At 44.6% G+C, this 115,343-nt stretch carries 115 protein-coding genes (1 of these 115 only partly in view); 14 read left to right on the top strand and 101 right to left on the bottom strand.

The features are described 5' to 3' along the window. The 3 genes in view from MHI52_RS12955 to MHI52_RS12945 are tightly spaced (at most 8 nt apart) and all read right to left on the bottom strand, a layout consistent with a single transcriptional unit that may run on beyond the window. A protein-coding gene (locus MHI52_RS12955; RefSeq protein ID WP_127546225.1) for a GNAT family N-acetyltransferase crosses the window boundary here: on the bottom strand, positions 1 to 576 show its 5' portion. 15 nt of this gene lie to the left of the window's left edge; the window shows 576 of its 591 coding nt (coding positions 1–576); the start codon lies at positions 574 to 576; the stop codon falls past the left edge of the window. Between the two features lie 8 nt (positions 577 to 584). Then, positions 585 to 1,031 (bottom strand): RidA family protein, encoded by a 447-nt coding sequence (locus MHI52_RS12950; protein ID WP_047842646.1) that lies wholly within the window; start codon positions 1,029 to 1,031, stop codon positions 585 to 587. Beyond that, the gene (locus MHI52_RS12945) at positions 1,028 to 1,930 is read right to left on the bottom strand and encodes a helix-turn-helix domain-containing protein (protein ID WP_405159147.1); all 903 of its coding nucleotides are present in this window, start codon (positions 1,928 to 1,930) and stop codon (positions 1,028 to 1,030) included. Before MHI52_RS12945 ends, MHI52_RS12950 begins: the two co-directional genes overlap by 4 nt. 127 nt (positions 1,931 to 2,057) lie before the next feature. On the opposite strand from MHI52_RS12945, the gene MHI52_RS12940 reads away from it, so the two are divergent. The 3 genes from MHI52_RS12940 to MHI52_RS12930 all read left to right on the top strand — a co-directional run bounded on the left by MHI52_RS12940 (position 2,058) and on the right by MHI52_RS12930 (position 5,322). Further along, the gene (locus MHI52_RS12940; RefSeq protein WP_405159146.1) at positions 2,058 to 3,347 is read left to right on the top strand and encodes a Gfo/Idh/MocA family oxidoreductase; all 1,290 of its coding nucleotides are present in this window, start codon (positions 2,058 to 2,060) and stop codon (positions 3,345 to 3,347) included. Positions 3,348 to 3,489: 142 nt separating this feature from the next. After that, the gene (locus MHI52_RS12935; RefSeq protein WP_405159145.1) at positions 3,490 to 3,636 is read left to right on the top strand and encodes a hypothetical protein; all 147 of its coding nucleotides are present in this window, start codon (positions 3,490 to 3,492) and stop codon (positions 3,634 to 3,636) included. Positions 3,637 to 3,666: 30 nt separating this feature from the next. Beyond that, positions 3,667 to 5,322, top strand: coding sequence for an MGH1-like glycoside hydrolase domain-containing protein (locus MHI52_RS12930; RefSeq protein ID WP_405159144.1), 1,656 nt, complete (start codon positions 3,667 to 3,669; stop codon positions 5,320 to 5,322). A 176-nt stretch (positions 5,323 to 5,498) separates the two neighbouring features. Here MHI52_RS12930 and MHI52_RS12925 read toward each other — a convergent pair whose 3' ends face one another. Further along, positions 5,499 to 5,843 carry a hypothetical protein gene (locus MHI52_RS12925; RefSeq protein WP_340020129.1) on the bottom strand — a complete coding sequence of 115 codons (345 nt, stop codon included), beginning with the start codon at positions 5,841 to 5,843 and terminating at the stop codon, positions 5,499 to 5,501. 123 nt (positions 5,844 to 5,966) lie between these two features. Between MHI52_RS12925 and MHI52_RS12920 the strand changes: the two genes are divergently transcribed. Continuing rightward, complete coding sequence (locus MHI52_RS12920) at positions 5,967 to 6,389, top strand: hypothetical protein (protein WP_076318675.1); 423 nt, start codon at positions 5,967 to 5,969, stop codon at positions 6,387 to 6,389. 199 nt (positions 6,390 to 6,588) lie between these two features. Here the strand turns inward: MHI52_RS12920 and MHI52_RS12915 are convergent, their stop codons facing one another. From MHI52_RS12915 to MHI52_RS12850, 14 genes are all read right to left on the bottom strand, one after another. Then, the gene (locus MHI52_RS12915) at positions 6,589 to 9,762 is read right to left on the bottom strand and encodes a bifunctional cytochrome P450/NADPH--P450 reductase (protein ID WP_405159143.1); all 3,174 of its coding nucleotides are present in this window, start codon (positions 9,760 to 9,762) and stop codon (positions 6,589 to 6,591) included. A 299-nt stretch (positions 9,763 to 10,061) separates the two neighbouring features. Beyond that, on the bottom strand, positions 10,062 to 10,616 hold the full coding sequence (locus MHI52_RS12910; RefSeq protein WP_405159142.1) for a glutathione peroxidase: 555 nt from the start codon (positions 10,614 to 10,616) through the stop codon (positions 10,062 to 10,064). 215 nt (positions 10,617 to 10,831) lie between these two features. Then, on the bottom strand, positions 10,832 to 11,557 hold the full coding sequence (locus MHI52_RS12905) for an LUD domain-containing protein (RefSeq protein WP_017688925.1): 726 nt from the start codon (positions 11,555 to 11,557) through the stop codon (positions 10,832 to 10,834). After that, the gene (locus MHI52_RS12900; protein WP_047842636.1) at positions 11,547 to 13,064 is read right to left on the bottom strand and encodes a LutB/LldF family L-lactate oxidation iron-sulfur protein; all 1,518 of its coding nucleotides are present in this window, start codon (positions 13,062 to 13,064) and stop codon (positions 11,547 to 11,549) included. Before MHI52_RS12900 ends, MHI52_RS12905 begins: the two co-directional genes overlap by 11 nt. Next, a complete protein-coding gene (locus MHI52_RS12895; RefSeq protein WP_017688927.1) occupies positions 13,061 to 13,789 on the bottom strand; it encodes a (Fe-S)-binding protein in 729 nt (242 codons plus the stop codon). The genes MHI52_RS12900 and MHI52_RS12895 overlap by 4 nt, the downstream gene beginning before the upstream one ends. A 113-nt stretch (positions 13,790 to 13,902) precedes the next feature. Next, on the bottom strand, positions 13,903 to 14,664 hold the full coding sequence (locus tag MHI52_RS12890) for a DeoR/GlpR family DNA-binding transcription regulator (RefSeq protein ID WP_076327809.1): 762 nt from the start codon (positions 14,662 to 14,664) through the stop codon (positions 13,903 to 13,905). Between the two features lies 1 nt (position 14,665). Continuing rightward, positions 14,666 to 16,159: a rhamnulokinase family protein gene (locus MHI52_RS12885; protein ID WP_127546212.1), complete on the bottom strand. Its 1,494-nt coding sequence runs from the start codon at positions 16,157 to 16,159 to the stop codon at positions 14,666 to 14,668. A 235-nt stretch (positions 16,160 to 16,394) separates the two neighbouring features. Next, positions 16,395 to 16,883 (bottom strand): DUF2500 domain-containing protein, encoded by a 489-nt coding sequence (locus tag MHI52_RS12880; RefSeq protein ID WP_405159141.1) that lies wholly within the window; start codon positions 16,881 to 16,883, stop codon positions 16,395 to 16,397. 138 nt (positions 16,884 to 17,021) lie between these two features. Then, positions 17,022 to 18,824: an oligoendopeptidase F gene (pepF, locus tag MHI52_RS12875; protein WP_127546209.1), complete on the bottom strand. Its 1,803-nt coding sequence runs from the start codon at positions 18,822 to 18,824 to the stop codon at positions 17,022 to 17,024. 321 nt (positions 18,825 to 19,145) lie between these two features. Next, a complete protein-coding gene (locus MHI52_RS12870; RefSeq protein ID WP_036608849.1) occupies positions 19,146 to 19,505 on the bottom strand; it encodes a helix-turn-helix domain-containing protein in 360 nt (119 codons plus the stop codon). 267 nt (positions 19,506 to 19,772) lie between these two features. Then, entirely contained in the window at positions 19,773 to 20,336 is a 564-nt protein-coding gene (hxlB, locus tag MHI52_RS12865; protein ID WP_405159140.1) for a 6-phospho-3-hexuloisomerase, read from the bottom strand. A 4-nt stretch (positions 20,337 to 20,340) separates the two neighbouring features. Further along, complete coding sequence (hxlA, locus tag MHI52_RS12860; protein WP_036670570.1) at positions 20,341 to 20,973, bottom strand: 3-hexulose-6-phosphate synthase; 633 nt, start codon at positions 20,971 to 20,973, stop codon at positions 20,341 to 20,343. A gap of 373 nt (positions 20,974 to 21,346) precedes the next feature. Further along, positions 21,347 to 24,895 (bottom strand): S-layer homology domain-containing protein, encoded by a 3,549-nt coding sequence (locus MHI52_RS12855; protein WP_405159139.1) that lies wholly within the window; start codon positions 24,893 to 24,895, stop codon positions 21,347 to 21,349. A gap of 562 nt (positions 24,896 to 25,457) precedes the next feature. Then, positions 25,458 to 26,540 (bottom strand): lactonase family protein, encoded by a 1,083-nt coding sequence (locus tag MHI52_RS12850; RefSeq protein ID WP_405159138.1) that lies wholly within the window; start codon positions 26,538 to 26,540, stop codon positions 25,458 to 25,460. A gap of 214 nt (positions 26,541 to 26,754) precedes the next feature. Between MHI52_RS12850 and MHI52_RS12845 the strand changes: the two genes are divergently transcribed. Then, positions 26,755 to 27,684 carry an AEC family transporter gene (locus MHI52_RS12845; RefSeq protein ID WP_405159137.1) on the top strand — a complete coding sequence of 310 codons (930 nt, stop codon included), beginning with the start codon at positions 26,755 to 26,757 and terminating at the stop codon, positions 27,682 to 27,684. On the opposite strand, the gene MHI52_RS12840 is transcribed toward MHI52_RS12845, so the two are convergent. From MHI52_RS12840 to MHI52_RS12820, 5 genes are all read right to left on the bottom strand, one after another. Beyond that, positions 27,662 to 28,252: a DUF2062 domain-containing protein gene (locus tag MHI52_RS12840; protein ID WP_074094725.1), complete on the bottom strand. Its 591-nt coding sequence runs from the start codon at positions 28,250 to 28,252 to the stop codon at positions 27,662 to 27,664. The genes MHI52_RS12845 and MHI52_RS12840 overlap by 23 nt on opposite strands. A gap of 58 nt (positions 28,253 to 28,310) precedes the next feature. Continuing rightward, on the bottom strand, positions 28,311 to 28,769 hold the full coding sequence (locus MHI52_RS12835; RefSeq protein WP_405159136.1) for an OsmC family protein: 459 nt from the start codon (positions 28,767 to 28,769) through the stop codon (positions 28,311 to 28,313). 20 nt (positions 28,770 to 28,789) lie between these two features. Beyond that, positions 28,790 to 29,557 carry a DeoR/GlpR family DNA-binding transcription regulator gene (locus MHI52_RS12830; RefSeq protein ID WP_036608860.1) on the bottom strand — a complete coding sequence of 256 codons (768 nt, stop codon included), beginning with the start codon at positions 29,555 to 29,557 and terminating at the stop codon, positions 28,790 to 28,792. 137 nt (positions 29,558 to 29,694) lie between these two features. After that, complete coding sequence (locus MHI52_RS12825) at positions 29,695 to 30,825, bottom strand: NADH-dependent flavin oxidoreductase (RefSeq protein WP_405159135.1); 1,131 nt, start codon at positions 30,823 to 30,825, stop codon at positions 29,695 to 29,697. A gap of 187 nt (positions 30,826 to 31,012) precedes the next feature. Then, positions 31,013 to 31,690: an SOS response-associated peptidase gene (locus MHI52_RS12820; RefSeq protein WP_036608866.1), complete on the bottom strand. Its 678-nt coding sequence runs from the start codon at positions 31,688 to 31,690 to the stop codon at positions 31,013 to 31,015. Positions 31,691 to 31,919: 229 nt separating this feature from the next. Between MHI52_RS12820 and MHI52_RS12815 the strand changes: the two genes are divergently transcribed. Both MHI52_RS12815 and MHI52_RS12810 read left to right on the top strand, forming a co-directional pair. Next, positions 31,920 to 32,441, top strand: a complete 522-nt coding sequence (locus tag MHI52_RS12815; protein WP_282321723.1) for a hypothetical protein — start codon at positions 31,920 to 31,922, stop codon at positions 32,439 to 32,441. 44 nt (positions 32,442 to 32,485) lie between these two features. Continuing rightward, complete coding sequence (locus MHI52_RS12810) at positions 32,486 to 33,157, top strand: hypothetical protein (protein WP_127546188.1); 672 nt, start codon at positions 32,486 to 32,488, stop codon at positions 33,155 to 33,157. A gap of 135 nt (positions 33,158 to 33,292) precedes the next feature. On the opposite strand, the gene MHI52_RS12805 is transcribed toward MHI52_RS12810, so the two are convergent. The 10 genes from MHI52_RS12805 to MHI52_RS12760 form a co-directional block, all read right to left on the bottom strand. Then, positions 33,293 to 35,203 (bottom strand): AraC family transcriptional regulator, encoded by a 1,911-nt coding sequence (locus MHI52_RS12805; RefSeq protein ID WP_282321724.1) that lies wholly within the window; start codon positions 35,201 to 35,203, stop codon positions 33,293 to 33,295. A 236-nt stretch (positions 35,204 to 35,439) separates the two neighbouring features. Further along, on the bottom strand, positions 35,440 to 36,528 hold the full coding sequence (gene msrB, locus MHI52_RS12800; protein WP_405159134.1) for a peptide-methionine (R)-S-oxide reductase MsrB: 1,089 nt from the start codon (positions 36,526 to 36,528) through the stop codon (positions 35,440 to 35,442). Between the two features lie 16 nt (positions 36,529 to 36,544). Continuing rightward, entirely contained in the window at positions 36,545 to 37,126 is a 582-nt protein-coding gene (locus MHI52_RS12795) for a redoxin family protein (RefSeq protein ID WP_405159133.1), read from the bottom strand. A gap of 18 nt (positions 37,127 to 37,144) precedes the next feature. Then, a complete protein-coding gene (locus tag MHI52_RS12790; protein ID WP_405159132.1) occupies positions 37,145 to 37,870 on the bottom strand; it encodes a cytochrome c biogenesis CcdA family protein in 726 nt (241 codons plus the stop codon). A 34-nt stretch (positions 37,871 to 37,904) separates the two neighbouring features. After that, complete coding sequence (locus MHI52_RS12785; RefSeq protein ID WP_074094716.1) at positions 37,905 to 38,945, bottom strand: cell wall metabolism sensor histidine kinase WalK; 1,041 nt, start codon at positions 38,943 to 38,945, stop codon at positions 37,905 to 37,907. Continuing rightward, positions 38,942 to 39,646, bottom strand: coding sequence for a response regulator transcription factor (locus tag MHI52_RS12780; protein WP_083677370.1), 705 nt, complete (start codon positions 39,644 to 39,646; stop codon positions 38,942 to 38,944). The genes MHI52_RS12785 and MHI52_RS12780 overlap by 4 nt, the downstream gene beginning before the upstream one ends. Before the next feature lie 77 nt (positions 39,647 to 39,723). Further along, entirely contained in the window at positions 39,724 to 40,290 is a 567-nt protein-coding gene (locus MHI52_RS12775) for a hypothetical protein (protein ID WP_405159131.1), read from the bottom strand. A gap of 169 nt (positions 40,291 to 40,459) precedes the next feature. After that, entirely contained in the window at positions 40,460 to 43,009 is a 2,550-nt protein-coding gene (locus MHI52_RS12770) for a glycosyl hydrolase 2 galactose-binding domain-containing protein (RefSeq protein WP_405159130.1), read from the bottom strand. A 247-nt stretch (positions 43,010 to 43,256) separates the two neighbouring features. Continuing rightward, a complete protein-coding gene (locus MHI52_RS12765; protein ID WP_405159129.1) occupies positions 43,257 to 44,288 on the bottom strand; it encodes a LacI family DNA-binding transcriptional regulator in 1,032 nt (343 codons plus the stop codon). Between the two features lie 190 nt (positions 44,289 to 44,478). Continuing rightward, positions 44,479 to 45,426: a DMT family transporter gene (locus tag MHI52_RS12760; RefSeq protein WP_405159128.1), complete on the bottom strand. Its 948-nt coding sequence runs from the start codon at positions 45,424 to 45,426 to the stop codon at positions 44,479 to 44,481. Between the two features lie 132 nt (positions 45,427 to 45,558). Here MHI52_RS12760 and MHI52_RS12755 point away from each other — a divergent pair, with 132 nt between their 5' ends. Beyond that, complete coding sequence (locus MHI52_RS12755) at positions 45,559 to 46,467, top strand: LysR family transcriptional regulator (RefSeq protein ID WP_405159127.1); 909 nt, start codon at positions 45,559 to 45,561, stop codon at positions 46,465 to 46,467. Between the two features lie 42 nt (positions 46,468 to 46,509). Here the strand turns inward: MHI52_RS12755 and MHI52_RS12750 are convergent, their stop codons facing one another. The 5 genes from MHI52_RS12750 to MHI52_RS12730 form a co-directional block, all read right to left on the bottom strand. After that, positions 46,510 to 46,707, bottom strand: coding sequence for a hypothetical protein (locus MHI52_RS12750; RefSeq protein ID WP_405159126.1), 198 nt, complete (start codon positions 46,705 to 46,707; stop codon positions 46,510 to 46,512). Positions 46,708 to 46,737: 30 nt separating this feature from the next. Further along, positions 46,738 to 47,220, bottom strand: a complete 483-nt coding sequence (locus tag MHI52_RS12745) for a tetratricopeptide repeat protein (protein ID WP_405159125.1) — start codon at positions 47,218 to 47,220, stop codon at positions 46,738 to 46,740. 196 nt (positions 47,221 to 47,416) lie between these two features. Next, positions 47,417 to 48,274 carry a heme o synthase gene (cyoE, locus tag MHI52_RS12740; RefSeq protein WP_405159124.1) on the bottom strand — a complete coding sequence of 286 codons (858 nt, stop codon included), beginning with the start codon at positions 48,272 to 48,274 and terminating at the stop codon, positions 47,417 to 47,419. 156 nt (positions 48,275 to 48,430) lie between these two features. Next, on the bottom strand, positions 48,431 to 48,997 hold the full coding sequence (locus MHI52_RS12735) for a hypothetical protein (protein ID WP_405159123.1): 567 nt from the start codon (positions 48,995 to 48,997) through the stop codon (positions 48,431 to 48,433). Between the two features lie 245 nt (positions 48,998 to 49,242). Continuing rightward, positions 49,243 to 49,596: a DUF3243 domain-containing protein gene (locus MHI52_RS12730; RefSeq protein ID WP_036609024.1), complete on the bottom strand. Its 354-nt coding sequence runs from the start codon at positions 49,594 to 49,596 to the stop codon at positions 49,243 to 49,245. Positions 49,597 to 49,842: 246 nt separating this feature from the next. Here MHI52_RS12730 and MHI52_RS12725 point away from each other — a divergent pair, with 246 nt between their 5' ends. Continuing rightward, positions 49,843 to 50,058 (top strand): hypothetical protein, encoded by a 216-nt coding sequence (locus MHI52_RS12725; RefSeq protein WP_036609026.1) that lies wholly within the window; start codon positions 49,843 to 49,845, stop codon positions 50,056 to 50,058. Between the two features lie 116 nt (positions 50,059 to 50,174). On the opposite strand, the gene MHI52_RS12720 is transcribed toward MHI52_RS12725, so the two are convergent. The 13 genes from MHI52_RS12720 to MHI52_RS12660 form a co-directional block, all read right to left on the bottom strand. Then, the gene (locus MHI52_RS12720) at positions 50,175 to 51,092 is read right to left on the bottom strand and encodes an NAD(P)/FAD-dependent oxidoreductase (protein ID WP_405159122.1); all 918 of its coding nucleotides are present in this window, start codon (positions 51,090 to 51,092) and stop codon (positions 50,175 to 50,177) included. A 350-nt stretch (positions 51,093 to 51,442) separates the two neighbouring features. Continuing rightward, positions 51,443 to 53,074, bottom strand: coding sequence for an S-layer homology domain-containing protein (locus MHI52_RS12715; protein WP_253507756.1), 1,632 nt, complete (start codon positions 53,072 to 53,074; stop codon positions 51,443 to 51,445). Positions 53,075 to 53,168: 94 nt separating this feature from the next. Next, positions 53,169 to 53,768 (bottom strand): nitroreductase family protein, encoded by a 600-nt coding sequence (locus MHI52_RS12710; protein WP_074094703.1) that lies wholly within the window; start codon positions 53,766 to 53,768, stop codon positions 53,169 to 53,171. Positions 53,769 to 53,916: 148 nt separating this feature from the next. Beyond that, a complete protein-coding gene (locus MHI52_RS12705) occupies positions 53,917 to 54,171 on the bottom strand; it encodes a hypothetical protein (protein ID WP_405159121.1) in 255 nt (84 codons plus the stop codon). A 136-nt stretch (positions 54,172 to 54,307) separates the two neighbouring features. After that, complete coding sequence (locus MHI52_RS12700; RefSeq protein WP_047842609.1) at positions 54,308 to 55,171, bottom strand: AraC family transcriptional regulator; 864 nt, start codon at positions 55,169 to 55,171, stop codon at positions 54,308 to 54,310. 65 nt (positions 55,172 to 55,236) lie between these two features. Continuing rightward, positions 55,237 to 55,785, bottom strand: a complete 549-nt coding sequence (locus MHI52_RS12695; RefSeq protein ID WP_047842608.1) for a glutathione peroxidase — start codon at positions 55,783 to 55,785, stop codon at positions 55,237 to 55,239. 189 nt (positions 55,786 to 55,974) lie between these two features. After that, positions 55,975 to 56,871 (bottom strand): carbohydrate ABC transporter permease, encoded by an 897-nt coding sequence (locus MHI52_RS12690; RefSeq protein WP_373888064.1) that lies wholly within the window; start codon positions 56,869 to 56,871, stop codon positions 55,975 to 55,977. A gap of 17 nt (positions 56,872 to 56,888) precedes the next feature. Then, positions 56,889 to 57,770, bottom strand: coding sequence for a carbohydrate ABC transporter permease (locus tag MHI52_RS12685; protein ID WP_036670532.1), 882 nt, complete (start codon positions 57,768 to 57,770; stop codon positions 56,889 to 56,891). 208 nt (positions 57,771 to 57,978) lie between these two features. Further along, the gene (locus tag MHI52_RS12680) at positions 57,979 to 59,295 is read right to left on the bottom strand and encodes an ABC transporter substrate-binding protein (protein WP_047842606.1); all 1,317 of its coding nucleotides are present in this window, start codon (positions 59,293 to 59,295) and stop codon (positions 57,979 to 57,981) included. A gap of 168 nt (positions 59,296 to 59,463) precedes the next feature. After that, positions 59,464 to 60,315 carry a helix-turn-helix domain-containing protein gene (locus tag MHI52_RS12675; protein WP_036670530.1) on the bottom strand — a complete coding sequence of 284 codons (852 nt, stop codon included), beginning with the start codon at positions 60,313 to 60,315 and terminating at the stop codon, positions 59,464 to 59,466. A 182-nt stretch (positions 60,316 to 60,497) separates the two neighbouring features. Continuing rightward, entirely contained in the window at positions 60,498 to 62,318 is a 1,821-nt protein-coding gene (locus tag MHI52_RS12670) for a sensor histidine kinase (RefSeq protein WP_076327786.1), read from the bottom strand. A 198-nt stretch (positions 62,319 to 62,516) separates the two neighbouring features. Further along, the gene (locus MHI52_RS12665; protein WP_405159120.1) at positions 62,517 to 64,850 is read right to left on the bottom strand and encodes an endo-1,4-beta-xylanase; all 2,334 of its coding nucleotides are present in this window, start codon (positions 64,848 to 64,850) and stop codon (positions 62,517 to 62,519) included. A gap of 362 nt (positions 64,851 to 65,212) precedes the next feature. Next, positions 65,213 to 65,977 carry an AraC family transcriptional regulator gene (locus MHI52_RS12660; protein WP_036670526.1) on the bottom strand — a complete coding sequence of 255 codons (765 nt, stop codon included), beginning with the start codon at positions 65,975 to 65,977 and terminating at the stop codon, positions 65,213 to 65,215. Between the two features lie 146 nt (positions 65,978 to 66,123). On the opposite strand from MHI52_RS12660, the gene MHI52_RS12655 reads away from it, so the two are divergent. Next, positions 66,124 to 68,373: an FAD-dependent oxidoreductase gene (locus MHI52_RS12655; protein ID WP_405159119.1), complete on the top strand. Its 2,250-nt coding sequence runs from the start codon at positions 66,124 to 66,126 to the stop codon at positions 68,371 to 68,373. Positions 68,374 to 68,433: 60 nt separating this feature from the next. On the opposite strand, the gene MHI52_RS12650 is transcribed toward MHI52_RS12655, so the two are convergent. From MHI52_RS12650 to MHI52_RS12510, 29 genes are all read right to left on the bottom strand, one after another. Next, positions 68,434 to 69,504, bottom strand: coding sequence for a glycoside hydrolase family 105 protein (locus tag MHI52_RS12650; RefSeq protein WP_405159118.1), 1,071 nt, complete (start codon positions 69,502 to 69,504; stop codon positions 68,434 to 68,436). 41 nt (positions 69,505 to 69,545) lie between these two features. Continuing rightward, a complete protein-coding gene (locus MHI52_RS12645) occupies positions 69,546 to 72,047 on the bottom strand; it encodes a hypothetical protein (RefSeq protein ID WP_405159117.1) in 2,502 nt (833 codons plus the stop codon). 53 nt (positions 72,048 to 72,100) lie between these two features. Continuing rightward, positions 72,101 to 72,925, bottom strand: coding sequence for a carbohydrate ABC transporter permease (locus tag MHI52_RS12640; RefSeq protein ID WP_036609056.1), 825 nt, complete (start codon positions 72,923 to 72,925; stop codon positions 72,101 to 72,103). After that, entirely contained in the window at positions 72,925 to 73,830 is a 906-nt protein-coding gene (locus tag MHI52_RS12635; protein ID WP_074094691.1) for a carbohydrate ABC transporter permease, read from the bottom strand. Before MHI52_RS12635 ends, MHI52_RS12640 begins: the two co-directional genes overlap by 1 nt. A gap of 91 nt (positions 73,831 to 73,921) precedes the next feature. Beyond that, a complete protein-coding gene (locus tag MHI52_RS12630) occupies positions 73,922 to 75,193 on the bottom strand; it encodes a sugar ABC transporter substrate-binding protein (protein ID WP_340903886.1) in 1,272 nt (423 codons plus the stop codon). 22 nt (positions 75,194 to 75,215) lie between these two features. Continuing rightward, on the bottom strand, positions 75,216 to 76,097 hold the full coding sequence (locus MHI52_RS12625; protein WP_036609061.1) for an AraC family transcriptional regulator: 882 nt from the start codon (positions 76,095 to 76,097) through the stop codon (positions 75,216 to 75,218). Between the two features lie 236 nt (positions 76,098 to 76,333). Continuing rightward, complete coding sequence (locus MHI52_RS12620; protein ID WP_076249711.1) at positions 76,334 to 77,134, bottom strand: phosphotransferase; 801 nt, start codon at positions 77,132 to 77,134, stop codon at positions 76,334 to 76,336. An 11-nt stretch (positions 77,135 to 77,145) separates the two neighbouring features. Then, positions 77,146 to 77,421: a hypothetical protein gene (locus MHI52_RS12615; protein WP_076249712.1), complete on the bottom strand. Its 276-nt coding sequence runs from the start codon at positions 77,419 to 77,421 to the stop codon at positions 77,146 to 77,148. 166 nt (positions 77,422 to 77,587) lie between these two features. Then, positions 77,588 to 78,127, bottom strand: coding sequence for a GNAT family N-acetyltransferase (locus tag MHI52_RS12610; RefSeq protein WP_076249713.1), 540 nt, complete (start codon positions 78,125 to 78,127; stop codon positions 77,588 to 77,590). 204 nt (positions 78,128 to 78,331) lie between these two features. After that, positions 78,332 to 79,519, bottom strand: a complete 1,188-nt coding sequence (locus tag MHI52_RS12605) for a glycoside hydrolase family 5 protein (RefSeq protein WP_076327775.1) — start codon at positions 79,517 to 79,519, stop codon at positions 78,332 to 78,334. 207 nt (positions 79,520 to 79,726) lie between these two features. Then, entirely contained in the window at positions 79,727 to 80,143 is a 417-nt protein-coding gene (locus tag MHI52_RS12600; protein ID WP_405159116.1) for a hypothetical protein, read from the bottom strand. Between the two features lie 26 nt (positions 80,144 to 80,169). Further along, positions 80,170 to 81,198, bottom strand: a complete 1,029-nt coding sequence (locus tag MHI52_RS12595; protein ID WP_405159115.1) for an alpha/beta fold hydrolase — start codon at positions 81,196 to 81,198, stop codon at positions 80,170 to 80,172. A 51-nt stretch (positions 81,199 to 81,249) separates the two neighbouring features. Further along, on the bottom strand, positions 81,250 to 81,885 hold the full coding sequence (locus MHI52_RS12590; RefSeq protein ID WP_405159114.1) for a hypothetical protein: 636 nt from the start codon (positions 81,883 to 81,885) through the stop codon (positions 81,250 to 81,252). Continuing rightward, positions 81,882 to 82,427, bottom strand: coding sequence for a GNAT family N-acetyltransferase (locus MHI52_RS12585; RefSeq protein WP_405159113.1), 546 nt, complete (start codon positions 82,425 to 82,427; stop codon positions 81,882 to 81,884). Before MHI52_RS12585 ends, MHI52_RS12590 begins: the two co-directional genes overlap by 4 nt. Before the next feature lie 599 nt (positions 82,428 to 83,026). Next, positions 83,027 to 83,425: a GNAT family N-acetyltransferase gene (locus tag MHI52_RS12580; RefSeq protein WP_244660943.1), complete on the bottom strand. Its 399-nt coding sequence runs from the start codon at positions 83,423 to 83,425 to the stop codon at positions 83,027 to 83,029. Beyond that, positions 83,418 to 84,050 carry a hypothetical protein gene (locus MHI52_RS12575; RefSeq protein ID WP_339286503.1) on the bottom strand — a complete coding sequence of 211 codons (633 nt, stop codon included), beginning with the start codon at positions 84,048 to 84,050 and terminating at the stop codon, positions 83,418 to 83,420. The genes MHI52_RS12580 and MHI52_RS12575 overlap by 8 nt, the downstream gene beginning before the upstream one ends. Next, positions 84,047 to 84,589, bottom strand: coding sequence for a GNAT family protein (locus MHI52_RS12570; RefSeq protein WP_339286502.1), 543 nt, complete (start codon positions 84,587 to 84,589; stop codon positions 84,047 to 84,049). Before MHI52_RS12570 ends, MHI52_RS12575 begins: the two co-directional genes overlap by 4 nt. Before the next feature lie 2 nt (positions 84,590 to 84,591). Next, a complete protein-coding gene (locus tag MHI52_RS12565; RefSeq protein WP_339286501.1) occupies positions 84,592 to 85,116 on the bottom strand; it encodes a GNAT family N-acetyltransferase in 525 nt (174 codons plus the stop codon). Between the two features lie 395 nt (positions 85,117 to 85,511). Next, positions 85,512 to 85,979 carry a DUF2691 family protein gene (locus MHI52_RS12560; protein WP_339188098.1) on the bottom strand — a complete coding sequence of 156 codons (468 nt, stop codon included), beginning with the start codon at positions 85,977 to 85,979 and terminating at the stop codon, positions 85,512 to 85,514. A gap of 48 nt (positions 85,980 to 86,027) precedes the next feature. Next, positions 86,028 to 86,558, bottom strand: coding sequence for an AAA family ATPase (locus MHI52_RS12555; protein ID WP_405159112.1), 531 nt, complete (start codon positions 86,556 to 86,558; stop codon positions 86,028 to 86,030). 12 nt (positions 86,559 to 86,570) lie between these two features. Beyond that, complete coding sequence (locus tag MHI52_RS12550; RefSeq protein ID WP_340984832.1) at positions 86,571 to 87,056, bottom strand: N-acetyltransferase family protein; 486 nt, start codon at positions 87,054 to 87,056, stop codon at positions 86,571 to 86,573. Continuing rightward, positions 87,046 to 87,198, bottom strand: a complete 153-nt coding sequence (locus MHI52_RS12545; RefSeq protein WP_405159383.1) for a hypothetical protein — start codon at positions 87,196 to 87,198, stop codon at positions 87,046 to 87,048. The genes MHI52_RS12550 and MHI52_RS12545 overlap by 11 nt, the downstream gene beginning before the upstream one ends. Before the next feature lie 95 nt (positions 87,199 to 87,293). Then, on the bottom strand, positions 87,294 to 87,824 hold the full coding sequence (locus MHI52_RS12540) for an AAA family ATPase (protein WP_339286500.1): 531 nt from the start codon (positions 87,822 to 87,824) through the stop codon (positions 87,294 to 87,296). Positions 87,825 to 88,013: 189 nt separating this feature from the next. Further along, positions 88,014 to 89,078 (bottom strand): polysaccharide deacetylase family protein, encoded by a 1,065-nt coding sequence (locus MHI52_RS12535; RefSeq protein ID WP_100528763.1) that lies wholly within the window; start codon positions 89,076 to 89,078, stop codon positions 88,014 to 88,016. Positions 89,079 to 89,299: 221 nt separating this feature from the next. Continuing rightward, positions 89,300 to 90,352 carry an ABC transporter substrate-binding protein gene (locus MHI52_RS12530; RefSeq protein ID WP_405159111.1) on the bottom strand — a complete coding sequence of 351 codons (1,053 nt, stop codon included), beginning with the start codon at positions 90,350 to 90,352 and terminating at the stop codon, positions 89,300 to 89,302. 108 nt (positions 90,353 to 90,460) lie between these two features. Continuing rightward, positions 90,461 to 91,435, bottom strand: a complete 975-nt coding sequence (yjfF, locus tag MHI52_RS12525) for a galactofuranose ABC transporter, permease protein YjfF (RefSeq protein WP_017689006.1) — start codon at positions 91,433 to 91,435, stop codon at positions 90,461 to 90,463. Then, positions 91,425 to 92,468, bottom strand: a complete 1,044-nt coding sequence (locus MHI52_RS12520; RefSeq protein WP_081745908.1) for an ABC transporter permease — start codon at positions 92,466 to 92,468, stop codon at positions 91,425 to 91,427. The genes yjfF and MHI52_RS12520 overlap by 11 nt, the downstream gene beginning before the upstream one ends. A gap of 4 nt (positions 92,469 to 92,472) precedes the next feature. After that, entirely contained in the window at positions 92,473 to 93,984 is a 1,512-nt protein-coding gene (locus MHI52_RS12515; RefSeq protein WP_036609094.1) for a sugar ABC transporter ATP-binding protein, read from the bottom strand. Positions 93,985 to 94,068: 84 nt separating this feature from the next. Next, the gene (locus MHI52_RS12510) at positions 94,069 to 95,091 is read right to left on the bottom strand and encodes an ABC transporter substrate-binding protein (RefSeq protein ID WP_017689009.1); all 1,023 of its coding nucleotides are present in this window, start codon (positions 95,089 to 95,091) and stop codon (positions 94,069 to 94,071) included. Positions 95,092 to 95,334: 243 nt separating this feature from the next. Between MHI52_RS12510 and MHI52_RS12505 the strand changes: the two genes are divergently transcribed. Genes MHI52_RS12505 through MHI52_RS12495 form a run of 3 tightly spaced genes read left to right on the top strand, consistent with a single transcriptional unit; the run spans position 95,335 to position 99,699 of the window. Then, positions 95,335 to 97,146 (top strand): sensor histidine kinase, encoded by a 1,812-nt coding sequence (locus MHI52_RS12505; RefSeq protein ID WP_036609096.1) that lies wholly within the window; start codon positions 95,335 to 95,337, stop codon positions 97,144 to 97,146. A gap of 5 nt (positions 97,147 to 97,151) precedes the next feature. Then, the gene (locus tag MHI52_RS12500; RefSeq protein WP_339287149.1) at positions 97,152 to 98,741 is read left to right on the top strand and encodes a response regulator; all 1,590 of its coding nucleotides are present in this window, start codon (positions 97,152 to 97,154) and stop codon (positions 98,739 to 98,741) included. Continuing rightward, the gene (locus MHI52_RS12495) at positions 98,734 to 99,699 is read left to right on the top strand and encodes a substrate-binding domain-containing protein (protein WP_339286499.1); all 966 of its coding nucleotides are present in this window, start codon (positions 98,734 to 98,736) and stop codon (positions 99,697 to 99,699) included. The genes MHI52_RS12500 and MHI52_RS12495 overlap by 8 nt, the downstream gene beginning before the upstream one ends. Positions 99,700 to 99,833: 134 nt before the next feature. On the opposite strand, the gene MHI52_RS12490 is transcribed toward MHI52_RS12495, so the two are convergent. The 7 genes from MHI52_RS12490 to MHI52_RS12460 form a co-directional block, all read right to left on the bottom strand. Continuing rightward, a complete protein-coding gene (locus tag MHI52_RS12490; protein WP_100528756.1) occupies positions 99,834 to 100,358 on the bottom strand; it encodes a GNAT family N-acetyltransferase in 525 nt (174 codons plus the stop codon). Positions 100,359 to 100,395: 37 nt separating this feature from the next. Beyond that, positions 100,396 to 100,719, bottom strand: coding sequence for a hypothetical protein (locus tag MHI52_RS12485; RefSeq protein WP_405159110.1), 324 nt, complete (start codon positions 100,717 to 100,719; stop codon positions 100,396 to 100,398). Between the two features lie 45 nt (positions 100,720 to 100,764). After that, positions 100,765 to 101,211 (bottom strand): GNAT family N-acetyltransferase, encoded by a 447-nt coding sequence (locus MHI52_RS12480; RefSeq protein WP_405159109.1) that lies wholly within the window; start codon positions 101,209 to 101,211, stop codon positions 100,765 to 100,767. Positions 101,212 to 101,391: 180 nt separating this feature from the next. Next, complete coding sequence (locus tag MHI52_RS12475) at positions 101,392 to 102,219, bottom strand: phosphotransferase family protein (RefSeq protein ID WP_405159108.1); 828 nt, start codon at positions 102,217 to 102,219, stop codon at positions 101,392 to 101,394. 75 nt (positions 102,220 to 102,294) lie between these two features. Next, the gene (locus tag MHI52_RS12470) at positions 102,295 to 103,227 is read right to left on the bottom strand and encodes a hypothetical protein (RefSeq protein WP_405159107.1); all 933 of its coding nucleotides are present in this window, start codon (positions 103,225 to 103,227) and stop codon (positions 102,295 to 102,297) included. A 33-nt stretch (positions 103,228 to 103,260) separates the two neighbouring features. Then, positions 103,261 to 104,088, bottom strand: coding sequence for a methyltransferase domain-containing protein (locus MHI52_RS12465; protein WP_405159106.1), 828 nt, complete (start codon positions 104,086 to 104,088; stop codon positions 103,261 to 103,263). A gap of 111 nt (positions 104,089 to 104,199) precedes the next feature. Beyond that, on the bottom strand, positions 104,200 to 104,442 hold the full coding sequence (locus MHI52_RS12460; RefSeq protein ID WP_405159105.1) for an rRNA adenine N-6-methyltransferase family protein: 243 nt from the start codon (positions 104,440 to 104,442) through the stop codon (positions 104,200 to 104,202). A gap of 157 nt (positions 104,443 to 104,599) precedes the next feature. On the opposite strand from MHI52_RS12460, the gene MHI52_RS12455 reads away from it, so the two are divergent. Next, positions 104,600 to 105,049 carry a DUF1569 domain-containing protein gene (locus MHI52_RS12455; RefSeq protein WP_405159104.1) on the top strand — a complete coding sequence of 150 codons (450 nt, stop codon included), beginning with the start codon at positions 104,600 to 104,602 and terminating at the stop codon, positions 105,047 to 105,049. 59 nt (positions 105,050 to 105,108) lie between these two features. Here MHI52_RS12455 and MHI52_RS12450 read toward each other — a convergent pair whose 3' ends face one another. The 14 genes from MHI52_RS12450 to MHI52_RS12385 form a co-directional block, all read right to left on the bottom strand. Then, complete coding sequence (locus MHI52_RS12450) at positions 105,109 to 105,690, bottom strand: HAD-IA family hydrolase (RefSeq protein WP_405159103.1); 582 nt, start codon at positions 105,688 to 105,690, stop codon at positions 105,109 to 105,111. Between the two features lie 45 nt (positions 105,691 to 105,735). Then, positions 105,736 to 106,671 (bottom strand): acetamidase/formamidase family protein, encoded by a 936-nt coding sequence (locus tag MHI52_RS12445; protein ID WP_405159102.1) that lies wholly within the window; start codon positions 106,669 to 106,671, stop codon positions 105,736 to 105,738. A gap of 87 nt (positions 106,672 to 106,758) precedes the next feature. After that, positions 106,759 to 107,238, bottom strand: coding sequence for a DinB family protein (locus MHI52_RS12440; protein ID WP_339300811.1), 480 nt, complete (start codon positions 107,236 to 107,238; stop codon positions 106,759 to 106,761). A 36-nt stretch (positions 107,239 to 107,274) separates the two neighbouring features. Continuing rightward, positions 107,275 to 108,078: an aminoglycoside N(3)-acetyltransferase gene (locus tag MHI52_RS12435; RefSeq protein ID WP_405159101.1), complete on the bottom strand. Its 804-nt coding sequence runs from the start codon at positions 108,076 to 108,078 to the stop codon at positions 107,275 to 107,277. A 134-nt stretch (positions 108,079 to 108,212) separates the two neighbouring features. Then, positions 108,213 to 108,671, bottom strand: coding sequence for a DUF5662 family protein (locus MHI52_RS12430; protein ID WP_240767979.1), 459 nt, complete (start codon positions 108,669 to 108,671; stop codon positions 108,213 to 108,215). Positions 108,672 to 108,721: 50 nt separating this feature from the next. Next, positions 108,722 to 109,240 (bottom strand): phosphotransferase-like protein, encoded by a 519-nt coding sequence (locus MHI52_RS12425; RefSeq protein ID WP_127546045.1) that lies wholly within the window; start codon positions 109,238 to 109,240, stop codon positions 108,722 to 108,724. 54 nt (positions 109,241 to 109,294) lie between these two features. Then, the gene (locus MHI52_RS12420) at positions 109,295 to 109,777 is read right to left on the bottom strand and encodes a DinB family protein (RefSeq protein WP_127546042.1); all 483 of its coding nucleotides are present in this window, start codon (positions 109,775 to 109,777) and stop codon (positions 109,295 to 109,297) included. Further along, entirely contained in the window at positions 109,774 to 110,502 is a 729-nt protein-coding gene (locus MHI52_RS12415) for a metallophosphoesterase family protein (RefSeq protein ID WP_339286491.1), read from the bottom strand. The genes MHI52_RS12420 and MHI52_RS12415 overlap by 4 nt, the downstream gene beginning before the upstream one ends. A gap of 34 nt (positions 110,503 to 110,536) precedes the next feature. Beyond that, entirely contained in the window at positions 110,537 to 111,193 is a 657-nt protein-coding gene (locus MHI52_RS12410) for a DUF4367 domain-containing protein (protein WP_339286490.1), read from the bottom strand. A gap of 42 nt (positions 111,194 to 111,235) precedes the next feature. Beyond that, positions 111,236 to 111,790 carry a helicase gene (locus MHI52_RS12405; protein WP_339287148.1) on the bottom strand — a complete coding sequence of 185 codons (555 nt, stop codon included), beginning with the start codon at positions 111,788 to 111,790 and terminating at the stop codon, positions 111,236 to 111,238. 179 nt (positions 111,791 to 111,969) lie between these two features. Beyond that, on the bottom strand, positions 111,970 to 112,497 hold the full coding sequence (locus tag MHI52_RS12400) for a YfiT family bacillithiol transferase (protein ID WP_405159100.1): 528 nt from the start codon (positions 112,495 to 112,497) through the stop codon (positions 111,970 to 111,972). Positions 112,498 to 112,816: 319 nt separating this feature from the next. Next, positions 112,817 to 113,800, bottom strand: a complete 984-nt coding sequence (locus MHI52_RS12395) for a phosphotransferase enzyme family protein (protein ID WP_405159099.1) — start codon at positions 113,798 to 113,800, stop codon at positions 112,817 to 112,819. Between the two features lie 167 nt (positions 113,801 to 113,967). Continuing rightward, the gene (locus tag MHI52_RS12390; RefSeq protein ID WP_076216307.1) at positions 113,968 to 114,369 is read right to left on the bottom strand and encodes an NUDIX hydrolase; all 402 of its coding nucleotides are present in this window, start codon (positions 114,367 to 114,369) and stop codon (positions 113,968 to 113,970) included. A 57-nt stretch (positions 114,370 to 114,426) separates the two neighbouring features. Then, entirely contained in the window at positions 114,427 to 114,984 is a 558-nt protein-coding gene (locus tag MHI52_RS12385; protein ID WP_405159098.1) for an HAD-IIIA family hydrolase, read from the bottom strand. Positions 114,985 to 115,343 lie beyond the last annotated feature (359 nt).

The following is a 115,343-nucleotide window of genomic DNA, read 5'->3' as shown; positions in this document are numbered from 1 at the left end:
GCCTCTGATTTTGGAGAAAACCATACAATCGACCAGCGTACCTGTGCTGTCACGTCTCATCTTGCGCAGTACACCTTCCAGTGTATAACCCGCTCGTTCGGCTACTTTGGCACTTCGCACATTGCGGGCGTCACAGCGGATCTCCAGCCGATTCGCCCCCAGATGAGTAATGGCAAATTGCTCAATGCCTTTCACCGCTTCTGTCATCAAACCCTCACCAGTTCGCGATGTTCGAATCCAGTAACCGATCTCAAAACAGCGTGCATTCCAGTCAATACGATGTAACCCGCTGCTGCCTACGAATTCATCCGTATGTCTATCACGCAAATGTAACATCATGTCGGTACGTTCCAGATATTGCAACCTTGCTTTGCGAACAGTCACTTCAGACTCTTCCAATGAAGGGATTTTCTCGGCAAAAGGTAACCACAACCGTAGCTGCTCCGCACTCTCACGGACCGCTTCATTAACGGCTACGCCATCCCCCCACTGTGGTGCTCGAATCGAGAGGCGTTTCGTATGGAAGCTCTCGGGAATCGTTAGCATAATTGGATTAAATGAAGACGATTCTGTCATCGTTATACCTACTCCTCCACTTGAAAAATAGAATCAATGATCAACGGCAAATTATCTCTTACGGACACTGCACCGAATACTGAACGAGCGTGTACCCCCTGATCCCCAAATACCTCCATCATCAGATCCGAGAATCCATTCAGCACTTTATGATGCTCCTGATACGAAGCGGACGCATTAATGAATCCCTGCACTTTAACCACTCTCTTCACCCGATCCAGTGAACCCAACACATCTCGAACGACAGCAAGCACCTCCAGTCCAGCATTCCGGGCAAAATCATACCCCTGCTCTGTTGTGAAGTCTGATCCCAGTTTGCCGCGTTCGGAGGTATCCGGTCCTTTCCCGGATACATACATGATTCCATTCACAATAACGGCATTAGCGTATTTCGCTGCGGGGGCGCTTGCCTGTGGCAAAATGATCCCCAGTTCATTTAATCTCGCTTCAATCATCGTATATTCTCTCCCTCTTTTAGGGTCCTCACGGAACCCGATTCCTTGTATTCCTGCCTATAAACTCTTGGTGATACCTGAACGGTACGTTTGAACATCTTGCCAAAATGAGAGAAGTTACTGAATCCCGCAAGCCAGGCGATATCCGTAACGGATTCCTCACTTTCTCGCAGTAAACGTTGTGCTTCCTTTACCCGTAACAGATTCAGATAATCACTGAAGGTAAACCCCGTCGTTTGTTTGAACAATCGACTCAGATAATGCGGACTAATGCGAAACATGCCCGCCACCTCCGGTAATGTCAGTGGTTTCTGATAGTTCTCATTCAGGTGACGTACAACTGCCTGTGTCTTGGGATGAAGAACCGGCTCACGATCATCGGAGCTTAACCTGCCCAAGTGTTGATTACGATAGGCATGCAGCAACAATTCAATAGCCCGGTGACGGAGCAACAGGTTGCTTCCAGGTTGAGGACGAAGCATTTCATCCACCATTTCGCTAACCATCCGTTCTAGAACCTCAGTGACCTGTGAAGGAAACCTTACAATAGGAATGTCCCAGCAGAAGGGTTCCTTCAAGCCTTCAACTAACTCCGCGGAAATAGCTATGGCTGCAAAAAGCTCAGGCTTCAAATACAGCACCATCCGCTCATGGTCAGGCATACCGCTCTCCAATGTTTTATGAACCGTATTGCGGTCAACAAACACCAGATCACCAGCCTTTACCCGGTAGGTCCGGTCCTTAATGAAATAGATACGCTCACCAGACAACAGGTAATATAACTCATAATGATCATGCAGATGGTCATCCGTCATCGAGAAATATCCAATGCGACGATCATATTCGATGTGCAGTAAATCCGAGGGATCATGAAAATCTGCACTGAAAGGTTCTGTCATATCGCCCTCTCTCCTTTCCATAAATTATAGCAAAATATGCGGCATTTGAGAGCGGTTACGCATAAAATGCGGCGAAAGAAGTACTCCCTTGTTATAGTCTAGAGCTATATTCAAGGAGGCGATAGACATGAGTAACAAGAAACGTTATGTATTAGTTGGAACCGGCGGCCGCGCCGAATTTTTTTATGGTGCTTTGACCCGGGATTACAAGGATACATCCGAGCTTGTCGGCTTTTGTGATATAAATCAAGTCCGCATGAACTACGCGAATCAACTATTGAAGGAAAAGTACGAGTATCCTGAGGTACCCACTTATCCTGCAGATCAGTTTGATCAGATGATTGAGAACGAGAAGCCTGACTATGTCATCGTAACGAGTGTTGACCGCACCCATCACAAGTACATCATTCGTGCGATGGAACTGGGTTGTGACGTTGTCACCGAAAAACCGATGACCATCGATGAGGAGAAATGTCAGGAGATTCTGGATGCTGTCAAGCGGACTGGCCAGAACGTAAGAGTCACCTTTAACTACCGTTATGCACCGCACCATACTAAGATTCGAGAACTCATTCTGAATGATACCATCGGGAAAGTCACTTCCGTTCACTTTGAATGGCTGCTGAATACTCGCCACGGGGCAGATTATTTCCGCCGTTGGCATCGGGACAAGCGTAATAGCGGCGGATTACTCGTGCACAAATCCACCCATCACTTCGATTTGGTGAATTTCTGGATTGGCTCGCAACCGGATACCGTGTTTGCATTTGGTGATCTGATGTATTACGGCAGAGAAAACGCAGAAGAACGCGGTGTAACGCAATTCTACAACCGGGCAACCGGCAACCCGATCGCAAAGGATGACCCTTTTGCACTGCATTTGGATTCAGACGCACATATGAAGTCCATGTATCTGGATGCCGAATCGGAAGATGGTTACCAGCGCGATCAGAGTGTATTTGGGGATGGCATCAACATTGAGGATACAATGGGTGTTCTTGTGAAGTATCGGAACAAAGCCATTCTGACCTACTCCCTCGTTGCCTACCAGCCATGGGAGGGTTATCGCATTGCCATTAATGGCACCAAAGGCCGGATTGAAATGAACATTGTGGAGCAATCCTATGTCAATTCATTGGGTGACAAAAGTAAAGAAGGTGCTTTAATCGGTAAAACGTTGCGGGTTCTTCCAATGTTTGATGCGCCATATGAGGTTGAAGTGGAAGAGAAAGCAGGTGGACATGGCGGAGGTGACCCGGTTCTGCTGAATGATCTGTTTGGAGAGCCTGTTGAAGATCCGTTCCATCGCGCTGCTAACCACGTGGACGGTGCCAGATCCATTCTGACGGGTATTGCTGCCAATCGCGCCATCGCGACGGGTTTGCCTGTCAACGTCAATAATCTGGTTCGTTTCTAAGTCCCCCAGGTCTGCACTACATTATTAATTTCATTTAAAGGCTGCGCATATCACGCAGTCTTTTTTATATTATTGTGCCTAATCTGCAAGTCGACTCGGTAAAAACCTTGTCTCTGAAGCTACGAAAACTGAACCTTTTGAGGTGAGTTACAATCCTCCGGGATTTGCAGAGTTCTCCAAGTTAGCTCAGAAGACAAATCAAGAGATCGGATTTGGACGAAAAAGTGTGGAGCAAGCTGTCTCCGACTTCTATAACGGGACCGTTCGTATTTTTGAATTGAATCAATAACCAGAAACCAGACACTGTGAGGAGGAACATATGACAGAAGAGTTACTGAATCGGCTGCGCAACATTTCGATTATGGATCAAGTTCAGCCAGTTAAACCGGAAGATCAGCAGTTATTACAAGAATGGCATGCGTCGGGTATCCGGTTTGCGGCATCAGGCGGACAACTGGAAGCTACGTATTATGCAGCGGTGGGGAATTTGCTTGCTTGTATCCTGCCCATGGGAGACAGCGATCCTATTTTACAAGAAGGTGGCATCTATCTGGGTTGTTGGTTAGAGAGTACAGGTACCATCAATGCGGAGCTGCTGTCTCGCCTGCTTCCATCTGTGTCCGAAACAACGTACCTCGCATTTGCCAAGCAGCAAAGAGATGATGGATTGCTCCCGTATAAACTCACGGCAAACGGACCCTCTTTCCGGCAAATCCAGTTGGTCACTCCGCTGGCACGCAGTGTATGGAACCACTATCAGCTTCATATCAATCATGGCAAGCAGTCGCCTTTCCTGAACACGATGTATAAGGCTATGGTTCGTTACGATGAGTGGATTGCCCACAACCGTAATACCCGAGGAACTGGCTGTGTAGAGGCCTTCAGTACGTTTGACACCGGACATGACTTATCCCCGCGATTCTGGCATGTTCCGGATACACCTTATATGAATGATGCTTCTGCCTATCACCCGGATTCTCCGATTCTGCCTTTTCTGGCACCTGATCTGACTGCCAATATCTATTGTCAGCGCATGTATCTGTCCCGTATGGCTGAAGAACTGGGAGAATCGGGAACGGATTGGAAAGCAAAAGCCGAGTCTAGCCTGGAAAGTCTTTTCCGTTATTGTTACGACGAACAGGATATGTTCTTCTATGATCGGGATCGTAATGACGAATTGGTCAGAGTCCAATCTGATGTGTTGCTCCGCGTAATGGCCTGCGAGGTGGGTGACCGTGAATTGTTCGATAACCTACTGCGTCGGTACCTGTTGAATACAAGCAAGTTTTTCGCTAAATACCCGTTTACATCGATTTCAATGGATGATCCCAGATTTGATCCCTTTTCCTCCTATAACAGCTGGGGAGGGGCATCCAATTTCCTGAGTCTGATTCGGGCGCCACACGCATTCGAGTATCATCATCGATATGTGGAGCTAACCTGGGTAATGCAGCCTATCTTGTCCGCCCTATCCAAAGATAAGCGATTTGGTCAGGTACTAAGCCCATGGACCGGAGAACAAGGTTTTACCGAGACGTACTCACCCTCCATCCTCTGTCTCCTCGATTATGTGGAGCGACTATGCGGAATTATGCCTGTTGGATCGAATCAGCTCTGGTTTACCGGACTGCTCCCCATCGACATAGATCATGGTGAGATCGTATCTGGCAACACGGCTTATAGCCGAAAAGTCAACAAAGTAGGATATGAATTGGTCAACACGCCTGATCGCATGACGGTATATCTGGAAGGCAAGGTTCATCTGGATGGCCCGTCAGGGATTCGACTGGTGACGGATCATAGTGGACATCTGGAAGGCGTTATTGGAATGAGCGTTCGCACAGTCGAGGGAGAGCTCTTCTATCAAGGAGAGCGCATTCCGATTCGGGTCAAAGGAAATGAAATGCAGCGTTACGCTGATGGAAGTTTGAGCACCGAACGCGATATTGGCATCATCCATCCTACGTATCGATAATTTGTTTGTATGCAAAAAAGCGCAAGTTGCCGAGGTATACTTCCCCTGCACTTGCGCTTTTCCCCTTTGCGCGTTTATATTCCTTTATTTCTTATTCATAAGGACACAAGATTTAGAAATTGACTACCACTGCGGAAATCATTCTCTCTCTGGTTACAGAGGAGATGAGTTTCACCTTACACCTTCCGGTTCCACGCCGGGTGACGATAAAATTCAATCGTATCAATATAATTTACCGTGAACTGCTGTTCCACATCCGACAGGTTCAACAGTTTTCGGTCGATTTGCTTCATCCCCATGACCACATCATGCCTTAGCAGGTCCATCGCAATTTTGCCTACAAATCCGCCTTCCATCTCCTTATGCTTGGCACGGAACTCTTCATTGTAGATCAGTTCAGGCGTGAATGCCGCTTCAACGAAAGCATTAACGAGCGTAAGCTCATTGCCCTCGATCTGCACTGCCATATAATAATTGCCACGCTCATCCTTAATGAGGTCTTTATACATCTCTACGATCATGTGAATCACTCCTCTATTATAAAAGAAACCCCGTTAGCCTTAACGAACATGGGCTATCAAACGTACACCTTCCTACCCCGTTCCTTCATATACTAGGTACAAATGGCGAACGGAGGAATACTTATGAGCTGGCAGCATCTCCATACTGGAAAAACACTTCAGCAGCGTCTGGCAGAACTCCAGGGGCACCTTGCAGAACTGAATACTCCACTCTCCGGGTTGGAACCGGGACGTATTCGTCGTGTCTATCCAAGGCAGTTTATCAAAGTAAACCGGCAGTTATTCATTCCACTTAGTCTGAATTCCATTCGGGTATTCGATATTCCTCGAACACGGCGAGGCGTCAGAGTGGGAATCCGTACGACTTTCCCTTCCAGGAATGCATTTAACAATATCAGACTTGTGGGCGTGGGACTGGATTATCTTGAACTCCAGGGAAAAGGCAGAGTCCCTTCCCGTATATTATTTCCTCTTTCCAGCGTCGAGTCGATCTATCGGCCAACCGCCGGAAGAAAAAAACTGAAACGGCCGTGTACCCGGAAGTAAAGCTGGTTCTTTTCGCAAGCCATACAATGGTTCCCAAATGTCTGCATACGGGTGCTCCCTTCCAATATATAATTATAACCCATGCAACCACTTATCTGCTGAAGAATCATTTTATGTCAAAAAGCGGTGAGAACAGAACTGCTTCTGTATCTCACCGCTCAGCCAGTTACGGATCAAGCTGACCCTTCACATGTGTACATCAGATGCCTGTCCATACGTCCTTGGCATAACGACCTTCCTGCTGAAGCTGATTAAGCCAATCTTCTGCTTCCTTCGCGGATTTGCCATGAATATCAGCGTATGCCTGCTGGAGTGTGGCTTCCACATCAGGTGCCATCTTGCTGCCATCACCGCAGATATACAGATGCGCTCCCTCTTCAAACAAAGGAATCAGATGACGGGCATCGTCTCTCATCAGATGCTGTACATAACATTTCTCCTCCCCGTCTACACGGGAGAAGGCCGTATGAAGCTTCACAAGCCCTTCTTGCTGGGCTGCTTCCAATTCATTTTTGTACAGATAATCATGCTCGGGATTCCGGCATCCAAAGTACAGGTGGGCTTCGCCAACCTCACGACCTTGTTCCTTCAATACGTGCCTTGCCTGCAAGAAACCTCGGAATGGAGCAACACCTGTACCCGGACCTACCATGATAACGGGAACCTGTGCATCCTCCGGCAGTTGGAAGCCGGATTCCGGTGTCCGCGTGAACATGACGATCTCGTCACCCGGTTTCAGGTTTGCCAGATAGTTGGACGCAATGCCTTTGTATTCTCCCTGTCCACTCCATGCTGGGGCGCGCACAACACTGACCGTAATACTCGCTTGATCGGGCTGAACACGCGGTGAACTGGAGATCGAATAATATCTGGCTTTTAGTGAAGGCAATAATTCAAGGAAACGCTCAAACGGCAGTTCACATGCCTCATATTTCACCAGATAATCCAGCATGGAGATCCGTTTATTCCGCACTTCATCCATATACACAGATTCATCCAGCAGCGCTTCAAGTTCTTTCTTATGCGGTGGACATACGGTGTATGCTGCCATTTCTCTCAACTGCGCACGAGTTGCCGCCTCCTGAAGCTCAACGCTATGACTGAGCAGATCATAGAGGTTCACTGGTTGTTGCAGCGGCAGATGCGCGGCACTCCGACCGGATGCATCCAGAACAAGATGCTCCGTTCCGGTGAATCCATAACGACGCAATACAAGTTCCACAAGTTCCGGTGGATTCTGTGGCAGAATGCCCAGATGATCCCCTTCCTTGTAGGTTATGCCTTCAGGCAATTTAATCTCCAGGTGACGTGTGCTTCGTTCACTGCCCGCGTCGTGAAGCTCTCTGTTCTCAAGTACTTCTGCCACATGGGCATCATACGTATCCGCAAGCGGTGTTACGGCGAGCCCACTGACAAACTGTACAGATAGGGAACTGCGTTCGCTATTGGAGCTTGTGTTCAGTTTCAGTCCCATCGTTCGTGCGAGATCTGGCCATAATTGCTCTGTCCAATCCCCCACCTGTTTCTCGAAATCTCCACTGGCATCGGACTCACCCAGCGGTGATAACCGCTCTGCTCCTCTGGAAGATAACTGTTCATCTATTAAACGCGGAATACGCTGATAGGTGCTGGCCCAGTTGTGGTCACCGCATCCAAGAACGGCGAAACGCACACCCTTGAATTCATTCGCATCTGCATGTTCGATCCACTCGACAAACATCTTGGCATTACTTGGCGGCTGACCATTATAGGATGCACTGACAATAATGACGGCACCCTCCTTTGGCAGTTTGCCAACACGATCATCCAGCGTAGCAACCTCACTCCGGAAACCCTGATATCTGGCGGTATCTGCAATTTCACGTGCAATGCCTTCAGCGGTACCCAGATTGGAACCGTACAGAACAAGCATCGGTGTGTGGTGGGCATTGGCTGCATCCGGCTCCGTTCTTTTGGCAACCGGCTTTGGTTCTTCAACCGCTACACCCGGAACGGCCATGACTGGCTGCCCGCCACGCGCACGTACACGAATTGTGAAGTTATCCGGTTTGAGCGTCAGCGTTTCTTTCACTTTTAACTGATAATCAGAATGATCTATGAAGTCAAAATGCTTCAACACCATGCCCAGTACCAGCGTTGCTTCCTGAAGTGCAAACTGCTGACCAATACAGGCCCGTTGACCATTACCAAAAGGTTTATAGGCATCATGCGGCACTTTGCTCGGATCTTCGAACCGTTCCGGGCGGAATTCCTCTACGTCGTCTCCCCATGCTTCGCGGTCACGATGCAGCTTGGGAATAAGTACACTGACACTGTCTCCTTTTTGCAAAGGATATTGACCCGCAAGTACCGTGTCCTCTTTTGCATACAGGGAAAATGCCGGGGCCGTAGGCCATAACCGCAGTGCTTCATTCAAAACCATGCGAACATACTTCAGATTGCGAACCTGGTTGTACGTGGGAACCGGATCTTTCAGAATCTGATCCACCTCAGCTTGTGCTTTAGCCAGCGTATCCGGATTCTTCATCAGATAATAAACGGCGAAGGATAACAGTCCACTTGTGGTCTCATGTCCAGCAATCAGGAATGTAATAATCTGATAACGGATGTTCTCATCATCCAGCGTTTCTCCTGTTTCCGGGTCCTTGCCGCTGAGCATGTGGGACAACAGATCATCTGCGCCTTCCTGCGGTTTCTCTTTGCGCTCGGCAATAATGTGATCCACCAAAGAGAACATGGAACGGATATCCTGTTCAAACTGTTTCTTTTTGGTGATCATCAGCTTGTCTTGCAGACGCAGTCGTTGCAATGAACTCATGGATTCATCCAACGCACGAACCATACTCGTAATGAATGGATGTGGTTCTTCCCGATAGAAGCTGTTAAACCGATAGTTGAACCCACACAGACCAATCGTGTCGAGCGTAAGACGTGTCATATCATCCGGAACGTTAACCGTCTCATCCGGGTTCAATCGTGACCATTTCTGAACCAGCTGCACAGCCAGATCAATCATTTTGTTGTGATATCCCTGCATCGCACGTTGACTGAAACTTGGCAGCAGTACGTTATGGGCTTTTTTCCAATTCGGCTCCTCGGTCCAACTCGTAAATAGTCCATCTCCTGCAAAAGCACGAACCTTCGCAAGGGGTGCCCAAACACGTTTGTCGAATTTGGATTCATCTGTTACCTCGGCGACCAGTTCGTGACCGGAAATATACAATTCACTTCGTCCGGGGTACTCCATACGAAAGATCGGTCCGTATTCTTCAGCCAGTTTCACCAAGGATTGCACCGGCTCTTCAAAGTTCAATTGCGGCAAATTGCCCAGTGGGCCAAATGTTTTTGGTTGAGGCACTGAAATTGGTGGCATGACACTCACTCCTTCTTTCCAAGTTAAGAGTTCTACAACTAAAAAATAATGACTTGATTTACAGACGCGATTACACTTACTCTTCAGATCAACAGATTCAAGTTATTTTTTGCAAATTTTCATATTTCATCCAGATAACGATAAAACCACAATAGAACTAACTGACCAAAATGGTATATTGGTCATTTTTGATTAAAAAAAATGGAGCCCTTCGTTATCTTCTTTTACCCTAACATTTCCAGTTCTAATCTTCAACAGTCCCAAAGTCATAGGACCTCAGGACAGGGATTAAGGTATAATTATGAATTCTTTAACAGAACCTGAATAACAGACTCCATCTCTAATGGAGCTACTGTCGTTTCATAACGGCCATGGACGTTCCCACTACGGTCAATCAGGAATTTGGTGAAATTCCATTTGATGCCGTCACCTTGATACAATTCTGGATGCTTCTCTTTCACAAAGGTGTCCATCCACTCTCCTTCCTTCGTGTCCAGATCATAACCTTGAAATGGCGCTTCTGTAGTCAGATAACGAAACACAGGATGCATCGATTGCCCAACGACCTCAACCTTCTCCAAAATCGGAAAGGATATCTGAAACTGACTTCTGCAATACTCAGCTACCTCAGCGCTACTACCAGGTTCTTTGTCGTTAAACTGGTTGCACGGGAACGCCAGAATCTCCAGCCCCTGATCACGATATTTCTCATACATCTGCTGAAGTTCACTGAATTGCCGGGAGTAGCTGCACCGACTTGCTGTATTCACAATAAGTAGCACCTTCCCTTTAAAAGCAGAAAAATCACCCTTGTGTTTATCCATAAACGGAACTTGGTAAGAAAATATACTCATCTGTATTCATCCTCCTCTTTCTCTTTTGTATCTCATATGAACTCTCTCTTGAGATGGATTATACACCTCCATTATTAATAGGTGAAATATATAATAAATATAATTTTAATAGTTTTTAACTATAGTATACAAAATAAAAAACTGCCCTTAGCAGTCACACACTGCATCTCGGACAGTTATCAAAATCATGATGTGCCATCACGCTAAACACATCGTTAACCCATAATTAAACCATATACAATGCCTGGTCCGTGTACCCCAATGGTTAAATCATTTTCAATATCGGAAGAGCGGCTTGGCCCGGAAATAAAGTGGATGCCTGCTGGAAGATTCTCTCTCCCCGCTTCGTCAAATCGATCCAGCGTCTCACCCAGTCTGGTGTACAGTCGATCTACTGGAATAATGATGATGAGTACCGTAGGCAGTAGACTGACTGAACGACCTTTTTCAGGTGAAGAAAGCACAGTAACCGAGCCTGTGTATGCTGTTGCATAATCCGCCATGACCACACCGATATCAGCCTCAGCTGCCCGAGCCTTCCAGTTCTCATCCGCCTGACTATTCCACACTGAGATCTGTACATCCGGAAGTTGCTCTTCCAATCCGAGATCCTGTAACGCCTGTTCATTCTGACGAATGATATATCTGGCACTCAGTTCATGAGATTTGTTGGCAATAAATTGAGATACTTCTTCCATGTTCTGAACCCGGGCGATGTGTGCGCCTACACTCACAAAGTTATCCGTAAATGCTTGAATACGCTTCTCTTCATCCCATTCCAGCTCAGTCCAAAAGTCGGGTGCTCCCCGAAAAGGTTGGGTCGGCGCATGGCGTTGCCTTGGTCTCCTCAATTTCGAAGCAATATCATTCATGAACTGCTCCTGTTTCTCCATGGACTTCTTCTCCAATTGCGCGAGCCATTGCTGATGTTCAGTGACCATGCTTATCCTCCCCTTCTTCTCGTTCACGAATAATCTGCTCCATACGACTGCGAACGGAAGAATCCATGGCCGATTGCTTCTGGTTCAGTTCCTGATCCAGCTTGTTCCATTGTTGCCGGAAGGATTTCTTGGCGAGGCTTGGCGCAACCCGATAATTGTTCCAGCCTTTAAGTGGACCCAATTTGAGTGAAATGCCGTTGTTGCGTACAACTGCCTTCTGCCCGATCTGTCCGAGACGTATGGCCGCACTGAAACGTTTGGAATTGGATACAACAGCGGCAAATCCCTTCATGCCCATGCTTTCCATTTTGTTTCCATGGCCGTCTTCCACTTTACGCCTACGTAAATAAACGAGCATATCATGCAATGGAATTTTAACTGGACATGCTTCATAACAGGCTCCGCACAGACTCGAAGCACCCGCAATATCGTTCCATTCATCAATGTTGCCATTAAGTGCAGGAGTCAGTACTGCGCCAATCGGACCACTGTATGTTCCACCGTAGGCATGACCTCCAATATGACGATATACCGGGCAAGCATTCAGACAAGCACCACAGCGAATACAATTCAGCAACTCCTGGAATTCAGGATCACCGAGCTGTAAGGATCGACCGTTGTCCACGATAATAATGTGCATTTCATCCGGTCCATCCGCATCCGCTGTGCGGCGAGGACCTGTGATGCCTGACATGTACATCGTTAATTTCTGACCTGTTGCGGAGCGTGGCAACAAGGTTGCCATGACCTCCAGATCCGTCCACGACGGGATGATCCGCTCCATGCCCATCAGTGTAATCTGCGTTTTTGGAACAGTGGATACCATACGGGCATTGCCTTCATTTTCGAACAAAACCATGGAACCTGTCTCTGCAATCGCAAAATTGCAGCCGGTCATGCCGATATCTGCTTCGAGGAACTTCTCACGCAGCTTTTTGCGAACAAATCCGGCAAGTACCGTTGTGTCCGGCTCCAGAATTTCACCCGCTTCCTTCGATAACAACTCTGCAATCTGGTAGCGGTTCTTATGGATGGCTGGAATGACAATATGAGAAGGGGCTTCACCTGCCAACTGTATGATGTATTCACCCAGATCGGTCTCAATGGCTTCAATGCCCGCCGACTCCAATACATGATTCAGGTGCACTTCCTCCGACACCATCGATTTGGACTTCACCACCGTAGAAGCCTGCTTGTGCGCCGCAATATCCAGCGCAATCGCCGCTGCTTCCACCGATGTATCTGCAAAATGAATATGAACCCCGTTCGCACGGGCGTTATTAACAAATTCATTCAGGTAATAATCCAGATACGCAATCGTATGCAGACGAATCTGACGGCCACGCTCCCGCCATTCATCCCAATTCCCATGTTCTTCTGAGGCAGATTTCTTCCCGTTACGCAAACGTTCTGTCGTGAATTTGACTGCTTTTCGCAGAAAATCATCATTCAAGGCCAGTCCGGCACGTTCTTTGACCGTAGTATCCATAACTCCCGGTTGGCTCATCCTGTTCGCACCCCCTCATACAGTAGTTCCGCCAGATGCATCACACGCACCGGTTCATTCCGATAACGCAGATTACCTGCGATATTCATCAGACAGGCCATGTCCAGCCCCACCAATACTTCGGCTTGTGTCTCTTTGACATGATCGACCTTCTCCGTCACCATCGCTCCTGAAATATCGGACATTTTGATGGCAAACGTGCCCCCGAACCCGCAGCAATCCTCAGCAAATGGGAGCGGAACCAATTCCAGACCTTTTACTTGAGAGAGTAGCGCCATCGGCTCATCCTTCACACCAAGCAGACGGCTGCCATGACAGGATGGATGATAGGTTACTTTGTGCGGAAAATGTGCGCCCAGATCGGTTATCCCGAGTACCTGAACGAGGAATTGAGTAAACTCATAAGCTTTGGCTTCCAATCGTTTTGCCTTCTCCAACCATACTGGTTCATCCGCGAACAGCTCGGGATAATGATGAATCATATACGTACACGATCCGGATGGACAGACTACAAAATCACTGTCATCAAACGCTTCAAGAATGGTCTTGGCCGCTACCCGAGTCTCATCCCAGTACCCGCTATTGTAGGAAGGCTGACCGCAGCAGGTCTGCACCGGCGGGAAATCCAGCCGAACGCCATGAGCGGCGAGCAATCTGACCATGGCCTCCCCCACTCGGGGATAGATGGCATCGCTGAGGCAGGTAATGAATAAGGAGACCTTCATAATTACACGCTCCTATTAACTGATTAGTAGATGAATTGACTAAGAATATTTACACTGGACACTCCGTTTCGTGTAAATGTTTAGTTCATTTTATATAGATAAAATCTGAAAGATTAAACCGTGATGATACCAATATCGTATCCGCTCAAACGTTCTGTCTGTTCAGCCTCCAATGGCTGATCGGTAACGATCATATGGACTGCATTTAACCCGGATACTCGGGCAAAAGCACGTACACCAAATTTACTGGCATCTGCAAGTAAGATGACTTGATCTGATATGCCAACCATCTTCTGCTTCAGCCTTGCCTGGAGTTCATTGGATTCACTGATTCCGCCACCTTCGAGATGTACACCTTTGCACGACATAAACATTTTATCCACGTGATACGTTTCCAAAGAACGCTCCGCCAGCGGCCCAACAAAAGATAACGAGCGCGATGCCAGCTGGCCCCCTGTTGAGATGACCTCAACCTTGTCACGGTTGCTGAGTTCAGTAGCGATTTGGATCGAGTTGGTTAAGACCGTCAGCGGAAAATCCGGCATGTTCGCTGCCATATAACCTGCCGTTGTGCTCGCATCCAACAGAATGCGATCACCCGGATTAATCATCGTCAGAGCCGCTTGTGCAATCCGCTTTTTCTCTTCCGCATGGGTTGTCTCCCTGATCCGGTAAGGGATCTCCGGTTGATCTTCCTTCACACTCACTGCACCACCGTGAGATCGGCGTAGTCGTCCTGCGTGTTCCAGCCGATCCAGGTCACGCCGGATGGTTTCCTCCGTCACCCGGCAGCGCTCACTAAGCTCGGATACACGCATACTGCCCTTTACATTCACCATCTCCACAATCCGGTCATACCGCTCGGCTGCCAGCATGTTACACCTCACTCCCCGCTTGTGAATTAGATGAAGCCGTCACACGCAGAAATCTGCCATAAGCATCTTCCCAGATTGACCTGTCCTGCGGCTCATACACAGTTACCGGAAATGAATCACGAATGGCCTTACGCGCTTCCCAGATATCTTTAAAAGCTCCGCTCGCCATCCATTGCACAGCCATATTCCCGATGGCACTTCCCTCTGCTGGACCCGCCCATACCGGCTTACCAATGGAATTTGCAGTCCACTGACATAACAGGCGGTTCTGGATGCCTCCACCGACCATATGCAATCCGTTGAACGCCTGACCCGACAATTGCTCCGTCCATTCCAGAACTCTTCTATACTTCAATGCAAGACTCTCCAGAATTGCCCGGGCAATAGCCCCCTGATCCTCTGGTACCACTTGCCCTGTATCACGGCAATACTGACGTATACGGGTCGTCATATCTCCTGCTGGCATGAATAGTTCATCATCCGGATCAAACAAACTGGCAAATGGAGGTGCTTGTTCCGCCTGCGCCAATAACGCATCATAGCTAATTCCCTGCCCCTGGCGCTCCCACTCGCGCATGCTTTCCTGCAAAATCCATAAACCCATAATGTTCTTCAGCAGACGGAATGTTCCGCCCGCCCCGCCTTCATTCGTGAAGTTCAAGGCCAGACTCTCGGTACTAATTGCAGGATGATCTATCTCCGTACCCATCAGGGACCAGGTTCCACAGCTCAGATAAGCAAATGAACGTTCCGTTGCAGGAACAGCCACAACGGCTGAACCCGTATCATGCTCCGCAACAGCGATCACGGGAATCGGGGACAATCCCAGATCGTTACAGATACTGCTTCGCAATTGTCCAACACGGGTACCTGGCAGCACGGCTTTACCAAACAGTTTCTCCGAAATACGAATATGCGCCAGCAACTCACTATCCCACTGCCCCGCTGATGGATTGTATAATTGTGTTGTGGTTGCATTGGTGAACTCATTCACCGCTTCCCCTGTCAGGAAATAACGTAGCAAATCCGGAATCATGAGAAAACGCTCTGCTTCATGAAGCAACGGGGAACCGCTGCGTTGAAGCGTTGCCAATTGATACAGGGTATTAAAGCTAAGAAACTGTATCCCTGTACGTTCGAAGATTCGCTGAGAGCTCAGCTCTTGGCGTACCTGATCCATCATGCCGTTAAACTGTGTATCACGGTAATGATACGGGTTACCAAGCAACTCACCATTACTGCCAAGCAAACCAAAATCAACGCCCCAGGAATCGATCCCCAGGCTCTCCGGCTGTTCTCCCTGCTGTTTCACAAGGGTAAGCCCCTGCAACAATTCATGATGCAATCGCAGAATATCCCAGTGCATCCGCTCGCCAATCTTCACTGGTTCATTCTTGAACCGATGAATTTCGCTTGTTTCGATCCCTCGATCATTCAGATGTCCCAGTAGCGCTCTCCCGCTCCCAGCGCCCAAATCATAAGCCAGCACACTCACCGCGCTTCACCAACCTTTCGAACCCATCCTATTTTCCAAACGGTATCCCTTGATTCAGACCGTAACTCTGTACTTTATTCTGTATTTATTGTTTGTTTGTTTTTGTTTAATACTGTTTTACTTTATTTTACGAGTATATCACCAATGTAAGCGTTTGAATACCCTTCAGTTTTTCTTTCTTTTGGGTATACCAAAAACGACTCTCTCCCAGCTGGGAGGAGCCGCAGTTCTTTTTTTACGTATAAAATTGACCTTTGCTTTCCCCCGACTGGGGTTGTACATCTCTCTCAAAATGCTTGAAACGTGTCCCCTGATACGTCAGCATCCCTCGATCATTTTCCACCATCATACCATAATGGTTTCCGCCAACAATCAGTTCAGTGCGCTCCCCATTGTCGAATTCAAATGTAACATAATACCGGGTAGTCGCACTGCTATCGCCGCTTCCACCTGAGACTTCCGTTCGTTTGGCTACCACTGTTGAGTGCAGGGTTAACAAGGCTGCCGCGTTATTTGACATCCCTGAGCGTATGCCTGAAATAATAACAAAAACAATGACTCCCGCAATGATGAGAAATATGGCGCCAATGAAAATCGAAGCAAATGCATTCATTGTAGCAAACTCATTAAATCCCGAAAAAAAACCACCCTGATTGCCTTCAAAACCTGGAACTCCATTCATGTCGTCAAACACACCAAAGCCGTCTACGCTTAATCGGCCCATCGATGAGGACACGCTCGTTAACGCCATTCATCATCGTTCCTTTCCCCTTGCAAAAATAAGATGCACCGCCCCCCACGCAAGGAAGGCGGTGCATGCAGACAACCCGTTCTGCCTTGTCCATATACTATATGAACCAGATCAGGAATACAGACGTTCAAGTTCGTCGACCAGACTGCCGACATAAGCAACCGCAGAGCGAATCGGCTCAGGTCCGGACATATCCACACCCGCAAGCTTCATTAACTCCTGTGGTGTGAGACTTCCACCAGCTTTGAGTGCATCAAGCCAGCGATCTACCGCAGGCTGTCCTTCTTCACGAATCTGCTGTGCAGCCGCTGTGGAAGCCGTCAAGCCTGCCGCATAGGTATACGGATATAGTCCCATATAATAATGAGGCTGTCTCATCCACGTGAGCTTGGCCCCTTCATCAATTACCAGATCAGGTCCCCAGAATTCGGAAAGGATGTCTCCCTTGAGTTGACTTAACGTCTTCGCCGTAATGGGCTCATCATTGGTTGCGCGTGCGTACACCCTGCGCTGTAATTCACCTTCCAGCAGATGTGTAACGAAGTTATGGTAATACGTGTTCAACAATTGCAAAATGACCCAGCGACGCATTCTCGGATTATCGGAACGCTTCAATAGATGATCGGCCAGAAGCATTTCATTCATGGTCGACGGCGCCTCAATGAAATAAAGAGATGGCCGTGTATTCGTGAGCCGTTGGTAACGTCCCGCAAGCATGAAGTGGCCTGCGTGCCCCACTTCATGGGCAAGTGTAAATGCTCCGCGCATATTGTTCGCCCATGAAATTAAGATATAAGAGTGTGAACCATATATAGAGGAGCAAAATGCCCCTGTGGATTTGCCTGCGTTATCTGCGTAATCCACCCAGCGATCACTGAATGCGCGCTCTACGATCTCGCCGTACTCCGGCCCAAGCACATCAAGTGCTTCTCGAATGAGTATGCACGCCTCATCATATGTAATGGCAGGGCTAAATTCAGGATCAAGCGGCGCCTTCAGATCACAAAACATCAGTTTGTCCAGACCCAGCTCACGTTTCTTGAGAGCCGCCAGTCTGCGCATATGAGGTGCGAGTTCCTGCTGGATAATATCCAGAATATTATTGTACATCTCTTTGCTCACTTGCTGTGGGCTGAGAAGCATATCTGTAACATCGTCGTAACCACGCAGCCTGGATAAAACAACCTGTTTCTTCACTTCGGTTGCATAACCTTCTGCGAACGTATTTTTGTAATCATTTAATGTCGAGCTGAATGCAGCATAAGCAGAACGGCGCAGCTTTGTATCAGACGACATCTCATAATTATTTTCATAGAATGACCAGGACAGTGGACGATTATTGTCCTCTCCATCAAGAGCATCGTCAAACGTCATGTCTGCCAGTTTACCGCGCAGATAGATACGATATGGCGAATCCAGTACCTCTCCTAATGAAGCGAGTACCTTCTCGGTCTCAGGCGTAAGCCGATGTGCTTTTTCTCGAATCAAACGCTCCAAACTGCGCGCATACGGCTCCAATTCCGGAAGCTCTTCAAGATAACGCTCAACTGTTCCCTCCGGCAGATCAACGATCTCCGAATTGACAAAAGACAAGGACGACGACAGATTTGATAGGATATCTCCTGCCTTGGCTGAATTCTCAATATTAACCGGATTGGTGCTGTCCTCTGACTGCTTCAGTCGAGCATAAGACGCCGTCTTGCTGATTCGCTCCTGCAAAGCTTCACGCGCATCCAGACAAGCCAGTAATTGTTCAGCCCCTTCGCCCAGACGTCCTTTGAACGTTTCGATCTGGGCAGCAGCCAGAGGAAGTGATCGAAGCTCCTGCTCCCACTCTACATCGGTTACAAACAAGTCTTTCAGATCCCAAGTCGTTTCTGGGTTTACCTCAGCACGTGTACGTATTTTTTCCATCTTTAGTTGTCATCCTCCTTGCATTTTCCAATATCTCTCATCGTATCATATTCTGCTCATCTATACATGACAATGATTACTCCTTATTACTCCGCTGGCAGAATAGCCTTTCGATCGCTGTTATCCCCAGATTTTTTGATTCCCCTTTTTCAAAGGTGAAAATCCGGTGATAAAGGCGAACGCTTCGCTTCTTAAGTCTATTTCTGCCCGCTGCGTTTGGAGTAAACTATTGATCCACTGTCCAAAATTTAAAAGTAACTAAAAAACCGCTGGTTTATGGAAGAATCCATTTACCTAGCGGTCGTTCTAACTATAACTTATTTAGCTTTCTTTCCAAATTACATTTTCACCATAGTTTTTACCCCAGTTATACATCGCGTGCAGGACGGGCATCAGGCTTTGACCGTGATCGGTCAACGTATACTCCACCCGAGGTGGTACCTCTGCATACACCTTGCGTTCAATCAGTTTGTCTTCCTCCAGCTCACGAAGCTGGTTGGTCAGCATCTTCTGGGTAATATGAGGGATTAGGCGTTTCAGCTCACTGAAACGTTTGGTGCCTTCCAGGCCCAAGTGCCACAAAATAATCAGTTTCCACTTGCCACCGATCACCGCAAGGGTCAATTCCTTCTCACAGTTGATTTCCTTCAGATTAATCCGTTCCTTCACTTCGGACGCCATGGCTCCGAGCCCCCTCATCTTCAATCTTATATCGGGTATATTACACATATCACGGGGACACTTCACACGAGGTAAGTTTTCCGCTCCATGCATGATGTAATAAGTACATTCATTCGATACAGCTATCTATTAATTCTACTACAGCCTGGTCGGGATGCAAAGTTTAACTGAAAATCACGGATAAAACCTATACAGATGAATGACTATGTATCGCAGAAAAGACCAGAACCCTTCATAATCAAAGGATTCCGGTCTTTCATCTATTCACTATTCCAGGTTCGCGTGGCGGCCAAACATATCCGCTCCGGTCATACCCTTCATTTCCATCATCGTAAGAATGAGAGCATCCATGCCGATTAACAGTCCTTGTTCGAACAACGAACCCATCGGCTGAATGGTTAGTGCCGCTCCGGAAGTTGCTGTGTCCTCTTTGGCTGAAGCCGGAAGGCGCACTACCGTAGTTGCCAATTTCCCAATCGTGGACTCTGGCTTAATCGTAATGAGACCTACAGGCGCACCAGCTTGACTAGCCTTTTCAGCCATGGCTACCAGACTGCCTGTCTCTCCTGAGCCAGAGCACAGCAAGAGGAAATCCTTAGAGCTGATCCCAGGTGTTACGGTCTCGCCCACCACATATACACGAAGCCCCATCTGCATCAGTCTCATGGCAAAAGCCTTCCCCATAAGTCCTGACCGACCTGCTCCTGCTACAAAAATCTGTTCCGCAGCCAGAATGTGCTCAGCCATCGCTTGCATCTCTGCATCGTCGATCTGGCTTAACGTACGTTCCAGCTCCTTCAAGATGTCAGCTGCGTACTGTGTTTTGCTCATCTGCTTACCCTTGTTTAACGAGACGTTGCATTTCAGCTGCAACTGCCGCTTTGTCTGCTTGTCCTGTGATACCGCCGCCTACAATAACCAGATCCGGTTGTGCTTTGATTACTTCTGGCAATGTTTCCAGCTTAATTCCACCAGCGACAGCCGTTTTAGCATTTTTCACAGCAGCTTTGATCGTTTGCAGATCTTCGAACGGGCTTTGTCCTTCAGCTTGTAGATCATAACCTGTGTGTACACAGATGTAATCTACGCCAAGCGCATCAATTTCACGAGCACGTTGTTCCAGGTTAGGCACGTTGATCATGTCTACAAGAACTTGTTTGTTTTGTTTCTTCGCTTCTGCTACTGCACCTTTGATCGTACTGTCATTGGTTGCCCCAAGCACAGTGATCAGATCCGCACCAGCTTCAGCTGCTTTCATGATTTCATAACCACCAGCGTCCATGATTTTAAGGTCTGCAAGAACTTGCAGATTAGGGAATGCTTCTTTCATCGCTTTTACCGCGTGCAAACCTTCATTAATAACGATTGGAGTACCAATCTCAACGATATCAATATATTGTTCAACCTCTTTAACCAATGCGATACCTTCAGGGATATTTACCAAGTCAAGCGCCAATTGCAATTTCATCATTTATTTCTCCTTTGTTGTTCAAGTATGATTCGTTCCTGAAAAAATAATAATCAGATATTTAGCCTGCACCAATTGGTCTGTTCAGATGCATGCAGTGTTTGTTTTGGCTACTCACTCATTGTAGACCCTGACTATCCATTCAGGAAGTACGCACTTTGAAGTGGGGTAGTTACTTGGGGGATACTATTGATAATTATTCGTTGTTAGGTGAATATATTTGAATTAATTTCTTTTTTTTAGCCACACGAAGCCCTTCTCAAAGAAAAAACCGTTATCCTTTTTACGGATTAACGGTTTCATTCGAGAACATCCTTAGTTTATTATACGCAAAGTGACCTAAATTAAATTGTTTTTTGTCTCTGCTATAAGACTATTTATTCCATTGGGTTAAATTATAAATAATCATCGCTGCTTCTTCCCGAGTTAGATCTCTCTTCGGCATAAACTTTTGATTAGGATATCCTTTCATAATCGATTCTTGAGATACCAAATCCACACCAGTCCATGCCCAAAGAGAAACCTCATTATTATCTTGGTATGGAGTATAGGAGGATACTACAGCACCTTTGTTCAACAACACATTTGAAAGCATACTTGCCGCCTGTTCTCGGGTCACATACGCTGTTGGATGAAGAAATCCACCATCAAATCCTTTTATGATTCCATGCTGGAATGCAGAATAAAGTTCTGCAGCATACCAAGCTTTTGGATCTAAATCCTTCAAAGTTCCATCCAGAGGACTTGACAAGTTGTAACCCAGAGCACGATTCAAAAAAATCGCGAACTCCGCTCTTGTTACTTTTTTATTTCCCTTGAAAGTGCCATCAGCATAGCCATTGACTACCCTGTTATTCGAAAGTTTTATAATGGCTTCTTTAGCATAACTTTTTTGAATATCTGAAAATTTCGACATTAATTCCTCTTGAGGTTCTACAACGTTAGGGTCGACCACTGTTGTAGTCCCTGGAACACTTACACTTGGTGAACTATTCGTTCCATTGTTGCTTCCAGTATAAGGTGCTATCACACCTCCACTCCAAGGAGCTATATACGGATCAGGAATAGTGGCACCACTTCCATCTAATGGTGTTGTTACTTCCAACGAATCTTTAGCAATTACCTGTTCCGTACCATCTGCTCTCACCACAACTGCAATTACATCATAACGATAATTCATATTTGGACTAATACCGATTTCAGTAAATTGTAACTTTCCGTTTACAGTTGTCACAATGCCTTCGTCACGAGTTTCTCCTGTAGCCGAATTGTAATATGTTTTTCGGTATGTACCGTTACCAAGTGGCTGGTACTTTGTTTGAGGATTACGCTCAACATAATGAACAGCCCCCTCTACTGCTTGATACTCAAACGTAACTGCTCCTTGTAAAGGTTGACTTGGCGTGATGATTATCAACGTAGGCAGATCGGATGTAAATACCTGCGCTATGTTAGATTCAATACGACCATAGTCATTGACAGCTACTACTTTATAAGTGTGATCTTCTCGTGGACCCACTTGATAATCTGTCATCTTATTTATAGTGCCTGTCCAAATTTTTCTCGTACTATCTTGGTAGACCTCATAAGATGTAGCTCCTTGCACAATGTTCCATTGTAAGTCCACTTTGTCATGGTATACACGAGTGGTTTTAAGGGTAATGTTACCCTGTGGTGCCTCGCCGACACGGGGCTCAATTGGCACGGTAATTGTTGTCTCTGTTGCTGTGCTTCGCTCATCACCATTGATGGCAACTAACTTATACATATATGTCTCACCAGGGGTTACGCTTAGATCACTGAACCATGTAGATGTTGTTTCTGTAATTGGTTCATTGTTCCTGGTCAGCACATAGTAATGTGCGTCTTTTACCGAATCCCAAGTTAAATTAACATTGTTGTATTTCAGATCCTCTACTTTCAAGTTAGGCGGGTAAGTTAAATCAGCCCGTGTTTTTCCAGAAATTAGAGCCCGATCACTATTCACATAACCTTTACTAGCTTCAATAGAATAGTTAAAGGTAGTATTGGAAAAAAGCTCATTGTCCTTAAACGAAAGTTTTTCTCCTTCATAAATAATGAGATTTCCTCTCCTCAGCGTATATCGCTCTGCACCAAGCACTGCGTCCCAGGAAAGGGTTATAGCATCTATTTCTACGGAGTTCACCTTGAAATTCAAGGGCTTTTCCACAACCTCTGGCCCAGGGTTCTCAACAGGGGACCCATCCGAAACACTCACGCTGACAACCCCTGAAAGATTACTATCCTTACTACCATCGGAGGCGATGAGATAATAACTATAAGTCCTCCCGGCTACAGTATCCTTATCCGTATATTCAGTGATCCCTTTTGCTGAGACCTGCGCAATCTCTATACCATCTCTAAAGATCTTGTAAATTTGTGCTGCCCTGGTAAGATCCCAACTTATCCTTACTTGTCCTGCCTTACGATCTCTTACGATAGGATCGTTGGGTTTTTGAAGCTCATCCAAAACCATTGGCAATGATACTACATAATATGGATTGGCCTTTGTTCCGTTGCCCCTTACAATGGCATTGGGTTGCAAATATCCTTTAAATTTGAAATTTTGAATCTTTTCAGCAGAGGTAGGGCTAATTTGACGACTAGGTGGAGCATTTTCTTTCCTTGTATCCCCTGTATATGCCGAACCTTGATTACCAGACGGTTTACTGATATCTTCTAGTGTGTTTGGATTGATGAATGCCAGACTGTTTACAGTCGCTCCATAGTCTGTAGGTAAATCTGAGTACAATAACATACCTCGAAAATCTTCTAAATCCTCTTTACCAATAACACCCATCACTGAACTGTACTGATAAGCAAACTTACCTTCGTTAAATGTATTGACTTTCCAAGTATGAGGCATAAATGCAATTCCTGTTGTCAATTGATCTTCCGATGATTTTTTTAATATCCTTAGGGTATTCCCTAAACTATTACTATCTGTTGATTTTAAATCTACTTTCCACTTTGCTTGTTCACTAGGTACATCAATGTAACTAGAAGTAGAATTCGTTGATATAACCATATTGTTATCAACGACATACCACTTTTCAGAAAATAAATCTATTACATCTCCATAACTAGCTTTTATATTACCGAGAGTCAAAGACTTACTAGCAGGAGGAGTTACAATAAATTCTAACGATCCATTCATAGTTGCATCTTTCCAATTCTCCCATTCCACTCTAATATGGTTTGCTTCTCCAGGCCTAAGGTTTTCGAGAAAAACATATGAATCAGACGCACTACTCAAATAATTGCTAAAGTTATCATTCACATACACAGTACCCGAGATGTCAAGGGGAATCTTTACCTTATAGAACATCATAATCTTAGTACTGTTTAAAAGACTCCATTTTAAATAATCAAAACCACTAGTAGCTCCCAGATCGCCAGATGCTTTATAGGATGAATTGTAAATTGAGACAGCTTTAGTCGAAGCGATAATTGTTCCATGTCTCCCTTTAATATTTTCTGACTCCGCTATTACAGAAATATTATAGACAGTCGCTGGTGTCAGATTGTATTGAGTGTATGTAGTATTTGTACCTTCATAAACAGTGACTTCATCTATCGTTACGTAATATTTGTCCGCTCTAGGAACTTCATCCCACGATAAACTAATGCTATCTTCTCCTGCATCGACCAAGATATTTGCTGGTTTCTCTAATGGCATTTGTGCTGTAAGAACATTGTTCAAAGCCAATATTTCTTTAGGTAATTGAACGCTTGTTACAGTTCCTGTAAAGGGCTGTGTTGATTTAAACAAAGTGTTTAAAGGTTTATTCTTCGAAGCCAAATCTGATTGGGCGAACGCTTCTACACTATTTTCACCCCAAATTACTATACTGCTACAAACCAAGCTTATAGTTAAAACCAAACTTAATAACTTTCTCAACTTAATTTAGCCTCCCCATATCACAATAATTCGCCTTTAAAAATATTGCATATTAACTTTTATTAACCTCAACCTAACACTTCCATCAACGCTTGCTACCCCTTTCTAAACCTATTCTATATGTATAATAATTACTTCCATTCAATTAAATTAAATTATGCGCCTCCTTAAATGAGTCTTTGAACCTACTCTATATGTCACTTAATGAATTAAAAGTCCTATTAATCATAAGGTTTAATGTAATCTCAAACAACATAATTTTTCCCTTATACTTTTTCTTCACATTTTAAAGTTAAGTGAATGTTTAATTCTCAAAAACAAAAACTATACCACCTGGAGTAAATAAAGACTCACATCCGTATTTTAGTAAGTAGCGGAATTGGAAATGTTAGGAGGGATAGTGTCCCTCTAATTTTATAGTTACTAATTAAGTATGTAAGTTAGGTATCAAAATAATAATGGGATCAAATTCATAATTTTATTTATCCTAAATATCAAAAGACCTAGCCATACGACTAGGTCTCACTCTTCGCTAATTTCAACTTAGGTTGAAATGACTGAATTACAGATATACAGGTTTCACGCATACCGGCTTGGATACACCTGTGCTGTGACCAGTGTATTTCAGACGTCCGCTTTCCTGATCTACCGCGAATGTCACGAGGTTGTTGGTATCGCGGTTAGCTGCGATCAGCAATTTGCCGTTAGGTGTCAGCGCAAAGTGACGCGGGTGCTCACCTTCTGCAGATACATGCTCAACCAGTGTCAGGTGACCTTTGTCTGCATCTACTGCAAATACAACGATGCTGTCATGTCCACGGTTAGAACCATATACATAACGTCCATCATTGGAAACCGTGATTTCGGCTGTTGTATTCTCTTTGCCATCATATCCATCAGGCAGTGTGGATACAGTAGACAATTCAGTCAACGTGCCCGCTGCTGCATCATATTTGAACGAAGTAATGGAAGAATCCACTTCATTGATGACATATGCGAACTGACCATTCGGGTGGAACGCCAAGTGACGTGGGCCTGCTCCCGGATGTGTTTTGGTTTCACTGTGCAGCACAAGTTCATTTTTGTCTGCATCAATAGAATAGATCGCGATGTTATCTGCGCCCAGATCCTGTACCATCATGTATTTACCATCTGGGCTGAAGAATGCGGAGTGAACATGTGGCTTGTCCTGACGTTCAGGATGCGCACCTTGTCCATCATGTTTCTTCTCGTCCAGAAGCACTCCAACTTCACCGTTATCCGTCAAGGCTTGCAGACCTACCAGACCACCGTGGTAGCTGGAGAGGATCAAGTATTTTCCGGAAGGATCACGCTGGATATGACATGGTGGAGCTGAAATGGAGTCATTCCGGTTCAGCAACGTTAATTTTCCTGTAGAAGGATCAATGCTCAGAGCTACAGCTTCAGACATTTTATTGCCTTCAGCTGACGCTGTTTCACCAATCGCATACAGTTTATTACCCTCAGCATCCACGTTGACAAACGTTGGGTTTTTCACGCCCGCGATGCCGTCAAGCTTGGACAAGCTGCCTGTATCCTCATTCAATTCATATGCATAAATGCCCTCATTTTCCGCTTCGGCGTAAGAGCCGGCAAGTACGAGCAAGCGTTTTGATTCACTCATTACAGTTTCCTCCTCTATGTGTATGTAATCTTGTTGCACCTCTTCTATAATAAATCTGCCATATCAAAATAGCAATCCGCTGTCGCTGCACATCAGGGAAATCCTTAGTTAAGCAAGGCGATTACTACACATCATCATACTGAAATCCATTCATATGAGGTGCATCTTCTGCTATGATAAGATAGGTTTTTCATCCAGAAGGGACTGAATTGCATTGCTTCACTCATTTTTACTCACCTTATACCATGTGTTCTTGCCGATATCACTTCCCGTAATCGGAGGTATTCTGTTAAAACGCTTCAAGAATTGGGATACCCGGTCGCTCTCGACCTTTTCCCTTTATATTTTGAGCCCTGCGCTCATCTTCAATACATTGCTGCATGCAGAGATTACCTGGACGGATGTCACCAGCACGTTCTCGTTCTCTATTATTAATCTGATTGCTCTGTGGGCCCTCGCCGAGCTGTTAAGCCGGATTTTCCGTCTGGGTGCAAGCGAAAAAGCGGGTCTCACCCTCGTCTCCACGTTTACGAACTGCGTGAATTACGGGCTCCCGCTTGTACTGCTTGCCTTTGGTCAGCTTGGACTGGACAAGGCTTCGGTCTACGTCATTGGACAGATGATCATTGTTAATACGGTAGGTATCTTTTTTGCCGCGAGATCCGAATTCACGGTGAAAGATGCGATCCTTTCCGTTTTCCGTATGCCATCCATCTATGCTGCTGGCATCGCCATTGCGCTGCATGCGTCCAATCTGAGCCTGCCTGAAGCGCTCGATGGAGGGATCTCCATGCTGGCTGCGGGCTACTCTCCTGTCGTTCTCGCTATTCTGGGAGCACAGATGCTCAGACCAAAAGGTGCAACGGTGCCTTGGTTGCCCAATGTACGCCGAGCTTTCTGGACTGGACTTGTAGTCCGTCTCGCAGCTGCGCCAATCCTGTCCTGGCTGATACTGACCGCCCTTCAGGTCGAAGGTACGCTGTTCAGTGTGCTGCTGATCCTCGCATCGATGCCGACCGCAGTGAACGCCGTTATTTTGGCTGAACAGTTCAATGCTTCTCCGCAGTTTGTATCCCGCTGCATTCTGTGGACCACCGCTGCATCTATGTTGATGCTACCCGTTATGATTGTGATGGCTTCCTGATTAATACCGGAGGTGATACCGAAGCGATATCCGCTTGTCGGCGTTTCTCCAGCCGGCGTTCATAACGCCGGTTGAGCGCTCTGACGTAGAAGAATTTTACGACAAAGTACGAAATCACACCCAGAATGACACCAAACACGGACATGCCTGCCAGAATATCCAGTCCACCAAGCAACAATTCACTCACGGCCGACCAGTTCCCGCGAAACAGCTCCATGAATGCACTCTCATGTACCGGTCCCTGTCCCATGCTGTGTGCAGGCAATATCCATGAGCCAATTTGTTTCGCGAGCGGCATCAGGATAATAGGTAAAAACGTAAGTTTCCCGATCACATTACCAACAATGGCTGCTGGCACCGAACCCCCAGACAGTCGCACAATCGGATAAAATACGAGATAGATCAGGGAAGCCGTCGAGATCACGATCAGTTCCAGTCCGAACCCTATGGCAAATCCGGTAGATACTTTATGGGCACCTCCGGGAGCACGTAACAATTTGAGAAAATTCAGCTTCATAACACGTGTTAAACGTACCCAGCGGTTAGTCTTGCGCTTCTGTGTGTTCATACCGAATTACTCCTTATTTTACACAAATGACAACTTGAATCGTCTACTCTTCAGTATATCACACCGCGTTAGCACCTGTAGTAACAATGACCGGTTGTGTCTCCATCTGGACATTACCTGCCACCGCTCGGGAGATCATACAGGAGGATTCAGCCTTATGCGCCAAGCGCTCAGCCTTGGTCAGATCCGCCTCTGAAGCATCTGCGCTGAGCACAATCCGAGGTCTATGTACGATCCGTTCGTACGTAAATACGTTATTCGTAACATCTACCATTGCTTCCGATTCAAGCGTTAATTCATCTGGCGTAATATCCGAACGCTCCAGCATCGCTGCCAGCGTGATCAGGTAACAGGTGGAGGCTGCACCCAGCAGCATCTCGTCCGGGTTAGTTCCCGTACCGGGTCCGCCCATCTCCTGCGGAATCGATATGACCGTTTTTAATCCACCTGCATCGATTGTTCCCTCACTGTTACGCCCACCATTCCATACCGCTTTCAGATAAAAAGGATGTTTCATGACATTCATTCCTTTCTTGTTTACACACGTATACACGTAATATTCTGCTCAATCAATGCGCTAACGTGCTCTTCATCTACACCCTGATCTGTAATCACTTTGCCCACACTGCTCATCTCAGCAACTCTGGTAAACGCCTGTATGTTAAATTTGCTGGAATCTGCAAGTAGAATGACCTCATCCGCAATATGGATCATTTTCTGCTTCACCAAGGCTTGTAATTCATTGGATTCACTGATGCCTTTGGTCAGATGCACTCCTTTGCAAGACAGAAATACTTTATCCACATGATAGGCGTCAAGCGAACGTTCCGCGAGCGGTCCTACAAAAGACAGTGACTTCGAAGCCAGTTGCCCACCTGTGGCAATAACTCGAATCTGTTCCTTGTTACTCAGTTCAGCGGCGACCTTAATCGAGTTGGTTAATACCGTCAGTGGAATGTTCGGCAATCCTGCCGCCATATACCACGCCGTTGTACTTGCATCCAGGGCGATCCGGTCGCCGGATTCCACCATTTTCACCGCTTCGCTTGCAATTCTGCGCTTCTCTTCTGCATGGGCTACAGCCCGTTCCGGATATGGAATCTCCGACTGTAACTCATCCTTGTATTTTACGCTGACCGCCCCGCCATGGGACCGTCTGAGCCTGCCCGCCTGTTCGAGCTTGTCCAGATCACGACGAATCGTCTCTTCCGTCACCCCGCAGCGCTCACTAAGTTCGGTCACACGCATGCTACCTTGCGTATCCACCCATTCCACTATTTTCTCATACCGTTCAGCTACGAGCATATTCCTTCACTCCAAACCGTTGATTATCCAGTTGATCCTGTTTATCCATCATACCACAGAGCGATGACAAGGAGAATTTGGACCATGTGCAAAAAGAGGGAGCTTTCGCCCCCTCCATTCCAGTTCTGAAGTGTATCTTATTTATCTTCTGCCATAGGGAACCAGCCCGGTGTGTGGATGATTGCATTCCACAATCCGTCAGGGATAACCAGACGTTCCTGATCGGATTTGGTCAGAATCGTCTCGATATCTTCTTCACGTCCGCTCTCGATTTTCTCGACCCAATCCGGTTCGATAATCAGTTCACGTCCAATGGCTAGCAGAGGTACTCCCGTTTGGAGCGCCTCAGCGGCCTGATCAGCAGTATGAATTGAACCTACGCCGATTACAGGCAATTTGCCATTCACACGATCCAGGATGAATTCCATTCTCGAACGCGTGTCTGCTCCGCCACGTCTTGGCTTGGACCAGAATTCGTTCACAGAGACATGAAGGTAATCCAGATTTTTATCTTTCAGCGAATCCACCAGTGCATACGTATCTTCCATTGTGAGTCCCGGTGTTTCCGGTTCTTCCGGGGAGAAACGGTAACCAATGATGAACGGCAGTTTGGTATGTTCGGCAACCACTTTCTGAATCTCATCCACTACAGCAAGTGGGAATGTCAGACGTTTCTCGACACTACCACCCCAACGGTCTTCACGTCGGTTGGAATGCGGGGAGAAGAATTGTTGGATCAAGTAACCATTAGCACCGTGAATCTCAACACCATCAAAGCCGGCTTTGATTGCACGACGTGTCGCTTCACCAAAGTCTTTGATAATCGAAGTAATCTCGGCATCCGTCAATTCTCTTGGTTCAGGAGATCCTGGACGCTCACTTGCAACCGCACTAGGAGCAACCACTTGACCCGCAGGTACAGCTTGTTCAGGCGTCAGACGGCCCGCATGGAAAATTTGCAATACGGCTACGGAGCCCTGTTGTTTCATGGTATCAGCCAGTTTTTTCAGACCAGGAATGAAGCGGTCGTCATATACGCCAAATTGAGCCGGGAAACCAATGCCTGTCTCTGTTACATGCCCTACAGCCGTAATTGACATGCCCGCACCACCGGTGCGACGTGCATAATAAGCAAGTTCAGCGTCGGATATTGTACCATCTGCATTCGAGGACATATGAGTCATGGGAGCGAGCACGATACGGTTTTTCAGTGTAATGCCAGTCGGTAGTGAAACTTGTTCAAACATCTGGTTAAACTTTGGATTCATTCGTGGTTCCCTCCTGATTATAAATATCTCTTTTAATAGATATATGAATATATGCGTTCACTTACTGTAATGATTATAGTTACGTTTCATTGCAATTGCAACTTTTCATTTTCTGAAAGGAAAAAAAGGGCAGAGTGTCTCCAGACTCTCAGCCCTCTTCATCTTCTTCACATCATGCAAAGGATATTCAGAAACTCCGAACGTAAGCCAGCTTCTGATCCATCTCTTCCACGCATTCGTAACAATCGTGTTCATCGTTGGCGACCATTGGGGTGACTGGATACAGATTCATCTCTGTACTGTTATACGATTTCAATAGCGGTAACAACTGAGTCACCCGTGTATTAGCCGGATCAAGCCAGGTGTTGATTTCTTCTTCGGAGAGGATGGCCGGCATTTTACTGCCAAATTCTCGTGTAACCATGTTTGCGCCTGTCATAAGCATCGTGCAGGTACGAAGCGGCTCTTTCCGTGTATCTCTCCACACCTCGTATAACCCGGCAATGCCGAACAGACCGCGATCTGGCATGACAACACGAACCGCATAACTTTTTTTGCCCTCTTGCCGCCAGTAATATAATCCGTTGCAAGGAATGACGCAGCGTTTGGTCTCTACCAGTTTGTAATAGGAAGGATTCTCATGTACTGTCATAAGATTTGCGTTAACGGCATCACGCCCCCAGAATGGAATGAACCCCCACCGGAACTCATCGAGTACACGCTCACCATCCTGATGCAAAATAATCGGCGTATGCTGGGTTGGGCTGATATTGTATCGGTTTTTGTAATAATACATCACTCGCTGAATCTTGAAATGATCTCTGACATCGTCCAAATCGGCTGCCAATGAAAAACGGTTGCACATGTTCAAGCACTACCTTTCCCTATGAGAAGTTGAACGTATTGTTTGTAATTTTAGGGAAATTATTCATGAACATTGAACAGGAAATGACTTATTTTGACACCATTAGGGTCGGATCAAGATATATTTCATGTTTTTCACGACAAAAACAACGACCTCGGACTCATTTCAACTCCAATATTACTTGTTACTATATATAGAGAATAAAATACATTTATTGGAGGTTTTAAGTATGAAAAGGAAGTTTTTGATGAGCATCATGTTGTTCTCAGCGATTGCGATGTTTGGCAGTACCATCTATGCGGCAACCTTTCTGACCTACGGTTATCCCAGCACCACCATCCCCATTCGTACGTATAATTACGCCGCCGCATGGCAGACTCCCATGGACACTTCCCTTACCAACTGGAACAATGCAGGTGCCAAAGTTAAATTCACCAAAACAAGTAACTCCCCAAACATCATCACCGCAGGAAACTTCAATAATACAGCATATGGTGTCAACTACGCCTCCGTATCCGGCAGTCAAGTCGTAAGCTTCCGCATCGAACTCAATGCATCCACAATCACCCCTGACGCGACCAACTTATCCAACTTCATTCAAAGCGTATTTGTCCACGAACTCGGACACTCCATCTGGCTCGGTGACAACCCGACAACAAGTAGTCCTTCCATTATGTCTTACTCCCGTAACCGCAATTCCATGACCCAACCCCAAACTTTTGATATCAATAACGTAAAATCCAAGTACTAATCCGCTACGAACTTATCCCAAAAATCCAAGGAGGATTCCTGTCCATGAACAAAAATCGAGTATTAACGCTGCTTCTCTCTTCCATTTTCATTTTATCTGCTGTTGGATGTTCTTCTGTTACACCTACCGCGTCCCCATCCGATGCACCCATGACCATTATTGCTTCTGAAGATCACCCGAGTTATGGCAGCATTGGCGACCTGTCCGAGAGAGCAAATACCATTGTGAAAGGCAGTGTTGTTGAGACTCGTGTGGAAGCTTTAAACGATATCGTACAAGTTACTGATGCTGCCAATGAAAACGAGTTAAACCCTGCGTCCGATCCGGGCGGAGAGCCAGCTTCTTTTGACAAAATCTATACGATCCACACGATTCAGGTCGCTGAATCCTATAAAGGCGGTTACACTGCCGGGGAAAAACTTGAAGTGAAGCAACTTGGGGGACAACTTGGTAACACCGAGATTATTAATGATGACAACCTCAAGCTGATTCCTACCAAAGACTATGTACTCTTCCTGGAAACGTATGAAGACACCCCTGCCAGCCTGCTCAACTCCGTTCAAAGTCTCTACGTGATTAAACCTGCCGCCAAGTCGAATCAGCCTGGTCAGCAACAATCACAGTCAGAAGTCATTGTGAGCGCAAACCCCGAGAATGACCTCACACTGCAACTGGAGGATCTGCAAGAAATTCAGAACGAACAAAAGAGCGAATAAACTCTTATACGGTAATCACACCACACTATTATTTCATCTCCGTACAGGCCCTAATCCCCTCTACTGTTCAGTCCTACATAAGAAATGAAAACCGTGCTGCTCAGCAAACTGGGCGGCACGGTTTTTTGAAGTTCCTTATTTAGACGGTGTATTAAGTCCAATAATCCATTCAGCCAGATCCTGTGTCTGTTTCAACAAGGCAATAGGGTCACGGAACCAGGATTGTTCTTCCGTCCATATGTACACTTTTCCATTTTTGATAGCAGGCAATGAACCCCAGATCGGATCTGCCTGAAGGTCTTTCAACTGAGACTTGCTGGTCAGCACAATGTAATCTCCAGCGTATTTGGAGAGCAGTTCTATGGAGAATTCATGATAGGCGCCCTGCATCAACTCGGATGGAATGTTCTTTGGTGCTTGCAAACCAAGCAATTCGTAGATGTTACGCCCTCCCCGGCCCGACTGATTGCCAAAAATGAAGACTTGGCGATCATATTCCTGCATAACGGAGAATGTAGCATCAGCTGGAACAACACTCTGCACCTCCTGCTTGATTTTGGCAATCTCCTCATCAAAATCAGCCAGCCACTTCTCTGCTTCCGCTTCTTTGCCAAGGACTTTACCGAAATAGTTCACTTCGTCCTTCAGTGTCGGAAAAGTGATGGATGCGATCGAAACGGTCGGAGCAATCTTGCTATATTTCTCATAAGCCGCCTTGTCCGGATTCAATGTAATAATGAGATCAGGTTCCAGCTCCATCAATTGTTCAACGGAATCCCCTATCGTTTCAAGACCATCCATGTGACCTTCCAGATAAGGACTGTTCATTAGAAATTGGCCTCCACCAATCGGTTTGACACCAAGAGCAAGTACCGTTCCCAGATAATCTATGGCAGCAACTCGCTCCGGATGTGCAGGAATCTCTACCTCACCAAAGGTCGTATTTACCATTTGGGTCTCCACGACTGCCGGTTGTTCGGGTTCAGCCGCAACTTCGGATGTTTCTGCCCCCTGCTGAGTTGTTCCACAAGCACTCAATGTGAGTACAAGCGCAAGCGACATAATCGCTGATTTAAAATGGTTAAACATGTTGATTTCCTCATCTCCCTTATATTGATAATGATTATCATCATCAATTAAAGGATAACGTTCATCCCCTCCTGTTACAATGGATTCATTTGTTGCATTTAATGTACTTTTTGAAACTGATTTCGAGTTTTCCTGCTGCTTCAACCGATATTGCCCCGGTGTGATACCGATCTCTTTTTTGAATATACGATTGAAATAAAACGGGTCCATATAACCCACATACGCAGCAATCTCCTGTAATGAAGCTTCTGTGGACGCAAGCAGACTCCTTGCCTCACCCATTCGTAACCGAATTACATATTCTGTCGGTGTACATCCCGTCTGTTCCTTGAATTTGCGTGATAAATATTGCGGACTGTAACTCAAGGACTGGGCAAGCAAATCAAGTGAGATGGATTCCCGGTAATGAGCTTTGATATATCGCAAAACCTGATCGGTAAGCGAAGGCTGTTGAAATTCGTTAGACATGCGACTCCGCTGTAACAAGACAAGCTGTACCAGTTGAAAAAAATACACTTTGACCTGAATTTTGCTCACTCGCACCTGCCCTGACCAGCATTCATGTATATTCCGCACAAGCTCACGCAGCTCAAGTGTATGATCCGGCACTGTCGCCCAGGACTCTTCAAACGGATTACGCTGGTTCAACATCATTCGGTACTCCACAAGCACGTTGGAGGGCAAGGTTGATTTGTACAAAATCAGATGTACCTCCATTACCCCTGTCGCTTCAAGTGTTAGACGTCTTCCTTTTCCCCCATGCAGCAACAAGAACTGGTTTGTAGTCCATACCTCTTCATCAAGCCAGACCTGCCCCCTGCCTTGAACATACACAAATGCACTCGTCGGTAACACATAATTGCGTATGAACTCGTGTGTTGCGAGTGATATAAGACGCACATCAAGCACGCGAACCTGGACCTGATCCCACAGCTTGATGTCATTCTGAATTCCCATATAAACTCCCTCTCCTAAACGATCAAACACACACAATACCTTAGCATTGTGACTAAAAATCCACCTATAATTGATAATGATTATCAATTATAACAATGATGCAACCATCTTTGAAGCCTACCTTCGTTTTTGTTAGATGCTGCAAAATAAAAAACGGTCGAAATCCCTCATAGAGAGATCTCAACCGTTCTAAGATTATGGCCTTATTATGTTTTGATAAAGTCAGCTGCCCTTCTCTACTCGACAATAGACAATAAATATCCGTATCGTTCTTCCTCCATCTTGTCTAGCGGAATAAAGCGGATCGATGCACTGTTAATGCAGTAACGTTTGCCACCACGATCTTCGGGACCATCATCGAACACATGCCCGAGGTGGATGTCACCTGCCCGGCTTCGTACCTCCGTGCGGTCCATACCAAAGCTCGTATCCGTTGTATAGGTAACAACCTCAGGTACAATCGGTTTTGTAAAACTCGGCCACCCGCAACCGGAATCATACTTATCTCGACTGGTGAATAACGGCTCTCCCGTTGCAATATCCACATACAGACCGGGCTCCTCATTATCCCAGTATTCGTTACTGAACGCATGCTCCGTATCATTGTTTACCGTGACCGCATACTGTTCGTCTGTTAAACGTTCCTTTAATTGTTCATCTGTTGGACGTGGATATTGAGCGGGATCAATTCCAATCTCCAGGTCATCCAAAACAGTCATATCAATGTGACAATATCCGTTCGGATTTTTTTCCAAATAATCCTGATGGTACTCCTCCGCCAAATAATAATTCTGCAGAGGCATTACTTCCGTTACAATGGGTTGGTCATATTTTTCTTGCTCTGCCTCTACAGCCTGCTCGATAATTTTGGCATCTTCAGGCAACGTATAATATATGCCAGTCCGATACTGAACTCCACGATCATTGCCCTGCTTATTCAAGCTGGTAGGATCAATAACTCGAAAATAAGATTCAAGCAATTTCTGTAAAGATACTTGCTGCGGATCATATTTTACATGAACAGTCTCCGCAAACCCCTGGTCCCCGCGAATAACATCCTCATAGGTTGGATTCTTTCCTTCACCGTTGGCATAACCGGAAGTCACATCCTGAACCCCCGGAATACGAGCCATATATGCCTCCACACCCCAGAAACAGCCTCCTGCCAAGTACAGGTTACTCAGGTTTTCCTCGGAGACACTCGATGCCTTGACAGGTTGAGTGGATATCGAAGATGGAGCTGAATGGCTCTCAGCCCTGTTTCCACAAGCAGACACAACTATCGCTATAACAAGGAGGCACAGGCCCAGCAACGTCCTTTTCATGACACTTCCTCCTTTCTCACAAAATCTCTTGTAATGACTCCATGATCTGTTCATTGGATGCATGCCCTGGCTGCGATTTCGTTAAAATACCATCAGAGCCAATATAAAAGGAACTAGGATATGCTCTTACGCCAAATTTCTTGGCCCATACACCTTTCTCATCCAAAAGAACAGTTATGTTATCATATGGCTGTTGGTCAAACCATTCGGTAAACTCTTGGGAGGATTTCTCTCCTTTGTAGTCCGGCGTCACAATCGTAATGACTTGAAAATCATTGTTTTGACCAGCCAGATTGTTCAGGTCTTCCAAACCCGCAAGGCAGATGGAACACCAGGAAGCCCAGTATTTCACATACACTTTCTTGCCTTGAACATCAGAAAGTCCAACCGTGTTTCCTTTCAAATCACGCAATGAAAATTCAGGAGCCGTCTCGCCCTTGTTCATCATGGTTGACGAACTCATATCGGATGTTGATGCTGGGGCTGATGATGACCCCGTTTGTTTTGATTCAGTTTGCTGTGATCCACATGCGCTCAAGATCAACAGGGTTCCAGCAAATACGATTACAGATACCATCCATTTCCGTGCCGTCTTCATACCAAATTCCTCCAATGATTATTGAAACCAGGTCACTAAGCTGTTTAGTCGGTCTGTCATTAACAATAGTCCCATGACAATAAGAATACAGCCGGAAGTTATTTTGATGACGCCCATGTACTTGTATAAACGACGTATCCGCTTCATAACATATTCCGAAAAAACGGACAGAATCAGGAAAGGAATCGCCAATCCAAGGGTATACAGGAACATGAGAAACCCGCCATACAGTGGAGAGCCTTCTCCTGCAGCGATACCAAGAATGGCCGCCAGCACAGGCCCGATACAAGGCGTCCAGCCAAAACTAAACGTTAGACCCAACAGAAACGCTCCGACATACCCTCCCCGTTTGGCTTGATCGTTTGACAGCTTTCTCTCCCGTTCCAGCCAGGATAGCCGAATCAACCCGGTTTGATAAATCCCAAAAAGCACCACGATGCCTCCGCAAATCGCAATAAACACAGGACTTGAGATCAAATTACCAACCATGCCGGAACCAAAACCGAGTAAAACAAATACCAGGGACAGCCCAAGAACAAATAAAAATGTCCGCAAAACAAGTGTGGACCGCAACCGAACCGAATTGGTGTCAGGCTGCTGCTGATTCGTACCGTTGACCATGCTTCCGGATAGATAAGACACGTATACCGGGATCAGCGGCAGAATACATGGCGCAAAAAACGATAACAATCCTGCACCAAAAACCCCGAAAAGAAAAACCAAATCACTGGTCAAGTCATTCACCACCTGAATAAATACTACGTTTGATTAACCAAGGTTAACGACTGACGTAGATCGGAAGCGTGAACCAGAAGCAGCTTCCTTCTCCTTTTGTACTCTGAACCCCGATCTCGCCACCATGGAGTTCCACAATTGATTGAGCGATGGCAAGCCCAAGCCCGGCCCCCCCATTACTCTTGCTGCGTGATTTGTCAATTCGATAAAAACGTTCAAATATACGCGAAGTCTCCTCCGCTTCAATGCCTTCCCCTTCATCCGTAACTGAAATTCGTATAAACGGCCCCTTTTCGTCGGCAGCCAGAATGATTTTTCCTTCAACAGGAGAGTATTGAATGGCATTTTGCAGCAAATTGGAAAGGACCCGCTTCATTTGTGCAGGCATCATGACCGCGGCTGGTAATTTATCGGGCAAATCGATTTCAACGTTCAGCGTTTTCTCGGCGAGGTGAAACGAAAAACTCTCCAATGTACTGAGCAGCAACTCATCGACGTGACAAGGCTGAGGGTCAAATACCTCCCCTTGCGCTTCCAGGCTGGATAATTCAAACAAGTCTTGAATAAGCCCTCCCAAACGCTTCGTCTCAAGTCGTATCGTGTTCAGGTAACGTTGAAAGGTTTCTTTATCCTTAATGACATCATCCTCCAACGCTTCGACGAATGACTGAATGGATGCCAAGGGAGTTCGTAAATCATGGGATACATTGGCGATCAACTCTCGTCTCGCGGTTTCTGAGTGATGCAGATGATCAAAGCTTTCCTTCAGCTTGGAACTCATTTCATTAAATTGCTGTGCCAGGAGCTTAAATTCCTGCGTACCGATGAGAGGGACTTCCGTATGGAAATCCCCTTCGGCAATTCGTATTGTCTGCTGTGTAATTCGCGCAATTGATTTCTCCAATGGCTTAGTCAGCAAATATTGAAGAATAAACGAAAGTAAGCCTACCCCTGCCGTTATAGCCGATAACCAATACAATTGTTCGATCGTAAGCAGCATTTTGGAATAACTGATGAACAAACAAATTAATAATACGCCAATTCCCGTGAGACTGGACAACACCAAGTATGTGCGAAGTTTCATGAACTACCACCCGCAAACTTGTATCCTATGCCCCAAACTGTTTTAATATATTTTGGATCAGAAGGATTCTGTTCGATCTTCTCTCGTAATCTCCGAACATGTACAGTCACCGTTGTTGTATCTCCCTCATAGCTAAAATCCCAAATCTTGCTTAACATCTGGTTACGGGAGAACACCTGACCCGGGTGACTTGCCAGCAAATACAACATCTCAAACTCTGTAACGGTCAATTCAATTACCTGCCCGCTGATATGCACTTCACGCTTGGTAAAATCAATGGTAAGCCCTTCATAATTGATCGTATATTCAGATGTTGTAACAGGTGATGCCTGCGCAATTCGCATTCTCCGCAGGATTGCCTTCACACGCAAAACAAGTTCTCTCGGACTGAATGGTTTGGTCAGATAATCATCCGCCCCCATCGTCAGTCCCATCAGACGGTCCTGCTCCTCCCCCCGGGCCGTCAGCATTACAATGGGCACATCCTCAGTTTGCCGAATCTCGTTGCAAACTTCCCAACCATTCTTATGTGGCATCATCAGGTCGAGCACAATCAAGCTTGGCGTTTGGCTGTGCCACAGCTCAATAGCCTCCAAACCGTCCTTGGCCGTCACGACAAGATAACCTTCCCGTTCCAAATACCTGCGACAAACGTCCGTAATATTTGTATCATCATCAGCAACCAGTACACATTCATTCAAACGAACCCACCCCATATTCCAGAAAATACATTTGAGCCAATCATATCATATGGTGATGGCGATGCTTAGCACTTAAATTACTTCATTCCCATGGCTGGCATCATGTATTGTTTAATTACAGACTCAGCCGCATACGAATTCCCTTCATGGATGACAGGCATCGATTTCAAGTTAACTTGCATACCGTCTACCATAATTTTTTTCGATCCAATCCACAATTTAATCGTTTTTCCGGCAGGCATCATCGTTTCTTCCATCATCATGTCGTCTTTCATCATCTTATCGTCTTTCATCATCATGTCATCTTCCATCATTTTGTCGTCTTTCATCATCTTGTCGTCTTTCATCTTCATGTCGTCTTCCATCATGTTGTCGTCTTTCATCTTCATGTCGTCTTCCATCATGTTGTCGTCTTTCATCTTCATGTCGTCCATTTTGCCCATATACATCAAAGTTACAGATCTGTCCTTGCTGTCCCACATAATGCTGTAATCATACATTTTCGCCGCCTGTCTCAATTGAACAAGCTCCATGCCATCCTTTTTAATCGTTTTCATATCTGCAGCACTTGCCAATCCAGAAAAGGCCATAGACATCACCAATACCGCTGCTACCATCACTTTTTTGCTCTTATTTGTTTTCATAATTCTTATCACTCTCCATTCGTTTATTACTTACATGGATTACAATAAGCAAGACAGCTTACGATTCTCTAAGCGAAGTATTACGAAACCATTACGATATATAAATGAGGTCAGTTTTCAATAAAAAAACGGTTGAAATCTCTCTTATGAGAGACTCCAACCGTGTCTTCTAGGTCAAACGAATAAAATCAATCATGGATCGAACCTCGATCGGTCCCGGATTTGATATCACATCATTAGACTGCAATCCCTCTCTGGAAGTGAACTGCACCTTCACCGGAATGCCAGGAATCAAGTCGAAGAAGTTATCTGAGAAGACACCCTCCACATCCGAAGATAGCCATACCTGTTTAGCAAGCACGTCACTTTCCAGTACCAGATGAACGCCGTTTTCATCCGCTCCTCCGCTTACATTGATGTTTGCAGGCTGCAAAGCAAGGTCTTTGGACGGTACAAAATAGTGTTCCTGTACGATATTCGCAGCACCTTCCTGTTTCAGATCCAGGCGTAGCAGCGTGTTAGCTGTATCATGACCTTCAAGCCATTCCACGTTACGTAATGACAGCACTCGATCACCTGTATTAGGTGCCAAGGTCACGTCATGTGTTTCATCACGATGCACCGTTCCATCGAACCCGAGCAAACGAATCTGTAACTGCCCTTTAACAGGTTGTAATTGATCCGAGATGATATATATATCTGTTGTATCTTCTTTTGTTCCATCTACCGATACCAACACATCGCTGAAGCTGCGTTTCGCATAATATTGCAATGCTTTCCAACGACCAAGGTAGTCCATACCTGCCCATGAAGCCACTGGCCAGCAGTCATTCATTTGCCAGTAAAGTGTGCCCATGCAGAATGGTTTGCGGCGACGGTGCGCTTCAATGGCTGTCTTCATCGCTTCCGCTTGAAGCACCTGACTCATATACAGGAACGATGGGAAGTCCTTCGATTCATGCATGTACATATCCATGTACTGTTTGATCAGACGATTACCTGCCCCATTCTTTTGATGAGCCAGCATGACTTCCGACTCCAGAGCCAGATCCTCTTCTTCTGCGTAAGTGCGTACTGACTTGTACTCCGGGAAAGACTGGAATCCGTATTCACTCATGAAACGACCCACATGCACGTTGTAGTTCTCGAACGGTTCTACATTGTGCCACACGCCCCAGTAGTGGATATCCCCTTCAGCTGTGGATGGGTGCGCATGCTGCGTCTCATCCCCTGTCAGTGATACCAGTGGTGAGGAAGGCCAGTAATCCACACCTGGCGCATACGCTTCAACGACTTCTGGCAGCAAATCATGGAAGATGGCTTCGTAATCGGCCCAGATGCTTTCACGCTGCTCGGCAGTAAATTCCTTTTTCCAACCCCAGCCACCATTCTCAACATAGTGAGCCCAAGCCGAATCAATCTCGTTATTCCCACACCAGAGTGCAATACTTGGATGGTTGCGCAGACGTTTCACATTATCAATCGCCTCATGTCTCACACTGTTCAGGAACGCTTCATCTCCTGGATACATGCTGCATGCAAACATGAAGTCTTGCCATACCAGGATTCCGTATTCATCACACAGTTCGTAGAACACATCCTGCTCATAGATTCCGCCACCCCACACGCGTAGCATATTCATATTAGACTCGGCTGCGGATACGATCTCATGACGATAACGTTCATGAGTAATTTCAGTGATGAAGCTATCATTTGGAATGTGATTGGCCCCTTTGGCAAAGACCGCAACACCATTTAGTTCAAAGTAAAAGGATGCTCCTGCTTCATCTTTGTCACGTACCAGCCGAATGGAACGAAGCCCCGTCTTCACTGTAGATTCAGCCACAGCTCGCTCACCTTGAAGCACTTCGGTAAGGAAGGTGTACATATGCGGATCACCAAGCCCACGGCTCCACCACAGTTTCGGTTCATCAATAGAGATTGGAATCTCCACAGTCTGAGTTCCGGGTTGTAGTGATACGGATCTTTCCCATCTCTGTCCATCTGCGCCGATACGAATAATCGTATCTACTGCTTGTGATGTCTCGACTTCCACAACAGCAGTTAATGAAGCTGAGGTAGCGCTTACTTCATTTTGCTGGATATACACATCATTGATTCGTACCTGTGTCCAACCTTCAAGACGTGCTTCACGCCAGATCCCACTGGTTACAAAACGCGGCCCCCAGTCCCAACCATAGTGATACGGGGCTTTACGTGCAAAAATACTTACTCTCTTGTCGCCAAGTCCACCAACATCGGACTGATCATTCGATGCAGGTAATGCATATCCGAGCTTCTCCAGCTTCGGCAGATCTTCCTGAATTGGTGACCGAAAACGTATTCGAAGAATGTTGCCGTTCCCCTTCAATACAGACTTTACATCTGCCTTCCATACCCGGAACATATTATCTGCTGATAACACATGCACATCATTCACATACACATCCGCATATGTATCCAGACCATCAAACACCAGTTCCAGATGTTCTTGGGAGAACAACCCTTCGGCAACGTCAAATTCCGTCTGATATTCCCAATTTATCTTATCAATCCATTGTACTTCCTTCTCGTTTGTTCCATAAAAAGGATCTGGAATCTTGCCCAGCTTCAGCAAATCTGTATGCACACAGCCGGGCACCTGAGCCGGCATCCACTCTTGATCTTCGCAAGCCTTGAACGTCCAATTCTGAAAAACATGTGATTGTATTGTGCTCATGACAGCCTCCATTGTTGTTAGAGTTGGTAAATATTATTTTGTTAGGTTTTGTTATTATAAAAACAAATAACTTACAAAACAAAATTAACACGATATGCTTCTTATAGTCAATCTGTTTTGTGATTTAATTTGTTAAACAATCTCTGCATAACAAAAAGACATGAAGCTCTAACCTCTCCATGTCTTTCACCTGATTTCATTTACCCGTATGATCATTGTTAAAATGAGTCCGTAAATTCATATCCCGTTACAGTATACTGGCGTTATATTCATCACGAATAATTAATTCCGAATAGATCAGCTTGCGTTCATAAGGTTCATCCAGGTGTTTGATCCGCCACAATAGCTGGTCTACTGCTCTCGTTCCCAGATTCTCTTTGTTAATATGTACCGAAGCAAGAATGGGTTCATCCGTCTGCGTATTGTCAAATCCGGTTACGGCACAACGTTCGGGCACCTGAATGCCTCGACTTTGGAGTGCCTGAATGACAATAACAGCTGTATGGTCATTTGCACACACGATAACTTCAGGGATATCCTCCAGCTCCATTTCAGCAATGGATCTCTGGATCTGATCATACTCTGGTCCCAGCAAGCCGTCTTGCTGTCCCCCCTCCAACTGTTTCTCTTCCAGCACCATACGATATCCAAGCCAGCGTTCTCTAAAACTTGCTGCATCGGGCAGTTGCCCGGCAAACTGGAACCTTCTATACCCTTTACCAACGAGCATGAGAACCAGTTCTTTCATACATTTCATATTGTCCGTAAAAACCGAGTCTGCGTATATGGCAGGGTCTTCATGATCCACCATGACAAGCGGAATACGCAGTCTGTAAATCTCCAGCAATACCGATGTCGAGATGGTGCCCACGGTTATGACTCCGCTGATTGCTTCGGGATTAAGGACCGAGAACATTCGATCTGAAGAGGGTTCTGTCAGCGTTAAAATATCCATCCCCTTCTCATTCAACCTCTCAGAAATGCCATCAAACACAGGCCCCCAGTATAAGGAAGCTCGATTCTGAGAACGAATGTTGGGAAACAAAATCAATATGGTGCCTTGTCGCTCCGCTTCTGGCTTCATCTCCGTTGATATCTGTGTCTCCCCCGGATAACGCTTAGGCTCAGTTCTGAAATACCCGAGCTGCCCCGCTGTTCTGACAATCATCTCGCGTGTATGCTCACTCACACCAGGCTTGCCCGTCAGCGCACGGGAGACTGCGAATTTGGATACCCCCGCAGCATCCGCAATTTGCTGCATCGTTACTCTTTTGGCCATCCTACTCACCCGTTTTTCCTGATTTTCCATTCAGTGTAGCATAAAAAACAAAAATCAACAAAACAAGGTTATGTTATTCTGTTTTTGTTAGGTAGTTGTTTATCTGTTTCACAAGGTGTGCGACATAACCAAAAAAAGGCCCTCTCTCCACCTTCCATAGAAGATGACGAAAGGACCCTTTGTCCGCCAATTATACGCCTGGTGCTCCCTGATCGCCGAGTTCCGACTGTAAAACCGAGCGTTTTCTGCGCCAGAAGATAGGCTGTGGAAGTTTGATCTCTGTGATCAGAACACCAACCAGCATCAAAGCTGCTCCCGCATACCCTTGCAACGTTAGCGATTCCCCTTGAAAGGTAAATGCAAAGGCTGCTGCAAACAGTGGTTCGAGTGAAAAAATCAGACTTGTTCTTGTGGGAGAGGCATGACGCTGCGCGAGTGTCTGCAGAATATACCCCAAGCCGCTACACAACACACCTAACCCGAGAATGGCTGCCCAGGATTCAGCCGTATCGGGCATACGTGGCGTTTCCAGCATAAATGTAGCTGCAATTCCCCACATCGCTGCAACACCCAATTGAACTGTCCCCAATGTTAACGGATCATGCTTCGGTGTGAACTTGCCAGCAATCATTATATAGATGGCATACACAAGTGCTGCTAGTATGCAGAGAATATCTCCCGTGTGCAGACTAAGCTGATGTTGAAGCGTCAGCAAGCCAAGACCGGTAACTGCAACCAGGATACTGAGCGTCAATCGTTTATCCGGCATACGACGATGCTGGATCGTCGTCAGGATCGGTACAAAAATAACGGCCAAACTTATTAGGAATCCCGCTTGGGATGTCGTGGTTCGTTGCACACCATAGGTGATAAATACAAATGCAGCGAATAAAGCCGTTCCCATAATGGCTCCTGCCACAAGTGTTCTGCGATCCATCTTAAACAACCGCCGATGAAAAAGAAGTCCTGCCGCAATAAAGGCAATTCCAAAACGAAATGCGACCAGATTCAATTCTTGCATGGACTCCAGACCCGATTTCATAAACAGATAGGAAGATCCCCATATAACCGTTGCGAGCAGCATCTGTATGTCCGCTCTTCTTGTTGTCTGACCTTGATTAACCTGTACACCATTCATCTTGCTTCAACCTTCATTCTATGTATTCTGATCTGTGGGATCGTGCGTCAAACTAACTCGCCTTGGCAAGTATAAACGATCTCTTTGCATTATTAAAATGAATATTTATAATGAATTATATGAAATAAACTCATGCATCAAAAATGGGAAGGAACGGAACCATTCATGTCACTGATCAAATACGAAATTTTGAATACCGTTGTGGAATATGGCAGTCTCACCAAAGCGGCAGAAGCGTTGAACATCACCCAATCCGCAGTCAGCCATGCCATCGCCAGTCTGGAGACAGAATGTGGTTTTTCCCTGCTCCATCGCAACCGCTCCGGTGTGCGGGTTACCGCTGAAGGGGAACGCATTCTGGGATACACACGTGAGATTCTGCGCTGGACGGAACTCATGAACCAGGAAATCTCCCTCATTCGCGGCGCTGAGATTGGTACGGTGCGTATTGGTACCTTCGCAAGTGTCTCCACACAATGGTTGCCGGGCATCCTGAAACAATTTCGCCTGCGTCATCCTGGAATTGAGATTAAGCTTTGGGAAGGCGATTATGCTGAGATTGAGGGCTGGCTAGCTGGAGGTGCCATCGATCTCGGATTTCTATCCCTCGGCGATTCATCACCTTTTGAGACGATCCCATTACAAAAAGACAGGATGATGTGTATCCTGCCTCTGGATCATCCTCTCGCCTCAGAGGAGTCTGTTTCGTTTGATGTTTTACTGGAACAACCCTTTATTCTGCCCAAGTGGGGTGGAGATAACGAGATTGAACGACTGATCCGGCAGCATGCAGCCAAGCTCAATGTCGTCTATGAAGTCGCAGAAGATCAAGCCATTATGGCGATGGTCCGTAATGGCCTCGGTATCAGCCTGCTTCCGGAAATGGTTCTTCAAAATCATACCGATTCACTCGCGCTCGTGCCACTCTCTGGAGATCCTTATCGTACAATTGGCATGGCCTGCCCATCTTTGGGCAATCTATCGCCAGCTACGCGGCGTTTCATTGAAGAGGTACAACAGTGGCTCGGCCAGGTAATGTAAATTTGGAGAACTCACTACCTCTGTTGTTAAGATCGATTTCTCCTAACCGATAGTCACAAATTGGATAACGCCGAGGGTCAATATCAGTACAGATATAATCCCAATCGTGATGCCAAAACCAATCAGGAAGCGCACGCCAGGTGAGCGTTTGTTCTGATGGCTGCCTCCCAGGTTATCCAATTTTCGCTCAATTTGATCCAACCTTTCATTTACCTGTTTCAGATCTTGATTGGAGTTCATTCATCCATCTCCCTTTTCTGTGTATTCGATCTATTCCCACACCCGATCGAGCTGATCTGCGTAGTAACGGATGGCTCTGTTATAGTCATTGATTCTCTTGTCACTTGATGTGTCCGCAAGTTGCACGAGCAGTCGTTGCATCGCTTCTGCATGTTCACCCAGATTGTAGAGCACCATGGCATAGAAAACTTCAAATTCCCGGTACGCCGGGAATTCTTTCATCCCTTTTTCAAACCAAACCTTTGCCTGCTCATACTGTCCAAGCGTTCGATATGTGCTGCCCAGCCCGAGTATTGCCCCTGCTCTGTCCTCATCAGAAAGACCAAGACTTAGTGCCTTCTCATAATGCGGGACAGCTTCCCGCTCCAATCCAAGCGAATCATGTGCCCAAGCCAGCTGATACCAGACATTCGCATTCTCGGGTTCCTGGACTGTAATCTCTTGCAAAAGTTCAATCGCTTCCTGCACCTTGCCTTCCTGTCTCCATTGCACGCCCTGTTCCAAATTACTCATGCTGTCACTTCCCATCTTGCATTATAATTTCCACATATATAATTCAATTGTTTTATTATACCAAAAAAGCACCCTAGAGAATATGTTGTAACAACTCAAGGTTGTTCAAACGCTATTCCATAGTGTGCTTTTTCATTCGATGCAGCCAGCTAGCATAAGCTGAAATCTCTCTGAAAATGATCTGTTCATCGTCTAATTAAGACCATACCGTATTCGCTACCATAACAATAAATACGAGCATGAGATAATTAACCGAGATCAGAAAGTTCACTTTTGCCCATTTCTCATCATCCTGTGTCTTCAGTCCGCTAAGTGTATGCACAAACCAGATCAGTCCACCGACCAAAGATACAATCAGAAATACCAGACCTACGTAGTTGTAATAATACAACAGGAATACGGCAGGAAGCAGCAGAAAAACATAAGGAATCATCTGAAACTTGGTGCGTTTCACCCCTTTAACCACTGGCAACAACGGGAAGCCCGCAGCACGATACTCCTCTACCCGGCGAATACCCAATGACCAGAAGTGTGGTGGTTGCCACATGAATAATAGTGCAAACAGCAACCAGGCACCTGCATCAATCTCATTGGTTACAGACGTATAACCGATGACAGGCGGCATTGCTCCTGCAATTCCACCCAGCGACGTGCTCCACGTTGAACTGCGTTTCAACCACATCGTGTAAATCACGATGTAAGCGAACCACCCAAGCAGTGCCATCCACCCTGATAACGGATTCACCAGGAAAAATAGTACTGCTAGTCCCACAACACCAAGGATAATGCCATAGCCAAGTACAAACCCTGGCTTCAGATGGTTAATGTAATCCATCCTTTTTTTGGTGCGCTCCATCTTTTGGTCCAATTCACGATCCCAATAATTGTTGATTACACAAGCTGAAGCAATAACCAAGGTTGATCCAATCACGACCATGAGCAGAGATAACCAGTTGATATCCCATTTTGAAGCTACCCAGAATCCTACCGCCACCGCAAACACATTTAACCTTAGAAGTCCGGGCTTAGTTAATGCAATCATGTCTTTAAGCATGAGGCTCCTCCTGAACTATGTAAAAACGCCATTCCAATAATGATACATGTACCTACCATTAATTACAATCGCTTTCATGAATTTGTCATAACCAAAAAGCATCCCTCACCGTTCCAATGAACAGGAGGAATGCTTGATGATGAATTTCATCTTATTTTATGGGATGTATTGTTGCACAATTTTAGTAACTTTTCCGTCCTGCACCGTCAGGTGATACGGGAATACGGATAGATCAAGAATACGGGTATTCTCATACAAAGATTCGAACTTGGATAATGTCACAGGTTCATTCCACTGAATGTCTGCGCCCTGGATCGTACCATCCCGATCATACAACTGCATCAACACTTCAGCATTGGCACTAACCTCAACCTGCTCCTGCTCTTTGCTGTCATTGACAATATAGTAACCATCTGGAGCACCGTCTATACCTGCTTCCGGATTGCGCTGTGCAAAAATCGCATCAGCTTCTTCACCCTGATACCATCCAATCTTGTCCACTGTCATAAACAATTTGCCGTCTTCTATATGCATACCTTCAACATAGGCTGTAAACATCTCGGAGTTTGCAACTTGAGCTTCTTTCGCAGAAGTTTGTTGAGCGTCCGTACTACCTTGAGCATTCGCAGGGGTAAGTAAATATGTAGTCAGCACAATCATACCAAGTAAAGCAACAACTGCACCGATCATTCCTAGTTTCCATTGTTTTGTCGCGTTCTTCATAGGTAACATCTCTCCTTAATATGAACGTTACTATTCCTTAACCGGAAGTCTTGCTTCTCAAACGCTCATGTGAACTATCGATTCCAACGTTCTTTCTTTTCCTATCATACTTGGAACAGGGATTATAAAAGTATCAGCCAGATTAAAAATAGTTACAATGTGCGTCATCACTCCTGTCTGTAGTCTCCGTAAACGGCAATAACCCCTGAAGGCATCGCCATTCAGAGGTTATTAACTTACTAATCTTAATGATTGGGTGTGGAGCTTTGTGCCAAACGAACGAGCATATGAGCCAACATGTGACGTTCATCTTCCTTGCCGACATTCCACAGCTCCTGCAGCAGTTTTTCTTCACGATTACGGGGTTCCTCCCGAGCTGCCAGATAATCCGCTACTTTCTCGGCAATTTTGGCCATCTGCTCCTCACTTAGTCCAATCGATTCTCCCATGGCAATTCGCTTACCCAGGTATTCTTTGAATGCATCAAAGTTCTGTAAAATCTGTTCTCTTTCTTCCGGCGCAATCTTCTCAATTGCATTGTCCACCTTGTCAGTTGATACTTGGCCATCTTTATGGATTACATGATTTTCTTCATTCATCTGAATAACCTCCTGCATAATAGTTGTTTATTGGTTTCAAGCTTTAAACTTAATACTCATTGGTTATCTATAATATAAACGTATTGCTGAAGTTTAATCAGTACGTTCAATTCTGTATATATCTTCTATATATGTGCAAGTACACGTTTCAAAAGAACTACAGCGGTTAATCGTTTACATATACGTAACGGTGTTTGGATATGTTAATGAACACCTTATACAATATCGAACCAGGAGGGATTCCCCATGCGTGATAAAACCAAACATGAGAAGACAAATGATGAACTTGAACCAGGAGTGAATACCGTTATCCATCCAGACAAAAATAATCCCGGACCAACCGATATGATCGAAGGCGTGGTTGGTGATATCGTGGACAACATTCGCAAAGACTTCTCCCATGACTCGAAGGACAAGACGTCTTCTTCCAAGTCAACGGATTCATCGGATAAACAAGCGTAATCCTTTTCTCCCTAGCAAAAGATAGCTCAAAAAGTCCTCCTGCCACATGCATGGCTTGGGAGGACTTTTTTGGTAATGAGCAATGGAATAATCAACCTCATAGTTGGAGGTGAAATTCATCGTGAATCCTTGGTCATCTGCTGTAACGCCTTATGAATCCAGATCGCGGCAATGGAACCTTCACCCATCGCAACGGTTGCTTGTTCTGCGTGCAGGCCCAGATCCCCGGCTATCCATACATTATTCGCTGCCTGCAAGCTGCGCGGATCAGCTTCTACATGTTTGTTATCTGCAATCACAGCTCCCAGCTGCTCCGCCAGTTCATAGTGTACCCGGTTGCCTCCAAATGCGATAAATCCACGCTCCGACTCAAAGATCTGTCCATCTTCGGTCAGAACACCGGTGATATGGCCATCCTCAATCTGTTGTACTTCCTGAACAGCCGCTTCCAGATAACGAACTCCCGCCTCTTTCATGCTCCGATGCAGCTCTGCAGATATGGGAGCCTGCTCATGATTGATATATAACAGATCATTCGTACGCTGAATTAAAATCATCGCCATATTGGCACCTGGTTCGCCAGATCCCAATAGTACCGTACGTTGATCCTGAATCTCATAACCATCGCAATCAGGGCAGACATACACCGTTCGGCCCAGCGTAGGGGTTAGTCCCGGAATGTCCGGAACTCTATCCGTGAGCCCCGTTGCCAATAACACGATTTTGCTCCTATATTCAGTTCCTGAAGTACCGAACAATTGGATCATCTCTCCATGACGTCCTGCTTTAACAATACGGTCTTTCTCAAAAGATACACCGGTCCGCTCTGCCTGCATCCTGCCTCGTTCTCTAAGCTCTTCACCGGATACCCCATCGGGGAAACCGAGGATATTATGATAAGTCCGGCATAACGTCGATCTGCCTTCTCCCGCGTCGATTACCAACACCTGATGAGCTGAATAACGTCCAAGCTGAATGGCTGCCTGAAGCCCTGCGAGCCCTCCACCTACAATTATGCAATCAACCTCTCGCATGCTCCTTCTCCTCCTGAACTATATACATTGAACTAAAGAATATTTACACTGGGTCACTCCGATGACAGAACAACCTTCCGATCGCTGTTATCCCCAGATTTTTTTAATACCTTTTACAAAGGGTAAATCCGGGGATAAAGGCGCACGCTTCGCTTCTTCAGGTTCTTTCTGTCCTCTCCGTTATTGTGTAAATGTTTAGCTCAATATATATATATTTTGTCCTTTTATACATTAAACCGTTCAGCCAAGCTTAAACGATTCCTCATATTCCTTATCTTATACCAAAATAAACAGGCCCAAACCATACGTAGGAATCACGGTGAGTTTGGGCCTATAAGATTTATGATTACTTAGAAGTTATAAGATTCAAATCGCGATGCATTCGAGATGGCGTTCCATACATCCGCTGTTTCGCCGCCCATATACCAGTAAGCCAGTCCAGCAATTTGCCGTTGCTCACTCATTAACACTTTGGCTGATAACGAACGACTGTCCTCTGCCCATATATATCTTGGCTTACCATTACTGTTGTACCCGATAATATATTGAACCAGACTTGCATCCCATCGTCTTACAGATCCCGTAGCATGCGCACGCATTCCCTGGTCTGCCAGTGTAATGTCCCAAGAACTGGTTGCCGGATTCACGGAAGACCAGTCTCGTGTATATAACGGAAGGGCCAAAATTGTTTTGGCACGTACCACCTCGGAGAGCATGGTATCCAAAGCCTTTTCTACCCATGGAAGAGACGCCACTGATCCTGCTTTCGGATCACCGTTCCAGTGTTCCTCGTATCCCATCAGCACCATATAATCTGATACAGCGCCCAGTTTGGCATAATCAAATGCATCCGTCCAATCAGTACCCAGGTCGGGTGAAACGTCCACGGACACCACAGCACCGAGGGCGTGCAACGTAGCCGTCAAAGAGGTCACAAATGCCGTCAGCCCTTCACGATCCGCAGGATCAACATTCTCGAAGTCCACATTAATGCCGTCCAATTTATAGGTTTTGACATAAGCGGCTACCTGTGAAATCACTGCCGCTCGGTTGGCTGAGCTGGATAACATCTGATGGGTAAGTGCCGAATCGGAACGATTCCCAAGTAATGGCCATAGCTGCCTGTCGGTGGCTGATGCCCAGGAGATCAATGCAGGGTCCGCGTGATCTGTTACTTTCATACTGCTGTTCAGGAAAAACCAGCGTGGGACAAGTGTGTTGACCTCAGACTGTTCCACTTGTTTCTTGAATTCAGTTGTAGTGGAGTTATATTGCCAGCCCAGCTGAACGCCAAGTTCATCCCCACGTTGTAACTGCTCAGACCATGTTTTCTTTTGTAAAATGGCATCGAGCATTACGGCTGCTTCTTCTCGCGTTACCTGGTCATGTGGTCGAAACACGCCTCCGCTTCCCCGCATTAGTCCAAGTTGATATACCGTCTGAACATAAGGACGTGCCCAGTCCGAGATATCCGCTGCGTCAAAATACGTTGAAGATAAGAGTGATGTCTCTACGGGTTGTTGTTTTAACATTCGAACAAGAAGGGCAGCCGCTTCTTCGCGCGTAATAGAAGCATTAGGCTGGAACGTTCCCTGACCCTTACCCTCCAGAATAAAAAGATTCGTCATGGCGGCAACATTGCCGTAATACCAAGCATTCATGCTTATATCCTGATAGGGATTAATATTATTTTTAACGGGCTTCAAACCTAGTAATCTCACCGCAAACGTCGCAAATTCTGCACGAGTAACGGCTTTCTTCGGTTCAAACGTAGTCTCTGACGTACCGGCAGCAATGCCTTTTGCCACCAGATGTGTAATGGCATCCTTGGCGTAACTGGTGTGCGTATCCTGAAACTGTTGCTGCACGGTTGCGGCCTGAACGGTAGAGCTGTATCCAGCCACCGATCCAAGTGTTAATAACCCGCATAAAACCGTTTTCCATATCCGTTGGTTCGTTATGTCTTTTAATCTATTATTCACATTAAAAAGCCTCGCTTCATTGGATTACGATCAACTATCATCGTATCAAATTGAAGCGAGGCCGTATGTGGTTAAATGTTGGGAAATGCGAAGCTTACTTGTGTACTTTTACGCGCTCTTCAATTGGTTGGAATTCTTTCTCACCCGGTGCTGCCGTTGGTTTACCAAATGGCATTTGAGCGATCAATCTCCAGTTCTCAGGAATGCTCCATTCTTGCTTCACTTTCTCGTCAATCAACGGGTTGTAGTGCTGCAAAGATGCACCCAGACCTTCTTGTTCCAGAGCAGTCCAGATTACCAGTTGCAACATACCATTGGATTGGTTAGCCCAGATTGGGAAGTTATCTGCATAAGCTGCAAAATTTTGTTGAAGCTGTGCGATCGCATTGTTATCTTCGAAGAAGAGAACCGTACCATATCCGCTGCGGAATCCAGTCATTTTTTCTGCTGTGGATTTGAAGGCTTCTTCATTGCCTACGACTTCACGCAAAATTTCTTCTGTGTGATTCCACAATTTATCATGTTGTTCACCGAGCAATACAACGGCACGGGATGTTTGTGAGTTAAAGGAAGTTGGTGTATATTTCACCGCTTCTTCTACGATTTCCTGGATTTTAGCATCCGAAATTGTAGATTCCTTGCTGATTCCATAATAAGATCTTCTGTTTTTCAACGCATCAAAAAAAGTTGTCATTCTTATTCGCCTCCCAAAATTTTTTTTCAATTGCCAACACAGTAACTATAATATAGTAACCTACATTAGTCAACAAACTAATTTATTTTCACTAAATATACATTCACCGAAAACATTTCAACAAGTTTGCCCAACACAGCAATTGGAATTATCCTTCGCCCGTCTTTTTGCGATAATCCGCCCGGTATTTCTCTTCCGTAGACGAGTTACTTTTTGTCTGATCTTTATTCTTCTCTTCCTGAGCTTCCATATTCAGATCTTCCATCGGAATTGGATCTACAGTCTGTTCTTCTTCATGTCGGTCCAGCAGACTTTCGTGCTCTGTCTTATATTGTTCAGGATTGTCAAGGGATTGTTCCTGATGGGTATCGCTGTTATTCTGATCCGGTGTGCGCTGTTTCATTCATATTCGCCTCCTCTGGGTTCATTACCTTTCTTTACCTGTTCTGCGTGTCCTCTAAACACAGTGGTATGCATTCCTCAAACGATAATCAACAAAAAAAGCCAACCAGACAAGCTGGTCAGCTCAAAGACGACTTCTATGATTGGCGATGCAATTGGGTACGGTACAGATCAGGCGAACATCCCACACTTTGTTTGAACATCCGACTAAAATGCGAAAGGCGTTTGAAACCGGACAATCGACTTGCTTCTGTCACGGTGATCTCAGGCTGAAACTGAAACAAAAGCTTCGCCTGATTGATGCGACGGTCATACAGGTATTTAAATATCGTCAAACCTGTCATTTCCTTAAACATGCCTGCCAGATATGGCTTGGACAGATGTAATTCCAGTGCCAGATCATCCAGACCAATGTCCTTCATATAATGGGTATCCACATAACGAATAATGTGTTGGACATGCCGCTCCCTCTCCGATGAGGGAAGTTGTTCCTGGACATCACCCTGGCAGATCTCTGCTACAAAATACAACAGATCACACAGTCTGACATTCATTCGCTCTTGCCTGAAATTGCTCTGACTTTGAGACAGACGATGAAGATCATGCAATAGAGCTTCGAATTCAGAGCGGTTATCTCCCTTCAGATTGACCCGGCAATTTCTGAGTTCTTCAAATGGTCTCAGGACCTCAGCCATACGGTCCGGATGCAGGCTGCTGCGAATGGCAGACGGATCAAAATGCAGTGTGCTTCGCTCATAAGCACTGCCTGGCTTCGGATGTGGTCGATGAAGAGTCAAGCCATGCATTAACACCAGATCACCCGGCTCCAGGTTATATACCCGGTCTCCTATGATGTAGGTACATTCTCCATCATGAAAATAATAAATCTCATAATGTGGATGTGAGTGGAATCCATCTGACTTGCCTGGGTTAAATATGCTGGTGGATCGGTAACTATACTCCAGTGAAGCACTAAATTGCATCATGCTCGGCACATTCATGCACCTCCTGTTCGGAAGAGGGAAACGATTTGTGTCATGCCCCTGTAGGATATATGAAAGTGAAATTATAGAATCTGTTTAATACTTTCTTGAATCTCGTCGATGGAGTCGATAGGTTCGAAGCGTTTGACCACACGACCCTCTGCATCAATCAGGAATTTCGTGAAATTCCATTTGATTGCATCGCCGTGTAACCATTCCGGTGCCTTCTCAGCCACCATTAATTTCAATAATTTGGCCTGTATATCTGTTTCATCAAAGCCAGCAAAAGGCCCTGATCTTTTCAAAAAGTCGTAGAGCGGGTGCGCCGCTTCTCCATTCACATCCAGTTTGGAAAACATCGGAAATTTCACACCATAGTTAATCTGACAAAAGGACTCCGCTTCCGAACTGCTTCCAGGCTCTTGCTCTGCAAACTGGTTACACGGGAAACCAATAATCTGAAGTCCTTGATCCTTGTACTGGTCATACAGCTTCTGCATGTCATCAAACTGGTGCGTATATTTACATTTACTTGCCGTGTTTACGATGAGCACAGGTTTTCCTTCATATTGATAGAGCGGGAAACGCTCTCCACTGGTTCTGGTTACGGTAAAGTCGTAGATGGTTGGCATAAGTCTAGTGCACCTCGCGATAGTTATGTAGTCATACAGCATCATATGTCATTGTTAATTATATACGAAGTTTGAACTATTGTATCGCGCAAGATAAGTTACTCTCCCTTTCAACAGAAAACCCTTCTGCCGCGAAAATCTCTTCGTTCAGCAAAAGGGTTATTATATGGGATCACAGTGACAGCAGCTTCAGCCCTTCACGGCACTTCCGGCCACGCCCTGAATGATATAATGCTGACCCACGAGGAAAACGATGATCATCGGAATAATGCCTGCCGTGGCAGCGGCCATCATGCCGTTGTAATCCACATTATTCTCCAGAATAAAGTTCTGCAGTCCGAGCGGAACGGTGTACAAGTCTTTGTCGATCAGGAACACAAGCGCATTCTCATAGTCATTCCAGTGCCAGGAGAAATCAATAATGGCCAGTGTAGCCAGCGCTGGCTTCGCCAAGGGCAGAATCAGCCTGAAGAATATGCGCAGGTGACCGGCACCGTCGATGAACGCCGCTTCCGAGATCTCTGAAGGCACGGACAGGAAGAATTGCCGCAGCATAAACACCCCAAAGATCGTGAACATTCCGGGCAGGATCAATGCCCAATGCGTATTATATATGCCTACCCATTCAAACATCAGGAACTTCGGTACAAAGAGTACCTGCGGTGGCACCATCATCATCGAGAGATAGATCAGAAACAGTGTCTCCCGGCCTTTGAATTGAATCCGTGCGAAGCCATAGGCTGCAAAAGCCGAGAGAAATACAGCTCCGACCGTGCTAATTAGCGATATTTTCAACGAGTTCAGATAATACGTCGCAAAGGTATCCGCTCCGCTCCAGACCTTAATGTGATGCTCCCAGTTCAGGCTGGAGGGTATCCACTGGATGGGATAGGTGAATACGTCCGCAGGAGATTTGAACGACGTGCTGATCATCCAGATGAACGGCATAACCATCAGCAGGGCAAACCCGGACATCAGAAGTGTCAGTATGATTTTTCGAATCTGGCTCAAGGACTCCATGCGGACTTTAACTTTAGGTGAATGTGGAGCTGTGGGCTTCGCATTCGCGGCAATTTGTTTCTCCATAGCGATCCCTCCCCTCCTTAATAGTGAACCCAACGTTTCTGACCGAGCCACTGCAAAACAGTGAATATCATGATGATGGCAAAGAGTGCCCAGCTTATGGCGGCAGCGTATCCCATCTCGTAATATCGGAAGGCATTCTGGTAGATAAAAAGTGACAGCACGGTTGTGCTGTTCCCCGGCCCACCCTGGGTAATCGCTTGAATGATACCAAAGTTTTTGATCGTCATAATCAGCCCAGTGATCAGCAGCAAAAAGGTCGTTGGACTCACAAGCGGCCAGATCACTTGGCGTATCGTCTGCCAAGGACGGGCTCCATCTATCCGTGCAGCCTCAACCAATTCCTCCGGAATTTCCTGCAAAGCTGCTAGATAAATAATCATGTTGTAACCCAACATGAACCAGATCCAGATGATATCAATCGCATACATGGACCATTCGGTTGTTGATAACCATCCGGGTGGATTCGTAATACCGATCCCCCGCAAGAAGCCATTAATGGGCCCCGATGTTGGCTGGAACAGTAGCATCCAGACAAAAGCGATGGCAACGCCGCTGGTGATATAGGGCATGAAATAGAGGGCACGCAGCGTTTTTTGCCAATACACCGACTTGTTCAGCGCCACCGCCACGATAAAAGCCAACCCCATTGATACCGGAACCGCTAACAGAAATACAAATGTATTTCGCAGCGCCACGCCAAACAGATCATCATTCAACATCCGGCGGATATTGTCCAGCCCGACGAAATTCGTCTCCGGGCTCATGAATTTGTAATCAGTGAACATGAGATAGAACGAATAGACAGCCGGTATAATAAAAAACAACAGCACGCCAATCATATTGGGCCCAATAAACAGATACCCGAGCCTGCTCTGCCGTTTCATCCAGGATTTATGCATATGCTCCCCCACTCCTTAACATCTGTTCTGGAATTAAGCATAACAAGATGTCCTCTAACATTTAAGGAACATAACCCTGTACCTGATATCACAGATATATGTATTTCGGCAGTGACTTTCGGGAGAGAAATAACATGGAATTGTTCTATTGCTTATATAGAAAAAACCGCCCCATTGGGACGGCCTTTGGACTCATTGCTTTTGCAATCTATTGATTCTGCTTCAGCCAGTCATTATGGCGTTTGACCATGTTCTGTACCGTTACTTCGGCAGTCTGGTTACCGAGGAAGAACTTTTCATACTCCTGTGCACGAAGATCGACCACTTCCTGCGCAATGCTGCGGACAAACGTAGGTGTCTCGTCACCGTACAACACAAATTCCAGAGACTCTTTATCATAAGAATCGGCATAATCGCCCAGCAGATGATCGATCGCAGTCTGTTGATCAACCGCATTGGAGGAAGGCAAACGTCCACCCGCAGCCATCGGCATCATTCCCCCATCGGCGTACCATTTCAGGAACTCCCATGCGGCTTCTTTATTTTTCGACTTGGAATTGATCGCAATAAAGTCACCAAGTCCTCCACTCTTCACCATATCTGCTTCTTGTGCAGCCAGTCTCGGTACAGGGGCAAAGGCAATTTTCCAATCCCGCGGGAACTCGGTCATATTGTTTGATGTGCGGATCAGCCATTCGCCGATATTAATCATGGCAGACTCACCGCCAAGGAACATGTTCTCTACCGGCATTTTGGAAGTCAGCTGCTCTCCGAGCGGAGGGGTGGTTGCATCCTCCTTCATCATTCCGTTCAACGTCTCCAGCCATTTAGTGACAAGCGGATCATCTAGGTTGGAAGTGCCGTCTGCCTTAACATAACCGTTCTTCACCAGAACGGAATCGAGCGGGTCTACATAGGAAGCGGTATGCTGCACCAATCCGTACTTGAAGCCAGCTGTCTTCAGTTTGAGTGCATATTCACGGGCTTCATCCCAAGTCCAGGCTGTTGGTACGCTCAGTCCCGCTTGATCAAGCGCTTTCATATTTAAAGCGAAGAAGGCAGCGTTTTTCTTGGTTGGCATCCCGTAATATTTTCCGTCCACTTTCCAGGAAGCCGCATCTTCACCCATTTTCTCATCAATGTTGTAGTCGGTGAACTCGCCCAGATCCAGTGCTGTACCGCCCTTGATGCGTTTATCCAGATTTGTGAGGGTATAGTTGACATACAGGTCAACGTTCTGCCCGGTGGACAGCGCCGTATCCAGCTTCAGGTTGCCATCATCATCATTCACAAACCGCACATATTCCACCTGAATATCAGGATGCTCCGCATTCCAGGTATCCACCACTTCCTGTGGACCATTCTCGGGCGGCACCGCGCCCCACATAGTGAGCTTCACTTTTCCCCCTGCCGCTCCACCTCCGTTATCTCCACCGTTCGTCTCATTTTTACCTACACAGCCGGCAAGCAAGCCCAGCATCAGCGCACCTACGATTAATCCCGTTAATCCTTTTTTGATTCTCATCTGGTCACATGACCTCCCTGAATTGAAGTGTACCTTCCGTTACATCGTAGCAGGGACCTTGCTGGGTTCATAAGATACATATCCATGATTCGGATTGAACAAAAATACGGATTTACTTGTGCTTGCCTGAGCACTCGGTACACATATTCCTTCTACTCATCCTGTGAGTCACGAACGATGGCGATACTGGCTGGGCGTGCAACCGGTCCAACGCTTGAATATTTTAATGAAATAATTATCACTTCCGAACCCTACCCGGTAACCAATCTCCTGTACAGGAAGGTCCGTCTCGCGCAAGTATTCAGCAGCTTTCTCCATCCGTACCCCATGCAAGTAATGAATCAGGGTATGGCCGGTTTTCTTTTTAAACAGAGCACTCACATAATTCTCGCCCATCATCACATATCGTGACATGGATTTGACGGTAATGTCCTGGTCGTAATGCTGTCCGATATACTGAATTATTTTGCTAATCTCCGGATGTTTCACAATCGGCTCACGAACAGGTGTAAATGGAAGATCCGTATCAGACGGGGGCGCAGAAGAGACCGTAAGAGAATCAGGCGAAACAGGCGTTGATGTGAGAACCGGTGTGGAAGGTGGCACTTGATGATGATCTGTCTCTGTCCGGGCTTCAGTCGAAGCTCCCAGTTCTGCACTTACTTTACGGAGTGTATCACGCAGTGAATTCACACTCATGGACAGTTTCAAAATATAATTGGAAGCCCCGTATTCCATTGCACGGCGTACATATTCGAACTCCCCCATACAGGTGAGCATGACAAATTTGGTTTTTAACCCGGCCTGACGGGTCTGTTTGAGTAATTCCAGACCATCCATACCTGGCATGACAATATCGGTCAGTACCAGATCCGGTGTATCCTGTATAATCATCGCCAGCGCTTCGGTCCCATTACCGGATTCCCCAATGACCGTGAAGCCCAGCTCTTCCCAGGAAATAATCTCTCTCACCGACTCACGTACGAATACCTCATCTTCTACAAGCAATACCTTCCACATGCCAGATTCCCCTCTCCAGTCGTAGGGCGTTTCTCAAAACTCGCGAAGTGCATCTTTTACCGCCTTTTCGCCCCATGCTTCGTCACTTTCCCTTGACGTGCCTCGACACGCCTGCGGAAAACTTCCTTGCTCGGAACGAAAATTCAGCAAAATCTGCTTCCTTCGGAGTTTTCAGACACGCCCTAGTCTGATCGCTTCTGTAAGTAAGGCGTCGACAATAAAAAAGGAATGCTGAACCTCACTAATGTCCCCGGCTTGGTATCAATCACTTCAAGTTCACTTTGGCCTTTGAACAATAATCGCAATCGTTCCTTAAGGTTAGACAGACCAATTCCCGGACGTGTGCGGGTCATCTGCTGACGCCGGGATTCCTCCATTCCAATTCCGTTGTCTGCCACCTCCAGCATCAGCTTTCCTGTGTCTTGCCTGTAAATTCCGATGCGGATCTGACCAAGCTGCTCCAGTGGCCCGACACCGTGGTGAATGGCATTCTCCACCAGTGGCTGCAAGCTCAGCTTGGGCACGAGCGCATACTCAAGTTTTTCGTCAAATTCACAAGTCACCTCAAAGCTATCACGGTAACGAATCCGCTGGATATGAAGGTAGGCTTGAACCAACTCAATCTCGTCCTTCAGGTATACCAATTCGACCTGTGAATTCAGGCTGACCTCCAGTAATTTGCCCAAGGAAACACACATCTCGGAGATCTCTTCATTCCCGCTGCGGATCGCACTCCATTTCATTGTATTCAATGTATTCAGGAGAAAGTGCGGATTCATCTGGGCCAGGAGCATATGAAAATGTACCGCTTCCTTCTGGCGTTCCTCCGCCTTGAGTCTGTTGATCATCTGATTGGCATCATCCAGCATCGTATTGAACGTACGGGTCAGTTCCAGCACTTCTCCGCGGCTGCGGCCTTCAGGGATACGGACCTTGAGGTTTTTGCGTACAACCTCCTTCATCTGGTTCTGCAGATGTGATAAAGGCCGAGTGAACGTCGCCGAGATCATAAAGGCCATGAGCACAAATGCTGCTGTGAAGCCAAAAAACGTTAAAAAATAGCGCTGCTTAAGCCCCGATATCTCCGTAAACAACACAGCTAGTGGAATACGATTTACCATGTACCAGTCCAGTGACTCGATGTATACGTAGTTAATCAGCGTATCTGAATCATTATCCGTCAGATAGGCCTCTGCCGGATGAAGTGCAATTTCCCGGGTCACGTCTGGGGAAAGTACCGCTTTTTCGGACGAGCGGGCAATCGTTTCCCCATTGCCAGTAATCAGGAAATACTCCTGATTGCTCTGCGAATCCTTCAGCATAGACTGAAACCAGTACGAATAATCGATGCTGATCCGTGCCATTCCGTACCTTTTGCCGCCACTGTCCTTCATATACGCATAGAGGGACAAGAGATACGGGCTGGAGGATAACTCCCGCAGGACATGGTTGGTATCCCGGGCATCCCAGCGGTAGAGCAACTCTTCTGATGGATATGAGTTTGAATCAGTGTTGCCCTTGATGAAGGTCATTTCTCCAAGATGCTTGCGAAATTGTTCCCGATAAGGGCCATAGGCCAGAGCTTTTTTGGGCAAATACGAAGTGTAAACGTTATCATGAAAATCTAACAGCGTGAAGTACACGGAAGGATTATATAGAAAAAAACTGTTGTTGATCATCTTGAACTTCTCTTCCACCAACGACTTATTCTCAAGCGGAGAACGATTGTCTGGAGAAGTCAGGGCGTTTCTTACGGCTGAATCCTGTTCCAGAAAAATCAGGGTTTTAAATGCAATACTCATCTGGTCCTCCAGAGAACCATACATCTGCACCAGTTGCTCGTGGCTCTGTTCGCTGATTTTTTGCTCAACCAGAGATTCGATCTGTCCATAGTTGTAGACATTAAGTACGCTGAATGGCAGCAGAATCAACACCACAAACGCACCAAACAGCCGATACCTGAGCTTATGCGGCAAAAAGGTCTTCCAGTCGGGCTTTGTCATCCCCTCAGCGCTCCTCCTGCAATTATTGAGATCATTATACCATCAGTTCCCCCGCTTCGGCCGGGGCCGGGCTCATTCGCATGGATATGTGATACCAGTTGCCAGGGAAGGGATAGAGATACACAGATTTGTTCTATTGCATTAAAAAAACCGGAGATCTGGGATCTCCGGCTAGGCTAGATATAACGACTTAGCAAATTAGGATATAGGCTCCACTCCCCAGACAAGCTCGCCGTTCCGGTAAAGAGTTACCTTGGTCCAATCGGCAAAAGAGGTCTGCAGCGGGTTAAAGGAATAATCATCCCCTTCGCTGTAATTGGACCAGTCTGCTTTGTGCAACCGGGTATGTATCTCCCCAGAGGTTCCTCCGATCGGGATCAGGCCTGCTCCGGTACCGAACTTCAGTTCCAGATAATGGTCCGCTCCAGGAACAGGTGCAGGCAGTTTCACAATGCTGCCGCTGATCTGACTGCCTCCAAGCTGTGCATAATCACAGAAAAAGGATTGTGGTTTCTCCCCGTCCACTGTATACCAGTAACGAATTGTCAGTTCATTCAGGCTAACTGCGGAGGTACCGTTGTTGTGAATGACAAACTGCGGTTTCATTTGGTTATCGAGCAGATTTGTATCCCCTGCACGATAGGCTAGAGTCAGATTGCCAGCAGGCTCTGGCGGCCCTCCACCCTGGACCTTTGCGGAAGCTTGAACGGAGTTCACACTCTTCCCAACGCTGTTAACAGCATTCACCACATAGTAGTAGGTGGTTCCAGCAGATACCGCCATATCCTTATAGCTTGTTCCCGATACAGCGGCCACAGATGTATACGGTCCGGCTGCTGTCAGCGACCTGTTTACCGTATAGGAGGTCGCACTTGCAGATGCACTCCAGCTTAGATTGATGCTTTTGTCGCTAACCGCAGTGGCGGTCAGATTCTGGGGAGCGGCTGGTACTGCCTCGACCTGGACCGTCTCTAATACGGACCAATAGGCTGGCTTGGACTGGAGTCGCTCGTCGAAAAGCAGCGGCCAGTTGTTGCGAGCGACCGGGAAGGTTCGTAGCCAGGTATTGGCATCATCCTTGCCCCACAGGGTAACATTTTTGACTGTGTCCGTATGCCTCAGGAAGATCTGGAACAGGGACTTGTACAGCGCCGCCTGCTGTGTCTTCAGTTCTTCCGGGAAGATATCATAAGATTGCGAATCATTGGAATATACACTTACATCAAGCTCAGTAATATGTGTTTCGAGGCCCAGCGCCTTAAATTTGACAATGGAACTCTCAATTTCCGAAAGGGTTGGATAAAAGAGGCTGATGTGTGTTTGATGGCCGACTCCGTCAATAGGCACACCCTTGGCTTGAAGGCGAGTGATCAGATTGTAGAGGGCCTGGCTTTTGGCCGGCTCATGGGTATTGTAGTCATTAATAAACAACTTGGCATCCGGGTCGGCTGCATGGGCGAATTCAAATGCTTTCTCAATATATTCTTCCCCGGCAATCTGGTACCACAGACTGCGCCGCAGGCCATCCGGCTCGGAGGCATCAATGACTTCATTCACAACGTCCCAAGCGTAGATCTGGCCTTGATAACGCTCCATTACCGTCTCAATATGCTGCTGCATCCGTTCATACAGCACCGTTTTGCTCACCAGATTGCCGTTGGCATCGTGGAATACCCAATCCGGAGTTTGTGTATGCCAAACGAGGGTATGCCCGCGTATCTCTTGTCCGTTCGTTGCTGCAAAAGCGACTGCGGCATCCGACCCGCTGAAATTATACATACCCTCTTGCGGCTCGGTACTGTCCCATTTCAGAACATTGCCTGGTGTCAGACTATCAAAATGCTTCGTAAGCAGTTGCTTGTCCGGTTCGGTCAGCAGTTCATTGTTCGTGAAGGCCGTCCCAATTCGAAACTTGCCCGCAAAAGCATCCTGTAGGGAAGGAATGTCTTCTTCGATCACAATGGGTCCGAGATCCGGCAACTTCTCCAATCGGAAATCATCCACATAAAAAGAAGCTGTGGCACGGTCTGGCACTTCAAAATAAACCGATAACTGATTCGCTGGTTCCAGCATTTTAAACTGTGCAGTAAGCTTGGTCCATCCGCCTGCGGATGCGGTACCGAATGTTAAATTTTCATAATGTGTTGTATCTGGCAGGGTACGCTGTAAAGACATATTAAGGTTTGTGTTGGACGCTCCCGCCGGAAGCTTCACCCAGCCAGTGAACACATACGTCTGTCCCACCTCCAAAAGTTCTGTCACATCCAGCGCTGGCCCATGCCATGTCATAGCACGCCCGCTCACCTCCAGTCCATAATCTCCAGTACGCGCTGCAACGGCGCTTGCATGAAGCGTTTCTACTTCACCGCGTCCGCTCCAGTTCTGGACCGTGCCATCTTCAAAATCATGACTCAGAATCAAGGTATTCTCCTCTTCTGCCGCATGAACAGATGGAGCTACCCAATACAAAGGAACTAACAAAGTTATCATCAAAACAAATTTAAGCGCTTTCAAAAATATCATTTTTCTCATCGCTTCCATTCTCCTTTATCGAATATTAGGATGAATTCCTTATTCCAAAGGCTAAGGCCATATCCACCTCCTTGGTTTTAATTATAAAATCAGAGTCCTCATTCAAACGGATACGGGGGGCATACGTTCGGATAAGGACTCCATATGGTAAATTATAGTATAAATCGTCCATGATCTACAACTGAAATGTACTTCCCCTCTAATTTCGGTTAGAAATGCAGTATCCGTTGCTTCTGCACTCATTCGCACCAGCTCCTCCATAATCTGGGCAACCCGTAACGAAGGTGTATACCTGGTGCTCCGCTGGCTTCAAAAGTTGTCTTTAAAGTGGTCTTCAAAGCTTTCTGCTTACTTCTTTCAGCCTACACCCTGTGTCTCCTGCGATACTCAGATGGACTTATGCCCAACGTTTTGGAGAACACTCTACTTAGATAAAAACCGTTCTCATATCCGCATCGCTCGGCAATTTGGTTAAGGGTCAGGCTGCTGTCAGCCAAGAGGTTCTGCGCTTTTTTCAGACGGACCCGTTTGAGATAGCCTGATGGCGTCTCCTGAAAAGCTTCCCGGAAACGCCTTGTCAACTGCACCGGACTCAAGGCCAGTCGCTGTGCCAATTCCTGAAGGCTGATCTCCTCTTCCGCCCGCTCCTCCAGCAGCGCTGCCGCTTCAGCCATTCGTGCGTCTTCGGTAAATCTCCGCTCCTTTAAGCGATTCTGTCTGCGTTCCACCTGATACAATTGCCACAAATCCATCATAAAATGTGTCTTCCAACGGGCAACTTCCCCCTTATTCTCCTCACTGTCCTGGCGTAAATAAGCGTACGTCGAGGCTAACCGCTTCGTGTCATTAATCAGCGATTTTCCGGCTGGTGGCAGAAACTCCTCCTCCTCCAGGCTACTGCTAAACTGTAAATAGTGAAATGTCAGCGGGGTAATGACTGTCCGCCGAAAAGGAACCGCCGGGGGGCACAGCACCAGATCGCCAAAACTCGCTTCTCCGATCTGACCCCCAATCTCATAATGGAATATTCCCTCTTCGACGGCAAAAGCCACCCAAGTCGTATAGATATCTTCCGTAAGAGCAAATTCCCCTTTTTGCTTCCAGTAGATGTGGTTAAGCAGCTCCATGACTTGACCACCCTTTCTGTGAAATAAAGTATATGTTTGATGATAGTATAGTGCATTTAAAAAGTGAATATATAAATCTAAGATGAAATTATAGATATGTAATTGGAGTCAAGGTGGATCTAACTTCAGTTAAGGAGGTCACAGATATGAAACAAGAGCATGTACAATACGACATCACCGTCATCGGCGGAGGACTTGCTGGTGTATGCGCCGCGATAGCCGCTGCCCGCATGGGGCAACAGGTTGCGCTGGTGCAGAACCGCCCCGTGCTTGGCGGCAATTCCAGCAGCGAGGTTCGGGTCTGGGTGTGCGGTGCCACCGCCCACGGGATTAACCGTTATGCCCGGGAAACGGGTATTATGGGGGAATTGTTTGTAGAGAATCAGTATCGTAATCCGGAGGGCAATCCCTATCTCTGGGACTTAATCATTCTGGAAGCCGTTCGAGCTGAATCCAACATCAGCCTGTACCTGAACACGGATGTACATGAAGTCGAGGCTACTGGCGATGGGGATGAACGAAAGATCACCTCTGTCACTGGCTGGATGATGGGTTCTGAGCGCAAAATCCGAATCGAAAGTCAGATCTATCTGGACTGTACGGGTGATGGATTGGTAGGCTTTCTGGCTGGAGCCAAGTTTGCACTCGGCCGGGAAGCCCGCAGCGAGTATGGCGAAGAGTGGGCACCAGAGGTGGCTGATCAGATCACGCTGGGCAGTACACTCCTCTTTTATACCAAGGATGCTGGTGCGCCTGTCCGTTATATCCCGCCTTCTTTTGCCAAGGATATTACACAGACCAGCATTCCGATTCGCCGGGTCATTCGCAGCGGGGATTCCGGTTGTCATTATTGGTGGATTGAATGGGGCGGTGAACATGACACCGTTCATGACAATGAGCTGATCCGTGATGAACTGTGGTCCGTGATCTACGGGATCTGGGACTATATCAAGAACTCCTGCAAGTTTGATGCAGATCATATGACGCTGGAGTGGATTGGTTCTCTGCCTGGCAAAAGGGAGTACCGTCGCTTCACGGGTGACTATGTGCTCACCCAGAATGATATTATCAGCCAGCGGGAGTTCCCGGATGCCGTTGCCTTTGGCGGCTGGTCCATTGACCTGCATCCTCCGCAGGGCATGTACGCCGAAGCGAGTGGCTCGAAGCATATGCATGCCGATGGCGTATATCACGTGCCGTTCCGCTCGCTGTATTCCGCAAATGTGCGGAATATGCTCATGGCCGGGCGCGACATCAGTGCATCACATGTCGCCTTCGGCACAACGCGCGTCATGGCAACATGCGCGGTCATCGGCGAAGCCGCGGGTACGGGCGCGGCGCTCTGCGCGTCCATGGGGGTGTCGCCGCGCGAGCTACACGCGAGGCATCTGGCGGTCCTGCAGCAGACGTTGCTGCGGCAGGACGCTTCCATCATCGGGGTGCGCAGCCACGATGAGCTGGATCTGGCCCGGCGTGCACAGGTTACAGCCTCCAGCACGCTGACGGGCATCGCCCTTGAGCAGCCTGGCGAGACGTACCCGCTGGGTACAGATGTCGCCCTGTTGCTGCCTGTGCATCCAGTGCTCAGCGGCCTGGAGCTACTGCTGGATGCATCCAGCGATACCGCACTGACGGTAGAGCTGTGGGATACGGGGCGTAAGGAGAACTACGTCCCGCATTCGTTACAAGTTACGGCGACTGTTAACGTTACAACAGGAAATGCGCAGTGGGTGAAGCTGCCGCTCGAATGGCGACCGGAAGAACCGCAGAATGCTTTTATAATCATCCGCTCCAATAAAGCCGTCTCACTCTACCATTCGACAGAAGCACACAGCGGAGTGCTGATCTTCTTCAAAACAGAAGAAAACCACGTGTCCAAAAATCTGGAGGATCATGCCACGAATCAGCCTGTCGTATTATGGTCCATGCAGGGGTTGGCGCGTCAGCCATTCTGCTGTCGTACCCTCTCTGAGACTTCGGCATATTCAGCGGACAACACGATTAACGGTTATCATCGCCCTTACGGTGGGCCGCAACAGTGGATGTCGCAGCCGATGCAGTCTGGCAATCCTGAATGGGTGCAACTGACATGGGAAGAGCCACAAACCTTGGCTGAGTTGCACTTGACGTTTAATGATGATGTAAACGAGGATCTGGTTAATTTACATCACCATCACACAACATTCCGTGTGATGCCTGAGCTGGTGCGTGATTATCACGTGGAGGTACTGACTCCTGCTGGCGAATGGACACAAGTCGCAAGTGTTCAAGAAAATCACAAAAGAAAAGTTATTCATTCCCTGGATGTCCCTGTGTCAGCTCAGGCTCTGAGAATCATAATTGATGCCACAAATGGCAGCAGATATGCCCAATTAATCGAGATTCGAGCTTACTAAAACAAAAAGGAGGATACAGGAAAATATATCCCCTATCCTCCACACAAAGTCCACCTTATTCTAGTCGGCGGTTGGGACCCGCAAGCCCTCAATCAGAATAAACAACGTAAGTGCTTGTCCATAACCCATTGGACTGATCGCTATATCTTTATAAAACTGAGCATCCTGCCCCACAGGAGTACCATAGGACACCTGCTGTACAACTCCGTGATCATCAATTTGTTTCAACACCGCTTCAAGCGCACTCAAGCCATTCTGGCGATAGGATTCATCCAGGTATCCATACCGGATTCCCTTGAGAATGCCGTATCCAATCGCTGCTGTTGCCGAGGTTTCTTTGTAAGAGGTTGGATCATCCAGCACAGTGTGCCACATGCCATCCTCACCTTGAAGCTTGCTCAGTGCTCTGACTTGAGCGGTTGCTGTATCCAGCAGATAGGCCTTTAACCCGTCTTCGATCGGAATGATATTCAGGAAATCCATAACTCCCGCCGTATACCATGCATTGCCTCTTCCCCAATGAACAGCACCATAGTTATGATTTTCATTGAAATCCCAGCCATGATAGAACAATCCGGTTTTCTTGTTATATAGATATTTGATATGCACAAGGAACTGTCGTTTGGCTTCTTCCACCATGTCGGGTTTCTTGAAGTATACCCCTGCCTTGGCCAAAAATAGCACCGTCATAAACAGGGTATCAATCAGAATTTGACCATCATTGGCATCTCCCGTAATCATATGTTGAAACGCACCATCTCCGGTTCGCAACAGTCCATCCATGATCCAACTGCTCCACTCCTCACAGACCTGTTCGTACTCCCTGTTTTCGGTCAGCTCGCATAGTGAGATCAAAGTAAGGAGCGGAGCGCAGGTGTTCACATTTTTTTCCGGTAACCCTTCCATCAGCCTTGCATTGTACCATGATTCGAGAAATTCCAGCACTTTAGGATCTTTCGTTGCCTCATGGAGTTGAAGCAAGCCATACAGACCGACACCTTGCGGCCATTCCCATAGATGTATGTCGATTAGTCCGATGGGAAACTGTTCATTGATACTTGTGTTTTTCATAGACTCCATCGCTTGGGATACCTTGCTTATTCTCTCCTGCAGCACCATTTGATTCGGCATGTTGGTTATCACTCCCTTGGTTTCTTGCAAATGATTCAGCGCTACATGTCCAGTAACTTCAGTTGTCCCTTCACTCCATAACCTTCATGTATAATTTCCTCTTCTTTAATAAGAAAAGGCTTGTTCATTCCCCATTGAATTGGACCATATACCGGGTCTGTTAGAGTGAGAGTTAAAGCTTGATTATCGAATTGCGGGCTTGCAGAACGAACTTGGTTGATAAAAGCGTCAAATGACCCGAATTGCTGTTCGCTTCCTGCTCTTATAATCCAGGCGTTACGCAAGCCAGGTGAAATAAGCTCACGTTTTCTTGTCACCCCGCTGCTCTCCATACTCGTCCCGTTGGCCGCATATATAGCTGCATAACCCTTATCCAAACGGGCAAAGTGCCAGTTCTCATGCCTTACCCATTCCGTGAAGGAGTGAGTAGGAAAATAAGCATGTGTCCAGTCAGAGTTGTTATCCGCAGGAATATCAAACATCATCAAAGCGATCCCCTCATGCTGAACAACATCGGGCAATATCCCATTCCCAGCCCAGAAGCAAGGTCGACCATCCCCATGCTTGTATATTTCTGCCGGATGATTCACCCAGATCAGCGCCTCAGGTGACAGAGATAAATGCTGGACATGCTCCTGATAACCTGGCTTGCCTGGACGAAAGCGAATGATTGAGGATAAGGAGTATTCCCTGGTCCGACAATGATAGAGCTTGGCGTAACCTCCCTTGCCCTGCTGATTAGCGAACACCAACTGCTGATTGTCCCCAAGCAACAGATGCTCCTGATATGCTGCTGGAGGGCTGTAATCCGATAAACTCAAGGCAACATTGCTTATTGAATAATTGTTTACATTGCCAACGCCATAAGCGATCCAGCACATTGAAGTGGTTCCCGCTGCATAACCACCCAGCAGTTCCTTCTCATAGCTGCGCCCAAACGTTGTGGACAAGACTCCTTGATGCATCTGAACGGTAATATAATAGAATAATAGGTCCATTGCCTTTTTGGCTTGCTGTCTGAGCTGTTCATTATGGGCAAATTCATAGATATGCAACAACCCAACCGCATCAATCGGAATGTATGCACTCGAATTCCATTCTGCCAATCCTTCATCCAAAAAGCGCTCAAACCATAATGCAAGCCTCTGCTCTGCTTTTTGACGGTGTACTTCACCGGATTCACCACTGTTGCTGAACGTTTCATCTCCAAACAGCTGTCCGGCTAACAGTTCATTGGTATGGAACAACAAGGCATGGTTCTCACTGAAGAACCACATCACATCATCGCCAGGTTCATCAATCCAATACCGATAGCCCAGAATACTTGCTTTCACCCGATCCCAGAACGATTCACTAAACAGACCGCTATTTCGCTCATCTCTCCAAAGACGGAACAGTCCCACCAGATAGAAGTCACTGCAATCCTTCCGTTGCTCAATCCCTTCCACACCCTCAAGCAAAATGTTCTCCGCTTCTTGCAGATTACCTCCTGTTTTGAGCATGGCAATGGCCTTATGAATATTGGGACTGCCCTTCTCGGCAATACATCGCAGAGCCAAGGATTTGCGGGCTTCAATATCCGCAGCTTGCTGAGCTGCCTCATCATAGCTCGTATCATAGGATTGGCAGCCAAACTTCTTGGTTAGTACAACATTTGAAACTGAAATAGCCAGCGTGAAATATACGTAATGATGACCGAGTTGATTCGTATGTGCCAGGACCAAGTCCGTTTCCTTTTCGGCGATGTGTATCGTCTTGTTTTCGGTACCGTCAAAAAAATTGCCATACTGAATATCAACCTCTCTAACGATATCCGGCAAGGGAAGCGGCAGCTTGAGCTTAATCTGCTCACCTCTGAAGAGATCCGAAGGAAAATAAGCCTGTTCGAGGGCTTGCTCTGCGGATTTTACAGACTCAGCCAAATGAGGAGCAATAGGCAGGGAAATCACCAATTCCTCGTCTCCCAGATATTCCAACGCAAAGGCATACATGGTATCCCGCTCAGCCAGATCCTCCCAGCAGGCATAGATCTCATTAATTCCAGCTAAAAGTTCAGCTTTAATTACGATTTCCTGCTCCTTGTTACGCATGAGTGGCGCAAAATCCGTTACCATTTCCCCATTCACCCACAACGTCAGACTGCCATAGGTCTTAATCCGCAAAGAGGCGGTATGAGCAGTCGGAGAAATGAGTCTTGTCGCCGCGTAACTGCGCAGATGTGTCGGTACAAACCAAAATCCTGATTGCTCCACACGTGGATTATTCCAAGGAGAATACAGTGCCCAAGGCATTCCGTTCTCTTCTCCAACGAAGTCGTCTCCCGGGCTAGGAAACTCGCTCCATTGATCAAAAAATCGCTTCACAGGCTGCGTTCTCCTATGTTCTACAAATTCCTTTCTGCATGGATTCTCATGAATGGCAAAACCATCGATAAGCCAATCATTAATATCTCCCTCCATCGTTGTTGGAACAAAGGCAACAGGCTTTGTATATATGCCGCTGATCATCCAATGATTAATGACCTGATTGTGACCTAATTTCATAGGTTTATAATTCAAGGTATCCATCCCACTCCGGGTGGTATCTGACATTCAACTCATCCTTTCATTCCTGAAGTAATCATACCGCTGACAAAATACCGCTGGAAAACCATAAAAACAATCAGTACCGGAAGCATCGTGATGACGGACATCGCAAGCAAACTTCCCCAATCCACGTTGTATTCACCAATAAAATTAGAGAGCGCAAGCTGAATCGTATATTTCGATGGATCACTAATCGCAATTAATGGCCATACAAAATCATCCCATCTCCACATGAAGGAGAAGATTGCGAGCACCGCAAGAATCGGCTTCGCTATCGGAAGAATAATGCTCCAGTAAATTTTCCATTCGCCCGCTCCATCCATCCGGGCAGCTTCCAACAGCTCGTCCGGTACGGACAACAAATACTGCCGCATAAGGAACACACCTGTTGGGGTTGCTGCTGGCGGGATAATAATCGCGAGTAGGCTATTATACAACCCCAGTGCACTCAGCACTTTGAATATAGGGATCATAATTACCTCAATCGGAATCATGAGTGTTGAGACAAAAGCAATTAATATGATCGCGCTTCCGCGGAAGCGATATTTCGCCAATGCAAAACCTGCCATGGAGTTAATCAATAACAGTAGCAGCGTTGAGCTTACAGTTACGATCGTACTATTCATAAAATACAAGCCAAAATCGCCTTTACTGAATGCCTCCTTGAAATGCTCGAAGGTGATTGGCTGCGGCCATAACTTGGGAGGGAAGCTGTACAGATCGCTATTCGTTTTTAGAGAAGAAATCACGACCCACAGGACAGGCAGGAGCCACACCACTGCGGCAACACTTAACAGACTGTAGATGAAGATTTTGACCATAGGCTTCATTACCATTACGTAGCCCCTCCTTTCGATAGACGGAATTGCAGAGCCGAGAATCCACCAATAAGGATAAACAGTATCACCGACATGGCACTGGCCAGACCGAGTTCCTGTCTGTTAAAGCCAATCTCATAAATATATTGAACAATATAGGTGGTATCTTTGCCCGGCCCACCACCTGTAAGCGCAAACATAAGTGGGAATGCTTTGAACGCGTCAATCAGAGTCAGCATAACAACAAGCAAACTTGTGGGCTTCAACAACGGGAGCGTAATATATCGAAACACCTTTATTCCCGTTGCCCCGTCCAAGCGGGCAGCCTCATAATAATCCGTAGGTATAGCCTGCAAACCCGCGATAAAAATGACCATGAAAAAGCCTGCACGTGACCATACCGTCGCGATGATTACAGCCGTATTTGCCCAAAAGGAAGAAGTTAAAAAACCAACAGGTTCCACACCAACCACGGTTAACAGATGATTCAAGATGCCAAATGAATCTCCGAAAATCCACTTCCAGGTCAATCCTACAATAATGTAAGAAATCATGGTCGGCCAGTAAAATACGGCCCTGAAGAACCCGCGCATTCTAATCTCGCGCGCAAGCAACAAAGCAATGCCTAACGCTGCTGCATATATTAGCGGAACAACAATCGCTGCATAAATCCCCGTTCGTCCGATGGTCGACCAAAATTCCCGATCCCCTATAATTTTGATATAATTATCCAGCCCGTTAAACTTCATTGGGTTCAATCCATCATAGACATGGAAGGAATAATAGAGGCCCAATAAAGAAGGAAATACGATAAAAGTTCCAAAGATCAGGAGGTTGGGTAGTATAAACAGATAAGGAGCAATAACGAGCTTCCTGTTCTGTTTTGCCAGCGTATTTTTGTTTAATCGTTGTCCTTCACTCATCTGCTTGCCCCTTCCTTATGCGTTATTCGAAAGGGAGGCTTCACAGGAATCGGTAAGCCCCCGTATACGAATTAACCAAAGCGCTTTACGTTTATTGACTGCCAATAGCCTCGTTAATCAGTTTGGCTGTTCGATCCAATGCCTCCTGCGGAGTTGCCTTATCGGATAAAACCTCAACAATATTATTTTTCAGGTCCGTTGAAATTTTGGATATAATGGTCTGTCTGGACCAGTCATTAGCTGCAAGAGGCGAACTGTTCTTCAGTTCATCCGCGAAAATTTCAAACATTTCCTTGCCGAATTCATAATTCAATACAGAGCTGTCCTTCCGTGGACTCATAAACAATGATTCTTGGTTATATTTTGAATTTACTTCTTTGGACGTTAAGTATTCAATAAATTCTGCCGCCTCCTGCTCATATCCGCTGCCTTTGAAAGCCATCAGAAACTTCCCGCCTGGTACTGAAGAACGTTGTGTTCCTTTTGGCATATAGGTGACTCCCCATTCAAAATCGGTGATATCCTTGTAATTGCTGATCATCCAGTTGCCAGCCCAGTGGGTAGCCACCGTCCCGGAACGGAACAGGTTGTTCGGATTTTCCCCTCCGAGCCATACGGATTCGGGCATGATCCCTTCTTGATGAAGCTGCTTGAACTGCTCCATGCTACGGATTCCGGCTTCACTGTTAATCGCTGCTACAGTGCCATCCTCTGTTAAGATGCTTCCGCCATTCTGATACAAAAGAGTGGACCATCTATGCGGTGTGACATCCCATACCATGCCATAACGTGCTCCGCCTTTGTCCATAACCTCTTTTAACGCAGCTGTGTATTCATCCCACGTCCATACCTGGTCAGGAGAGGTCGGTACTTTGACGCCCGCTTTATCAAATAAGGTTTTGTTATAAATAAGCCCATTCGCTGTAACATCCATAGGCGCCGCTACCAGCTTGTCATTAATAACATAATAAGGTTTAAGTGAGTCAATAAATTGATCCTCGAATTGGTCCGCATTGTCCACGTAAGGTGTCAGATCAACCGCCTGATTAGCAAATGATCCGGTATCCGTGACCCGGCTCAGGGCAGGTGGCTTTCCACCGGATAACATTGTTTTTAATTTGGTTTGGATATCCTTGAAGCCAACTTCAATCAGGTTGATTTTAACCTTGGTATTGGTCTGCTCATAATCTTTAATGATTTCCTTGATGACTTCTCCTTCTTTTCCGTCAGAGAACCACAGGAAATCCAGGGTTGTTTGTTTTGGATTAGCATTGGTACCTGAATTTCCGCAAGCAGTCAATACGATGAGTAACATGACCAATACCATGCTAGTGATGAGCTTAAACGTTGTTCTTCTTGTCATATCAACATCTCCTTGGAAGGTTCTAATGAATTTTGGCTTCGTTGAGCAATTCACTTTTACGGAATAACTGTGGTGATACACCCACATATTGTTTAAAGGCCCTGCTAAAATATACAGGTGTGTTAAAACCTAGCGTCTCAGATATGGACAAAATCGGTGCATCCGTAGACAGCAACAATTTTTTGGCCTCTGCAACTCTTTTCCGTATAACATAGTTGCTTATGGTATATCCCGTCGTCTCTTTGAAAGAATGACAAATGTAGTATTTATTCAAATGGAGCGTTTTGGACAGTTCATCCAATGAAACATTCTCCGTGTAGTTCTGGTTTAAATAATGAAGAACCCGGCTTACGCTTGTTTGCTTCTGGGAAGAACATAAGATAGGATTGGCGGATTGCTCACTGGTTGTTTTCCGGTAAATCCGCAGTAGCAATTGGGTAAGACTTAATTTGACCATTGTTTTGTACCCTGTATTTCCTGCCCCCATCTCCTCCTTGATTCCCTTAAATATAGCTGTGATATACTCACGCTCCTCCGGAGGCCAATGCACCAATAACCCATTGGGATGACGGAATATGGACATCAGATTCTCCAACTGACTGACAGCAAGCATGTCCAAAAGCAATAATTCCGTGAAATTGACAAAACTTCGCTTGTACACCATTTCTCTTGAAGGATTGATTCGGTGGGGCACACCGCCTCTGAATATAAACATATCTCCAGGCAGCGGCTTATATATTCGGTCACCGATTAAAAAGGTTGCATCTCCTTGAATAAAATAATGTATCTCATACCCATTATGCGTATGAACAGGCCATTCATCCTGAAAATTATCTGCTTCTGATCGCACATAAACTTCATTTTCCTGCAAAGCAATATTCGTCGGGGTGTGTATGGTTAGCATCAGTAAGATCTCCCTTCCCAGAATATAAAAAGCAATATAGTTTAATAATTTACAATGATAGCGCTTTACAATGAATTGTATCACAGTTATTTCGATCTAATCTGAACTATATTGCTGTATTGTTGATCACAATTGTTGAAAATGATTAGAAAGGAATTTATAGGGATTTGAAAGATGAAAACAAAAAAACCGCTGTCCAGCCCGTAGGCTATCACGCGGTCCATTAGCATTACATTTCAAACCCATTCATCCCAATGGTTTTCAAGAAAAATGACTTCTTTCTCATAGTGGGCCAGATGCCCCTCTTCGACCATCTTCATAAAAGCGACATCTCCATCAGCCGCACGATCAGTCAGTGTTTTACACATGAAACGGATACGTGATATGACCCAATCCTTCAAATCTGCTGGAACACTCAGCCCGTACGTAGCCATGAATAAGGCAATCCGTTCTTTTCGAACAGTTCCGTGTGCCTGGCTGACGTATGGCATTACACCCTTTCCGTCCATCTCTGGTGAGAAATTTGCGAGTGGAACGGACGTATACAAGACATAGGCGATATCCCACATTCGCGGACCCGGACCCGCCATATCAAAATCAATAATGCCTTGAGGACGGCCATCCTTGTACACCACATTATACGGCGCAAAATCGTTATGACATACAACTTCATCTTCTGTTATGCCTGGATATCTGTTCGTTGATACTGATGTTGTTGTAAATCCAATGGTCGCATCATGGTAACTTCTCAACAGTTTTGCTACTTCAATCAAAGATTCGTCTGACCACATATACTCTTCTAGATCAGGGTAGTCATTGCCTGGAACGATGCCTTCGAGGTAAGAGAGCGTTTCTCTCCCCTGTTCATCTATTCCCAGAAATCGAGGGGCATGATCATAACCAACTTTTTCGAGATGTAAAAGCAGTTCAACCACATATGGATTTGGCTTCACATGCCGGCGAACCGTCTCACCTATTCTGACGACCTGATTCACATTACCTCCTGATAACACTTCCTCCTGTTGGGCCACTTTCATCCCTCCTCAAGCTAAACTTCCTTGTTATACCCATGATTACGATTTTTCTTATAACTCCCCGGGAATCCCGCCACCAATAGTATGAATCCAACAAAAAACATGAAGTATACGAGTAAACCTGTTGGATGCTCGTTCATCTGAGCAAACTGGGGTACGTTCGTCCCTCCTGACGCATATCCTGCTTCTACTATAGCGACAGAGACTCGTATTGAAATTCTGTCCATCGTTGAAATAAACACACTGCCAAGCATGAGGACTACACCCAAAATCTTGTTAATATTATTCATTTCATGCCTCCTTGATTAACCGTCCACTTTTTATGAGGTTATCTACTTAATGTCTTTCGATTCTCTAGTCCATATTCCTGCATGTTATATTAACGGTCCGTTCCTATATCATCATATCAAATAGCGGCGTCATCACTGACGCCGCTGTTGACGCTCTCTGAATAAGTTACGTAGCTACCACTTGGTGCAGATCCATACTATTTTCGAAAAAGGCTGACCGTTCAACATAATACAGATCATACATCTGTTCATTCAAATTAATCCGTTGATATACATCTGGATACACATCATTGGCTAACTTCACATAAGGCAGTTTTTGTACCGCTTTTCTGGATCTTATATTCTGCTTGCGTATCTTCATAAATACCGTTTCAATCCCATGTTCCAGAAACAATTCAACAAAAAAGGCTGATTTGGCTCTTTGGCTATACCCGTTTCCAAAAAACGGTGAACCAATCCAAGTGGCTAAAAAACCGCTTTGATGCTCAATATGATATAGATCAATGGTTCCAATAGGCTGCCCTGTTTCATTCAAAATCGTTCGGGAAATCACTGTCTTTTGCTCTTCTTCGACCATCAATTGTTTGGTCAGGAATAGATATTCTTCATACGATTGGCATTGATAACGAACGTAAGGAGAAACTGCGGGGTCCATCATTAAGCTGTACAGTGAAAGGCATTCCTGCAAATCACGTTTTTTTAACATTCTGTCTACCACCTAGTCCTTTTAGTTCGCTATATCAAGCAAATTAAGTATATAAAAGCTAGTGTGGGATTTAATGAATTCTGTATGTGGCTTATGTAAAATGCATTGGTAAATGTTGTTCATCTTCATCTCCAGTAGCACAAAAAAACGGCATGTCCCTTTTACAGGAACACGCCGTTTACACGGATACAGCCAGACAGTAATTTATTGCATACCTTGCATGATGGCATTAATGATATTTTGCTGCGTCACGGTTTTGTTTGAACGGTTAAACAATGCGAATCCATGTTGACCGTTATGCCCGTTATCCCAATAAACAGGAACCATTTTGTATTTTTTAGCTTTTGCGGTAACTGCTTTGGCGTATGCAGCACGATATACATTGTTGCTGGAATCATAGGACGTTTTATCAATGGAACCGAACTCACCAATCACTACGGGATAGCCCTGAGTCACAAATTTGTCGTACATGGACTTGAACTGCGATTCAAGATAATCCTCTTGTCCCCAAGTAGACTTCTTGGCAGGATTCGTAGAAGTTGCACCCCACTGTGTGATATTACCGTTTTCCTCACCTGCAAAATCCCACGGAGAGTAATAATGTGCCGAGATCATGATTCTCTTCTGCGAACTAGGAATAGCCGAGGATCTGTAATTATCTGTCGGAAGAGCAAAGCCATAATTACCAACAGTGTAGTCAATATTGGTATTCCAGCCTGGAATCAGCAACCATCTGGCATTGTTGTTACCTCCAGTCTGACGAACCGTATCCACGAAGATTTGATTGTATGCGTTCAGATTGGCGTAATAGGCCGAGTTTGGATTGCCATAGGTACCATCGAATACTTCGTTCATGGATTCGAAAATAAGACGGTCATTGTAGTTGCTAAACTTGGTGGCAATCTGCTGCCACACCTTCTTATATTTTTCCTTAATGGCAGTCTGATTGCCACCATTCACGAGTAGCCATCCACCCTGTACGGAATTAAACCCATCACCATGAATATTGATGATCACATACAGACCTTCATTGTACGCATAATCCACGACTTGCTGAATTCGATTCAGCCATGCCGCATTGATTGTATAATTGGGAGCGCTTCCAATGTTACTCAAATAGGAAACGGGAATACGAATGGATTTGAATCCTGCCGCTTTTACCTTTTTGATTAACTCTGGAGTTACCGTAGGATTGCCCCAAGCTGTCTCATTCGGTGTACCGTTCACCGCTGCTTCCAGCTGATTGCCGAGATTCCATCCTGCACCCATCTCAGACACTATTTGCGAAGCGTCCGCTGCTGATGCTTTAGCGCTCCATCCCGTAAAGGCTACCGCAGCCACTAATACCAGTGCCAAGCTGCTGATGCCAAATTTCTTCCATTTTTTGAACATAACCATACCTCCGCTTATTCTATTATTTTTAACAAGCAGTGCAGTTAATCTATGCATACAGATTGAATGATTCGAGAATACGTGCCTCCTCTCTCTATCGATCAAACAAATGAATTCTTCGTCCAACAACAACATAATAACACATTTATGGAAAATAAATCTATATCTTTATTGTTTTTTGTGACTATTTACTACAAAATAATCCATCTATCCGTTTAAGTGAATTGCTTGGATTTGTTCTCTATTAAAATCAATAATCATAATGTGATCGCGCAAAATATGATCTCCGCAAGATATTGTTGCGCCGTAATCGGCTATACTGTTAAATGTGATATCCACACGATAGACTTCAATCTCATTAAACCAATTGTGATGTACTTTTTCCTGAAGTTCATTCTCATAATAATCTCGAAAGACAGTCTCACAAGTTGAAAACCACTTAATGTAATCTTCAATTTTATGAACAATTGAATCTAACGGTGTATTAGTGGACACATATATTCGAAAGTCATTTAAATCCTCATCCTGTATGCAATGTTTAAATATTTGCACAGTATTTTGCAGAGTGTAACACCGGTAACTCTCATCACTCTCTTCTTCAAGCTCAATGAATTCATTTAACAATATGATCTTGCTCCTCTCAATGCATATTAAAATAGCTCAATTAACCACTTTACGAATTTTTCTTTCTCTTCAAACTGTGGGTAATGCGCCGACTCGTTGAGTACAATGAAGTCTTTGATCGGTGCATCCAATACGTCAAAATAATCACGTGCTGCATTTGCAGTGGTCATATAATCATATTTACCCGTTACAAAATAGGTAGGAATCTCCAGATGATCAACAATATCAGGTAAATTTTGATCAAATGCTTCCCTCAGTAAGATGTCTTGTGAACTGAACATCCCTGAATAAAAGCGAATCATATCCAGCCCATTATATTCGGGATTTAAAAGGAATCCTGAAATATAATCTCTATTCTCGTTGATGAGTCTGGCTGCACCACCGTACTTTTGCAACAAAATTCTAGGCGTAAGTTCCTTTCCTTGCTCGATCGAGCTGCGGATTAGCTCCAGTTTTTTAACATCATCTTCATTACCGGCTTGTTTCGCTTGCTCGTACGTGTACTCCAAACTTTCCAGTTCGCTCTGAAGTGTATTAGCCATCTGTCCAATGCCTATATAAGCGTGAAACTGAGTAGGTGCTTTAGCCGCAGCTTTCATCCCGATGTATGTACCAAATGAATGACCGATTAATATAACCTTCTCTTGACCTAACTCCTTAGATACATAATCCCTTAACGCTAACAAATCATCTACTAATACATCTGTTGTGAGATTCGAGTAATCTTCAAAAAAGTGATAGGACTTCCCACTCCCACGTTGATCGTAATGCACCACCGTGAAGTGTTGCTCAAGCTCTTTCTGATACTTCCTTACGTATGGAATCTCCGAGCATCCCGGCCCGCCATGCACAAAAATCAGGATAGGGTTAGTCCGATCAACACCCCTGATCATGACTTCATGTCCTGTACCGTTAATTTCGACCTGTTCTAACATGCTGATGCTGTTTTCACCTTTAATTTTGGGTGTCCATGTGGGAAATATCAGAGCTACTATAACTATTAAAATAATACTGAATATGCTGTACTTGAGTGTTTTACGTATTTTTTTGCGCATGTAATGCTCCTTAAATAATAAGTTTCATTTGTAATTCTACCAACGGTTCCTTTATCGTAACGGATACAACAATTCAACGGGTTCTATCATCAGCTCTTCTTGGAAGATGTAATTGTGATCGGCTCCAACGATACAGAGGATTCGTTTTCCTGGATGAGCTTCAATTGTATTTTTGACTCTTTGAATCATAATCTGATTACGGACCACCCAGCGAAAGTTCTGTGCCTTCGCGTTTACCTGATGCAACCATTCATATTTTTGTCTGGTTACACGATCGAACTCCTTTGAATTAAAAGGAATCTCGCCAAACTGATACGTCTCCATTTGCTCTGCAAACCAATGATCATCCCGTTGTTCAAGTTCTTTGCGTTCCACGTCCGAATAACCGTTGAATGGATCAAAAGCATTCCACACATCCAATTCAAACCAGTCAATAGGGACAAATAGGATGTTATGCTCCTCGCATAAAGGGAAGACCAATTCCCAATACTCACTGGCTGGTTCTCCCCAGTATCCTCTATCATGTTTGTCCTTCAGATACCTCAACCAACTCTGCGGATGAACTTCACCACAAATGAGATCTGGTTTAAACTCAGTAATCACATTCTTGTAAAGGGAAAGAGAACAATGATATCGCTCTCTGAGTTCTGGATTATGAATGGTTCCGAGTATCCCAACCGTTGTCATGTGCCCAGCTCCTTTATCATGTGTATATCTTTCGGCTCTTTGTCATAGAGTTCTTGATCAATCTCACTTGCAATCTGACTGCCCTGACTTCTATAAAAGGATACCGCTGATTTCGTCTCTGTGGAGGAGATATACAGATACTGTGCACCACGTTTCTTAGCCTCTTCACCTAACTCGTTTAGAATACGTTTTCCAACGCCTTGTCTTCTGTACCCGCGTGAGACATACATCAAGTCAACTTGTAATTGATTTCGTTCTTTTCCTCTATATTGATGTGCCAGTACTCCAAATCCGATTAATTGATCGCCAGCAAACGCGCCATATGCCATGCCACCTTGTTCTAATTCGTACACATATCGATTTTGAATCTCTTTCAAAAGCATCTCATCCCAGTTTGAGCATTCATGATTTTGTTCAAGTTCAACCAATCGGTTCTCTCTCATTTCATAAATGAGATCAATATGTTCCGAGCGATCTATTTCCTGCAGCTGATTCATATCATCAAGGGTCAACGTTCTATACGTTATCATGATTGTTGCCATCTCTCCTTCCCCATGTTATTTCTAAGATCCTATGGCTTTATTGATCGAAGTCTGTATTTATCAAAGACCCTTTTATCGTACAAAATAGTGTATTCCTTGTTCTCTTCAATTAGTTTTGACATATCCATTGGAACGGCTATTGTTCTTTCAAGATTATTAAAATTAATTACAGTCATTTCATTTTCACTAATCTTTTGAACAGTAACTGCTTCAAAAATTGAAGTTCGAAAGGAATTCCATAACAAAATTAAAAGCAATAAAAGTAATAGTGACATGATGAGTCCCTTATTCTTATTCACTAGTTCTTTTCATCTCCTTTAGTTTCAAAACAGAGTTCCTCCAACTAAAACTAGCTTATTTTAATTTCAGGTAACTCATAGCGATCACAACTGCAAATTTGATTAACTCCGGATCAAGTTCATCTAGATCAAACCAGTGGCTCATGTTATCTCTCCCATAAACAACTATTCTTGCAATATATAATTGTTAAACCATTGAAGTGGTAACAAGCTATCATCGGATATAATCGTTGTGAATACCGCAATCAATCCTCGCTTTTGGTTAACAAAGATATATTGCCCTCTGAAATGTTGAGTCTATCATTTTATTTCCAACCTGTAGATCACTTCATCATCTGAATTGGTTCTGTTCTCACTAATGAAGGACATGCTCTTATACAAATTCTGTGCTATTTCGTTATCCCGTTCAACCGTTAATGAAATAACCTTGCATTCCGGATGCTGTTTTGTAATGTAATCTAGAATGGCTCTTATAGCGCGCTTTCCCATTCCTTTGCCTTGATAGGATTGATCGATTTGAAAACCACCAATCCAGTAATTATCTGTACTATCTGGCGTATAACTTAGATAAAAGAAACCAAATACCTTCCCATCAATCTCAAGTACGTAAGGATCAAATGCTTCATCCCACGGTTTTATATAGGCGTAAGCGATCCCCTCAATAACAGATGGAACTAATGAGACTTGGTGTTCATACAAAGAGATCTTCAGCGCCTCTTCCCAATTCTCCCGTGTGACTGGTTGTATCTTTATATTCACCACTGTATCTCCTCTTTCGATAATCTTTGATTACCTCTAAGGGTCTTTTACTCTCACTTACAACCACTTCCAAATGATGTTCAATCAACTGTATCACTTGTTTTTTATTCTTCGTGATTGTTGCAGTCTTATGGTTTTTGTTAATTGTACATATAACTTCTTCTATATTATATTGATGGTTCCATTTCACAATCATCTTGCATAAGTTCTTAAATGACTGCTTGTAATTCCACGGTTGCAAGCCCATTCTGGACAATACAAACCTCTTTATAATTCGATAATCTCTAATGAGAACATTTGGAGCTAATACAAAAATCAAATCCGCTTCCTGGATGGACGCTATTGTCCAATCTTTGCAATGTACTCCTTCTATGATCCAAGCTTCTGAACTGACAATAGACTGGACTGATTCATCCCTAACATGTTCAGGATATCTCAGATTTTCGGCACTTCTGTCCCAGATGAGATTGTCTAATTCATAGCAAGGAATACCGTATTTATCCGACAATTCTTTGGCTAATGTTGATTTCCCACTACCGCAAGATCCAATAATTCGTATTCTCATACATATTCTTTCTTCAAAAATGCATAGATGACATTATCAACAAATCGATTTTTCCAATAATAATGTTCTTTCAATATGCCTTCTTCACTGAACCCAATTTTCTCAAGTAACTTCCTTGATCCCGCGTTCTCTGGCTCGACAAATGCTTCAATTCTGTTTAATTCAAGATTCTTGAATCCATATTCAACGATTTTCTGAGTTACCTCGGTCATGTAACCCTGCCGCCAGAACTCTGGTGCTAACTCATATCCCAACACAGCTTTATGATGTTGTTTCATCCAACCATGAAATCCGCATGTTCCAATAATTCTGTTGTCCGATTTCAAAGCAATTCCCCAGCGGATCACCTGACCATTTTCGAATCGTTCTTTCCACCTTTGTATAAGTACTTCTGCTTGTTTTATAGTTGTGAAACTTTCTACATCGTAGAATCTTGTAACTTCATCTGAAGAAAAAATATGAAATATGTCTTGGGAATCACTCTGTTTAATCTCTCTTAACAGCAATCTTTTGGTTTCTAGTTCAGGAAATGGAGTCATATTCACTTCACCTCAATCGAGTATACTGCTACATTTTTCCCAATTATATCTACGTCCTTCTCGTGTTTCATACCATTCTTTTGCGCGACTTTCATAGAACCCACATTGCCATGTTGAATTAACGATATTAATCTTTTCTGCTTCAAGTGATCCATGCCATATTCTTTCCACGCTTTTGCTTGTTCATAACCATAACCCATTCCCCAGTATTGCTCTACAACCCAGTAACCAACTTCAAGCTCATCATTGCCTTCAATGATTTGAGGAATCAGTCCAGAGGTTCCAATTAACTTGTTATCCTCTTTATTAAATGCGAGGAACAGCCCTTTATCGTCTTTATTCCAGTTGATGAACTTTTCCAGGCTTTGCATGGTTTCTTCCTTCGTCCAGGGTCCTCCATGTCTTATAAATTTCATCATATTTGGCTCACGTGTCATCTCAAAAAGTAAATCGAAATCATATTTGGTGTATTTCCGAAATATAAGTCGTTCTGTCTCCATCTTTCTCTCAACTCCTTTTTCATTCATAAGATGTAATCGTATTCATAAACATTCAAATATCATGGGGAAACGGACTAGAGTCTGTTTTCATACTCAGGCAAGTTAAACGATGATGGGTGCCAGCTTACCGTCCGAAAATCCCTAAAATTCAGGGTGGCTGATGCTGGCGAATCGCCAGGCGATTTTCTAAGGAACACAGGACATCTTATTTCTCAAAATCATCTTACAAAAACGCTACAAAAGGCTATTTTTTCTGGTATAGCGTGTCTTAGATTTCGGAGGGCGTTTCAAATTCCCGAATAAGACGTGTCAGGTTCGTTAGCATTTAACCCCTAACACTAAACTCAACGCTATGCTAATGCATAACAACGAAAGCATGGGAAGTTCTATCAAACCTTAGCAGTTAATCCCATGCTCCTTTATCACCAGACCGATAGTTTTGTCCTAGCATCATTCTCATCTGTTAAATATGCGAGAGATTCAAATCCCTGTCTATTTATATGATTATATAATTCCTCGACTTTCTCTAGATCTTTACAATAAACCGTGACGTAGATACTATCGATCACAAGAAGAACCATCTGACACTCACTCTCCACATAATCTTCATAGGTGATTACATCTGTTATTTGTGAGCCTTTTGGAAATGCTTTTAAATTCGCAAATATTAAATAATACTCGTTGTCATCAATAATCTTCTGTAATTCTTCTCCATTCATACCCATAATCACATCCGGAAAAAGATCATCCCCTAACGTATCATCAACAACGAAATAGGACTCCTCCTCACCAATAAACCAATCGAAATTAGATACTTCCATTGGTTTTAAAATCTCCCCAAGAAAGCGACCATAGGCATTTGGTATTTCAAAACGTATTCCTCTGTTCATCTGTTCACCCTCTTATCATTTTCAATTCGAAGCATAATAACAGTACAGTTATTTCAATCGATACTTCTCATTATTTATAATTCCACTTACTATTTCAGGTAATTGTGCTTCTGTAAAATGATTAGTATACAGCTTGTTATCTACTCTCAGATCGGGATGATTTTCAAACTCATCCAGCAGAATTATACTTCTTTCTTTCATTTGATATTCTTCCGCTCTTAGACGGTCTCTACGAATAATCGTTTGACGATCAACCATGAGTACAACATAGATTATGCGAACATGATAGTCTTCCAATTCTGTCATTAATCCATCAATGTCTTCCGGAAGGGCCACATAGTCCAGAACAACATCGTATTTATAATCCAATAAGTTTTTCACTAGACTAGATATATTTTTCCAAGTTAAGTCGTTTGTATCCTTATCAAGCCAGGGTTTACCTCGCCCTTTGACCGGAAAGTGACTAACCTCATCTCCAGAAATGTAGGCACTTTTATCTAAAGTCTGAACCAGCAGCTTGGAAGTTGTAGATTTCCCTACTCCAGGGGGGCCAGATATAATATATAGGTTTCTACTCATTTCGTATTCTCCTTACAATATCTTTTGGAAACTTCCAATATCCAGTTTTCTATCGAATTTATATCCAATCTCTTTAAACAGAGCACATTGTTCATAACCATTTCTCTCAAATAATGATTTACTTCTTGTATTCTCCATGCAAATCGTCGCAATTAAGGTATGGAATCCTTGTTCTTTTGCAATCTTCTCAATAAAACGTAGTGCTTGTTTCCCCAAGCCTTTTCCCAAAATATCGGGCTTCAAATATATGGTGACTTCACCGCAAATGTCATATGCCTGTTTACTCTTATATTGGGTGATCAGAACATAACCCATCATTTGATTGTTTTCAAGAATTACATAAGTTTTATACCGCGTATCCTTGTTCATCACAGAGGATTTAATCTGATCAATATCTAATTCCTCCGTATGAAACGAAATCGTTGTATTCATTACATAATAGTTATAAATCTCTCTAATTTCAGGGAGGTGCTGTTCGGTTACCTCTTCAAAAGTCACTGTCGTCAATTAGGTTCCATCCTCTTCTGTTCATGTCTTCATCATATGTATGAAATACCGCGTCTAGATTTAATTCACCGTAAATATGAGGATATTCCCTGCCTTCATTATACAGATCTTCCCATATAGCTTCTGACTTTATTTTAGAATCCCATTAATCAACGCGGCTTCCCACTCTTTTCTTAAGAGTACATGTACAATCATCATCCTAAAATCCTCCTTAATAAAAAATGATAATTATTTGGATAGGACCTTCCTCAATATGAGTTCTATGATTTCACTAGTCTCCAGATGATCGGTAATAATGCGAGTTTGAAATTTTTCATCTTTGAAAGCTTCAACACACTTTGGTGCTTGTTGATACTGCCAGCCTCCATATTCATCTCCACGTTTAGCCAAACGATGATAAATCGTCTCTTCTGTAGCCGTAAGGCAAAAATGATGAATGTCCTGATCGATCTCTTTCAACCCGTTATAGATGTAATGAAAGTTTTCCATTTTATAGATGGTCATGGGGATAATTAAGTGTCTGTTGTATTTCTGCTTTACTTCTTTAGCCGTCTTTACGGTTAGAATTTTCCATAAATCGATATCTTGAAAATCATCCGTACGTTCCCTTTCCTCTCTACAATTCTCCGGAAGAAGTTTTCTGAGCATATAACCTATTTCTTCAGGATCGTAGATCATGCTGTTTGCAATTAAGGGCTGAAGTGCTTCTGCTGCAGAAGTTTTTCCCGAACCAAACGCTCCATTAATCATGATGATCATTTGATGATTTCACTCCCATTCAATGAAATTTTCAATAGAAACCAGATTCTTCACATACAATTTCATCCATTATAAATGTTTTCCTTCCACTTTTGTGTTACAAAATGGAAAAAAACATAATGAAATCCCATTGGGTCAACCCAACGGGATTTCATTATAGTGCATTATTTTTCAATCAACCTAAGCTTGTTAATGTATTTCCAAGTAATCGATATATATATCCCATGTCCCATCATCGGCTGTTACAACCAACTCAATGACCTGATTTCCCGTCCCATGGCTGATATTATTCAGGGTATAAACCGCTGGAGCGCTTCCGCCAAAGTAAAAGGTTCCCTTCGTCTGTCCGCCAATCTTCAAATCAACTCTAGCCATGTTGGCATTGTTTGAAGCTCCACGAAGCGAGAAATTATGAGTGCTCGTTGCAAAATTCTGAGTGTATTTAACCAAATCATTGTTGGCATAAAGGACCACACCATTGAAAGGAGAACTGATATTGCCGGTGTATTGTCCACCTTTGATCATGTTCTCAGCTTCCACTTTTGTTCCGTTACTCGGGGGATTAGTAGTGCTATTATCGGGTGCGACTGCCCGACCGGTAGTTGATGAGATCATGCCGGAGCAAAGGCCGCGATTCTTCAGATTTTGTGCAATCTGCGGAATGGCCTGAAGTGTCGTCTGGTACTGATCATGCATTAGTATGACGTCACCACTTTTCATCGTATTCACAGCTGCTACAATCTGGGTTGCGCTGGCACCATTCCAGTCTTGGGAATCTACGTTCCACAGTACTTCCTTCAGACCGTTTTGGCTCACAACGGATTTCAAGGTCGCATTTGTCGCACCGTAAGGAGGTCTGAACAGTTTAGGTGAACTTCCGGTAATAGACTGGATCGTCTGTTGTGTCCGAGTAATCTCTGACGACATCTGAGAACTGTTCAATGTAGTCATGTTTGGATGTGTATAGGAATGATTGCCAATCCACATACCAGCTGCTACTTGTGCAGAAACCAGAGATTTATTATTTTGTGCATTTTGTCCAACATTGAACATCGTTGCCCGTAAGCCAGCCTGCTTCAACGCGTTAAGCATGTTTGTTGTATTTCCAGATGGGCCATCATCAAACGTCAGACCTACATAACCATTCGGGCAACTTGCATCTGCAGCACGAGCATCAGGCACCCCCGGAATAGAAAACAAGGTACCGAAAAGTGCGAGAGATATTACCGCCTTTGCCAGCTTAACTTTGAACATAAAATTACCTCCTCATAATATATTCACAGCATACTACCTTCTACACTCCCTCTCTTTATCGAACTCTCACCCCTCGAAAAAAAGCGCTTTCAAAAGTATGTAATCCGCTACGTCCTTTCTCATAGAGAAGAGCTTTTAGTTCAAGGTGAGTTCAGTATAAACGATACCTCTATTTAAAGTAAATTGAATTTTATCCAAAATGTTCTAATTTTTCACGAATTCTAGAATCGCCTGTTGTACATCTCCCGTCCAGCACTCTCCTTTGTAAAAATATCCTCCGGGGGCACCATGCGCTTCGGGAGTGTACGCCCTGCAATAATTTCTTTTGTAGCCTGCATAAGCTGAGGACCAAGCAGCGGGTTACATTCCACCACAGCGTTGATTTTCCCACTCGCCAAAATTTCAAGTGCTTTGCGGGAGCCGTCCACCGAGACAATGATAATGTCCTCTCCCGGCTTCAGCCCAACTTCTTCTATCGCTTGTATGGCGCCAAAAGCCATTTCATCATTATGGGCAAAAAGAACCTGCGGCCGTTCGTCTTCCGGGACCTGAAGGAATTCTTTCATCACTTGTTTCCCATTGTCCTCCGTAAAATCGGCAGGAGCACTTTGTGAGAAGATGATATCTGCTCTGGTTTCGAAAATGCTTCTAAAGCCCTCGCCACGCTGGATAGAGGGTGTAGAACCACTCGTGCCTTGCAGTTCGGCAATCCGTATCAAACCCGGATGATTTCGCATCCGATCCTGAATGTACTTTCCGGCCTTCACACCTTCCTCATAAAAGTCCGATCCAATCGTTGTCACAAAAAGTGAAGTGTCTTTGACATCAACTGACCGGTCTACGATAATCACGGGTATACCTGCATCCCTGGCCTCCTGTAGGATACCATCCCAGCCCGATTCCACGACCGGTGCAATGGCAATGACATCCACCTTTTGCCTGATGAACGACCGAACAGCCTCGAACTGTTTCGTCTGAGACTGTTCTGCATTTTTTATGACAAGGGAGATTCCCGATTCAGCCGCAGCATTGCGAATAGACGTGGAGTTTGCCAGACGCCAGGCACTCTCTCTGCCCAGTTGTGAAAAACCCAAGACAATCGGTTTCGTTGAGGTATCCCTTGCTACCGCTGATTCCATCCATTCCTCAACGGAGGGAAGAGTTTCTAAGTTGTTAGACGAGATGAGAGGAGGAACAGATTCAGACTCAGGGGTTGTGCAGCCGACAAGCAGCAGTAGAATGAACAAACACAACCAGTTCACATGTCTTCTCACTCACATATCCCCCATCTCCATGTTACGCTCAACATTCACCAATGCAGAGCGCATATTGTTATATCATTGTTTCGGTATCCGTGTTCAATATCATTTAATTCGATCAACTTAATGCAGTGATTTCGAGGATACTCGCCGCCCGCTAAGAAGTCGTTGGAACAAAATAAAAACAAACAGCATCAGGCCAATCACAATCTTGGTCCACCATGAGCTGAGCGTACCTTCGAAGCTAATTATAGTTTGGATAGCCCCCTGGATCAATACACCAATAAAGGTTCCCGCCACATATCCTACACCACCTGTTAACAAGGTGCCTCCTATTACAACAGCGGCAATGGTATCGAGTTCAAGACCCATGGCGTGTAATCCATAACCGGATAACATATAGAAGGTAAAGACAACACCGGCAAGCGCGGAACACAAACCGCTGAACGTGTACACCAGGATTTTGGTACGTGCAACCGGCAGTCCCATGAGCAACGCGGATTGCTCGCTTCCGCCGATGGCGTAAACGTTGCGCCCAAACCGGGTGTAATGTGCCAGGTAGATCGCGAGTAGTACAATGACCAGAGCAATAATCACATTAATGGAGACAAAGCTGCCCCCTGGCAGGGAAATCTTCGCCTGCGCAACCTGTGTGTAAAATGGATTCGTAATGGTAATGGTGTCGAGACTGATGACATAACACAGCCCCCGCGCCAAAAACATGCCTGCCAGTGTCACGATGAAAGGCTGAATTTTAAAATAGTGGATGATCGCCCCCATGACTGTGCCAAACAACGCACCCATGACAAGCACCATAGGTATAACGATCGCAGGCGACCATCCTTGCTTCTCGACCAGACTTGCGCTAATGATGGTCGTCAGCGCAATGACAGATCCTACCGACAGGTCGATTCCTCCCGATACAATCACAAAAGTCATGCCAATTGCCGTGATAATCAGAAATGCGTTATCAATGAGAAGATTAAGCAGTACCTGTGTGGAAAAGAACCCCGTATACCGGAAAGAGCCTATGGCAAACATCACGGCCAGCAAACCGAAGGTGACAAAGACCGGGAGATACTTACGATTAAGAAACATGGCGGTTAACCCCCTGTTCGGCTGGAAACTTCCGTTTTTTCCAACGGATCACCATGGAATTGCGGAATGAATCGGATTGAATCAAACATACGGCCAGTACTACAAAGGCTTTGACAACCAACGTAACTTCTGGCGGGACTCCAATCATATAGATCGTCGTTGTTAAGGTTTGGATAATGAGTGCTCCAACGACGGTACCCATTAGATAGAAACGACCACCATTGAGCGAAGTACCCCCGATGACTACAGCAAGAATGGCATCAAGTTCATACCACAGACCTGCGTTATTGCCATCCGCACTGGATACATTCGAGCTGAGAATAAGCCCGGCAATGCCGGCACACAGACCACAGAAGACATATACCGTGAGAATAACCGTTTTTGAACGAATACCTGCCAGTTGGCTCGCGTTTGCGTTACTTCCAACCGATTCAATAAACAGTCCCAGTGCCGTTTTTCTCGTCAACAGTGAGGCAACAAGCAGTACAGTTAATACGATGAAGATGGAAAAAGGCAATGCTGCAAGCGAACCTGCCCCGATATAGGCATAGTTTGCGTTGGATACAGTAATAATCTGTCCACTCGTAATCAATTGCGCAATCCCACGTCCAGCTACCATCAGAATAAGCGTTGCAATAATGGGTTGGATTCGGGCAACCGAAACCAGCGCCCCATTCCATATGCCCAAGATCAGTGAGAGACCTATAGATAATCCAAGTGCGCCCAACATAAGCCCGAGCGAATTCTGATCCACTCCTCTGCTGATGCTCATACAAGCCACGGCACCGGAGATCGCTACAATGGAGCCCACGGACAAATCGATACCTCCGGTCGCAATCACAAGTGTCATACCGATCGATACCAGAATTAAGGGCGCTCCAAAATTGAGAATATCAATCAAGCTGCCATACAGATTCCCTTCACGCATGACGAGGGAGAAGAAATCCGGAGAGTACAGCAAATTAAAGATTAAAAGTAAACCAAGCATACATAACGGCCAAAACAAATGATGTTTACGCATCTTGCCCGCCATCTCTTTAACCTCCTGCCATTGCTTTCATGATTTGCTGTTGATGGATCTGATCCCCGCTAAGTTCTTGCACTTTTTTGCGGTCCCGGATTACGGCAATCCGGTGGCTGACACGAATCACTTCTTCCAGCTCGGACGAAATGAACAGCACGGCCATGCCCTGCTTCGACAGAGAGAGCACCAGCTTCTGTATTTCAGTCTTGGCACCGATATCAATTCCACGCGTAGGTTCATCGAGAATCAACAGATCGGGGTTCATCAGCAACCACCGTGCAAGCAACACCTTTTGCTGATTACCGCCGCTCAGATTTTTAATTAAATGCTCCGGGTTTTTCGGATGGATATTTAACAGGTTGATGTACTTTTCGGCGATCTCATCCTGTTTCTTGCGTGAGATGGGTTTGGACCAGCCTCGTGTCGCTTGTAAAGCCAGAATAATGTTCTCCCGAATGGTCAAATCATCGATTATGCCTTCGGTTTTACGGTTCTCGGAGCAAAAAGCAATATTCTGATCAATTGCATGACGCGGCGACTTGACCGTACTTCCTGTATCTACAACGAGCAGCTTGCCTACATCTGAACGATCTGCACCAAAGAAAAGGCGAGCGATCTCGGTACGACCAGACCCCAATAACCCAGCCAAGCCCACGACTTCTCCTTTGCGAATGTCCAGATCAAATGGCTCAATTGCTCCTTTGCGTCCAAGTGCCTTAGCGGTAATTAACAGTTCTCCCGACTCCGCCTGGGCAGCATCCGCTTCCTTCGGAAGCTCCTCAAGCACCTCGAGTTCCTTGCCGATCATCTTGAGAACCAGTTCCATGCGTGGAAGTTCTGCGGCTATGTACTCTCCTTCCAATTCCCCGTTACGGAGCACCGTTAGACGATCCGACATTTCGTATACCTGATCAAGAAAATGAGTAACAAAAAGAATTGCGAGACCTTCACTCTTTAATTTGTGCATAATACGAAACAGTTGCTGAACCTCGTTTTTGTCCAGACTGGATGTGGGTTCATCCAATATGAGCACTTTTGCCGAGATGCTGAGTGCTCTTGCAATTGCAATCAGTTGTTGCATCGCGACCGAGTAAGTCTGTAAAGGAGCCTTAACGTCTATGGACAGATGTAATCTGTCTCGCAGAATGTTCTCCGCATCTTTGTTCATTTGCTTCCAATTGATTTTGCCAAATCGCATCGGCTCCCGCCCGATGAAAATATTCTCAGCGACCGTTAAGTTCGGACAAAGATTGACCTCTTGATAAACGGTACTGATTCCCGCCTTTTGCGCTTCAAGCGGACCGGAGATCGAAAGATGCCGGTTATCCATGGTTACCGTTCCTTCATCAATGGAATAAACGCCAGTCAGAACTTTAATAAGCGTCGACTTCCCCGCTCCATTCTCACCCATCAAGGCATGAATCTCGCCCGGAAACAAGCGAAAGCTGACGCTGGATAGCGCTTTAACCCCGGGAAATTGTTTGGTGATGCCTGTCATTTGCAAAATGGGTGCTTGCTCGGCCATATAACCCTCTCCTTTGTTATGGAAAAAAGTCATTTAGCGACAGCCTGGTCGAAAAATGACTTTTCGGTGTTATACGAATCTGCTTTAATATTCACGTGTTGGCAATGCTTCTTTGGCTTGCTCCGATGTGAAGGTCGTCTCATCCGTAACGATTCGGGGTTCGATGTCTTTCCCGTCCACTACCGATTGAACCGCTTCCATTAATTGAGGTCCTAACAACGGATTACATTCAACGATAAAGTTGATTTTGCCATCAGCAGCAGCCTGCATACCATCCTTCACGGCATCCACAGAGATAATGGTAATATCTACGCCTGGTTTCAATCCTGCCGCTTCAATGGCCTGGATTGCCCCAAGTGCCATATCGTCATTATGTGCATAGAGAACATCTATTTTTTTATGTGCTTTGAGGAAAGCTTGCATGACTTCTTTGCCTTTGGCACGTGTAAAGTCACCCGATTGTGAAGCAATCACTTTAAGCTTCGAATTGGAAGCAATCAATTCCATAAAGCCCTCTTGACGGTCATTCGCTGGTGCGGAGCCTGTTGTACCCTGCAGCTCAACAATGTTGATTTCGTCTTGTGTGTCCTTGTATTGGTCACTAAGCCACTGACCTGCTTTGCGTCCTTCTTCTACAAAGTCGGAACCAATAAAGGTTTTGTAGAGGGTTTTATCCGGCGAATCCACAGCACGGTCCGTCAAAATCACGGGAATTCCTGCATCCTTCGCTTCCTTCAATACGGTATCCCAACCGGATTCTACAACAGGGGAAAAAGCAATCACCGTCACCTTCTGTTGTATGAAGGATCGCAAAGCTTTAATTTGATTTTCCTGCTTCTGCTGCGCATCGGAGAATTTCAAATCATAACCCGCTTCTTTGGCTGAATCCTGAATCGACTTGGTATTCGCCGAACGCCAGCCACTCTCCGCACCAACCTGCGAAAAACCAAGCGTAATTGTTTTGGCGCTGGCAGGTGTACTGCCATTCCCACTCGTTGAAGTTTCATTATCGGAGCCTGCTCCTCCATTGGTACTGCTACATGCCGTGCTGACCAGCATCACCATAGCCAATGTTATGGCAAGTCCCCACTTTTTTTTGGTTCGCATGTTGTGATCCTCCCTTTTTTCGTTTCACCTTGTGGTGTGACCACATTATAGAACGCTTTCATTCCAAGCTTATATGGAGTCTCATACTTTATTTATGTAATAATTTAGTAATTTCAAAGAATGAAGTTTAAAAAGTGTAATTTCTTTGTTTAATTGTGTAGTATTTAGCGATTCTCTTACATATTAGAAAATCATGTTATACTAATGATACATTTTTGATCCCTTCAGATGGAGTGGAAAACGTTGAAACTCATTCAATGGATTGCTTCAAGCCTCAGGCTTAAATTACTCAGCATGTTTATCATCCTCAGTTCAGTACCACTGATCGTGGTTGGATTGATTTCTTACCACAAATCCTATACGGTCGTATCCAATCATAACAAGGCCTCGACACAGCTGGTTGCCGACCAGCTTGCTAGGAACATTGACATCTTGTTTGAGGATACGGAACGGCTACTCGAACTGGGCAAGAACCCGCAAGTGCTTCAATACTTGTATTCTCAATCGGAGTCCTACCCGGAAGCCAAAGCCATCCTTCAGACATACAATCTTTATCGGGAAACCTACAAGTATGACAAGGTACTTAATATCTCATTCGTGAATTTCTATGGAAAAGGCATAAGTGAACGAAAAGGCGTGTTCAAGCTGGAACGAAATCCGCTGCGTAACCCGTACTTCAAGTATCTGATACAGTATCCGGATGCCATTCTGCGCATCCCTCATTCTGCAGCCTATGCCGAATATAACAGGCTGGATGGGTTTGCTTACCCTAAACAGAATGCGCTTTCAATTATAACCACGGTCAAAGAGCGAATTACGCATGAGGTCATCGGGTTCATAGTGATTGATTTGAATGATTCATTCATTGATGATTTTTTGACGAATACCCCCATTAAGGATTCCGGTTTTTTCTATATTAGTGATCAATACGGAAATACACTCTTCAGGCCGGATGTCACCCCGGCATCCATAACCATGATGGATCAGATCCGATCGGTCCCTTTACATCTACAGCACGACAGCTTTATCCTGTCTGCAGGATCCAAACCCCAGTTTGTTGTATACAGCACCTCAAAACAGACCGGATGGAAAATGATCGGGGTAGCTCCTTATCAGGAAATCATTGCAGAGGCCAATAGCATTCGCCAATTGATCATCATTACGGTTTTGTTAAGTGCTTTCTTTGCGATATCGTTATATTTTTTCCTGAATAACCGACTGATTCTTCCCATCCGAATTCTGATGAACAAGATGCGTAAAGCTGCAAACGGTTACTTGGAAGCCAAAGTCACACCACATGGCTCAGACGAAATTGCTGATCTGGGCAAAAGTTTCAATGTGATGCTGGATAAGCTCAAAATGCTAATCGAAAAGAGCATTCGAGAGAATGAACAGGTGAAAATAGCTGAACTACGTACGTTGCAAGCTCAAATCAACCCTCATTTCCTGTATAACACGTTGGAATCCATCCTATGGATGGCTGAAGCAGAGAAAAAAGAAAATGTAATCAAACTTGTGCAGGCCCTCTCGAAGTTCTTTCGTTTGAGTCTGAACAAAGGATTCGACTGGGTATCCATTCAAACCGAGCTTGAACATGCGCGGAGTTACTTGGTTATTCAACAGATGAGGTACCACGATATTCTCACCTACGAGATCAGCGTTGATCGTGAGCTTCAGGATTATCCCATTTTGAAGATGACGCTGCAGCCCCTGATTGAAAACGCGCTCTACCATGGGATCAAGAACAAACGCGGTCAAGGGCTGATATCCATACACGGATATGTAGAGGACAATAGCATCATTCTCACCGTACAGGACAACGGAATTGGCATGTCTGCGGATCGATTGGCACAATTACGTGAAGAGCTGGAGAAGCCGGCCGGTTCCCGTTCACCCCAAGATGACGAGCAGGAAGGCGGATTTGGTCTGCTCAATGTACATCACCGGATTCGACTCTATTTTGGACCAGCTTATGGCGTTGAAATGGAAAGTACCTATATGGAAGGCAGCACATTTATGATTCGTATCCCCAAAAGCAAGGAGGTTAACCGTTGAAAAAGGTGATGATTGTGGATGACGAAATTGGAATTCGGGAGAATATACGGAGCTGCATCGATTGGGAAAAGGAAGGTTTTCACTATTGCGGGGATGCACCCGACGGCGAGCTTGCGTTACCTTTAATTCATGAATGGGCTCCGGATATTCTGATTACGGATATCAAAATGCCATTTATGAACGGATTGGAACTGACCTCCATCGTTCGCACTCAACAACCTGATATCAAAATCATTATCATGAGCGGTCATGATGAATTCAGTTATGCCCAGGAGGCTATCCGACTTGGTGTGACCGAGTACTGTCTAAAGCCCATTAGTGCAGCAGAGCTAATCCAAATGCTTCATAAGGTCAGCAAACAAATGGATGAAGAACATCAACGCATGACAAACCGAACGATCACCAAAGAAAAACTGCTGGCCGATCTGTGCGGAGGACTCATCGGTACAACCGATGCGATTGAATCAGCCAAACAACTCTCACTTCCACTCTCGGCCCGGTATTATACAATTGTCATTATCGACGTTCGATTAACAGATGACTCCCGGGACCCGGAATCCCTGATGAAGAAGCTGCTTCCCATACTGGAGGAAACTCGTGATCCCCACGTCGAACTTCTTCCTTATATTCGAAGCCGGACCGAGTTGGTGCTTCTGCTCAAGTATCACTCCGATGACAGCATATCCGTATATCTGGAGCAGCTTCGCGGGCGGGTTCGTATGGAACTTGAGCATACGTTCAAATGTAATATTATTCTGGGCATTGGCAGTCAACAGGAGCGGCTGCAAGGAATTCATGTCTCGTATCTGGAAGCGGAGGAGGATAAATATATTAATCGACTCACCCTTCAGAACAGAGCTTCTCTACATGACATTAACCTGGATGAGCAAACGACTCTTTTTCTCGACAGGAATTCGTTTCTTGAATTTCTCAAAATCGGCAGCCCCAATCTGCGTGACCATTTTTTGCAAGAGTTTGCCGCTCCATTACAGTCCTTCGACTGGAAGTCCTCCTCGTATGGCTTCTATCTGTTGAATGATCTTACGCTGGAGTCGTTTCGGCTCGCGAATCAGTTGTTCCGCATGAGTGACCATTCGGATGAGAACATTACTTCCCTACAACAGACGATTCGGAAGATTACGTGCTGGGAGGATTGTACCCAATATCTGTGTTCCCTGCTTAACCTGTTATGGCAGAGAAGAGCAGCGTGCTCTGGAAAATACAGTGATGTCATTGATCAGGTGAAAGCCTATGTATCCCGTGAATACAATAACGAACAAGTCTCGTTGAAGATGATTTCTGCACACGTCAGAATCAGTCCAAGTCATCTAAGCAAGATTTTCAGTCAGGAAACTGGTCAAACGATAACAGAGTATCTAACCCAGATTCGAATCGGCAAAGCCAAGGAGCTGCTGAAAACAACCAACAGCAAAACCTTTGAGATTGCTTACAAAGTTGGTTACAATGACTCTCACTATTTTTCTAATATATTCAAGAAAACAACAGGTTTTACGCCAAGAGAATACCGCACTCAAGGAACCGAGGAATCGCAGGCCAGATCATCAGATACGAGAAAAGAGCCAATGTATGAATAAAGCCAGATTTGCACTTTTACTTACACTAATCCTTCTGCTCCCGATGATCATTTCATCCGGTTCGGCACACATTCGCCCACAGCAGATGGCTGCAACACTTCCTGCGACTTCACCTGTAGAGAAATTTGCAGCGAGCAAAACTTTCGGTATTATTTATCCAATGACGTATCCAACCTATGAGATGATCACGAAGGATGCAACGGAGTATGCAGAGAAACACGATATTACATTAATTGTAAACGCACCTGATGAAGCCAATACCGAACAACAGATACGTATCATGGAGAATATGATCAAACAGCATGTGGACGGGATAGCTATATCTCCTGTGGATGCTGCTGCACTTACACCCGTTATTGATGCAGCCCAAGCTGCAGGTATTCCTGTCATTACATTTGAGTCAGATGTCCCATCCAGTCATCGAATCGCTTATGTGGGCGCCGATAACTATCGCACTGGCCAGCAGTTCGCGATGACGACTACAAGACTTCTGCATAATCAAGGCATGATTCTTGTCGAGAATGGTTTGGAGGAGATGCAAGGTTTGCAGCAGCGGCTTAATGGATTCATTGATTACATCCGCAGTGAAACAGACATCGAGATCTTGGAAGTTCGTTATCATCAAGGGAATGAAGATCAAGCCATGTCCGATATGGAGAACATGATTCAGGCTCACCCTCACTTCAATGCCATTATCGGGCTCGATTTTGTTTCTGTCTCTGCCTCTACCCTGATCTGGAAAGCAAAAGGCCTTAACCGGCATTTAATCGCGTTCGGTGATAGCCCGACTAGTGAAAACGGGTTGCTCAACGGTCAATTGTCTGCCGTTATTTCGCAGAATGAAGGAGTCTGGGGTGCCAAAATGATGGAGACCCTGTTACTCGCTAGCGACAGTGTGCCTGTGAAGGAATTTATTGATACGGGGATCATTGAAATAAATCAGAAAGAAAGCAATTAAGGGGATGTCCGCCTGTCATTCTGATGACAGGCGGACATCCCCTTTTAATTTTCGTACACGTAGTTATTACATCCGTTCATCGAAGTGTTTATCAAGAAAGATGACTCTCAAGTATGATGATCCTTTTTAAAAAGTCATTTTTTCCATTCGTTTTCTAATATGCTCATTTCGATTAGATTCCAGAATGTATCTTCATATCTTCTCGCATCACGAATAAGTCCCTCTTGTACAAAGCCCGCTTTTTCATAACATCGGATGGCTGAGACATTAAAATCAAATACGCCCAGACTGATCCGGTGCAACTTCTCCTCTTCAAATCCAATTCGAAGTGCCTCATCGATCATTTGCTTCCCATAACCTTTACCCTGATACGGCTCGCCAAGTAGCACCTTACCGATACGCCCTGAACGATTATATCGATCGATACCGCCAAGAGCAATATGACCCACAATCTCCTGAGTTGATTCATCCATCACTTTATAAATGAACTTATTTGAAGTGTTCTTATCATTGGCACCCTGCAAATAATCCGATAGTTGCTCTCTGGAAAGTGGATATTGGAACTGAGGGCCGGCCCACTGGAGCAAAAATGCTTCATCCCCACTCCATTCGATCAGTTGATCAAAATCTTCCGGTTCAAAGTATTGGAATGTAATCATGTATATCCGCCCTTTCTTTTTTATGTCATATCATAACCTATTTCAGTTCTCTTGTGTCGTCATAATTATGAGTTTCATCAAACGCTCTGTTTCTTATATTCATTTCATGAATGTAGTTTCTGACAACATTCATTGTACTAATTAAACAGATAACTCCACCCAAAATGCATATCGCGCCTATCCAATAATTCAGTACAAAATTCACTTGATAATCACTCGGAGTATAGCTGCCAGCTGCTGCTGACTGGAATGCTGCATACCCTAGCTTAGGAATCACCTCTTCAATCATTTTCGAGATTGTAATAATCATAATTCCCAGCATGATAAAGAGTAATGAGAAAATAATGTGTATATGCTTCAAAGACAAGCTACCTCCTTTACAATCCAAATCGCGTGTGTTTTGGCACTACTTGCATCTTAGAAGCCGAACGACTTCGCCATCAATCAGCCCTTCACTTACGCTGTGAAAACCAAATGATTCATACAGATTTCCGGCGATACCATTTTCCGGCCTGTGTCCAATCATGATGCGTTTGCAATTCAGCGATTCTTTCATTAGATCAATCAACTTCCTAAGCGCTTCTCTTCCATAACCTCTGCCCTGATATTTTGTATCTATCATTAGAGCAAGAAGCCAGTAGTTATCCTCATGATCGAGCTTATCTGAGTACACAGCAAAACCAACCAGATCCGAATCATAATAGATGGCCATGGGTCGAAAATCGGTCACGACCTTGGATTCAGCAATCCAATATACAACTGGCGCGGGAAAACTTTTTCTCTGCTCTTCAGTTACATCCAGTTGGGTGCAAGCATACCAATTATCCACCGACACACGTTTTAAATGAATCATAGTTTGAAATTCCTCCTAGTGAAAATTACACAGAGGAATCCCTCGATACCCTTCCCTGGGTCCTCTGCGCTAGACAAAAACACCTCTTGCAACTTCATTTCTTCTACTCAGATTTGTATTGTTTCTCATATCACATCACTCCTCTCACGTATATTTCAGCGTTTCAACGAAATTTCACGATTAAGACTTGTTAAAGCTCGCTTGCAGTGTCCATTCTAATCTGCGGAGCCATTCCCTATGTACATCTGGATGAGCATTCTTGATTCGGTTCATGATCTGTATTACTTTGGATGTGGAATATGCCCGAATTAGATCATTTGTTACATCAATATTTGTACGTTCTGTATATGCATTTAAGAAGACTTCTGACAGATCCTTTGCCATGTGAGGGTAATGAAGATGCACAAACCAGACCACCCATGCGATATCAAACAACGGATTGCCCCATCCTGCCCACTCCCAGTCCAAAATGAACATTGAATCGTTGGATAAGATGACATTATGTGGTCCGTAATCTCCGTGAATCAGAGTTTGCTCCCCATGATCGGAAATGTCCAACACTTCTTTTACCATGCTTTTGATTCCGGAGGGTACAAACTCAAGTTCCTCCACATCATTAGCGGACTTCGTTATGACTGGCAGCTCTGCTTCGCAGTCACCTCGTTTGATTGTGTGCACGTCTCTGGCGAGATATATACCAAGTTGCTCATAAATTTTCCTGCCTTGGTCACGTCCATCTTGATCCAGCAGCCTCTGTGCGTTTATTCCTGGAACATAATCCATCATAACAAACAGCCAGTTTTCTTTTTCAAAGCAATCATGCACTCGCGGAGTCACGCCAGAATGATTTAACAACCTTAGCGCGCTTATTTCTGTCCTTGCATCTGTATTTTCTACATGATAGATTTTAGCAATCATCTGCGGATCAGTTCCCTCAAGTAAAAGGGTCGTATTGGTATAACCACCTGTTAGTTTAACAATGTTCACATTCGGAAATCTGTTTAACAAGATGTCATGGTTCACTTCATGCATTCCTTCTTTCTTAGTCCTTGAAGTTCAGTCCTCATTTAGACAACCTCAAACCTAATCTTCGATCTCTGAAAGCATAGGGCTATGTTTAATCAGTTCAGCGATTTTAAAAGATTTATTGGCACCTAACACTTCCCTAACAGCTTCAACCCCCTCTGACTTCCAGACCGAACAGACATATTTAGAAAAAGCATACCCATTCAAAGCATATCCATTGTCCTGTAGCCGTCTGAATAACCCCACACTTTCCTCTACCTTTTCAATATCTGTCAAAATACATGCCAGATTGTTCATCGCGATGTGAACATCTCTCTGTGAGTTACTGGATGAATTCAATTGTCTCCAGCTACCTACAACTTCCTGATTTTTTATTTGATCTAATGCTGACCAGTCGATCTTGTTTATCAAATTCAGCGTTTCATCCAGAAGCAGATTTACTTCTCTAACCTCCCCAACATGATGCAGATAGGCCAGACGCTGTTTGTTGTATGTAATTCGGGCAAAAAGAATATTGGACCATGTCTCATCTTCTTGTATAAGCTGGTTCATATTTTCAAGCACACTGTCCATTTCACTGTATCTCTCCAAAACCCAAAGCGAACCACCTAAAGCCCGATGACTCTCGAATCGAGCACCTCGGTTGGTATCCAACTTCGGGGCATACTTGCAAGCATATTGGTACCAATCCATCCAATCATCAAAGTAGTTCCCCAGAGATAACGACAACGCTTGTGTTGAATCCGAAACAATCCAGTGTAACTGCTCCGAGGCGAGATTTTCTTTCCCCCATTTGAAGAATTCCCGGTGATTGGCATAAAGCGGTTCCGGCTCTCTTAATAAGGCATAACCATCTGAAACATTCCAGTAGACCCAGCCTTGTTCATGGACAGACAATTCCCTGGATTGTTCGAAGTTTTTCAGTAACTCAATCATACCCTGATGATCCCCTCGAACTACTAATTCCTGAAAAGATTGAACGATATTCATCCCCATCCTCCGTCCCTATTAGTTTCAACCCAGCTATGTCAATGGCTTCGTCCCGCAAGCTGTAATGAAATTCATCATGGCATAGGCTTCCGGCGAATGATTTATCGCTTCAGATGCTTGTTGCAGCTGAGCAAATTCCTCCGAACTGATCACACCTTTTTCAGCAAAATGTACAAAACGATTAAGATTAAACTGGTGCTTAAACCCTTCTATGCCTAACAGATCACTATGTTGAAGGACAGAATCAATGTCAACATCGATGTATCCGCTCTCAGAAAGGAGACGCGGCAGACTTCTACCAATTAAACGATTACCGCCGTGTTGTGCCACATAGTCCGAAATTTTCATTAATACCGTATGCAAAGCAGGAACATCAGGATTCACTGCTCCAAAAACGCCATCATCCACATCAATAATGGCAAGACGGCCGCCAGGCTTCAGTACACGATATATCTCTTTTGCAGCTTCGTCAGGATTGTTCAAATGAAGAAAGGTAAGTCTTGCCACGACAAAATCAAAAGAATCATCCGGCAGATCCATCTGGTAGATGGAAGACTCTACAAATTGTAATCGCTTGGGAGGAATATCTTTCAGCCGTTCTTTGGCTTGTGCTTGCAGTGAACGATCAATCTCAAGCGAGGTAAGCTCGCTGTCCGGCAGACTTTTCAATAATCGCTCTGTAATGTAACCTGGTCCGCTTCCGACTTCCAATACACGCATTCCATTTTTCATCCCATACCACTCTAGATTTCGGAATTCTTTGGACCACCCCATTATCGCCTGCATCTTTAACCTCTCTAATTCCTCTTGTAAACTTAACACTGCCGTTTGGATACTGTATGTTGAACGCGGATCACTCATATATTCTCTCCTGTTCTTAAGTAGAATAATAAAAACATATATTTTTAGACCTTTTTCTTCCCTAGAAAAAGAGCAACCTTATGTTGTTTCTCTATCGTTCCACCTGCAGCATCAATGGAATGTTTGATTCGCTCCAGCCAAGTTGCTGCCTAATTCAATACACGTGATGTTTCTATAATCCTTGCTCACCAATCCGCCAGTGGCCTGCCCCGTTCCGCAGCCAATCTCAAGAATGGAATCCTCTTTATTAAGATTCAGATATGTAAAAATATCATCAAACATTTCACTCGGATAGACGGGTCTATATCGTTCATATTCATCTGCTACGAGATTAAACGTTTCCTTATTTTCCAAGTTCGCATCCTCCGATTTCAATTGTGGTTTTCCTATAATACATTGACTAAACTTACCATATCTTATTATTCTTGATAGTAAGAGGATGAACCTTTCAATAAGAGAATGATGATAGTTTAAGTTCAAATTTTATATCCTAGAGGACTGAGGTGTTCTTGTGAAAAGTATATTTGATACGATCAATGCTGCTGAAATTACAGAGCGCATGGCTCAACTTAGTGAAAAATCCATCCCTGAATGGGGCACGATGCAGGTCTCTCAAATGCTGGCTCACTGTTCAGCATTTCATGATATCCCCTTAGGAAATGCTTTTCCACCTAGAGGATTACTTGGGAGACTTATAGGACGGTTCGCAAAACCAATGTTTTATAATGACAAGCCCTTGCCCCATAATATGTCTACAATCCCGACAATCATTATTGATAATCAACGACAGTTTATGGAAGAAAAAGAAAAGATTGAGCAGCAGATTAATATCTTTCAACAAGGTGCTTCAGATAAATTCTCCCGCCACCCCCATCCCTTCTTCGGAAAATTAACAGCCGAGCAATGGGGTAAAGGCATATACAAGCATTTAGATCACCATCTAAAGCAATTTGGAGTTTAGCGGTTATGCACGGTGTGCCAGTTATGCATGCTGTTCTATTACTGTTTCTGGATTACAGTCTAAATTAGCAATGTCTCAACTTCATTAACCCAATCTCCTTCTTCGTCAGCCAGTAAAGTCCTCCAACCAAGTAGCTTAGCAGAATGTAAATTTTTCTCTTGATCATCTATAAATAGAACCTCTTCTCCAGCTGCCAGGAGGGTTTTGACCCGTTGGTATATCTCAATCTCAGGTTTGCATAAACCCACTTGATTAGAGATGGTTACACTTTTGGTAAATGAGAATAAACGGCTCAGATTCGGCTCAATCCATTCCTTACAATGATTGCTGAGTAGATGGATATCTGCGAACTCACTCCATCGCTCAAGGTATTGAGCGGCTGGTAAGGGAACAATCGAATTGTATAAGATGTCCTTCGCTCGGCTTATTGATAATTCAGGATACATCTCCTTCAACGATTGCCAGAACTCTTCTTCCCTCATCATTCCTGTCCAGAGCTTTCGTTTGATTCCTGAAAAATGTACTTTCAAAGATTCTGCCGATAGGTTGGTTTCCTCACTCATATCTTTCCAGCACGTCAACGACATATTACTTAACAAAACCCCTGCGATATCTAAAACGATCTGTGGTCTGCCTTTCATTTTATCGACCCCCAAGTTCTAATACGACGTATAACAGGCCTTAATTCACTTAAAAGCGTCATGCGGAAGGACAGCATGCACACCCTTAACGCCATTCACAATTTGGGTGATACGCAGGTCAATTACCGCGCTTCCAAGTGCAATCGCTTCCACTCGATCTAGTCCGTACAACTCACCCATCAGATTGAGCATCCCGTCTAATGCTTGAACCGTAGCCTCATTCAGATCTTCATGAAAACCGAAGGTAATCCAGCCGGATGGCGTATGTGCACGAGGATTGGTCAAAATCATATCATCAATCACATTAAGCGTGACATCCACCACTTCCATCGGACATTCAATGGCCTGACAGCTGACTTCACCGTCCCCCTGCCGTGCATGACCATCACCAATCGCGAGATAACCCCCGTCTACGGGGATAGGTAAATATAATTTACTTCCCTGCACCAGTTCCTTGCAGTCGATGTTTCCTCCACAATAGCGAGGTGGCCAAGTCGTATGAATCCCACCTGACTCTGGCGGCATGCCCACTACACCCATAAACGGCGAGAGAGATACAGTGAAGGACTTTCCTTTTATTTCACAGGTTCCATTCATCGTTTGGCGATCAAGTGTCCAGTTCAGCGACAGTTCTTCAACCTCTGTTAGATGTAACTTATGGTTCTGCCAGTTCGGATATCCGCCGGCGGAAGTAAACCCGTAACTCCCGGGTACGATCTCATTAAAAACAATCTCCAACGTCTGTCCTTGCTTCGCCTCATCGATATAGATCGGACCGATTAAGGCATGACCTCCATCTTTTTCACCTTGACGATCAAAAGGTTTAATGCGTTCCACATAACTCACACCTGTTCCCCAGCCCGCATCTAGCGTCTGAAAACGAATGGAATCACCAGATTTCACGCTCAAAATGGGGGTTACCTCATTAGTAAATGAACCGATCAGATTTTCCTGAGTTAATTCAATTGTATGACTACTCACTACAATCCCTCCCTGGTTTGGGATACATATTATATTCAAAGCAAGCAACATGCTGTGTTCCGTGTCATCCCCTGCCTGCTAAATCCTTTATGCTTCAAGGTTGGCAAGATATTTCTTCAACGGTTCCATATGATGCTGGTCATGCCATATAAAATCTTTAAGGTATTGGGGAATATAAAATACGTTCCCCTCTGCGTCCAAATACGTCTGATGAAGCTGTTCCTCCGATAACCCTCGAATGTCATTCATAATTTTATGGCGGTACGTGATAGCCTTGTTTACGATTTCGGACGTCTCTGTGCGGTTACCAAATTCAATAGCTTTGCGATTAAACTCTTCAAAATTCATATGTTTCAACGTAACTGGCTGCTTCAGAGCAATCTTCTCAATCGCTTCCTTGTAAAAATATCGGTCCCATAACATGATATGACTGACGATGGATTTTATCGTCCATTTCCCTTCTTCCATGCTGGAATTCCAGGTCTTCTCTTCAAGATGATTCATCGTCTTGACAAACAACGCCCATTCTTCAAAAGTTTGAAGCAAATGTTCAATCTCTTTAGTCATGATTACATTTCCCCCTTCTATCTTTTTTGAAATGATTCACTGCTCGATATGTTCTCTTCGGTTACGATTCATCCATCCCAAAGCATAATCAATCATCTCTCTTTGGGGTATCAGATAACTCACAGATTCCCCTACCATTCCTTCGGTAACAGCGTTAGTCTGGATCTTAAACTCATTAAAAATCAATTCAAAATCATCTGATTCATTGTTAATATCATCGTATGTAGTCCATTGCTCAATTCCATCCACCAGCATTTTTACTCCCCAGACTTTTGGCTTAACAAATGAATTCTGCTGTTTATATTCGGCCAGGTGCAAGGAGGTGTTACTATTTGTAGGCGCACCAAGTAACAGAATGTATCCACTCAAATCATAGATTTTTCCTAACGGAGATTTCTCATTTAATGCATAATGCAAGTTGTGATCTTCCATTATCCGTTTGGCCTCTTTCCCCCAGGCAGCAAAAGACATGTGCGGATGTGAGCTTCGAAACACACCATCTTGCCTCCGAAACACCTCAGGAATGATGCCCATATACGAGGTTGGTGTTAAATCAGGATAATAAATAGGCATGTTGTCTTTGATGAACTCAATTTCCTCTGAAGACAGGTTCGCGTCATGCTCTGAAGGTTCACAAAGATGTTCTGTTTGAGTGGGCATGACAATGGTTCCATTGGTTCCAACGGCTTCTTCCAGAGCTAAAATAACACTTACCGGGCCACCTATAACCTTACCTATTGCTTTGAAGGAGGAATGAACGATTATCGTCATGCCCTTCTTAACACCTAAGCCTCTTAAATCATTAATGAGCGTACTTTTTGTAATTCCACCTGTTATCATATGAACTTTTCATCCCATGCTGTATTGATAATTCCCAGTCTAACATTCCATTCTTTCAGCTTTTTTCGTTTTACGGCAGCCCGCTCTCCTATGGCCAATTCCAAAAACCGCATATCATTTTGGATCATCATTATTCACCTCTCTAATAAGTACTGCATAAGCGCTTCTCTCGTCATTGGATGCAGAATAACATCTTCCGAGTTCATCATACGTTCTGCCAAATTGGAATCTTTGACTCTGCGGCCCCATTTTCTTGAAAAAGATCTCCAGTCACATACCATTTCTATAAAATATTTTTTTGGCATAGGCAAAGCTTCTTTTGTAGTTCTGTTTACAATCCAATACTCCCAATGATGTTTATTATGATTCTGGTGATGTAACCATGCGTTCTTCCATCTTAGTTCTGTATCTTCATCTTTACGGCCCGCATAAAACTTGATTGCATAAGGGATAAATTCTTGAGGACAAAACTTGGATAAATCATGAAGCAGCCCTTGTACATATAAACCTTCATGCCAGCACTCGATTAAAACATTCAATTTATGTTCAGTTACATATAAAAAGTACCTCCAGTATGCAGAAAGCAATGTCATCCACACCCCCAGCTTCTTTTTACATTCTCTTCAATTCATACAGTGAACCCCTATTCACTTTTAAACAGCGTATTTATAATCATCTCGGCACATTCCTCAGGTGTATGCAGACTCGTATCCACCGAGTAGCTATACTGAATGTCGGAAGCCATGATTTGATGTTGCTCATCCGATTGCTCTTCTCTTCGATCCCCACGTTCGATGTTCCGCTGACGGCAGATGTCGAGGGGGCAATATAACTCAACGATATCCAGTGGATACCCTTCAAAAATCTGTTTGACTTGTTCATAATGCGGCGCGAGCTCCGGTCTTTCCACAAGAATGCCATCAATCAGAACATGCTTTCCATGGTCTGAAAATACTTTTGCCGTATGATACATCATTACAATCGCTTCACTCAGATACTTCCAGTAATCCGTCTGAAGATGTTTATCACCAATCGTATTTTCAAATAAATCATTAGCCACAACATAGAAAAACGGATCATCGTATGATTGCATCGCCTCGACAATTGAAGTTTTACCAGAGCTGGTTACACCGTTCAAAAATATAATTTTGCCTTTTTCCATGATGTTCATCTTCCTTTGCTTAAGTATAATTTTATAAACGTAATACAGCGTGTCCTACGTGTGTTTCATTGATTTTTTGAGCAGCATGATCTGGCCAATATGATAGGCATTATGAATACATAGATTTGATACAACTCCCCACCATGGCGCGTTGAAATAGGAAGGGATTTCACGGGTCAATTTATGTTCTTCGCTATCTTCAAGTGCCCTGTTCCAATCACCAAAGACGGTTTTTAGTCTATGTAATGTCTTGCCCCACTCCACATCATTCAGGTTAGACGGATCTATCTCGAATGTATCCTCATTATTCACTGAATGCTGCCCGTCGACCTGTTCGGCAATATATCTCTCAAGCCACTTCTCATTCCAGAAAATAAGATGATTGACGATCGCCCAGATGGAGTGCTCCCCCTCATTCTTTACATAAGCGGCCTCCGCCGCATTGAGGTCTGTCAAAATATCATGAAGCGGTATAAACCAGCTCTTGTCATGATAACAGGCGTTTAATTGGTCTATGAGAATAGTTTTGTAACTCATCGTTGCACCTCACTCAGATTAAACTTTGAATCAGAAGTTACGTAAGAACCATTTTGGTAAATTAAACCATTAAGTTGCATTCCATAGGCACATCCACCATCAATGCCTATCTTATCTTCACCAAACCAAATATTGGCTGTCCCGTGGATATCTATCGTTTTTGTATGTCCAAAAATAATGTTTCTGTGTAAATTTGTAAACGTATGTCGGATAAATTCATCTCTCATGTACATAAAATCATGATCTGATTGTTTCCTCCATTCTATGTAATTAGGATTTAATCCGGCATGAACGTAAATATGAGCTTCATCCTCATGGTATAGAGGTAATTCACTCAAAAAATCAATATGATGACCGTAATCTATTTTTATTGACTCTCTCGCATGCTCCAACATTCCATCAGAAATTTCGCCTTTAACATTACAATAGCTCTGAAGTGTTTGAATACCGCCGTGTTCAATAAACTTCGCTTTAATTACAGAACTTCCCTCATTTATTAAATCAACTAACCGTTGATCATGATTGCCTCTTAATGCAATCGCATGATGTTCATGAACTAATCTGATAACCTCTTTGACCACTTCTTTACTGTTAGGACCTCGATCCACATAGTCACCGAGCAAAATTAGTTGATCATATTTCGAATTGTAATTGATATCATGCAATAACTGATTAAATGGATCAATGCAGCCATGAATATCGCTAATCATTATCGTCCGATTCATAGAAACTCCTTTTAGAACAGTTATAATATAAAATTTATCCGTTCATTGACTTCGCAATCTTCATCACAAGATCTTCTGACATGTTTCCGCCAATGATCTCGTATTGCAACGCCTTCCCATGCACATCCTCTTCGATCCATATCAATTGGGAAGTTTCGTTATTGAAAATATAAAATGCTTGTACACCACGTACGGCTGCTTGTTTAACCTTAGTACCATCATGATCAGACAATGCGATCCGGCTCTTTGTTGTCCCGAAAATATTAAGTTTATAACCACCGTATTCTTTATAGGTGATGCTGATGCCCACAACCCTCTTATTGGGCTTCAAGTCGCGTATCACTACATTTCTGCCTGACCTGTTACTTTCTTCAATCATTTCATCAATTTCTTGCGGAGTTAAATTATCAAATCCATAAAATACATGAATGGCATCTATATCAGAATCAATCGGAAATTTCGGCTGCCATGGAGAATAATGTTTCTGCAATTGTTTCAAACCGTCTTCCCATGGAATGGGTGCATAATTGGTCTGTTGCGTGAATTGATTTTCTATAACATCTGCGGTATAAATCGCCTTCCCCTCACCAGGCTTTAAGTCAAAGACGATTCGGTCAATCGCATGATCATTGCGTAAGGATTCAATTTGAATTTTTCCAAGCACATCTCCGCTTTTGTTTTTGATATCCATTGGTCTTTCACTCCTTTGTTTTCAAAAATACCTTTCTGATCTTCATGCTATAGAAAGCTGAGACCTACAGAAGATAAAACGATCATGAGGACTCCAAATATGCAAATCGTCGGCAAGATATCCTCGTAACCATAACTTGTCGTTTATTCGTCTGAGATAAAAACCTTTTGGAAATTCATTATCCTCCGTAAGGGCTGCAGATGCTATGGTAATGGAGCCGGACGGAGCTTTGTTACCCTCTGAAATATTGGTAGAACATATCTCAGGCTGATCCAAACATTGCATTCTTAGATAAGGTCCTAACTCAACCGGACAACATTCTAGCCCAAGATCATTTGCTCTTCGAAAGAGCTGAAAAGTCGTAGCACCATCCGAAAATCCAAGTTGTCTGACGGTCAACTCAACCGTTTGCAAGCTTTGCTTTGTACCGGAAACTACAAATCTCTCATCATTTAACAACTGTTCTCCATATTTATTCAATAAAATAGAGTATTGGTCCAGTTTCTGAATAAGCTCTGGCTTTGTTAAACCGCCAACGTCTACCGTTCTTATTTCAACTGAACAGTCAGGGTATACTTTTTCGTCTTCAATCAATATCCGTATCCCCCTAAATCAAGATTACTTCTATTTGAATTTATATTTAAAACGTAGTCACTCATCTAGTTCTGAATTCGTTTACATACAAATGCTCAGTAAGTGGTAGCAGCAAACCAAGGCTCCTCAGAAATTCAATTCACAATTTCCCATTATGTTACCTCCACACCTGAGATAAGACCCTACCACCTCTGCGATGTTATACAAGATTTAATTTGAGCAATATGATGCTGCCCGTGCCATACAAATCTTTGAATCGCGATATCCAATGTAATTGTACCTAACACTTCTGTTCGGAGTGTTCGTCTAAACTGATCGGGATGTAAACCAAGCAGCAGAGTGAGAAATCGCTTGTGTAGTATTTCCATCAGCAAAATTGAATCTTCGATGAGCGTATTCCTGTAATCATGTAATGATGCCCATAAATCCTCTCGATATGAGCTTGCCATCGGTTCATCTTCAGTCAAGGCTCTCTTAAATCTGATATAAGCGTTCATGTCATTATCCGCAAGATGGTGCACAATCTGTGTGATTGTCCAACCGCCATCACGATAAGGAGTACAAAGTTGATCATCATTGAGACGTTGTGTAATCTCTCTTAAGGTCTTCGTAATTCCGGGAATTTGATCTATAATGTGAATTCGGTCCTCATTAGAGAATTTAGAACTTGGCTCAAAGTGTCCTATCGGAAAGCGTACATTTTCATCCAAGGTTGACCACCTCTCCATTTCTCTACTATAGAACCAAATCATATCCAATATAACCCACAATGTTCCATTTGCGAAGTGTAAAAGCAAAAAGAAGCAACCCCTATCTTGGGTCGAATGGTGTTTGTCTAGAACAACACCAACCAAGATAGGAGCAACTTTAAGGTGGAGTCTATCATAATGCAGAGGTTATGGAGTGTCATAAGGAGTAGTTTTCTCTCCGATTTATTGAGGTCTCGTCTTCGGGCCGAGGAAGTAAATCCAATACGTTAATTTATTGTTAGACGACTCTCATCTTCTTCTTTACATCAGCCCTTATATCCTATAATTTGATATTACATCCATCAAGAGGTTTGTCACTTTCAATAAGTTTTACCGTTTCAATAATAGCACTCTTTTGAAAATCAGTAAGATTCTCTTCATTCCCATTCCAATTGTTAAGCCACCAAAAGAAGGAACTAATATTTCTATATTCCATAAACAAAGGGATCCTATGGATCCATTCTTGCTCAATGCTGTTCTGCTTGATATAACCTTCTAGAAATTCATTTAAGAAGTGCTTTGCAAATTCATGTTTCGATCTCCAAGCCTTATAATGTGAACCCCACCAAACAGCGTGAGTAGCTGCGATTCCAATATCAAGTGCAAACCACCCATACAATGAATCATCAAAATCAAAAACAGTTATCTTCCCTTGATCGATAAGAAAATTATAAGGATGAAAGTCATAATGAATCAGACCGTATGATTCTTTGTTTTTAGGCAGGTTTTTCATTTCCTTTTCAATTGTTCTGAGTTTATTGAGGAGTATTTGATAATTACCAAAATGTAAATGTGAATTGTTTATTTCCGCTACATTCCATTCCATCCTTTTGTTTTTCAAATCGCCAGGATCATAAGATTTTGTCAACCGATGCATTGACCCCATTGTTTCGCCCCATGTTTTAAACAAGCTCTGTCCCCATAATTGTGGATCGCTATCGAAAAAAAGGCCAGGAGCTCCTTCGAACACAGTCGCAATATAGCACTTTTCATAGTCCTTACATACAGCAGTTAATTCACCTTCTATAGTCTGGATTGGCAAAGCTGCATGAATGCCTCTTTCAACTAAATACCGTACCCAATGGACTTCTGCCTTAATATTAAGCTCAAATTCAACTGGTTTTTCAGATAAACGTAAGAAATATTCCTTATTCCCTTTATTAAACCTGTATACTTCATTACAAGAGTTGCTTACGAACTTTAACGTATTAGTATCAAATCCAAATGAATTAGCTGCTTGAGAAAGTATTTCATTACCAACCAAAATGATTCTCCTTTTCTACTTCAATGTTATTTCATTCAAGTGTGAGTTTCGGAGTGTTTCATCGAACGTTCCTGTATTCACTAACCAGCTTACGCAGGGTGTCCAGAGAATGCCGGACCAAGGACGAATGTCCGATACGTGAATATATTGTGATCTGATAGATGTCCTTATTCTGAAAATTCAATCAAAAAAGGATGGCTTTTCTCATCTAATGCATTATGAATTCTGTTATAGAAATTTCCCCATGTTATCATTTGCCCAGCTTCTTCTAAAGTAAAGTAGCCCACCTCTTCACTTTCATCACTGGTAGTTAAAGCTCCTCCAATCGGTTTTCCAGTAAATATATTGTTGCATACGCCTCGCGTTATGTTCTGATACAAACCACAAAATTTAATTAATTCGATGTCAATCCCTGTTTCCTCTTTCACTTCTCGAACTGCTGCCTGCCTAATAGTCTCTCCTTCTTCAACACAACCTTGAGGCATTTCCCAACCTCTTCGACCTTTCATGAGTAAAATCTCATTATGTTCATTGAGAACGATTACGCTAGCAGAAACAATAAATTTCATGCTAATTCCTCCTGTTATATTTATTTTTTTTAAAATATATCTTATCTTAGATAGTTCCTATCTTAGGTCCGCTTCAATCGTTTCTTCCAGACTAATAATATAATTAACTGCTTCTTCGAAATCATTTGCAATAAAATCCGCTTCTGTGTTTGACCATTTATGTCTGTATTTATTTAAAGCTTCATTCCCTGCTCCAGTCAAAACTAATATCTTTTTGCATCCAGCATGATGACCTGCTAAAATATCAGACCATCGATCCCCAATTACAATACATTTACTTAAATCTAAATTGTTTTTCTTAGCAGCGTCAAGTAACATTCCTGGGTTCGGTTTGCGGCATTCACATCTCTCAGTATGTTGATGCGGACATATAAAAACATTATCAAAGCCAAATTCTATCATTTCTCTTACAAATGCTTCTTTTGTAGCTTCACCTCTTGAAATACCGGGCTGATTCGTAAATCCGTACAGTTTAATTCCAAGTGCTTTTAATTTTTCCAGAGATTTTTTAGTGTATGGAAATAATTCAAATTCCCCCGGGTAAAGGACTTCATCTGAACCACCGATCGTTCCATCACGATCGATAAAAACTGCTTCAACAGTGAATGCTCTCATAATTAACCTCCAATTATCGGATTTTGATCATTTATAAATACACCTTCACTAAGCTTTACGATAATGTTTCTGTAATCACCACTCGAAACCAACATTAAGATTATCTCTTGGAAAACATCTAAGAATTGATTCTAAATCTAGCTAAAGTTTGTCTTCAAACCACTGTTATTCCTCCCTGCTTCTAACATTAGCGATAATCTCACAAAACGTTCCCGTACTCACGACGTTCATTTTTAAATATGTAATCTGGAACGCTTCCATAAAATACATTTCCAGTAGACTATGGCTCCGTTAGGAGCCATAACATGAATATAATGTTATACGTCGGAATATCCGAATTGAAGCTTTATATAGCGACC

The sequence above is a fragment of the Paenibacillus sp. FSL H8-0283 genome, from assembly GCF_045040675.1.
GTDB classification, from domain to species: Bacteria; Bacillota; Bacilli; order Paenibacillales; family Paenibacillaceae; genus Paenibacillus; species Paenibacillus amylolyticus.
This window is presented reverse-complemented; position numbering and strand designations above follow the sequence as displayed.

Coding starts and splice junctions, on each gene's coding strand:
- MHI52_RS12950 (WP_047842646.1), bottom strand. CDS start 1,031: ATGATTGAAGCGAGATTAAATGAACTGGGGATCATTTTGCCACAGGCA.
- MHI52_RS12945 (WP_405159147.1), bottom strand. CDS start 1,930: ATGACAGAACCTTTCAGTGCAGATTTTCATGATCCCTCGGATTTACTG.
- MHI52_RS12940 (WP_405159146.1), top strand. CDS start 2,058: ATGAGTAACAAGAAACGTTATGTATTAGTTGGAACCGGCGGCCGCGCC.
- MHI52_RS12930 (WP_405159144.1), top strand. CDS start 3,667: ATGACAGAAGAGTTACTGAATCGGCTGCGCAACATTTCGATTATGGAT.
- MHI52_RS12925 (WP_340020129.1), bottom strand. CDS start 5,843: ATGATCGTAGAGATGTATAAAGACCTCATTAAGGATGAGCGTGGCAAT.
- MHI52_RS12920 (WP_076318675.1), top strand. CDS start 5,967: ATGAGCTGGCAGCATCTCCATACTGGAAAAACACTTCAGCAGCGTCTG.
- MHI52_RS12915 (WP_405159143.1), bottom strand. CDS start 9,762: ATGCCACCAATTTCAGTGCCTCAACCAAAAACATTTGGCCCACTGGGC.
- MHI52_RS12910 (WP_405159142.1), bottom strand. CDS start 10,616: ATGAGTATATTTTCTTACCAAGTTCCGTTTATGGATAAACACAAGGGT.
- MHI52_RS12905 (WP_017688925.1), bottom strand. CDS start 11,557: ATGGTCACTGAACATCAGCAATGGCTCGCGCAATTGGAGAAGAAGTCC.
- MHI52_RS12900 (WP_047842636.1), bottom strand. CDS start 13,064: ATGAGCCAACCGGGAGTTATGGATACTACGGTCAAAGAACGTGCCGGA.
- MHI52_RS12895 (WP_017688927.1), bottom strand. CDS start 13,789: ATGAAGGTCTCCTTATTCATTACCTGCCTCAGCGATGCCATCTATCCC.
- MHI52_RS12890 (WP_076327809.1), bottom strand. CDS start 14,664: ATGCTGGCAGCCGAGCGGTATGACCGGATTGTGGAGATGGTGAATGTA.
- MHI52_RS12880 (WP_405159141.1), bottom strand. CDS start 16,883: ATGGGCCGATTAAGCGTAGACGGCTTTGGTGTGTTTGACGACATGAAT.
- pepF (WP_127546209.1), bottom strand. CDS start 18,824: ATGGAAAAAATACGTACACGTGCTGAGGTAAACCCAGAAACGACTTGG.
- MHI52_RS12870 (WP_036608849.1), bottom strand. CDS start 19,505: ATGGCGTCCGAAGTGAAGGAACGGATTAATCTGAAGGAAATCAACTGT.
- hxlB (WP_405159140.1), bottom strand. CDS start 20,336: ATGAGCAAAACACAGTACGCAGCTGACATCTTGAAGGAGCTGGAACGT.
- hxlA (WP_036670570.1), bottom strand. CDS start 20,973: ATGAAATTGCAATTGGCGCTTGACTTGGTAAATATCCCTGAAGGTATC.
- MHI52_RS12850 (WP_405159138.1), bottom strand. CDS start 26,540: ATGAGTGAATCAAAACGCTTGCTCGTACTTGCCGGCTCTTACGCCGAA.
- MHI52_RS12840 (WP_074094725.1), bottom strand. CDS start 28,252: ATGAACACACAGAAGCGCAAGACTAACCGCTGGGTACGTTTAACACGT.
- MHI52_RS12835 (WP_405159136.1), bottom strand. CDS start 28,769: ATGAAACATCCTTTTTATCTGAAAGCGGTATGGAATGGTGGGCGTAAC.
- MHI52_RS12830 (WP_036608860.1), bottom strand. CDS start 29,557: ATGCTCGTAGCTGAACGGTATGAGAAAATAGTGGAATGGGTGGATACG.
- MHI52_RS12825 (WP_405159135.1), bottom strand. CDS start 30,825: ATGAATCCAAAGTTTAACCAGATGTTTGAACAAGTTTCACTACCGACT.
- MHI52_RS12820 (WP_036608866.1), bottom strand. CDS start 31,690: ATGTGCAACCGTTTTTCATTGGCAGCCGATTTGGACGATGTCAGAGAT.
- MHI52_RS12815 (WP_282321723.1), top strand. CDS start 31,920: ATGAAAAGGAAGTTTTTGATGAGCATCATGTTGTTCTCAGCGATTGCG.
- MHI52_RS12810 (WP_127546188.1), top strand. CDS start 32,486: ATGAACAAAAATCGAGTATTAACGCTGCTTCTCTCTTCCATTTTCATT.
- MHI52_RS12805 (WP_282321724.1), bottom strand. CDS start 35,203: ATGGGAATTCAGAATGACATCAAGCTGTGGGATCAGGTCCAGGTTCGC.
- msrB (WP_405159134.1), bottom strand. CDS start 36,528: ATGAAAAGGACGTTGCTGGGCCTGTGCCTCCTTGTTATAGCGATAGTT.
- MHI52_RS12795 (WP_405159133.1), bottom strand. CDS start 37,126: ATGAAGACGGCACGGAAATGGATGGTATCTGTAATCGTATTTGCTGGA.
- MHI52_RS12785 (WP_074094716.1), bottom strand. CDS start 38,945: ATGAAACTTCGCACATACTTGGTGTTGTCCAGTCTCACGGGAATTGGC.
- MHI52_RS12775 (WP_405159131.1), bottom strand. CDS start 40,290: ATGAAAACAAATAAGAGCAAAAAAGTGATGGTAGCAGCGGTATTGGTG.
- MHI52_RS12770 (WP_405159130.1), bottom strand. CDS start 43,009: ATGAGCACAATACAATCACATGTTTTTCAGAATTGGACGTTCAAGGCT.
- MHI52_RS12765 (WP_405159129.1), bottom strand. CDS start 44,288: ATGGCCAAAAGAGTAACGATGCAGCAAATTGCGGATGCTGCGGGGGTA.
- MHI52_RS12760 (WP_405159128.1), bottom strand. CDS start 45,426: ATGAATGGTGTACAGGTTAATCAAGGTCAGACAACAAGAAGAGCGGAC.
- MHI52_RS12755 (WP_405159127.1), top strand. CDS start 45,559: ATGCATCAAAAATGGGAAGGAACGGAACCATTCATGTCACTGATCAAA.
- MHI52_RS12750 (WP_405159126.1), bottom strand. CDS start 46,707: ATGAACTCCAATCAAGATCTGAAACAGGTAAATGAAAGGTTGGATCAA.
- MHI52_RS12745 (WP_405159125.1), bottom strand. CDS start 47,220: ATGAGTAATTTGGAACAGGGCGTGCAATGGAGACAGGAAGGCAAGGTG.
- cyoE (WP_405159124.1), bottom strand. CDS start 48,274: ATGCTTAAAGACATGATTGCATTAACTAAGCCCGGACTTCTAAGGTTA.
- MHI52_RS12735 (WP_405159123.1), bottom strand. CDS start 48,997: ATGAAGAACGCGACAAAACAATGGAAACTAGGAATGATCGGTGCAGTT.
- MHI52_RS12730 (WP_036609024.1), bottom strand. CDS start 49,596: ATGAATGAAGAAAATCATGTAATCCATAAAGATGGCCAAGTATCAACT.
- MHI52_RS12725 (WP_036609026.1), top strand. CDS start 49,843: ATGCGTGATAAAACCAAACATGAGAAGACAAATGATGAACTTGAACCA.
- MHI52_RS12720 (WP_405159122.1), bottom strand. CDS start 51,092: ATGCGAGAGGTTGATTGCATAATTGTAGGTGGAGGGCTCGCAGGGCTT.
- MHI52_RS12710 (WP_074094703.1), bottom strand. CDS start 53,768: ATGACAACTTTTTTTGATGCGTTGAAAAACAGAAGATCTTATTATGGA.
- MHI52_RS12705 (WP_405159121.1), bottom strand. CDS start 54,171: ATGAAACAGCGCACACCGGATCAGAATAACAGCGATACCCATCAGGAA.
- MHI52_RS12700 (WP_047842609.1), bottom strand. CDS start 55,171: ATGAATGTGCCGAGCATGATGCAATTTAGTGCTTCACTGGAGTATAGT.
- MHI52_RS12695 (WP_047842608.1), bottom strand. CDS start 55,785: ATGCCAACCATCTACGACTTTACCGTAACCAGAACCAGTGGAGAGCGT.
- MHI52_RS12690 (WP_373888064.1), bottom strand. CDS start 56,871: ATGGAGAAACAAATTGCCGCGAATGCGAAGCCCACAGCTCCACATTCA.
- MHI52_RS12685 (WP_036670532.1), bottom strand. CDS start 57,770: ATGCATAAATCCTGGATGAAACGGCAGAGCAGGCTCGGGTATCTGTTT.
- MHI52_RS12680 (WP_047842606.1), bottom strand. CDS start 59,295: ATGAGAATCAAAAAAGGATTAACGGGATTAATCGTAGGTGCGCTGATG.
- MHI52_RS12675 (WP_036670530.1), bottom strand. CDS start 60,315: ATGTGGAAGGTATTGCTTGTAGAAGATGAGGTATTCGTACGTGAGTCG.
- MHI52_RS12670 (WP_076327786.1), bottom strand. CDS start 62,318: ATGACAAAGCCCGACTGGAAGACCTTTTTGCCGCATAAGCTCAGGTAT.
- MHI52_RS12665 (WP_405159120.1), bottom strand. CDS start 64,850: ATGAGAAAAATGATATTTTTGAAAGCGCTTAAATTTGTTTTGATGATA.
- MHI52_RS12660 (WP_036670526.1), bottom strand. CDS start 65,977: ATGGAGCTGCTTAACCACATCTACTGGAAGCAAAAAGGGGAATTTGCT.
- MHI52_RS12655 (WP_405159119.1), top strand. CDS start 66,124: ATGAAACAAGAGCATGTACAATACGACATCACCGTCATCGGCGGAGGA.
- MHI52_RS12650 (WP_405159118.1), bottom strand. CDS start 69,504: ATGCCGAATCAAATGGTGCTGCAGGAGAGAATAAGCAAGGTATCCCAA.
- MHI52_RS12645 (WP_405159117.1), bottom strand. CDS start 72,047: ATGAAATTAGGTCACAATCAGGTCATTAATCATTGGATGATCAGCGGC.
- MHI52_RS12640 (WP_036609056.1), bottom strand. CDS start 72,925: ATGGTAATGAAGCCTATGGTCAAAATCTTCATCTACAGTCTGTTAAGT.
- MHI52_RS12635 (WP_074094691.1), bottom strand. CDS start 73,830: ATGAGTGAAGGACAACGATTAAACAAAAATACGCTGGCAAAACAGAAC.
- MHI52_RS12630 (WP_340903886.1), bottom strand. CDS start 75,193: ATGACAAGAAGAACAACGTTTAAGCTCATCACTAGCATGGTATTGGTC.
- MHI52_RS12625 (WP_036609061.1), bottom strand. CDS start 76,097: ATGCTAACCATACACACCCCGACGAATATTGCTTTGCAGGAAAATGAA.
- MHI52_RS12620 (WP_076249711.1), bottom strand. CDS start 77,134: ATGAAAGTGGCCCAACAGGAGGAAGTGTTATCAGGAGGTAATGTGAAT.
- MHI52_RS12615 (WP_076249712.1), bottom strand. CDS start 77,421: ATGAATAATATTAACAAGATTTTGGGTGTAGTCCTCATGCTTGGCAGT.
- MHI52_RS12610 (WP_076249713.1), bottom strand. CDS start 78,127: ATGTTAAAAAAACGTGATTTGCAGGAATGCCTTTCACTGTACAGCTTA.
- MHI52_RS12605 (WP_076327775.1), bottom strand. CDS start 79,519: ATGTTCAAAAAATGGAAGAAATTTGGCATCAGCAGCTTGGCACTGGTA.
- MHI52_RS12595 (WP_405159115.1), bottom strand. CDS start 81,198: ATGCGCAAAAAAATACGTAAAACACTCAAGTACAGCATATTCAGTATT.
- MHI52_RS12590 (WP_405159114.1), bottom strand. CDS start 81,885: ATGACAACGGTTGGGATACTCGGAACCATTCATAATCCAGAACTCAGA.
- MHI52_RS12585 (WP_405159113.1), bottom strand. CDS start 82,427: ATGGCAACAATCATGATAACGTATAGAACGTTGACCCTTGATGATATG.
- MHI52_RS12575 (WP_339286503.1), bottom strand. CDS start 84,050: ATGAGAATACGAATTATTGGATCTTGCGGTAGTGGGAAATCAACATTA.
- MHI52_RS12570 (WP_339286502.1), bottom strand. CDS start 84,589: ATGACTCCATTTCCTGAACTAGAAACCAAAAGATTGCTGTTAAGAGAG.
- MHI52_RS12565 (WP_339286501.1), bottom strand. CDS start 85,116: ATGAATGAAAAAGGAGTTGAGAGAAAGATGGAGACAGAACGACTTATA.
- MHI52_RS12560 (WP_339188098.1), bottom strand. CDS start 85,979: ATGAACAGAGGAATACGTTTTGAAATACCAAATGCCTATGGTCGCTTT.
- MHI52_RS12555 (WP_405159112.1), bottom strand. CDS start 86,558: ATGAGTAGAAACCTATATATTATATCTGGCCCCCCTGGAGTAGGGAAA.
- MHI52_RS12540 (WP_339286500.1), bottom strand. CDS start 87,824: ATGATCATCATGATTAATGGAGCGTTTGGTTCGGGAAAAACTTCTGCA.
- MHI52_RS12535 (WP_100528763.1), bottom strand. CDS start 89,078: ATGTTCAAAGTTAAGCTGGCAAAGGCGGTAATATCTCTCGCACTTTTC.
- yjfF (WP_017689006.1), bottom strand. CDS start 91,435: ATGTTTCTTAATCGTAAGTATCTCCCGGTCTTTGTCACCTTCGGTTTG.
- MHI52_RS12520 (WP_081745908.1), bottom strand. CDS start 92,468: ATGGCGGGCAAGATGCGTAAACATCATTTGTTTTGGCCGTTATGTATG.
- MHI52_RS12515 (WP_036609094.1), bottom strand. CDS start 93,984: ATGGCCGAGCAAGCACCCATTTTGCAAATGACAGGCATCACCAAACAA.
- MHI52_RS12510 (WP_017689009.1), bottom strand. CDS start 95,091: ATGCGAACCAAAAAAAAGTGGGGACTTGCCATAACATTGGCTATGGTG.
- MHI52_RS12495 (WP_339286499.1), top strand. CDS start 98,734: ATGAATAAAGCCAGATTTGCACTTTTACTTACACTAATCCTTCTGCTC.
- MHI52_RS12490 (WP_100528756.1), bottom strand. CDS start 100,358: ATGATTACATTCCAATACTTTGAACCGGAAGATTTTGATCAACTGATC.
- MHI52_RS12480 (WP_405159109.1), bottom strand. CDS start 101,211: ATGATTCATTTAAAACGTGTGTCGGTGGATAATTGGTATGCTTGCACC.
- MHI52_RS12470 (WP_405159107.1), bottom strand. CDS start 103,227: ATGAATATCGTTCAATCTTTTCAGGAATTAGTAGTTCGAGGGGATCAT.
- MHI52_RS12465 (WP_405159106.1), bottom strand. CDS start 104,088: ATGAGTGATCCGCGTTCAACATACAGTATCCAAACGGCAGTGTTAAGT.
- MHI52_RS12450 (WP_405159103.1), bottom strand. CDS start 105,690: ATGAAAGGCAGACCACAGATCGTTTTAGATATCGCAGGGGTTTTGTTA.
- MHI52_RS12440 (WP_339300811.1), bottom strand. CDS start 107,238: ATGACTAAAGAGATTGAACATTTGCTTCAAACTTTTGAAGAATGGGCG.
- MHI52_RS12435 (WP_405159101.1), bottom strand. CDS start 108,078: ATGATAACAGGTGGAATTACAAAAAGTACGCTCATTAATGATTTAAGA.
- MHI52_RS12430 (WP_240767979.1), bottom strand. CDS start 108,671: ATGACATTGCTTTCTGCATACTGGAGGTACTTTTTATATGTAACTGAA.
- MHI52_RS12425 (WP_127546045.1), bottom strand. CDS start 109,240: ATGGAAAAAGGCAAAATTATATTTTTGAACGGTGTAACCAGCTCTGGT.
- MHI52_RS12420 (WP_127546042.1), bottom strand. CDS start 109,777: ATGAGTTACAAAACTATTCTCATAGACCAATTAAACGCCTGTTATCAT.
- MHI52_RS12415 (WP_339286491.1), bottom strand. CDS start 110,502: ATGAATCGGACGATAATGATTAGCGATATTCATGGCTGCATTGATCCA.
- MHI52_RS12410 (WP_339286490.1), bottom strand. CDS start 111,193: ATGGATATCAAAAACAAAAGCGGAGATGTGCTTGGAAAAATTCAAATT.
- MHI52_RS12390 (WP_076216307.1), bottom strand. CDS start 114,369: ATGAAATTTATTGTTTCTGCTAGCGTAATCGTTCTCAATGAACATAAT.
- MHI52_RS12385 (WP_405159098.1), bottom strand. CDS start 114,984: ATGAGAGCATTCACTGTTGAAGCAGTTTTTATCGATCGTGATGGAACG.